At 60.4% G+C, this 110765-nt stretch carries 124 protein-coding genes and 1 pseudogene (1 of these 125 running past the window's edge); 39 read left to right on the top strand and 86 right to left on the bottom strand.

Annotated features, from left to right (window positions below; all coding sequences use genetic code 11):
• From ACKTSJ_RS03255 to ACKTSJ_RS03220, 8 genes are all read right to left on the bottom strand, one after another.
• A protein-coding gene (locus tag ACKTSJ_RS03255) for a UvrD-helicase domain-containing protein (RefSeq protein WP_407897351.1) crosses the window boundary here: on the bottom strand, positions 1-2004 show its 5' portion. Its footprint begins 1299 nt before the window's first position; only the first 2004 of its 3303 coding nucleotides appear in the window; its start codon is at positions 2002-2004; its stop codon lies beyond the left edge, outside the window.
• Complete coding sequence (locus ACKTSJ_RS03250) at positions 2001-4550, bottom strand: PD-(D/E)XK nuclease family protein (RefSeq protein ID WP_407897349.1); 2550 nt, start codon at positions 4548-4550, stop codon at positions 2001-2003. The genes ACKTSJ_RS03255 and ACKTSJ_RS03250 overlap by 4 nt, the downstream gene beginning before the upstream one ends.
• Complete coding sequence (gene fdxA / locus ACKTSJ_RS03245) at positions 4547-4870, bottom strand: ferredoxin FdxA (RefSeq protein ID WP_407897347.1); 324 nt, start codon at positions 4868-4870, stop codon at positions 4547-4549. The genes ACKTSJ_RS03250 and fdxA overlap by 4 nt, the downstream gene beginning before the upstream one ends.
• Before the next feature lie 8 nt (positions 4871-4878).
• Positions 4879-5595: a type 1 glutamine amidotransferase gene (locus tag ACKTSJ_RS03240; RefSeq protein ID WP_407897345.1), complete on the bottom strand. Its 717-nt coding sequence runs from the start codon at positions 5593-5595 to the stop codon at positions 4879-4881.
• 23 nt (positions 5596-5618) lie between these two features.
• Complete coding sequence (gene folE2 / locus ACKTSJ_RS03235) at positions 5619-6416, bottom strand: GTP cyclohydrolase FolE2 (protein ID WP_407897343.1); 798 nt, start codon at positions 6414-6416, stop codon at positions 5619-5621.
• Between the two features lie 63 nt (positions 6417-6479).
• On the bottom strand, positions 6480-8324 hold the full coding sequence (dxs, locus tag ACKTSJ_RS03230) for a 1-deoxy-D-xylulose-5-phosphate synthase (RefSeq protein WP_407897341.1): 1845 nt from the start codon (positions 8322-8324) through the stop codon (positions 6480-6482).
• Positions 8324-9217, bottom strand: coding sequence for a polyprenyl synthetase family protein (locus ACKTSJ_RS03225; RefSeq protein ID WP_407897339.1), 894 nt, complete (start codon positions 9215-9217; stop codon positions 8324-8326). Before ACKTSJ_RS03225 ends, dxs begins: the two co-directional genes overlap by 1 nt.
• The gene (locus ACKTSJ_RS03220; protein WP_407897337.1) at positions 9217-9456 is read right to left on the bottom strand and encodes an exodeoxyribonuclease VII small subunit; all 240 of its coding nucleotides are present in this window, start codon (positions 9454-9456) and stop codon (positions 9217-9219) included. Before ACKTSJ_RS03220 ends, ACKTSJ_RS03225 begins: the two co-directional genes overlap by 1 nt.
• A 138-nt stretch (positions 9457-9594) precedes the next feature.
• Between ACKTSJ_RS03220 and ACKTSJ_RS03215 the strand changes: the two genes are divergently transcribed.
• The 4 genes from ACKTSJ_RS03215 (at position 9595) to ACKTSJ_RS03200 (ending at position 12406) form a co-directional block, all read left to right on the top strand.
• Complete coding sequence (locus tag ACKTSJ_RS03215; RefSeq protein WP_407897335.1) at positions 9595-10701, top strand: aromatic ring-hydroxylating oxygenase subunit alpha; 1107 nt, start codon at positions 9595-9597, stop codon at positions 10699-10701.
• A 6-nt stretch (positions 10702-10707) separates the two neighbouring features.
• Positions 10708-11562 carry a DMT family transporter gene (locus ACKTSJ_RS03210; protein WP_407897333.1) on the top strand — a complete coding sequence of 285 codons (855 nt, stop codon included), beginning with the start codon at positions 10708-10710 and terminating at the stop codon, positions 11560-11562.
• Positions 11559-11906 (top strand): STAS/SEC14 domain-containing protein, encoded by a 348-nt coding sequence (locus ACKTSJ_RS03205; protein WP_407897331.1) that lies wholly within the window; start codon positions 11559-11561, stop codon positions 11904-11906. Before ACKTSJ_RS03210 ends, ACKTSJ_RS03205 begins: the two co-directional genes overlap by 4 nt.
• Before the next feature lie 92 nt (positions 11907-11998).
• A complete protein-coding gene (locus ACKTSJ_RS03200) occupies positions 11999-12406 on the top strand; it encodes a c-type cytochrome (protein WP_407897329.1) in 408 nt (135 codons plus the stop codon).
• 145 nt (positions 12407-12551) lie between these two features.
• Here ACKTSJ_RS03200 and ACKTSJ_RS03195 read toward each other — a convergent pair whose 3' ends face one another.
• The 11 genes from ACKTSJ_RS03195 to ACKTSJ_RS03145 form a co-directional block, all read right to left on the bottom strand.
• Positions 12552-13004, bottom strand: a complete 453-nt coding sequence (locus ACKTSJ_RS03195; protein WP_407897327.1) for an SCP2 domain-containing protein — start codon at positions 13002-13004, stop codon at positions 12552-12554.
• Positions 13001-13906: a U32 family peptidase gene (locus ACKTSJ_RS03190; RefSeq protein ID WP_407897325.1), complete on the bottom strand. Its 906-nt coding sequence runs from the start codon at positions 13904-13906 to the stop codon at positions 13001-13003. Before ACKTSJ_RS03190 ends, ACKTSJ_RS03195 begins: the two co-directional genes overlap by 4 nt.
• A gap of 4 nt (positions 13907-13910) precedes the next feature.
• Positions 13911-14924 carry a peptidase U32 family protein gene (locus ACKTSJ_RS03185; RefSeq protein WP_407897323.1) on the bottom strand — a complete coding sequence of 338 codons (1014 nt, stop codon included), beginning with the start codon at positions 14922-14924 and terminating at the stop codon, positions 13911-13913.
• Positions 14925-15118: 194 nt separating this feature from the next.
• Positions 15119-15286, bottom strand: coding sequence for a 50S ribosomal protein L33 (gene rpmG, locus ACKTSJ_RS03180; RefSeq protein ID WP_407897321.1), 168 nt, complete (start codon positions 15284-15286; stop codon positions 15119-15121).
• A gap of 12 nt (positions 15287-15298) precedes the next feature.
• On the bottom strand, positions 15299-15535 hold the full coding sequence (gene rpmB, locus ACKTSJ_RS03175; protein ID WP_407897319.1) for a 50S ribosomal protein L28: 237 nt from the start codon (positions 15533-15535) through the stop codon (positions 15299-15301).
• Positions 15536-15610: 75 nt separating this feature from the next.
• Positions 15611-16909: a histidinol dehydrogenase gene (gene hisD / locus ACKTSJ_RS03170; protein ID WP_407897317.1), complete on the bottom strand. Its 1299-nt coding sequence runs from the start codon at positions 16907-16909 to the stop codon at positions 15611-15613.
• A gap of 39 nt (positions 16910-16948) precedes the next feature.
• Positions 16949-17593: an ATP phosphoribosyltransferase gene (gene hisG / locus ACKTSJ_RS03165; protein WP_407897315.1), complete on the bottom strand. Its 645-nt coding sequence runs from the start codon at positions 17591-17593 to the stop codon at positions 16949-16951.
• 78 nt (positions 17594-17671) lie between these two features.
• Positions 17672-18403: a UDP-2,3-diacylglucosamine diphosphatase gene (locus tag ACKTSJ_RS03160; protein WP_407897314.1), complete on the bottom strand. Its 732-nt coding sequence runs from the start codon at positions 18401-18403 to the stop codon at positions 17672-17674.
• Between the two features lie 32 nt (positions 18404-18435).
• Positions 18436-18924, bottom strand: coding sequence for a peptidylprolyl isomerase (locus ACKTSJ_RS03155; protein ID WP_407897313.1), 489 nt, complete (start codon positions 18922-18924; stop codon positions 18436-18438).
• Between the two features lie 92 nt (positions 18925-19016).
• On the bottom strand, positions 19017-20180 hold the full coding sequence (locus tag ACKTSJ_RS03150) for a L,D-transpeptidase family protein (RefSeq protein ID WP_407897311.1): 1164 nt from the start codon (positions 20178-20180) through the stop codon (positions 19017-19019).
• A 2-nt stretch (positions 20181-20182) separates the two neighbouring features.
• The gene (locus ACKTSJ_RS03145; protein WP_407897309.1) at positions 20183-21301 is read right to left on the bottom strand and encodes a tetratricopeptide repeat protein; all 1119 of its coding nucleotides are present in this window, start codon (positions 21299-21301) and stop codon (positions 20183-20185) included.
• Between the two features lie 179 nt (positions 21302-21480).
• On the opposite strand from ACKTSJ_RS03145, the gene ACKTSJ_RS03140 reads away from it, so the two are divergent.
• From ACKTSJ_RS03140 to ACKTSJ_RS03100, 9 genes are all read left to right on the top strand, one after another.
• A complete protein-coding gene (locus tag ACKTSJ_RS03140; RefSeq protein WP_407897307.1) occupies positions 21481-23151 on the top strand; it encodes a glutamine--tRNA ligase/YqeY domain fusion protein in 1671 nt (556 codons plus the stop codon).
• A gap of 132 nt (positions 23152-23283) precedes the next feature.
• Positions 23284-23574, top strand: a complete 291-nt coding sequence (locus tag ACKTSJ_RS03135; RefSeq protein WP_407897305.1) for a GIY-YIG nuclease family protein — start codon at positions 23284-23286, stop codon at positions 23572-23574.
• A 149-nt stretch (positions 23575-23723) separates the two neighbouring features.
• Positions 23724-25160 (top strand): cysteine--tRNA ligase, encoded by a 1437-nt coding sequence (cysS, locus tag ACKTSJ_RS03130; RefSeq protein WP_407897303.1) that lies wholly within the window; start codon positions 23724-23726, stop codon positions 25158-25160.
• 83 nt (positions 25161-25243) lie between these two features.
• A complete protein-coding gene (locus ACKTSJ_RS03125) occupies positions 25244-25564 on the top strand; it encodes a transcriptional regulator (RefSeq protein ID WP_407897301.1) in 321 nt (106 codons plus the stop codon).
• On the top strand, positions 25539-25847 hold the full coding sequence (locus tag ACKTSJ_RS03120; protein ID WP_407897299.1) for a helix-turn-helix domain-containing protein: 309 nt from the start codon (positions 25539-25541) through the stop codon (positions 25845-25847). Before ACKTSJ_RS03125 ends, ACKTSJ_RS03120 begins: the two co-directional genes overlap by 26 nt.
• Positions 25848-26111: 264 nt before the next feature.
• Positions 26112-26360, top strand: a complete 249-nt coding sequence (locus ACKTSJ_RS03115; protein ID WP_407897297.1) for a type II toxin-antitoxin system Phd/YefM family antitoxin — start codon at positions 26112-26114, stop codon at positions 26358-26360.
• Positions 26357-26767, top strand: a complete 411-nt coding sequence (locus ACKTSJ_RS03110; RefSeq protein ID WP_407897295.1) for a type II toxin-antitoxin system VapC family toxin — start codon at positions 26357-26359, stop codon at positions 26765-26767. The genes ACKTSJ_RS03115 and ACKTSJ_RS03110 overlap by 4 nt, the downstream gene beginning before the upstream one ends.
• 145 nt (positions 26768-26912) lie before the next feature.
• Positions 26913-27959: a GSU2403 family nucleotidyltransferase fold protein gene (locus tag ACKTSJ_RS03105; protein ID WP_407897294.1), complete on the top strand. Its 1047-nt coding sequence runs from the start codon at positions 26913-26915 to the stop codon at positions 27957-27959.
• Positions 27952-28131 carry a hypothetical protein gene (locus tag ACKTSJ_RS03100; RefSeq protein WP_407897360.1) on the top strand — a complete coding sequence of 60 codons (180 nt, stop codon included), beginning with the start codon at positions 27952-27954 and terminating at the stop codon, positions 28129-28131. The genes ACKTSJ_RS03105 and ACKTSJ_RS03100 overlap by 8 nt, the downstream gene beginning before the upstream one ends.
• On the opposite strand, the gene ACKTSJ_RS03095 is transcribed toward ACKTSJ_RS03100, so the two are convergent.
• The 12 genes from ACKTSJ_RS03095 to ACKTSJ_RS03040 all read right to left on the bottom strand — a co-directional run bounded on the left by ACKTSJ_RS03095 (position 28128) and on the right by ACKTSJ_RS03040 (position 42190).
• On the bottom strand, positions 28128-28931 hold the full coding sequence (locus ACKTSJ_RS03095) for a type II secretion system protein (protein ID WP_407897292.1): 804 nt from the start codon (positions 28929-28931) through the stop codon (positions 28128-28130). The two genes, ACKTSJ_RS03100 and ACKTSJ_RS03095, sit on opposite strands and share 4 nt — an antisense overlap.
• Positions 28928-30523: a hypothetical protein gene (locus ACKTSJ_RS03090; RefSeq protein WP_407897290.1), complete on the bottom strand. Its 1596-nt coding sequence runs from the start codon at positions 30521-30523 to the stop codon at positions 28928-28930. The genes ACKTSJ_RS03095 and ACKTSJ_RS03090 overlap by 4 nt, the downstream gene beginning before the upstream one ends.
• A 63-nt stretch (positions 30524-30586) precedes the next feature.
• Positions 30587-30895, bottom strand: coding sequence for a hypothetical protein (locus tag ACKTSJ_RS03085; protein WP_407897288.1), 309 nt, complete (start codon positions 30893-30895; stop codon positions 30587-30589).
• Positions 30896-30981: 86 nt separating this feature from the next.
• Positions 30982-31581 carry a hypothetical protein gene (locus ACKTSJ_RS03080; protein ID WP_407897286.1) on the bottom strand — a complete coding sequence of 200 codons (600 nt, stop codon included), beginning with the start codon at positions 31579-31581 and terminating at the stop codon, positions 30982-30984.
• Positions 31578-32981, bottom strand: coding sequence for a hypothetical protein (locus ACKTSJ_RS03075; protein ID WP_407897284.1), 1404 nt, complete (start codon positions 32979-32981; stop codon positions 31578-31580). Before ACKTSJ_RS03075 ends, ACKTSJ_RS03080 begins: the two co-directional genes overlap by 4 nt.
• Positions 32982-33052: 71 nt before the next feature.
• Positions 33053-34255, bottom strand: coding sequence for a type II secretion system F family protein (locus tag ACKTSJ_RS03070; protein WP_407897282.1), 1203 nt, complete (start codon positions 34253-34255; stop codon positions 33053-33055).
• 10 nt (positions 34256-34265) lie between these two features.
• The gene (locus tag ACKTSJ_RS03065) at positions 34266-35972 is read right to left on the bottom strand and encodes a GspE/PulE family protein (protein ID WP_407897280.1); all 1707 of its coding nucleotides are present in this window, start codon (positions 35970-35972) and stop codon (positions 34266-34268) included.
• An 8-nt stretch (positions 35973-35980) separates the two neighbouring features.
• Positions 35981-36643 carry a tetratricopeptide repeat protein gene (locus ACKTSJ_RS03060; RefSeq protein ID WP_407897278.1) on the bottom strand — a complete coding sequence of 221 codons (663 nt, stop codon included), beginning with the start codon at positions 36641-36643 and terminating at the stop codon, positions 35981-35983.
• Positions 36549-37088: a hypothetical protein gene (locus tag ACKTSJ_RS03055; protein WP_407897276.1), complete on the bottom strand. Its 540-nt coding sequence runs from the start codon at positions 37086-37088 to the stop codon at positions 36549-36551. The genes ACKTSJ_RS03060 and ACKTSJ_RS03055 overlap by 95 nt, the downstream gene beginning before the upstream one ends.
• Complete coding sequence (locus ACKTSJ_RS03050; protein ID WP_407897274.1) at positions 37085-38812, bottom strand: type II secretion system protein GspD; 1728 nt, start codon at positions 38810-38812, stop codon at positions 37085-37087. The genes ACKTSJ_RS03055 and ACKTSJ_RS03050 overlap by 4 nt, the downstream gene beginning before the upstream one ends.
• A gap of 93 nt (positions 38813-38905) precedes the next feature.
• Entirely contained in the window at positions 38906-40360 is a 1455-nt protein-coding gene (locus ACKTSJ_RS03045; RefSeq protein ID WP_407897272.1) for an ExeA family protein, read from the bottom strand.
• 405 nt (positions 40361-40765) lie between these two features.
• Positions 40766-42190: a sigma-54-dependent transcriptional regulator gene (locus ACKTSJ_RS03040; RefSeq protein WP_407897270.1), complete on the bottom strand. Its 1425-nt coding sequence runs from the start codon at positions 42188-42190 to the stop codon at positions 40766-40768.
• 127 nt (positions 42191-42317) lie between these two features.
• Here ACKTSJ_RS03040 and ACKTSJ_RS03035 point away from each other — a divergent pair, with 127 nt between their 5' ends.
• The 6 genes from ACKTSJ_RS03035 (at position 42318) to murA (ending at position 46653) form a co-directional block, all read left to right on the top strand.
• A complete protein-coding gene (locus ACKTSJ_RS03035; RefSeq protein WP_407897268.1) occupies positions 42318-43124 on the top strand; it encodes an ABC transporter ATP-binding protein in 807 nt (268 codons plus the stop codon).
• Positions 43124-43912 carry a lipid asymmetry maintenance ABC transporter permease subunit MlaE gene (mlaE, locus tag ACKTSJ_RS03030; RefSeq protein ID WP_407897266.1) on the top strand — a complete coding sequence of 263 codons (789 nt, stop codon included), beginning with the start codon at positions 43124-43126 and terminating at the stop codon, positions 43910-43912. Before ACKTSJ_RS03035 ends, mlaE begins: the two co-directional genes overlap by 1 nt.
• Positions 43913-43914: 2 nt before the next feature.
• A complete protein-coding gene (mlaD, locus tag ACKTSJ_RS03025) occupies positions 43915-44376 on the top strand; it encodes an outer membrane lipid asymmetry maintenance protein MlaD (protein ID WP_407897264.1) in 462 nt (153 codons plus the stop codon).
• Between the two features lie 14 nt (positions 44377-44390).
• Entirely contained in the window at positions 44391-45026 is a 636-nt protein-coding gene (locus ACKTSJ_RS03020; RefSeq protein ID WP_407897263.1) for a phospholipid-binding protein MlaC, read from the top strand.
• Positions 45023-45322 (top strand): lipid asymmetry maintenance protein MlaB, encoded by a 300-nt coding sequence (locus ACKTSJ_RS03015; RefSeq protein ID WP_407897261.1) that lies wholly within the window; start codon positions 45023-45025, stop codon positions 45320-45322. The genes ACKTSJ_RS03020 and ACKTSJ_RS03015 overlap by 4 nt, the downstream gene beginning before the upstream one ends.
• A gap of 80 nt (positions 45323-45402) precedes the next feature.
• The gene (gene murA / locus ACKTSJ_RS03010) at positions 45403-46653 is read left to right on the top strand and encodes a UDP-N-acetylglucosamine 1-carboxyvinyltransferase (RefSeq protein WP_407897259.1); all 1251 of its coding nucleotides are present in this window, start codon (positions 45403-45405) and stop codon (positions 46651-46653) included.
• Between the two features lie 205 nt (positions 46654-46858).
• On the opposite strand, the gene ACKTSJ_RS03005 is transcribed toward murA, so the two are convergent.
• From ACKTSJ_RS03005 to ACKTSJ_RS02995, 3 genes are all read right to left on the bottom strand, one after another.
• Entirely contained in the window at positions 46859-48094 is a 1236-nt protein-coding gene (locus ACKTSJ_RS03005) for a hypothetical protein (RefSeq protein ID WP_407897257.1), read from the bottom strand.
• Between the two features lie 341 nt (positions 48095-48435).
• Entirely contained in the window at positions 48436-48882 is a 447-nt protein-coding gene (locus ACKTSJ_RS03000; protein ID WP_407897255.1) for an REP-associated tyrosine transposase, read from the bottom strand.
• Between the two features lie 179 nt (positions 48883-49061).
• Positions 49062-50738 (bottom strand): ATP-binding protein, encoded by a 1677-nt coding sequence (locus ACKTSJ_RS02995; protein ID WP_407897253.1) that lies wholly within the window; start codon positions 50736-50738, stop codon positions 49062-49064.
• Between the two features lie 255 nt (positions 50739-50993).
• On the opposite strand from ACKTSJ_RS02995, the gene ACKTSJ_RS02990 reads away from it, so the two are divergent.
• Entirely contained in the window at positions 50994-51683 is a 690-nt protein-coding gene (locus ACKTSJ_RS02990; RefSeq protein ID WP_407897251.1) for a prepilin-type N-terminal cleavage/methylation domain-containing protein, read from the top strand.
• Positions 51684-51809: 126 nt separating this feature from the next.
• Positions 51810-52097: a CopG family ribbon-helix-helix protein gene (locus ACKTSJ_RS02985; RefSeq protein ID WP_407897249.1), complete on the top strand. Its 288-nt coding sequence runs from the start codon at positions 51810-51812 to the stop codon at positions 52095-52097.
• A 97-nt stretch (positions 52098-52194) separates the two neighbouring features.
• On the opposite strand, the gene ACKTSJ_RS02980 is transcribed toward ACKTSJ_RS02985, so the two are convergent.
• Positions 52195-54165 (bottom strand): monovalent cation:proton antiporter-2 (CPA2) family protein, encoded by a 1971-nt coding sequence (locus tag ACKTSJ_RS02980; RefSeq protein WP_407897247.1) that lies wholly within the window; start codon positions 54163-54165, stop codon positions 52195-52197.
• A 101-nt stretch (positions 54166-54266) separates the two neighbouring features.
• Between ACKTSJ_RS02980 and ACKTSJ_RS02975 the strand changes: the two genes are divergently transcribed.
• From ACKTSJ_RS02975 to ACKTSJ_RS02915, 13 genes are all read left to right on the top strand, one after another.
• A complete protein-coding gene (locus tag ACKTSJ_RS02975) occupies positions 54267-55253 on the top strand; it encodes an SIS domain-containing protein (protein WP_407897245.1) in 987 nt (328 codons plus the stop codon).
• Positions 55253-55777 carry a KdsC family phosphatase gene (locus ACKTSJ_RS02970; RefSeq protein ID WP_407897244.1) on the top strand — a complete coding sequence of 175 codons (525 nt, stop codon included), beginning with the start codon at positions 55253-55255 and terminating at the stop codon, positions 55775-55777. Before ACKTSJ_RS02975 ends, ACKTSJ_RS02970 begins: the two co-directional genes overlap by 1 nt.
• Positions 55774-56361 (top strand): LPS export ABC transporter periplasmic protein LptC, encoded by a 588-nt coding sequence (gene lptC, locus ACKTSJ_RS02965; protein ID WP_407897242.1) that lies wholly within the window; start codon positions 55774-55776, stop codon positions 56359-56361. The genes ACKTSJ_RS02970 and lptC overlap by 4 nt, the downstream gene beginning before the upstream one ends.
• Positions 56342-57061, top strand: a complete 720-nt coding sequence (gene lptA, locus ACKTSJ_RS02960; RefSeq protein ID WP_407897240.1) for a lipopolysaccharide transport periplasmic protein LptA — start codon at positions 56342-56344, stop codon at positions 57059-57061. The genes lptC and lptA overlap by 20 nt, the downstream gene beginning before the upstream one ends.
• 1 nt (position 57062) lies before the next feature.
• The gene (lptB, locus tag ACKTSJ_RS02955) at positions 57063-57785 is read left to right on the top strand and encodes an LPS export ABC transporter ATP-binding protein (protein WP_407897238.1); all 723 of its coding nucleotides are present in this window, start codon (positions 57063-57065) and stop codon (positions 57783-57785) included.
• Between the two features lie 18 nt (positions 57786-57803).
• The gene (locus ACKTSJ_RS02950; protein ID WP_407897236.1) at positions 57804-59225 is read left to right on the top strand and encodes an RNA polymerase factor sigma-54; all 1422 of its coding nucleotides are present in this window, start codon (positions 57804-57806) and stop codon (positions 59223-59225) included.
• Positions 59226-59242: 17 nt separating this feature from the next.
• Positions 59243-59566, top strand: a complete 324-nt coding sequence (gene hpf / locus ACKTSJ_RS02945) for a ribosome hibernation-promoting factor, HPF/YfiA family (protein ID WP_407897234.1) — start codon at positions 59243-59245, stop codon at positions 59564-59566.
• A gap of 55 nt (positions 59567-59621) precedes the next feature.
• On the top strand, positions 59622-60077 hold the full coding sequence (locus ACKTSJ_RS02940) for a PTS sugar transporter subunit IIA (protein ID WP_407897232.1): 456 nt from the start codon (positions 59622-59624) through the stop codon (positions 60075-60077).
• 6 nt (positions 60078-60083) lie between these two features.
• Entirely contained in the window at positions 60084-61019 is a 936-nt protein-coding gene (hprK, locus tag ACKTSJ_RS02935) for an HPr(Ser) kinase/phosphatase (protein ID WP_407897230.1), read from the top strand.
• Positions 61020-61022: 3 nt separating this feature from the next.
• Positions 61023-61862: an RNase adapter RapZ gene (gene rapZ / locus ACKTSJ_RS02930; RefSeq protein ID WP_407897228.1), complete on the top strand. Its 840-nt coding sequence runs from the start codon at positions 61023-61025 to the stop codon at positions 61860-61862.
• A gap of 253 nt (positions 61863-62115) precedes the next feature.
• Positions 62116-62490 (top strand): NusG domain II-containing protein, encoded by a 375-nt coding sequence (locus ACKTSJ_RS02925; RefSeq protein ID WP_407897226.1) that lies wholly within the window; start codon positions 62116-62118, stop codon positions 62488-62490.
• 67 nt (positions 62491-62557) lie between these two features.
• Entirely contained in the window at positions 62558-63148 is a 591-nt protein-coding gene (locus ACKTSJ_RS02920; protein ID WP_407897358.1) for a Gx transporter family protein, read from the top strand.
• Between the two features lie 87 nt (positions 63149-63235).
• Positions 63236-63835, top strand: coding sequence for a flavin prenyltransferase UbiX (locus ACKTSJ_RS02915; protein WP_407897224.1), 600 nt, complete (start codon positions 63236-63238; stop codon positions 63833-63835).
• A 196-nt stretch (positions 63836-64031) separates the two neighbouring features.
• On the opposite strand, the gene ACKTSJ_RS02910 is transcribed toward ACKTSJ_RS02915, so the two are convergent.
• The 11 genes from ACKTSJ_RS02910 to bioB all read right to left on the bottom strand — a co-directional run bounded on the left by ACKTSJ_RS02910 (position 64032) and on the right by bioB (position 75281).
• Complete coding sequence (locus ACKTSJ_RS02910) at positions 64032-65411, bottom strand: replication-associated recombination protein A (RefSeq protein WP_407897222.1); 1380 nt, start codon at positions 65409-65411, stop codon at positions 64032-64034.
• A complete protein-coding gene (lolA, locus tag ACKTSJ_RS02905) occupies positions 65411-66061 on the bottom strand; it encodes an outer membrane lipoprotein chaperone LolA (protein WP_407897356.1) in 651 nt (216 codons plus the stop codon). Before lolA ends, ACKTSJ_RS02910 begins: the two co-directional genes overlap by 1 nt.
• A 77-nt stretch (positions 66062-66138) precedes the next feature.
• Entirely contained in the window at positions 66139-68415 is a 2277-nt protein-coding gene (locus ACKTSJ_RS02900; protein ID WP_407897220.1) for a DNA translocase FtsK, read from the bottom strand.
• Positions 68415-69107, bottom strand: a complete 693-nt coding sequence (locus ACKTSJ_RS02895) for a response regulator (RefSeq protein WP_407897218.1) — start codon at positions 69105-69107, stop codon at positions 68415-68417. The genes ACKTSJ_RS02900 and ACKTSJ_RS02895 overlap by 1 nt, the downstream gene beginning before the upstream one ends.
• A gap of 145 nt (positions 69108-69252) precedes the next feature.
• Positions 69253-69843, bottom strand: coding sequence for an SCO family protein (locus ACKTSJ_RS02890; RefSeq protein ID WP_407897216.1), 591 nt, complete (start codon positions 69841-69843; stop codon positions 69253-69255).
• The gene (locus ACKTSJ_RS02885) at positions 69830-70612 is read right to left on the bottom strand and encodes a sulfite exporter TauE/SafE family protein (RefSeq protein ID WP_407897214.1); all 783 of its coding nucleotides are present in this window, start codon (positions 70610-70612) and stop codon (positions 69830-69832) included. The genes ACKTSJ_RS02890 and ACKTSJ_RS02885 overlap by 14 nt, the downstream gene beginning before the upstream one ends.
• A complete protein-coding gene (gene bioD / locus ACKTSJ_RS02880; protein WP_407897212.1) occupies positions 70605-71285 on the bottom strand; it encodes a dethiobiotin synthase in 681 nt (226 codons plus the stop codon). The genes ACKTSJ_RS02885 and bioD overlap by 8 nt, the downstream gene beginning before the upstream one ends.
• The gene (bioC, locus tag ACKTSJ_RS02875; protein WP_407897210.1) at positions 71282-72151 is read right to left on the bottom strand and encodes a malonyl-ACP O-methyltransferase BioC; all 870 of its coding nucleotides are present in this window, start codon (positions 72149-72151) and stop codon (positions 71282-71284) included. The genes bioD and bioC overlap by 4 nt, the downstream gene beginning before the upstream one ends.
• Position 72152: 1 nt before the next feature.
• Positions 72153-72947, bottom strand: a complete 795-nt coding sequence (bioH, locus tag ACKTSJ_RS02870) for a pimeloyl-ACP methyl ester esterase BioH (RefSeq protein ID WP_407897208.1) — start codon at positions 72945-72947, stop codon at positions 72153-72155.
• A gap of 11 nt (positions 72948-72958) precedes the next feature.
• Positions 72959-74176, bottom strand: a complete 1218-nt coding sequence (gene bioF / locus ACKTSJ_RS02865) for an 8-amino-7-oxononanoate synthase (RefSeq protein ID WP_407897206.1) — start codon at positions 74174-74176, stop codon at positions 72959-72961.
• A gap of 106 nt (positions 74177-74282) precedes the next feature.
• The gene (gene bioB / locus ACKTSJ_RS02860) at positions 74283-75281 is read right to left on the bottom strand and encodes a biotin synthase BioB (RefSeq protein WP_407897204.1); all 999 of its coding nucleotides are present in this window, start codon (positions 75279-75281) and stop codon (positions 74283-74285) included.
• Between the two features lie 68 nt (positions 75282-75349).
• Here bioB and ACKTSJ_RS02855 point away from each other — a divergent pair, with 68 nt between their 5' ends.
• Positions 75350-76087 (top strand): ComF family protein, encoded by a 738-nt coding sequence (locus ACKTSJ_RS02855; protein WP_407897202.1) that lies wholly within the window; start codon positions 75350-75352, stop codon positions 76085-76087.
• Positions 76088-76117: 30 nt separating this feature from the next.
• Here ACKTSJ_RS02855 and ACKTSJ_RS02850 read toward each other — a convergent pair whose 3' ends face one another.
• The 29 genes from ACKTSJ_RS02850 to ACKTSJ_RS02710 all read right to left on the bottom strand — a co-directional run bounded on the left by ACKTSJ_RS02850 (position 76118) and on the right by ACKTSJ_RS02710 (position 97826).
• Positions 76118-77185, bottom strand: coding sequence for a tetratricopeptide repeat protein (locus ACKTSJ_RS02850; protein WP_407897200.1), 1068 nt, complete (start codon positions 77183-77185; stop codon positions 76118-76120).
• Positions 77182-78138: an ExeA family protein gene (locus ACKTSJ_RS02845; RefSeq protein WP_407897198.1), complete on the bottom strand. Its 957-nt coding sequence runs from the start codon at positions 78136-78138 to the stop codon at positions 77182-77184. The genes ACKTSJ_RS02850 and ACKTSJ_RS02845 overlap by 4 nt, the downstream gene beginning before the upstream one ends.
• A 2-nt stretch (positions 78139-78140) precedes the next feature.
• On the bottom strand, positions 78141-79811 hold the full coding sequence (locus ACKTSJ_RS02840) for a secretin N-terminal domain-containing protein (protein ID WP_407897196.1): 1671 nt from the start codon (positions 79809-79811) through the stop codon (positions 78141-78143).
• Positions 79808-80341, bottom strand: coding sequence for a hypothetical protein (locus tag ACKTSJ_RS02835; protein ID WP_407897194.1), 534 nt, complete (start codon positions 80339-80341; stop codon positions 79808-79810). The genes ACKTSJ_RS02840 and ACKTSJ_RS02835 overlap by 4 nt, the downstream gene beginning before the upstream one ends.
• Entirely contained in the window at positions 80326-80994 is a 669-nt protein-coding gene (locus ACKTSJ_RS02830; RefSeq protein WP_407897192.1) for an agglutinin biogenesis protein, read from the bottom strand. Before ACKTSJ_RS02830 ends, ACKTSJ_RS02835 begins: the two co-directional genes overlap by 16 nt.
• Entirely contained in the window at positions 80994-81617 is a 624-nt protein-coding gene (locus ACKTSJ_RS02825; protein WP_407897190.1) for a fimbrial assembly protein, read from the bottom strand. The genes ACKTSJ_RS02830 and ACKTSJ_RS02825 overlap by 1 nt, the downstream gene beginning before the upstream one ends.
• Entirely contained in the window at positions 81614-82570 is a 957-nt protein-coding gene (locus ACKTSJ_RS02820) for an agglutinin biogenesis protein MshI (protein WP_407897188.1), read from the bottom strand. Before ACKTSJ_RS02820 ends, ACKTSJ_RS02825 begins: the two co-directional genes overlap by 4 nt.
• A gap of 172 nt (positions 82571-82742) precedes the next feature.
• Positions 82743-84758 (bottom strand): DUF6701 domain-containing protein, encoded by a 2016-nt coding sequence (locus tag ACKTSJ_RS02815; protein WP_407897186.1) that lies wholly within the window; start codon positions 84756-84758, stop codon positions 82743-82745.
• Between the two features lie 267 nt (positions 84759-85025).
• Positions 85026-86036, bottom strand: coding sequence for a hypothetical protein (locus ACKTSJ_RS02810; RefSeq protein ID WP_407897184.1), 1011 nt, complete (start codon positions 86034-86036; stop codon positions 85026-85028).
• Between the two features lie 293 nt (positions 86037-86329).
• Positions 86330-86788 carry a type II toxin-antitoxin system VapC family toxin gene (locus ACKTSJ_RS02805; RefSeq protein WP_407897182.1) on the bottom strand — a complete coding sequence of 153 codons (459 nt, stop codon included), beginning with the start codon at positions 86786-86788 and terminating at the stop codon, positions 86330-86332.
• The gene (locus tag ACKTSJ_RS02800) at positions 86788-87054 is read right to left on the bottom strand and encodes a hypothetical protein (protein WP_407897180.1); all 267 of its coding nucleotides are present in this window, start codon (positions 87052-87054) and stop codon (positions 86788-86790) included. Before ACKTSJ_RS02800 ends, ACKTSJ_RS02805 begins: the two co-directional genes overlap by 1 nt.
• Before the next feature lie 195 nt (positions 87055-87249).
• Complete coding sequence (locus ACKTSJ_RS02795; RefSeq protein ID WP_407897178.1) at positions 87250-87636, bottom strand: type II toxin-antitoxin system VapC family toxin; 387 nt, start codon at positions 87634-87636, stop codon at positions 87250-87252.
• The gene (locus ACKTSJ_RS02790; protein WP_407897176.1) at positions 87633-87881 is read right to left on the bottom strand and encodes a type II toxin-antitoxin system Phd/YefM family antitoxin; all 249 of its coding nucleotides are present in this window, start codon (positions 87879-87881) and stop codon (positions 87633-87635) included. The genes ACKTSJ_RS02795 and ACKTSJ_RS02790 overlap by 4 nt, the downstream gene beginning before the upstream one ends.
• 199 nt (positions 87882-88080) lie before the next feature.
• Entirely contained in the window at positions 88081-88323 is a 243-nt protein-coding gene (locus tag ACKTSJ_RS02785; protein WP_407897174.1) for a type II toxin-antitoxin system VapB family antitoxin, read from the bottom strand.
• Positions 88324-88552: 229 nt separating this feature from the next.
• Positions 88553-88972, bottom strand: coding sequence for a hypothetical protein (locus ACKTSJ_RS02780; protein ID WP_407897172.1), 420 nt, complete (start codon positions 88970-88972; stop codon positions 88553-88555).
• Entirely contained in the window at positions 88969-89853 is an 885-nt protein-coding gene (locus ACKTSJ_RS02775; protein ID WP_407897170.1) for a type II secretion system protein J, read from the bottom strand. The genes ACKTSJ_RS02780 and ACKTSJ_RS02775 overlap by 4 nt, the downstream gene beginning before the upstream one ends.
• Positions 89853-90359, bottom strand: a complete 507-nt coding sequence (locus tag ACKTSJ_RS02770; protein ID WP_407897169.1) for a hypothetical protein — start codon at positions 90357-90359, stop codon at positions 89853-89855. The genes ACKTSJ_RS02775 and ACKTSJ_RS02770 overlap by 1 nt, the downstream gene beginning before the upstream one ends.
• Positions 90356-90727, bottom strand: a complete 372-nt coding sequence (locus ACKTSJ_RS02765; RefSeq protein ID WP_407897167.1) for an ORF6N domain-containing protein — start codon at positions 90725-90727, stop codon at positions 90356-90358. The genes ACKTSJ_RS02770 and ACKTSJ_RS02765 overlap by 4 nt, the downstream gene beginning before the upstream one ends.
• Positions 90613-90891, bottom strand: a complete 279-nt coding sequence (locus tag ACKTSJ_RS02760; protein ID WP_407897165.1) for an ORF6N domain-containing protein — start codon at positions 90889-90891, stop codon at positions 90613-90615. The genes ACKTSJ_RS02765 and ACKTSJ_RS02760 overlap by 115 nt, the downstream gene beginning before the upstream one ends.
• Positions 90888-91103, bottom strand: coding sequence for a hypothetical protein (locus ACKTSJ_RS02755; protein WP_407897163.1), 216 nt, complete (start codon positions 91101-91103; stop codon positions 90888-90890). Before ACKTSJ_RS02755 ends, ACKTSJ_RS02760 begins: the two co-directional genes overlap by 4 nt.
• Complete coding sequence (locus ACKTSJ_RS02750) at positions 91100-91588, bottom strand: hypothetical protein (RefSeq protein WP_407897161.1); 489 nt, start codon at positions 91586-91588, stop codon at positions 91100-91102. Before ACKTSJ_RS02750 ends, ACKTSJ_RS02755 begins: the two co-directional genes overlap by 4 nt.
• 15 nt (positions 91589-91603) lie before the next feature.
• On the bottom strand, positions 91604-92107 hold the full coding sequence (locus tag ACKTSJ_RS02745) for a Tfp pilus assembly protein FimT/FimU (RefSeq protein WP_407897159.1): 504 nt from the start codon (positions 92105-92107) through the stop codon (positions 91604-91606).
• On the bottom strand, positions 92091-92504 hold the full coding sequence (locus ACKTSJ_RS02740; RefSeq protein WP_407897157.1) for a hypothetical protein: 414 nt from the start codon (positions 92502-92504) through the stop codon (positions 92091-92093). Before ACKTSJ_RS02740 ends, ACKTSJ_RS02745 begins: the two co-directional genes overlap by 17 nt.
• A 53-nt stretch (positions 92505-92557) precedes the next feature.
• Positions 92558-92860 (bottom strand): hypothetical protein, encoded by a 303-nt coding sequence (locus ACKTSJ_RS02735; protein ID WP_407897155.1) that lies wholly within the window; start codon positions 92858-92860, stop codon positions 92558-92560.
• A 179-nt stretch (positions 92861-93039) separates the two neighbouring features.
• Complete coding sequence (locus ACKTSJ_RS02730) at positions 93040-93420, bottom strand: type II secretion system protein (RefSeq protein WP_407897153.1); 381 nt, start codon at positions 93418-93420, stop codon at positions 93040-93042.
• Between the two features lie 186 nt (positions 93421-93606).
• On the bottom strand, positions 93607-94230 hold the full coding sequence (locus ACKTSJ_RS02725) for a hypothetical protein (protein WP_407897152.1): 624 nt from the start codon (positions 94228-94230) through the stop codon (positions 93607-93609).
• A 4-nt stretch (positions 94231-94234) separates the two neighbouring features.
• The gene (locus tag ACKTSJ_RS02720; RefSeq protein WP_407897151.1) at positions 94235-94882 is read right to left on the bottom strand and encodes a prepilin-type N-terminal cleavage/methylation domain-containing protein; all 648 of its coding nucleotides are present in this window, start codon (positions 94880-94882) and stop codon (positions 94235-94237) included.
• Positions 94879-96120, bottom strand: coding sequence for a type II secretion system F family protein (locus ACKTSJ_RS02715; RefSeq protein ID WP_407897149.1), 1242 nt, complete (start codon positions 96118-96120; stop codon positions 94879-94881). The genes ACKTSJ_RS02720 and ACKTSJ_RS02715 overlap by 4 nt, the downstream gene beginning before the upstream one ends.
• 2 nt (positions 96121-96122) lie before the next feature.
• Positions 96123-97826, bottom strand: a complete 1704-nt coding sequence (locus ACKTSJ_RS02710) for a GspE/PulE family protein (RefSeq protein ID WP_407897147.1) — start codon at positions 97824-97826, stop codon at positions 96123-96125.
• A 105-nt stretch (positions 97827-97931) separates the two neighbouring features.
• Between ACKTSJ_RS02710 and trmL the strand changes: the two genes are divergently transcribed.
• Positions 97932-98396 carry a tRNA (uridine(34)/cytosine(34)/5-carboxymethylaminomethyluridine(34)-2'-O)-methyltransferase TrmL gene (trmL, locus tag ACKTSJ_RS02705; RefSeq protein ID WP_407897145.1) on the top strand — a complete coding sequence of 155 codons (465 nt, stop codon included), beginning with the start codon at positions 97932-97934 and terminating at the stop codon, positions 98394-98396.
• Positions 98397-98451: 55 nt separating this feature from the next.
• On the opposite strand, the gene ACKTSJ_RS02700 is transcribed toward trmL, so the two are convergent.
• From ACKTSJ_RS02700 to ACKTSJ_RS02660, 9 genes are read right to left on the bottom strand one after another with little or no spacing between them, the layout of a single operon-like run.
• A complete protein-coding gene (locus tag ACKTSJ_RS02700; protein WP_407897143.1) occupies positions 98452-99555 on the bottom strand; it encodes an NAD(P)H-dependent glycerol-3-phosphate dehydrogenase in 1104 nt (367 codons plus the stop codon).
• Between the two features lie 3 nt (positions 99556-99558).
• Positions 99559-99978 (bottom strand): SH3 domain-containing protein, encoded by a 420-nt coding sequence (locus tag ACKTSJ_RS02695; RefSeq protein ID WP_407897141.1) that lies wholly within the window; start codon positions 99976-99978, stop codon positions 99559-99561.
• An 11-nt stretch (positions 99979-99989) separates the two neighbouring features.
• Positions 99990-100475 carry a protein-export chaperone SecB gene (gene secB, locus ACKTSJ_RS02690; protein WP_407897139.1) on the bottom strand — a complete coding sequence of 162 codons (486 nt, stop codon included), beginning with the start codon at positions 100473-100475 and terminating at the stop codon, positions 99990-99992.
• A 15-nt stretch (positions 100476-100490) separates the two neighbouring features.
• Positions 100491-100748, bottom strand: a complete 258-nt coding sequence (grxC, locus tag ACKTSJ_RS02685) for a glutaredoxin 3 (protein ID WP_407897137.1) — start codon at positions 100746-100748, stop codon at positions 100491-100493.
• A 9-nt stretch (positions 100749-100757) separates the two neighbouring features.
• A complete protein-coding gene (locus tag ACKTSJ_RS02680; RefSeq protein WP_407897135.1) occupies positions 100758-101186 on the bottom strand; it encodes a rhodanese-like domain-containing protein in 429 nt (142 codons plus the stop codon).
• Complete coding sequence (locus ACKTSJ_RS02675; protein ID WP_407897133.1) at positions 101149-102939, bottom strand: Wzy polymerase domain-containing protein; 1791 nt, start codon at positions 102937-102939, stop codon at positions 101149-101151. Before ACKTSJ_RS02675 ends, ACKTSJ_RS02680 begins: the two co-directional genes overlap by 38 nt.
• On the bottom strand, positions 102933-103142 hold the full coding sequence (locus tag ACKTSJ_RS02670; RefSeq protein ID WP_407897131.1) for a DUF2892 domain-containing protein: 210 nt from the start codon (positions 103140-103142) through the stop codon (positions 102933-102935). The genes ACKTSJ_RS02675 and ACKTSJ_RS02670 overlap by 7 nt, the downstream gene beginning before the upstream one ends.
• A gap of 29 nt (positions 103143-103171) precedes the next feature.
• Positions 103172-106372: an efflux RND transporter permease subunit gene (locus ACKTSJ_RS02665; protein WP_407897129.1), complete on the bottom strand. Its 3201-nt coding sequence runs from the start codon at positions 106370-106372 to the stop codon at positions 103172-103174.
• Positions 106372-107397: an efflux RND transporter periplasmic adaptor subunit gene (locus tag ACKTSJ_RS02660; RefSeq protein ID WP_407897127.1), complete on the bottom strand. Its 1026-nt coding sequence runs from the start codon at positions 107395-107397 to the stop codon at positions 106372-106374. Before ACKTSJ_RS02660 ends, ACKTSJ_RS02665 begins: the two co-directional genes overlap by 1 nt.
• Before the next feature lie 162 nt (positions 107398-107559).
• Here ACKTSJ_RS02660 and ACKTSJ_RS02655 point away from each other — a divergent pair.
• Both ACKTSJ_RS02655 and ACKTSJ_RS02650 read left to right on the top strand, forming a co-directional pair.
• Positions 107560-108033: pseudogene (locus ACKTSJ_RS02655) on the top strand (transposase); the annotation flags it as partial.
• 230 nt (positions 108034-108263) lie between these two features.
• The gene (locus ACKTSJ_RS02650; RefSeq protein WP_407897125.1) at positions 108264-109037 is read left to right on the top strand and encodes a DNA methyltransferase; all 774 of its coding nucleotides are present in this window, start codon (positions 108264-108266) and stop codon (positions 109035-109037) included.
• Here the strand turns inward: ACKTSJ_RS02650 and ACKTSJ_RS02645 are convergent.
• Together ACKTSJ_RS02645 and ACKTSJ_RS02640 are read right to left on the bottom strand one after the other, a co-directional pair.
• On the bottom strand, positions 109034-109711 hold the full coding sequence (locus tag ACKTSJ_RS02645; protein WP_407897123.1) for a hypothetical protein: 678 nt from the start codon (positions 109709-109711) through the stop codon (positions 109034-109036). The genes ACKTSJ_RS02650 and ACKTSJ_RS02645 overlap by 4 nt on opposite strands.
• Positions 109686-109943, bottom strand: a complete 258-nt coding sequence (locus ACKTSJ_RS02640) for a helix-turn-helix domain-containing protein (RefSeq protein WP_407897121.1) — start codon at positions 109941-109943, stop codon at positions 109686-109688. The genes ACKTSJ_RS02645 and ACKTSJ_RS02640 overlap by 26 nt, the downstream gene beginning before the upstream one ends.
• 147 nt (positions 109944-110090) lie before the next feature.
• On the opposite strand from ACKTSJ_RS02640, the gene ACKTSJ_RS02635 reads away from it, so the two are divergent.
• A partial coding sequence (locus ACKTSJ_RS02635; protein WP_407897119.1) for a transposase occupies positions 110091-110765 on the top strand: 675 nt, incomplete at its 3' end.

The raw sequence follows: 110765 nt of genomic DNA, 5'->3' as shown, positions 1-110765 counted from the left end.
GGCTCTCGATAGCCGCTCCTCAGCACTGCTTGATGCCAAGCGCATCAGGTCCGCATCGCTGCACGCAAAAATTGGCGTGCGCAACACCTGCGCCAGGGCTAGATCGGCGAACGGCGTGATGAGGAACAGCAGCAGCGCCTGGATGTCATCTGCCTCCAGCGTGTCGAGCAGGCCGCCACGGCGCGAAGTGATGAAGGGGATGTGCCGCGCGCGCAGGGCTTCTTCGTAGCTCGCGAGGTGGGTGCGGCTGCGCACCAGCACCATGATGTCACCCCAGGTCGCACGACGCGCACCCTCTTCATCGTTCACTGACCACGCGTTGACGATGGTTTGCAATTGCGTGGCGAATTCTTTGGCTTCTTTCTGGCGTGCGCCTTCTTCGGTTTCGGTGCGACAGGTGGTGAGCGGGTTGCGCAGCTTCATCGAGGGTTCCCCCACCCCAACCCCTCCCCCGGCGGGAGAGGGGCTGTCGGCGGCTGCAATTTCAGCGACCGCCAGCGGCATCACCAGCACATGCCCCGGCAATTCCGTCTGATGCGTCTGGTGCTCGACGAAATCGAAACCGTCCGGTTGCTCGCGGAACACCGCATTCACCGCATCGACCACAGCTTGCGAATTGCGGCGCGTGAGGCTGTTACCCAGGGTCTTCGCATTGAAATGTTTTTTCAGGTATTCGCGCGCCACGCCGAACAGGCGCGCATCGGCGCGGCGGAAACGGTAGATGGATTGCTTGGGGTCGCCTACCACGAACACGGTCGGCTGCGACTCCACCGCCACGGCGGCATCGAACCAGGCGCGCAGGATCTGCCATTGCAGCGGGTTGGTGTCCTGGAACTCGTCCAGCAATACATGGCGATAGCGGCTGTCGAGTTTGTACTGCATGGTCTCGGCGTGTTCGCTTTGTTGCAACAGGCGGCACAACTGCCATTCCAGATCGGAGAAATCCATCTGCTGCTTCTGTGCCTTGAGCGCCTGATAGCGTTCGAGGAAAGCCGCGCCGCACTGCAGCACGGCTTCGTTCAGGCGATAGGCTTGCTGCTCGGCCAGAGTGTCGCGCACTTCCTGCACGCTGGCGAACATCGCATCGCGCGCAACCAGAAAGGCTTCCGCATCCTGTTTTTTCGTCGGCTTGAAACTGCGCGGCTCATCGGCCTGTGTGAACAGCAAGCGCGACACCGCATCGAAACGCGCCTCGGGCGCGCTGTTCGTCCACACCCGCTCCAGCTCGCCGGCTTTCTTCGCCTGCGTGTCGGTGCCGTTGCTCGCCAACTGGCGCACGAACGCGAAATACACTGCTTCGCTGTTGCCGCATGCGACCCAGTCAACCATCGGATCGAAATCCATGTCCACCGCCAGATCATTGCGCAGGTGCTCCAGCGCGAACGCCAAGCCATCCTGTCGGCCCTGCGTATAGGCCCACCACTCGGCGCGCTTGGCGAGGAAGTTGAACAACAGCTTGCGCGTGTTGAACAGGCCATGGTTCTCGAACAGCCATTGCATGTGCTGCGCCGGTTCGCCATCCGGCTGTTTGCGCATCTGCTCCAGCAGTTCTTCCCACGCTTCTTCCTGCTCCGCACCGGCGTGTTCCAGCAGACTCATCCCCTGCATCACATCCGCATTCAATGGCGCGCGCTGCATGACCTGCATGAACCAGCCGTGGAAGGTGCTGAGGGTGATGGCGGGCTGGGCCAGCAACACGTCCTTATAGAGTGCGCGCGCACGTTGCAGTTGTTCGTCGCTGAGTTCCGCGATGCCGCGCTCGGCGAAGAACTTCCGCACGAAAGCGTCATCGCCCAGCGCCAGATCGCGCAGCCACAATTGCAAGCGCGCCTGCATCTCCTGCGCGGCCTTGCGCGTAAAGGTGATGGCGAGGATGGTCGAAGGCGGCGCACCGTCCAGCAACAGACGCACGATGCGCGACACCAGCAGCCAGGTCTTGCCGCTGCCGGCACAGGCCTCGACCACGACGCTGCGGTTGGGATCGAGGGCGATGTGGTTGCTCATACCCATTCCCCCTTGCGGCACACCCCGCGCACTTCGCAGTACGCGCACACCGCATCGATGCCGTTCGCCGGCAGCCCCGCTCCGCCGCGCATCTCGCCCATCACCTGCTCCAGCCGTTCCGCATTCAGTTGCGCCAGCAGCGGCACGTCCTCCTTGGGCGCGACCTCGCTCACCTTGCCGCCCTCGATGCTGACAAAAGCCGCATCCGCCGCTTCGTGCGCGTAGGCGTAGCAGGCGAGTTGCACATCCTCGCCCGGCTCCTTTAATTTGTTGCGCAACACCTGTTCGCTCTGCGTCTTGTAATCCAGCACCCGTTTCTCGTCGTCGCGCACATCCAGCCGGTCGATGCGGCCGCGCAGGCGGATGCCTTCCAGCGGCCAGTCGAAAGCCTGTTCGGATTCCGCATAGCGCCAACCGTCTGCCTCGCGCGTCGTCTGCCATTCGAGGTAGGCTGGCAAGGACTGCATCCAGCGCGCCAGCCAGGCGCGTGCCGTGAAGTCCTGTGCCAGCAGGTCTGCAAAGACTTCCTCGCTGATGCGCTGCAAGACAGCCATCATTTCTTCCGCGTCGCCTTGCATCACCAGCGGATACTGCGCGTGGAAACGTTGCAGGATGGTATGCACGCGCTCGCCGTAAGCGCGTTTTTCGATGGCTTCCGGCACTTCATCCAATTCGTTCAACTTCAAGATGTGGCGCGCATAGTATTGATAGGGGCAGGCGACCAGCGAGTTGTAGCCGCTGATGGAGATGCTGCCCGGCACGCTGTCAGGCAAGACACTCGGCGCAGGCTGCGCAGACTGTGCCAGCGCTACATGCTGCGCATCTTCCGCTGCAAGGTACGCGTGCAACTCGGGCTCGCTCAGATCATCCCCTTGCGTCTGTTGATGTGCATCGCGCAACATCTGCAGAAACGGGCTGAGCAAACGCGCTTCGCCTTCCCGCTCTTTCTGCCAGGTGACCAGCACCTCGTCGTTCATGGCGAGCAAGGCGCGCAGATCGTCGTGCTGACGCGCGGCATGGAAACTGCGCGTGGGCAGCCCCAGCGTGGCACGCACCGCATCGTTGAACCAGCGTCCGCCATCGCCTGCGCTCGGCAGATGAGCTGCATCGCACCCCAGCAACAGCACCGCATCGAAATTGCGCCAGCGCGTCGCCGCCAGATGGGTGAAACGCACCGGGCTATCTATGCTGCTGTCGCGGAAGGTGGCGATATCCAGTTGCTGCGCCAGCCAGCGCCGCCATTCGGCGAAGTGATAGCGGCCGGCATCGTCCTGCAGTTCCTGCTGCCAGTTCTGCAAAGCGCGCAGCAACTGCTGGCCGGCATCGTCCTGCTGCAAACCAGCGTCTATGCCTAGCACGTTCAGGCTTTGCTGCAAGGCCGCCAGCCATTCCGCCAGCGTCTGCTTCTTGTTCTGCACCAGCAGCGCTGCTGCCTGTCGCAAGCGTGCCAAAGGTTGGTGCAATGAAACTTCGTGTTCGGTGAGCGCAACGAATTTATCCAGTCCGGCGACCACGCCCTGTTTGCGCAGCAGTTGTTCCAGTTGATACACCGCAGCCTTGCGTGCGCCCGCCGTCATGTCGGCGAAGATGAACGGCGACTTGAGCAGGTCGAGCAGGTCGTGATGATAGAAATCGCTTTGCAGCGCGGTGAGCCAACGATCCAACACCGTGCTGACCGACAGCGTGGCGAAGGTCCAGCCGCTTTCGTCTGCCACCAGTATCTCGGCGCGCTCCAGCAGCGCACGCGCACGGCGCGCCACCACCCGGTCCTGCGCCACGATGGCGATGGTGCGCTTGCCGTCGCCCAGCCAGCGCCGCACTTGCATGGCGGCGGCATGGGCTTCCTGTTCGAGCGAGGTGGCGGCGAAGAATAGCGGTGCCCGAGCAGGCACATCCATCTCTCTCAAATCAAACACCTTCACCGGCGCGCGCTGCTCATATTCTTCAAGGAAGCGTTGTTCCAGCGCATCCCATTCCGAGGTGCGCAGCACATACAAGGGACGCTCAGCCTGTTGCGCCAGCTTGCCGAGACGCATCTGATAGGCACGCGCAGCATCCAGTTCATCGCCGGCCTGCATGACATGCCACAACTCGAACACCAGCCGCGCTTCCAGTTGCAGCGTGGCGTTCTGCCGCGCCTGCCAGGCTTGCTGCACGGCAGTCGCGAACGTCTCCGCGTCGTCCGGCAAGGCATGCAATGCGTAGGTGAGTTCGTCGAACAGCTTGAGCAGCTCCTGCGTCATGCTCCACAAGTCGGCGTGCTCGAACCATTGCAATTTGCGCAGTTGCTGGTAGAGCAAGGCACTGCGCTGGCTGTCGCTGGCGACGGGTGCGGCGAGCGGCACGCCTTGCGCCCATTCGTTCAGCGTTACCATCTGCGGCAGCAGGAGGGCGGGCACTTGCGCACGGCGCATCAAGGCTTGCGCCAGCGGCTGCGCGGCATGCATGTTGGGCAGGATGATGGTAATGCCGCGCAGGTCGGGCGCGGGATGCGCCGCGAGGATGCGTTGGGCGACGCGTTCGAAAAGCTCGGTTGCTTTGCTCACCGCTTTAACAGATGGAGTTTGTCTTTGACCTTGATCCAGTCATCGGCGTCTGCGGGCGCGTCTTTCTTCGCCGTGATGGGCTTCCATTGTTTCGCCAGCTCGGCATTCAAGGCGATGAACGGCTGCTGGTCTTGCGGCAAGTCGTCCGCCGCATAGATCGCCCCGGCCGGACATTCCGGGACGCACAGCGAACAGTCGATGCACTCCTCGGGATCGATGACGAGGAAGTTCTCGCCCTCGCGGAAACAGTCAACCGGGCACACTTCGACGCAGTCGGTGTATTTGCAGCGGATGCAGTTGTCGGCGACGACGTAGGCCATGCCGCATTCTAACTGTTTTTGCGCGAAAGCCCCCGGAGCCAGTGCTGGTAGAGGCGTTCGGCAACGCGCTGCAGGGGCGGCAGTTTTGCGTGCATCTGCGCCTGCATGGTTTTCGCCGTCTGGACGGCAACACGGTTGCGCGCAGACTCGATTTCCTGCGCGCCTGATTCGCACCAGTCGCGCACCATCTGCCCGGTCATTTCGACGTGGCATTGCAGCGCCAGATGTTTGCCCATGGCCCAAGCCTGATGGGTGCAGTGCGCGCTGGCGAGCAGATGCGCCGCGCCGCGCGGCAAGGAGAAGGTCTCACCGTGCCAGTGAAAAGCCTCGAAGCGGAAGATGTCGCCGAACCACGCGCGTGCGCCGGCATTGTCGGACACGGTCACCTCGCCCCAGCCGATTTCTTTCACCGGATTCCGCGTGACGGCAGCGCCCAGCGCTTTCGACATCAGTTGTCCGCCCAGACAATGCCCCAACACGGGAATGTCATGCTCTACCGCCGCGCGGATCAGCGCCAGCGTTGGTTCGATCCACGGCAGGTCATCGTTCGCGCTCATCGGCCCGCCCATCAATACGAGCCCGGAAAAATCACGCACATCCGGCGGAACAGGGTCTCCGGCATCCATGGCAACAAGTCGCCAGGGAACGGCATGGCGATCGAGAAACTGCGCGAGGTAACCGGGGCCTTCGAAGGGGACGTGGCGAAAGATGGCAACGGGTTTCATGCGGGATGATTTGTCCTGCCGCCTCAATTCTGCGTCTTGTCACGCTCGATCAGAGCATAGGCAGAATGATTATGGATCGACTCGAAGTTCTCCGACTCGACGATGTAGGATTCGATGCGTTCGTCCGCGTTGAGGGCGGCCGCAATGTCCCGCACCATGTCCTCAACGAACTTGGGATGGTCGTACGCATATTCCGTCACATACTTTTCGTCCGGACGTTTGAGCAGACCGTACAATTCGCTCGATGCCTGGTCTTCCGCGACCCGCACCAGCTCCTCGATCCACACCACGCTGCAGGTGCGCACGGTGAGCGTGACATGCGAACGCTGGTTGTGCGCGCCGCGCTCGGAGATTTCCTTTGAACACGGGCACAGGCTGGTCACCGGGACCAGCACCTTCATGCTGAAGCGATACTTGCCCTCCACGATTTCGCCGATAAAGCTCACATCGTAGTCGAGCAGACTCTGCACCCCGGAAACCGGCGCGGTCTTGTTGACGAAATAAGGGAAAGCCATCTCGATGTAGCCGGATTTCGCTTCCAGCTTTTGCACCATTTCGCGCAGGATGCTTTCGAACGATTCGACCGAAATCTCGCGTCCGTGCTGGTTCAATATCTGCACGAAGCGCGACATGTGCGTGCCCTTGAAATTGTGCGGCAGATGCACGTACATGTTGAACGTGGCGACGGTGTGCTGCACCCCGACGCTCTTGTCCTTGACCTTGACCGGATGGCGGATGCTTTTGATGCCGACCTTGTCGATGGCGAGGTGGCGTGTATCGGCGCTGCTTTGCACGTCAGGGATGGGCGCGATCGAGTTCATGATTCGTCTCTTGAAAAATGAGTGGACGGGAATAATAACCTATTCCCGACGGATTTACTCGGGTTAATCCGTGCGCGTTGCGCCGACGCTGCGCGCAATGCCCGCAGCATCGAGTCCGCATTCCGCCAGCAACTGGGCCGGATCGCCCTGTTCGATGAAGCGGTCGGGCAAGCCCAGTTGCAGCAGCGGAACGGTCATGCCGTGCCGCGCCAGGCATTCCGCCACCGCGCTGCCCGCACCGCCCTGCACGGCGCTCTCTTCCACCGTCACCAGCAGCGTGTGCTCGCGCGCCAATTGCATCACCAGCGCTTCATCCAGCGGCTTGACGAAGCGCATGTTCGCCACGCTCGCATCCAGTTGTTCCGCCGCCGCCAGCGCCGGGGTCAGCATCGAGCCGAAAGCAAGGATGGCAACCGCTTTCCCGCTGCGGCGCAGCTCGCCCCGGCCCAGCGGCAGGGCCTGCATGTCCTGTTGCACCGCCACGCCGGGACCGACCCCGCGCGGGTAGCGCACCGCCGTCGGCGTATCCATGCGGAAAGCGGTGAACAGCATCTGGCGGCATTCGTTCTCGTCGGCGGGAGCCATCACCGTCAGGTTTGGAATGCAGCGCAAAAAACTCAAATCGAAACTGCCAGCATGGGTGGCGCCGTCGGCCCCCACCAGACCGCCGCGGTCGATCGCCAACAGCACCGGCAGGTTCTGGATGGCGATGTCGTGGATGAGCTGGTCGTAGGCACGCTGCAAAAAAGTCGAATAGATCGCCACCACCGGCTTGTAACCCTCGCACGCCAGCCCGGCGGCAAAGGTCAGCGCGTGCTGCTCGGCGATGCCCACATCGAAATAGCGCTGCGGGAACCGCTCGGCAAACTGCGGCATGCCGGAACCTTCGCACATCGCCGGCGTGATCCCCACCAGCCGGTCGTCCGCCGCCGCCATGTCGCACAGCCAGTCGCCGAACACCTGGGTGTAACTCTGGTGCGGCGCCGGCTTGGGCACGATGCCGCTGGTGCGGTCGAACTTGCCCACGCCGTGATAGAGCAGGCAATCGGCTTCCGCCTTGTCGTACCCCTTGCCTTTCCGGGTGACGATGTGCAGGAACTGCGGGCCCTCCAGCTTGCGGATATTGCCCAGCGTATCGAGCAGTACATCGATGTCGTGGCCGTCGATGGGGCCGATATAGTTGAAGCCGAATTCCTCGAACAGCGTCCCCGGCGTCATCATGCCCTTGAGGTGTTCCTCGGTCCGCTTGGCAAATTCCAGCATGGGCGGCAGGCCCTTCAGGACCTTCTCGCTGCCGCGCCGCATCGCGGCATAGAAACGCCCCGACATCAGCCTGGCAAAATAATTATTGAGCGCGCCGACCGGGCGCGAGATGGACATGTCGTTGTCGTTGAGAATGACCAGCAGGTTCGCATCCATCGCGCCCGCGTTGTTCAGCGCCTCGAACGCCATGCCGCCGCTCATCGCGCCGTCGCCGATGATGGCCACCGCACGCTCGTCGGAGCCGCGCAATTTTGCGGCGGCAGCCATCCCCAGCGCCGCGGAAATGGACGTGCTGGAATGCCCGGTGCCAAAGGTGTCGTAAGGGCTCTCCTCGCGCTTGGGAAAACCCGCGATGCCGCCCTTCATGCGCAAGGCGCCCATCGCCGCGCGCCTGCCGGTCAGGATTTTGTGCGTGTAGGTTTGATGGCCGACATCCCAAACCAGCTTGTCGGTCGGGGTGTCGTAAACGTAATGCAGCGCGATGCTCAACTCCACCGTGCCCAGATTGGAAGACAAGTGGCCGCCGGTCTTGCTCACCGACTCGATCAGGAATTCGCGCAATTCCGCCGCGAGTTGCGGCAACTGCGCACGATCCAGCTTGCGCAGGTCGTCCGGCATGTTGAGTGTGTCGAGCAAGGGGGTCATCAGAACTTCCTCAATACGATGAAATCGGCCAATTCGCGCAAGCGGCGCGCCGCATCGCCGAACTCGTCCAGACACTGCAACGCCTCGCCATGCAGGCGTTGTGCCATTTCCTTTGCGCCCGCCAGCCCCAGCAGGCTGACGTAAGTAGGCTTGGCATGGTCGGCATCCTTGCCCGCCGTCTTGCCCAAGGTCGCGGTATCCGCCTCGCAGTCCAGCACATCGTCCACCACCTGGAAGGCAAGGCCGATCAGCTTGCCAAAATGGTCCAGCCGTTCGAGTTGCGCGTCGCTCAACCGGTCACCGCAATAGGCGCCGAGCAGGATCGCGGCGCGGATCAGGGCGCCCGTCTTGTGGATGTGCATCTGCTCCAGTTCGGGCAAGGTCAGCTGTTGGCCGACACCGGCGAGATCGAGGGCCTGACCGCCCGCCATGCCGCGCGAGCCGGACGCCAGCGCGAGCAGTTTCACCATCTGCAACTGCCGTTTCGCGTCGTCGTGCAACGCGCGCTCCGCCAACAATTGAAAAGCCAGACTCTGCAGCGCGTCGCCCACCAGCAGAGCGGTGGCTTCGTCGTATTCGACATGGCAGGTCGCCTTGCCCCGGCGCAACACATCGTCATCCATGCACGGCATGTCGTCGTGCACCAGCGAATAGGCATGGATCAGCTCCGCCGCGGCGGCGGCGACCTCGACGCGCGCCACTGCGGCGCCCGCCAGTTCGCCGGCCGCATACGCCAGCAACGGGCGCACCCGCTTGCCGCCTTCCAGTACGCTGTAGCGCATGGCCTGATGCAGACGCTGTGGCGCAATCCCGGGCGGCGGCAGCAGCCGCTGCAGCACGCTTTCAAAGGAAGTCTGGCGGGTCGCAACCCAGGTTGCGAAATCGGTCATCATCAACCGTTCGCGTCGTCCGTGGCGGAAAAAACCTGGAGCGCCCCGGCTTCGAGCACGCGCACCTGCTGTTGCACGTCATCCAGACGGGTGCGGCAGAACGCCGACAGTTCGGCGCCGCGCTTGTAGGCGGCGAGCGACTCGTCCAGATTGAGCTTGCCCGACTCCAGCTCGGCCACCAGCTGCTCCAGCTCGGCCATCGCCTTCTCGAAACTCATCGTCTTGTTTGCTTTGCCGGACATCGGTAACCGCCTTGTTGGGAGAGGCGTGCATTTTACCCAAGCGCAACCGGCAGGGCCAATTTTTGTTGCCCGCCCCGGCGATTTCAGGGACAATCGCCGGCCTGCTTTACAGCCCGTATTGACCGAGGAAACGTGGGCATGTCCGAAATCGCAAAATCCAAACAATTCAATCCCGTCTCGGCCCAGCCTCCGTTGCGCTGGTATTTCGACCCCGAGGTGCTGGCGGTCGAACAGCGCGTGCTGTTCGACGCCGGTCCGCACTATGTGGGGCACGAGCTGATGACCCCGGCTGTCGGCGACTATCATGTGCTGGAATGGATGGACAGCGCCAGAATGCTGGTGCGCAACGAGGACGGGGTGGCGCTGCTGTCAAACATCTGCCGCCATCGCCAAGCCACCCTGTTGCAGGGACGGGGCAATGCCAAACACATCGTGTGTCCGATCCATCGCTGGACCTACAAGACCGACGGCGAACTGATCGGCGCCCCGCACTTCCCCGCCAACCCCTGCCTGCACCTGAACAAGTCGCCCCTGCAAAACTGGCACGGCCTGCTGTTTGCCGGACAGCGCGACATCGCGCGCGACCTGGCGAACGTGCCCGCCTTCAGCGAAATCGATTTTTCCGGCTACATGCTGGACCGGGTGGAGATCGAGGAATACAACTTCAACTGGAAGACCTTCATCGAGGTGTATCAGGAGGACTATCACGTCGCGCCCTTTCACCCCGGCCTTGGCCAGTTCGTGGATTGCGACGATCTGCAGTGGGACTTTGGCGACCACTACAGCGTGCAAACGGTTGGCATAAACCACGCCCTGAAAAAATCGGGCAGCCCGGTCTATGCGCAATGGGCGGAACAGGTGCTGCGCTACAACCAGGGAAAACTGCCGCGCCATGGCGCGATCTGGCTCACCTACTATCCCAACATCATGGTCGAATGGTATCCGCACACGCTGGTGGTCAGCACTATCCTGCCGCGCGGGACAGACGCCTGCACCAATATCGTCGAATTCTATTATCCGGAAGACATCGTGCTGTTCGAGCGCGACTACGTCGAAGCCGAGAAGAAGGCCTACCAGGAAACCGCCCGGGAGGACGACATCATCTGCCTGCGCATGCAGCAGGGGCGGCGCGCGCTGTACAAACAGGGGATCGAGGAAGTCGGCCCCTATCAGTCTCCGACCGAGGATGGCATGCTGCATTTCCACGAATATCTGCGGAGCAATCTCGAACCGCACCTGAAATAACACCGCATGGGTTCTCTCTGGATGCTGGTGGCCGGCCTGCTCTTCGCCTGCATGAGCGCACTGGTGAAATACAGCGCCCCCGATTTTTCCAGCGATGAGCTGGTGTTCTATCGCTCCTTCTTCGGCTTGCTCATCGTATCTCTCATGCTGCGCCAGCAGCGCGTTCAACTGCGCACGGCACACTGGCGCGAACACCTGTGGCGCGGGCTGTCGGGCACCCTCGCCATGATGCTGTTCTTCTATTGCATCGCCGTGCTGCCGCTGGCGACGGCGATCACCCTCAACTACACCTCGTCGCTGTTCCTTTCCGCCCTGACCGTGTGGGTGCTGAAAGAGAAATTTCATGCGCCGTTGAGCACATCCCTCGTCATCGGCTTCGCCGGCATCGTCCTGCTGCTGCACCCCACGCTGGAGCAGGAACAGTTTGTGCCCGGTCTGCTCGGTCTCGTCTCCGGCATGCTGGCCGGCGTCGCCCTGCTCAACGTGCGCCAGCTGGGTTTGCTGGGCGAATCCGGCATGCGCGTGGTGTTCTATTTCAACCTCATCGCCACCCTCGCCAGCGGCGCCTGGATGCTGCAATACCCGCTGCACCCGGTGGGTTTCGATTCCCTGCCCGTGCTGGCCGCCATCGGCGCCTGCGCCACGTTCGCCCAGCTTGCCATGACGCGCGCCTATCGCACCGGACAGACCCTGGTCGTCGGCAGTCTCGCCTATAGCACCATCGTGTTTTCCGCCCTGTTCGGCCTGCTGTTCTGGCACGAACTGTTGAGCCCGGGCGCCTGGTTCGGCATCGCCCTCATCATCGCCAGCGGCATGTTAAGCTTGCGCCTGTCTCCCCACCTCACCGAGCTGAAAAAATGATCACCATCGAAGACAAGAACAACCTCGTCAATATCGCCGTCATGGGCGAATTCACCCTTGCCGACTTCCAACAGTTCGAAGAACACGCGCTGTACAAACTCAAGGGCGGCGACAAAACCAACCTCATCTTCGACCTGCGCGGCATGCTCGACTACACCCCCGATGTAGCCTGGGAAGAAATCAAATTCTTCAGCCGCGAGCACAGGCACAATTTCGACCGGATCGCGGTCGTCACCGATGACCAGTGGCTAACCTGGCAGGCATGGCTGTCGCGCCTGTTCGTGGACGCTGATATCAGGGTGTTCAGCGAGTACGACAAAGCTCTGGAATGGGTGCGCACCTGAAAAACCGGCATGCGAGCAGGATCAATCTGGAAATTTAATCTTGCTGCCCCTCATCAAAATTAACGACGATACCCAACAAATGGAGGAAGTACATGGCAAATATCAGGATGGCAGCCTTGCTTGTGTCGATGACGGTCAGCCTTAACTCGAACGCCGCGGATGCGCCCAGAATCGAAATCCCCGCCACGGTACAAACCGAAATGAAAGCGCTGGCATGCGATGCCTGCCACGGCTTGAACCGGACCAAATTCGGGCCTTCCTGGCAGGACATTTCCGACCGTTATCGCAACGATGCCACCTACACCTACAAGGGATTCGACATCAACAGCACGGGCGAAACGCTGCCCCTGGTGCAGGGGTTGGTGAAAAAGGTCTCGAAAGGCGGCAAGGGCGAGTGGAATGAATACATTCCCATGGCGCCCGGCGATCCCCACGGCACGCATGCGCGCGAGATCACCCACATCGTCAACTTCATCCTTTCCATCCCCCCCAAGAGATAGCGCCGGGCACATGCAGCTCCCAAAAGAAAACCCGCTGTTGCGGGTTTTCTTTTTTTCGGCACAGGGCCGGCGCATCTCTTCATCTTTGTTCCTTGCGCCCCACAGCCCATCGCCCCGCACCAACCCGCGCGGCCGCAGCGCGCCGTCAACGGGATAATTTGAATGCCTTGGGCAGTTGCGGCCACTCGACGGCATCAAGCATGTTTTTCACGAACAAGCCCAGCTCGGTATCGCCTTCCACACAAAGTTCGCGCTTGAAGAACAGCGTGTCCGGGTCTTCCTGCCGCGCAAGAAGCTGCATGAAAGCCGACAGGCTGGCACGGAAGGACAGGTCGGGCGTTGGCACCGCAGAAAACAGCGGGCGGAACAGCCCGGCACGATAGGTGAACTGCGCCTTGCCCCCGGTGTCGCGCACTTCGACCAAGAAACTCCGTCCTTCCAGCACGGACAGGCTTTCTACGGGCAACAGTTTCATCTTCACCGCCGCGTTCAATCCGGCAACCAGTGCCAGCGTATGCGGCCATTGCGGCAATTTGCCGCCGACGCGCGCGACGAGGGCGGGCAGCCGGAACGTCGGAATGCTGATCGTGTTGTTCATTCAAGCTCCCTGCCATTTGCAAATTTGAGGTGATGCTGCGCGATTCCGGCATCGCCGAACCAGTACCCGTCAACCATCCCCGCGTCGCTCCATTCGGTCGAATCGACCTCGGGCATCTCGCCGCGCCGGGCCGCATCGAAGGCTGCGACGATCTGTGCGGTATGCTCCGGCTGCGGACTGATGCGGATGATATCGATGCCCATCTTGAGCATGTCCGGCACTTCCTGCAGCAGATTATAATGCTGCGCCGACAGGGTCTGAATTCCGTTGATGGCGAGGAAGGGTTGGCCCTCGCGCGTATTCAGCGTCATGCCGGCGGGGTGCTCCAGACATTTGAACTGGCAATCATCCTTGTTCAGTCCGTAGTGGCGGGCCGTGAAGCAGCGCGCCGAGAATGCCAGCGGCAATTTGCCAAAGACAAAAACCTCCGTTTCGATTCCGGCCGGGCGGTTACCGTGCAACATCTCCACCAATTTGCGGTCGGCCTCCAGCGGCGGCACCCAGCGCTGCATGCCATAGCGCGCATAGGTCGCCAGCGTGGTCTGGTTATAGATATTCAGGTGCGGGCCCGCCACAAAGGGACGTCCGGCGGCGATGTTCACCGCCCCGAGATCATTGGCTTCCACCCTGCACCCGGCTTCATCCATCAGACGGCGCAGCATTTTCAGATCGCTTTCCGATTCGAGCAAAGCCTGCGCGGAAATCACCACTTCCTTGCCTGCATCACCCAACTCGCGCGCCAGCGCGATCCAGTCGGCCACGCGCATCAGTTGGCGGCGCGAGCAGACCACTTCGCCAAGGTAGATGATGTCGATGGCCGGGTCCTGCGCCATTTCGGCGTAGTACTCCAGCACGCTCTGCTTCGGCCAAAAAAACAGCAGCGGACCCAAAGCCAGTTTCATGCGTTCATCTCCATGGCCGGTTGTAAGCGCCTAGTGTCGCCTGACTGCCTTCCGCCACTTTGGACAAGGCGGATTGCCAGGCCGGGCTGATCCGGTACTGTTCCCCGTCGCGGGCCAATGCATCCAGCGCGGAACGCATATTTTTGGTGACCTGCGCGACATAGGCCGGACTGCGCTGACGGCCTTCGACCTTGATCGCGGCGACGCCGATGCGGGCAATCTCCGGCAATATCTCCAGCACGTTAAGGCTGGTGGGTTCCTCCAGCGCGTAATACGTCTCGCGGTTGACCTCAAAGCGGCCTTTGCACAACGTCGGATAACCGGCCGCCTCATTGTCATCGAAGCGGTCGATCAGAATCCCGTTCAGGCGGGTCGTCATCTGTCCCGGCGACTTTTCCCACTTGACGTATTTGGCCGGCGAACAGGCGCCGACCGTATTCGGCGATTCGCCAGTGGCATAAGATGACAGCCAGCAGCGCCCCTCGTTCATCACGCACAGGCTGCCGAAGCCGAACACCTCGATCTCGACCGTCGTATTCCTGATCACATTTTCAACCTGCGCCAGCGTCAGCACCCGCGGCAGCACCGCGCGCCGCACGCCGAATTCGCGCTGGGCAAAATTCACCGCCTCGTAACTGGTGGCCGACCCCTGCACGGAAAGATGCAGGCGCAAATCCGGATGCCGCCGGGCGGCATAGTCGAGCAGCCCGACATCGGCGAGGATCGCGGCATCCACCCCGAGATCGGCCGCACCGTCCACCGCGCGCTGCCAATCGGCCTCTCGCCCTGGTTGGGCAAAGGTGTTGATCGCCAGCAATACATGGCGCCCGCGCGACTGCGCATAGCGCATCCCCTCGCGCATCGCCTTGTCATCAAAATTAAGGCCCGCAAAGTTGCGCGCATTCGTATCGTTCTTGTAACCGAGATAGACGGCATCCGCACCATTGTCCACCGCCGCCTTCAAGGCAGGCAGGCTACCGGCGGGGCAGATCAGTTGCGGAATCTTTTCTGGAGACATCAACCCCCCTCTGCGGGAATGCGGCATCGCAGGATACCTGCCGGGTGGCACGTATTATGTTCCTGCGCGCGCGGCCGTCGCGGTTCGAGAGCATAAGCCCAAAATACCGGAGGAAAAATTGACATGGGTCAAATCACAAACAAAAAAACCCGCATCGCTGCGGGTTTTATTTTGCACTGCAGGACTTCACCGAATCACTTCAGCTTGGTTTCCTTGTATGCGACGTGTTTGCGTACCACCGGGTCGAACTTCATGAATTCAAGCTTTTCCGGAGTGGTGCGCTTGTTCTTGTTGGTGGTATAGAAATGCCCCGTACCGGCGGAGGATTCCAGCTTGATCTTTTCGCGTGCGCCTTTTGCCACAGTCGTTCTCCTTTATACCTTCTCGCCGCGGGCGCGCATTTCGAACAGCACGGCTTCGATGCCGTTCTTGTCGATGGTGCGCAGCGCGGCATTGGTCAGGCGCAAAGACACCCAACGATTTTCCGATTCAACCCACAGACGGCGGCGTTGCAGATTCGGCAAGAAACGACGCTTGGTTTTGTTGTTCGCGTGGGAAACGTTGTTGCCCACCATCGGGGCTTTTCCCGTTACTTGACAGACGCGTGCCATGACTAACTCCAGACCAGTTGCAAAAATGAGGCGCGGATTCTACCCAAAGCGGGAAGAACACACAACCGAAAGTTTTCAGCCGTTTTTCCGGTACAGCGCGGACTGGGCATGTGCCTGCAATCCCTCGCCGAATGCGAGCGTTGAAGCAATGTCGCCCAGGGTCTGTGCTCCGGCAGCCGAAACCTGGATCAGACTGCTGCGTTTCTGGAAGTCATAGACGCCCAGCGGCGAGGAAAAACGCGCCGTGCCCGAGGTCGGCAGCACGTGGTTAGGCCCGGCACAGTAATCACCCAGAGCTTCAGAGGTGTAACGCCCCATGAAGATCGCACCGGCGTGCTTGAGCCGGGGCAGCCAGTCCTGGGGGTCGGCCACGGAAAGTTCCAGATGCTCCGGCGCGATGCGGTTGGCGATGCGGCAGGCTTCGTCCAGATCGGCGACCTGAATCAGCGCACCGCGATTCTCCAGCGCGGTCTTGATGATGTCCTTGCGCGGCATCTGTTCCAGCAGCTTGTCGGCGCAGGCCGCCACTGCTTCGATGAAGGCCGCATCCGGCGACAACAGGATGGCCTGCGCCAGCTCGTCGTGTTCGGCTTGCGAAAACAAGTCCATCGCCACCCAGTCCGGATCGGTGTAACCGTCGCAAATCACCAGGATCTCGGAAGGGCCGGCGATCATGTCGATGCCGCAGACGCCGAACACGCGGCGCTTGGCCGCAGCCACATAGGCATTGCCGGGGCCGACAATCTTGTCCACCTTGGGCACGGTCGCCGTGCCGTAGGCCAGCGCCGCCACCGCCTGTGCGCCGCCGATGGTGAACACGCGATCCACCCCGGACAGGTGTGCTGCCGCCAGCACCAGCTGATTCTTGATGCCGTCCGGTGTCGGCACGACCATGATGAGCTCGGACACACCGGCCACTTTGGCGGGCAAGGCGTTCATCAGCACGGAAGAAGGATAGGCCGCCTTGCCGCCCGGCACGTACAGGCCGACGCGATCCAGCGGCGTGACTTGCTGACCCAGCAACGTACCGTCCTCGTCTGCATAGCTCCAGGAAGCTTGTATCTGCTTCTGGTGATAGGAGGTGACGCGTCGTGCAGCCCGCTCCAGCGCACTTTTCTGATCTGCGGGCAAGCCATCGAATGCCGCTTGCAGTTCAGACTTGGGCAATTCCATCGCAGCCGCATCCGCCAACGTCAGTCGATCGAATTTGCGCGTGTATTCCAGCACGGCCGCATCGCCGCGTTTCTTCACATCGGCCAGGATGGCGGCAACCGTGACTTCCAGTTTTTCGTCGGCCGTCTCTTCAAAAGCCAACAGCCTGGTGAGCGCAGCATCGAAATCAGCTTGTTGGGTAGAAAGTCTTGTGATGTTCATGTTTCGTTATCCCGTGCATCATTCCCGTGGAAAGGAACCCTAATTTTTGATTGCGCCGGCAAAAGCGTCCAGCATCGGCTGGAGGGTTGCGCGCTTCAGTTTCAATGCCGCCTGGTTCACCACCAGCCGCGAAGAAATCTGCGCGATCTCTTCCACCGCCACCAGATTGTTGGCTTTCAGGGTGGCGCCGCTGCTGACCAGATCGACAATGGCGTCGGACAGGCCGACCAGCGGCGCCAGTTCCATCGAGCCGTACAGCTTGATCAGATCGACATGCACGCCTTTGGCAGCGAAGTGTTCGCGCGCGGTCTTCACATATTTGGTTGCGACCCGCAGACGCGCGCCCTGGCGTACCGCCGTTGCGTAATCAAACCCGTTCGGCACCGCGACCATCATGCGGCACCGGGCGATATTCAGGTCGAGCGGCTGGTACAAGTCATCGCCACCGTGTTCGTTGAGCACATCCTTGCCCGCCACGCCCAGATCGGCCGCACCGTATTGCACATAGGTCGGCACGTCGGAGGCGCGCACGATGATCAGCCGCACATCGGCACGGTTGGTCGGCAGGATGAGTTTGCGCGAAGTCTCCGGGTCTTCCAGCGGCGTGATACCCGCCGACTTGAGCAGTGGCAGGGTTTCTTCGAAGATGCGGCCCTTGGAGAGGGCGATAGTGATGCCGGTCATGATTGAGTTGAACGTCTAAAAGGACGCGCATTCTAGCGCCAAACACAGTTCAGGTCGAAATCGGGGCGCAACTTACTTCTACTCCCCCAGCGTCATCCAGTGCAGCCCGGCTTGATTGGCGCGCAAGACGCGTGCCGTACCGCTATCCCAGTCGCCCAGCACCCAGCGTTCGCAGGTGCGGCCATCCAGAGGGTGCAGATGTTTGGCCGGGCGGTGGGTGTGGCCATGAATCAGGCGCGGGTAGTGATACGCGCGCAACAATGCCTGCACCGCCTGTTCGTTCACGTCCATGATCTCCATCGCCTTGCGGCGTTTCGAATGCTCGCTCTGCTCGCGCATGCGCTCGATCTGCGCTTTGCGCTCGGCCAATGGCAGCCGCAAAAATTCGTCGCGCCATGCGCCGCCTCGCACCATGGTGCGGAATTGCTGGTAGGCGACATCGTCGGTGCACAGCGCGTCCCCGTGCATCAGCAAGGTGCGCGTGCCATACAGGTCGAGCAAAACCGGATCGGGCAGCAGTTCCGCCCGGCAGGCCGCCGCAAGCTGCTCGCCCATCAGCAAGTCGCGGTTGCCGTGCATGATGCAGAGGCGCGTGCCGCGCGCGGTCAACTGCTGCAGGTCTTCGCTGACAGCGGCATGGAACGGATCGGCCAGATCATCGTCACCGGCCCAGTACTCGAACAGGTCACCCAGAATGTAGAGCGCCTCCGCGCGCGGGGCGATGTCGCGCACGAAGTGGCGGAACAGTGCCGCGCTGGACGACTGTTCCGAGCTCAGGTGCAGATCGGAAATGAAGAGGGAATGGGACATCCATGTAAAACGGCGCCGCAGCGCCGTCTTGGTTATTGCACGACTTCGGCTTTGGTGATGATGACATCCTCTTTGGGGACATCCTGATGGAAGCCGCTGTTGCCGGTCTTCACCTTGCCGATGGCATCGACCACTTCCTTGCCCTCGACCACTTTGCCGAACACGCAATAGCCCCAGCCGTCCTGTCCCGGATAGTCGAGGAAGCTGTTGTTCTTCACGTTGATAAAGAACTGTGCGGTGGCGGAATGCGGATCACCGGTACGCGCCATGGCGATGGTATAGGTGTCATTCTTGAGGCCGTTGGCGGCCTCGTTCTTGATTGGCGCGTTGGTCTTTTTCTGCTTCATGCCCGGCTCGAAGCCGCCGCCCTGGATCATGAAATTCGGGATCACGCGGTGGAACACGGTGTTGCTGTAAAACCCGGCGTTCACATAGTCCAGAAAGTTCTGGACGGTGAGCGGCGCTTTCTCGGCGTCGAGTTGCAGGACGATGGTGCCGTGGTTGGTTTCGAGTTTGACCATTTTCATTTTTCCTTGGGTTGAAGAAGCGGCGTGCGCGGGCAGGATGCACAGTCCGGCCAGCAAGATCGATAGAACGATAGGTAAAAATTTTCTCATGATGCGGAGCCCTCATAGATGATCTGCCAGCGGCCATCACGTTTTTGCCAGTACTGGCGCTTGTGCATGCGATTGGCCAAATTGTTGCTCGTATAGTCCTGGTCGAAGTTGACCACGACCAGCCCCGGCTGGGTCGGATACGGGAAGAGGCTCAAGTTATCGACCCGCACCTTGATCCAGGTCTTGCCGGCATTGACCTGCTGTTTCTGTTGCGCGAACGCACTGCGCCCCAGTTTGCCGGTGGAAAAATCCGGCGCGTAGTGCGCCAGATACGCCGCGGTGTCGCGACTTTCCCAGGCCGTGCGCCATTGCTCGATGGCGTCCCGCAGTGCCTCGCGCTCGCCGCGGTCGGCATCGTCCAGCCAGTCCATCCGGTTGGTGATGATGACCGGAGTCGCCCCGACCTTGATGTCGCGGCCGAGACGGAGCAAATCCTCGTTCGCCAGCACCACACAGCCATTGCTGGCTCTGGGGGCGCGGCTATAGGTGTTGCTGGGCGTGCCATGCAGCCAGATGCCGTGGCCGCTGCGCCCATGCCGCTGATCCCACTCGTTGGGATAACTGATCGGGTAGGCGCCGGCGCCGTACAAATCGGCCAGCTTTTGCTGCGGAATAAACCCGTTGACGAAATACACGCCGAGCGGCGTTTTCTGGTCACCCTCGACGAACTTGTCCGCACCCTTCTTGCCCATGCTGATGTAGAAATCGGCCACGTAACGCGGTTCGCCGTTGACGTTCTCGTACAGATAGAGCGTGGACTTGCTGGTGTCCACCACCACTGCATAGCGCTGTTGCGCATTCAGTTGCCACAGGTAACGCGGCACGGCAACGGGTTGCTGCTGCTGCGCGCGCTGCAAGCGCACCTGCGCTTCTTCGCGCAGGTCCTGCAGCAATTCATGCGGCGCATCGGGTGCGTTGCCGAAATCGCGCAGCGGTTGTGCCCGTGCCAGCAACAAGTCGCCCCTGACTAGTTGCGCCAGCTTGAAGTCGGGATTGCGTTTAAGCAGGGAATCGACTTCGTTCAAGGCGACATCAAGACGATTCTCCCCGACCGCCTGCAAACTCCGCGCCAGCGTCTGCTCCAGATTGTGCGAATCCGGCTCGGCCACCGCAGGGGTGGCGAAAGCTGCAAGCCCGATCAGGACAAGTGGCCAGCGCATGATCAATTTCCGGCGCGCTCTTCGGCGATCAGCCAGCGGCCGTCACGCTTGACCCAGACCAGCGTTTTGCGGTCCAGACTCTTGAAATGGCTGGCGCGGTAGCTCTGGCTGAAGGTCGCACGCGCCTGCTGCGCATCGACCAGCGTCACCTTGAGATTGCTTACGCCGACCTGGATCGATTTCGGTTTGGTCAGACGCTCCCTGCGCACCGCCTCCCACGCACCGCGCGTCTGACCGCCGGGTGTCTTGAAGTCGCCCGCGTAGAAGGACAGGTATTGCTTGACGTTCCTGCTCGACCAGGCCTTGGCCCAGTCGTGCGTTGCCTGCGCGATCTCGGCATTCACATCCGCGGCGGCCACGACCGGCACTGGCGCAGCTTCGACTTTGGCCGGAGCGGGCTCGACCTTGACCGGGGCAGGCGTGATGGGTGGAGCCGGCTCCACCTTGACCGGGGCAACCGGTGCCGTCCGCGCCACCGGAGCCTCGGCCACCATGATGGGCTTGCTCGCCACGGCGGCGGGCGCTGTCGGCTGCACCGCAGGAGCAACCGGCTGCACTGCACTGCCCGGAGCAGCATCCGCCAGCACGACACCGGGAGACTTGGCGGCACGCGCGCCCTTGTCGAACAGCTCGCGAATCAGCGCCAGCTTGGTCTGGGTGCCGGCATTGCTCTTGTCCAGTTGCAGCGCGCGGTCGTAGGCCTGGCTCGCCATCTTGGCGTAGATATCGCCGAGGTTTTCATGCGCGGTGGCATAACTGGGATGGGTGCGGATCGCCATTTCCAGCGCGACCTTGGCTTTTTCGTATTGTCCCTGCCCTGCATACAACACGGCCAGATTGTTGTACGGTTCCGGCAGTTCCGGATAATCGTTGGTCAGCGCGGCAAAGATGTCGATCGCCTCCGTCGGCTTGCCTTGCTCGTTGACGATCAGCCCTTTCAGGAAACGCGCCTGCGCATCCTTCGGCTTCGTCACCAGAAAGGCATCGACCTTGCTCAAGGCCTGGTCGAGCTGGCCCTGCTTGAACAATTTATTTGCGTCCTGAATCTCGTCCGCGCCCCCGTTCAGACTGAACGACAGCAGCAGACACGCAACGACGGCAGTTCCGATTTTTTTCAGCATTTCCATTCTGTCTTTATTTTTGATTGATTTTTGGGCGGCAGCATACCGCCGGATGCTGTCGATTCTACCAAAGAAGCGTGACCCATACATAGGCCGTTTCAGCCGGAAGTGCCCGCGAGCGCAGGCCCCGTTTCGGGTAGAATCGCGCATCCCGTTCACTCTTGACCCTTCAATTCAACATGAGCAGCAATACCCCGGCACCCGTTTCAAATTTCATCCGCACGATCATCGACGGCGACCTCGCCTCCGGCAAACACACGAGCATCGCCACCCGCTTCCCGCCCGAGCCGAACGGCTACCTGCACGTCGGGCACGCCAAATCCATCTGCCTCAACTTTGGACTGGCGCAGGACTACCATGGCACCTGCAACCTGCGCTTCGACGACACCAACCCTGAGAAAGAGAGCGAGGAATACGCGCAATCCATCCAGGACGACGTGCGCTGGCTGGGTTTCCAGTGGCACGGCGACGTGCACTGGGCGTCGGATTACTTTGACGCGCTGTACAACTTCGCGGTGGAACTCATCAACAAGGGACTGGCCTATGTGGACGACCTGACACCGGAGCAGATGCGCGAATATCGCGGCACACTGAAAGAGCCGGGCAAGAACAGCCCCAACCGTGACCGTTCCGTGGCCGAGAACCTCGACCTGTTCACGCGCATGAGGAACGGCGAATTCGCCGACGGCGCGAGGGTGCTGCGCGCCAAGATCGACATGAGTTCGCCCAACATCAACCTGCGCGACCCGGTGATCTACCGCATCAAACGTGCCCACCACATCCGCACCGGCGACAAGTGGTGCATCTACCCGATGTACGACTACACCCATTGCATCTCCGACGCGCTGGAAGGCATCACTCATTCCATCTGCACGCTGGAGTTTGAAGACCACCGCCCCTTGTACGACTGGGTGCTGGACCACGTCAGCGTGCCGTGTCATCCGCGCCAGTACGAGTTCTCTCGTCTGGAGTTGCACTACACCATCACCAGCAAGAGGAAGCTGTTGCAACTGGTGAACGAGAAGAAGGTGAGCGGCTGGGACGACCCGCGCATGCCCACCATCAGCGGCATGCGCCGCCGCGGTTACACGCCCGAAGGCATCCGCGAATTCGCCCGGCGCATCGGTGTGTCCAAGGGCGAGAACAGCGTGGACATGGCAATCATGGAAGGCGCGATCCGCGAGGATCTGGAGCTGCGCGCCCCGCGCGTGATGGCGATCATCAATCCGCTCAAGGTCACCATCACCAACGCCGACGGCGCGCTGACGCGCGAAGCGGATTTCCACCCCAACGTGCCGGAGCTTGGCAAGCGCATAGTGGCGTTCGGCAAGGAGTTGTTCATTGAAGCGGACGACTTCGCCGAAGTGCCGCCGCCGGGCTGGAAGCGCCTCACGCTGGGCGGCGAGATCCGCCTGCGCCACAGCTACGTGATGCGCTGCGACGAGGTCGTAAAGGATGCGACCGGGCACGTGGTCGAACTGAAGTGCAGCATCGACCACAACACCCTGGGCAAGAACCCGGAAGGCCGCAAGGTGAAGGGCGTGATCCATTTCCTGTCGCGCGAGCACGCGCTGCCCGCCGAGATTCGCCTGTACGACCGACTGTTCAACGTGGCAGAGCCAGATAGCAAAAAGGACGTGGATTTCCTCACGCATCTGAATCCGGATTCGCTCAAAGTCGTACAAGGCTGGGTGGAAGCGAGTGCGAAAGATGCCGCGCCGGAGACGCGCTACCAGTTTGAGCGCCTCGGCTACTTCGTCACTGATCGCCGCGAGCATCAACCGGGTGGTAAGCTGGTGTTCAACCGCACGGTGACGCTGCGGGATTCGTGGGCAAAAGAGCAGGGTTGACCGTCATACCGGCGCAGGCCGGTATCCAGTCAGTCGAACAGCCCGCGCGAAGCGCGGACAAAGCCAACGGCATTTTGATAAACGCACTGGATACCGGTCTGCACCGGTATGACGAAAATCAAGGGAGCTACGGTGAGCAAACTGCCCTGCGTTTATCTACTCGCCAGCAAACGCAACGGCACGCTGTACATTGGAGTCACTTCCGATCTGGTTAAGCGGATATGGGAACACAAGAATCACGTGGTCGATGGTTTCACCAAACAGTATGGGGTGGATCGACTCGTCTGGTATGAAGTGCATGAAACCATGGAGTCAGCCATTCAGCGCGAGAAGGCCCTTAAGGAATGGCAGCGTGCATGGAAGCTGAAGTTGGTCGAAGAGAACAATCCCGACTGGAAGGATTTGTACGACTCGATATGTTAGGCCGTCATACCGGCAGCGAGTCGTCATACCGGCGAAGGCCGGTATCCAGTTAGAAAATGACTCTCCGCAACGCGGAGACAATACCAACTGCATATTGAATAACCCCGCTGGATTCCGGCCTGCGCCGGAATGACGGCTCAGGAAAAGAAATGCTGAAAATCTACAACACCCTCGCCCGCGACAAGCAGGAATTCAAACCCATCGAGGCCAACAAGGTACGCATGTATGTGTGCGGCATGACCGTGTACGACTATTGCCACCTCGGCCACGCGCGTGTGATGGTGGTGTTCGACATGGTCTATCGCTGGCTCAAGGCCAGTGGTTACGATGTTACCTACGTGCGCAACATCACCGACATCGACGACAAGATCATCAAGCGCGCGGCGGAGAACAAGGAATCCATCCACACGCTCACACAGCGCTTCATCGATGCCATGCACGAGGATGCCGATGCACTGGGCGTGCAACGTCCGGATCACGAACCGCGCGCCACGCAGTACATCCCGCAGATGCTGCAGATGGTCGAGAAACTGGAACAGAACGGCCTGGCTTACCAAGCGGCAGACGGCGACGTGAACTACGCCGTTCGTAAATTCGATGGCTACGGCAAACTCTCCGGCAAGTCGCTGGAAGACCTGCGCGCCGGCGAGCGCGTGGAAGTAGCTTCGGACAAGAACGACCCGCTCGACTTCGTGCTGTGGAAGCATGCCAAAGAAGGCGAGGCAGACGAAGTGAAATGGGATTCCAAGTGGGGCAAAGGCCGGCCCGGCTGGCATCTTGAATGTTCCGCGATGGGTTCTGACTTGCTCGGCAATCATTTCGATATTCACGGTGGCGGTGCCGACCTGCAGTTCCCGCACCACGAGAACGAGATCGCGCAGAGCGAAGGCGCGCATGGCTGCCAGTACGTGAACTACTGGATGCACAACGGTTTCGTGCGCGTGGACAACGAGAAGATGTCCAAGAGCCTGGGCAACTTCTTCACCATCCGCGAAGTGCTGAAGAAGTACGACGCCGAAGTCGTGCGCTTCTTCATCCTGCGCGCGCACTACCGCAGTCCGCTGAACTATTCCGACGCGCATCTGGACGATGCCAAAGGCGCACTGACGCGGCTTTATACGGCGCTGAATGGGGCTGCTGCACTGGTGGGTCGGACTTCAATCCGACAGGAAGTCGTCGGACTGAAGTCCGACCTACAGGGCAATGTGTCGCCAGACTGGAACGAACCTCACGCGCAGCGTTTCAAAGCCGCGCTGGATGACGATTTCAACACGCCGGAAGCCGTCGCCGTATTGTTCGACCTCGCCAACGAAGTGAACCGCAGCCATTCTGCCGAAGCCGCTGCACAGCTCAAGGCGCTGGCTGGCGTAATGGGCCTGCTGCAAAGGGACGCGCAAGAATTCCTGCAAGGAAGCGCGACGATTGGCGGATTGGATGATGCCGCGATCAATGCCCAGATCGAAGCGCGCATCGCCGCCAAGAAGGCCAAGGATTTTGCTACGGCAGACCGCATTCGCAAGGAGCTGCTGGAAGCAGGTATCGTGCTGGAAGATACCGCGCAGGGGACGAGCTGGCGCAGGGCTTAGGGTAACTTTCATGCTGGGCAATCTACCCATCTATCTAGCCAGCGCTACTTGACGATATACGGCATTGACGGATAATGGCAACCATGCTCACGATCATCGAAACCGAGGCATTCGAAAAACTCTGGCCGCTCTATTGGACGGAGAATGAGCACGATGTTTTCATAATGTTCGTCGCAGAAAACCCAAGCGCTGGAGATGTCGTTAGAGGATCAGGCGGCGTGCGCAAGGTTAGGTGGTCGCGATCAGGCTCGGGTAAATCGGGTGGTGTGCGCGTGATCTATTTCAACCGATTGGCCAATGGCGAGATATGGCTACTCATGATCTACGCAAAGAGCAAACTGGATTCAGTTGATGGGAATATATTGAAGGAGTTAAAAGATGAAATCGAAAAAACCATTGAGTGACAAGAAGCTGGAAGCATTCGAGGCGACACGAAACATCGGCACAGAATTGTTGGCATCTGTGCGCCAAATGAAAGACGGAAAAGGGCGTGTGGTTCTTTCTCCAGTAATTTCGGCGAGAAAGAAATCAGGGATGTCGCAAGCCGAATTTGCGGGACTGTTGGGAGTGTCTGTTCGCACGCTTCAAGAATGGGAACAAGGTCGCAGACAACCCAGCGGTGCAGCGAAAACACTGATCGGTATTGCAGAGCGTAGGCCAGAAGTGTTGAAAGAAGCGGCGGTTTAAGCGGTAAAGGACTGAAGAGAGCCCCTTCGGGGGCTTTTTTATTGCGCACAGATAGAAGCGCGAATCAGAGCCAAGAAAGCAAAGAACTTCGCCGAAGCGGACCGTATCCGCAAAACATTATTGGAAGCGGGTGTCGTGCTGGAAGACACTGTTCAGGGGACGAGCTGGCGCAGGGCATAGTTCAGCAGTCGCAATAAACAAAACGCCACCAATAATGCCTCTGCTGGTAGAATCTGGTCGGTCTGACTAGAATTTTGAGGCATTATGAAAACATGGCAATTGCAGGAAGCAAAGGGAAAGTTCAGCGAAGTTGTGAAAAGCGCCCAAAGCAAAGGGCCGCAGAACATTACCGTGCATGGCGAGCCTGTCGCCGTATTGATCTCCCGTCGTGACTATCTGAAGCTCATCAATCCAAAGCCAAGCTTTGTGGAGTTGATGCGATCATCGCCGCTCGTGGGATGTGATCTTGGAATCACACGCGAGCAAACCGCGACCCGCAACATAAAGCTATGAGCTATCTGCTCGATACCAACGTCATTTCTGAACTGGTTCGCCCCAAGCCGGCCAAGTCAGTCCTGGACTGGTTTGAGAACATCCCTTCGGATGCATTGCATATCAGCGTGTTGACCCTGGGTGAAATACGCAAAGGGGTCGAGCAGATGCCGGATGGGGCGCGCCGCGAGAAACTCAGATTGTGGCTCGAACATGATCTGGCAGACTGGTTCGGGGCCAGAGTATTGCCGGTGAATATGCCTGTTGCGGATCGTTGGGGCAGACTGCTTGCATTGATGGGGCGTCCCGTACCCAGCATAGACAGCTTGCTGGCGGCCACAGCGCTTCATTACGAATTGCGCCTCGTTACGCGGAACGAAAAGGATTTTGAATATCCGGGATTGGAAATCGTCAACCCGTGGGGCTGAGTTTGCCGAGGCAGACCGCATTCGCAAAGAATTATTGGAAGCGGGAATCGTGCTGGAAGACACTGCTCAGGGGACAAGTTGGCGCAGGGTTTAGGTTTTATTGCCGTATACTACAAAAAATTAATTTGTATGATAAAGTCTCGCCATGAGACTTTATGCTGAACTCTCCTCAAGCGCACAAAACGCATACGCCGATCTGTTTGATGCAGTGCTGGCATCCAGCGTATCCAATTCCGTTGCCAACTTGAATGGCAGCTTTGGAACCAAGAGCGTACACCAGAAGAAGTATTGGTATTTTCAGTATCGGGACATCAACGGTTCTGTCAGGCAGATATATATCGGGCCGGACAGCGACAAGGTCCGCGCTTTGATCGCGCAACATCAATCGCATGAAATGCTTCCCATACGAAAGCTGGCCGCGGCTGCTGTTGCGCTTGGGTGCAACCCTGTATTGCCCAAGCATTACAGAGTTATCAAGCGGCTTGACGAGTACGGCTTCTTCAAGCGGGGCGGCATATTGGTTGGAACGCATGCCTTTCTGACGATGTGCAACATGCTCGGGATATCACCGGCAGAGCGCATGCAGACTCAGGATGTCGATTTCGCCCATGCGGGGAAAAACATCTCCATCGCACTGCCGGCCAATATCAAGGTTGAAACAAGATCGGCGCTTGAGTCACTGGAAATGGGGCTTATTCCGGTTTCGACCTTTAAGGGGACAGAAGGGGCGCGCTATGTGAATCCTTCCGATCCTGCATTCATGGTGGACTTTCTGACAGCCAAGACATCCGTGAGTGACGAACCGGTCCATATCGAAGGGCTCTCCATTGCGCTGCAACCCTTGAAGTTCATGGAGTTTTCGATGAAAGACACGACGCAAGCCGGGGCGCTGGGGAATGACGGAGCCGTCCTTGTGACGGTCCCCAAGCCGGATCGTTTTGCGATCCACAAGCTCATCGTGTCGGCGGAAAGAAAGATTTCGGAAACCGCGAAAATCAACAAGGATGTCAGACAGGCAAACGTGCTGATCCAGTACTACATGGACTCCAGGCCGGATGAACTTGCCGAGACCTGCAAAGAAGCAAAAGAGAACGGTCCGGGATGGGAGAAAAGATTGCGCAAAGGAATATCAAAACTAAAAAAGATAAACCCGGCGGCATCGGGTTTTCTGCTTGAGACGATGGGTGATTGACTGGCGTAAGTCGCTACTGGACGACACCGCGATCCATGCGCAGATTGAAGCGCGAATCAGAGCCAAGAAAGCAAAGAACTTCGCCGAAGCGGACCGTATCCGCAAGGCCTTGTTGGAAGCGGGGATCGTGCTGGAAGATACCGCGCAGGGGACGAGCTGGCGCAGGGTTTAGGGAAGTTTGCCTGCGCTCACCATCTTGCTGAACAGGATGCTGGATGGTATCCAACCAAGCAAATCGTCATATCCTGGAGTGAATTCGTGACTGACAAAGTTCTTGTCGTTGTCGCTGTTCTCGACTTCGTCACTGTTGCTTGATACAGTCAGTTGAATTCCGTTTGAAATAAAAGCACCGGCACCATTCATGCCATGCGAGACAAATACTGCTGGAACAGCAGCTGCAACTGGTGTGCTGCCAGCTGACAGAATATCGGGTACACCTTTTGAGCAGAGTGCAAAGCTAGATGCAGCAGGTGCGGTTACGGCGGGGGTGCAGTCAGTTGTTCCGGCAGCAATTTCATCTGCGAAGCGTTTTGTAACACGATAGGTAAAGCGTCGATTCCAAGCATCGGTTTCAGATATCCCTAGGGTCGCCCAAGGAAGGACGCCTGTAACTGATGTGGCGGTGCAAGCCACTCTGCTCGCATCGGCACTTGCGACGCCGCCTCCGGCAGTCACACAGGCGCAGGTATTGGCTATTGTGGCTTCAATGCCTGCATCGGCGGTGCCGGTTGCGAGCGAGGATTGGGATGGACAAGGAAGTCTGCCGTTGATCAAGGCAAAGCCGATCAGTGCTTGTTGGATATCTATTAATTTTGATTTGGTTTCACTTATCTTTCGCTGCTCAAGCTGGCTGCTGATCGTTGGTACCAAGCCAGTCAGCAGCAATGCGACGATGGTCAGCACCATGGCCATTTCGACCAAGGTGAATCCGAAAACCCGATTTTCTGGGATAAGGGTGTTAGCAAGTTTCATCGGCAATTCCCTGAACCGCCGTCCAGACAGAGCACCAGATCATTTGTGTTTTGGTGCGCTACATCTGTAGTGCGATAGGTCTTGTATGGTTTGGAAACATCATTTTGGGGAAGTAGATTGTCCACGTCGAGGTAATCGCCGATTACCGATGAATCACGACTTGCGTTCAACATTTTCCCCGATCCGATGATGACAGCACGATAACTTCCCGATCCTGGAGCAGAGTGGCCGCTAACTTCAATGCCCAAACAACTGCTGCCACAACTTAGGGGGCTGCTACTACCGGGCTTATATCCGTCTGCAAGTTGGTAGAAGATCAAATCTTTCCAATGGGTTGTCCAGCGTTCTGATGTGAACAGGGTACAACTGGTCGGCCAACTGCTTGGCATGCCGGTGTCGACGGGAAGATTGCTCGAAAAGGTCGCCGATGCGTTATAAATCTGATTAAGGACATTGTTGATGCTAGAGGTGCTAGGCCATGACCCTGGATTCCAATCCTTGGCTGTGGCTGCAGCGTCCTTCAACTGATCTGCTGCAGATTCAAGCGTATTGTTTATTCCATCGTAATAGTCTTTAACATTGTCTGCGGCACTCTTGGCATTCGCTGCTGGCGTGTCAATCGCAGAAAAATTTTGTAACGTACGATTATTCCTGAAGGTTAATAGAACCGGGATCAAGCTTTCAAAGCTGCGCACCATTGCAAGGTCTGCTGCTCTGGGTTTGGATCTGTTGATGGTGGCGGATAGGCGGCCGAACAGGCTTGGAGCGGAGGTCATGGAAACAGATGTTGCCAGAGGATATTTCCCGCCGGCACTGGCTGCGTAATCATCCAGACATTGTTTGGCTTCTCTGGCGATACGTTTTTCGGCAGCTGTCCATATGTCTTGGCGGGTGATGTAAACAAACTGATCATTTGTGGATAGGGTGATATTGCCATTCGCGTCACGGTGATCATGCGGCATGATGAATTTTGCTTGAGAGATGTCTGCGTTGTTGATGCCGTGCTCGGTGTCATTGTCCAGGTACGCACTGGCCGTGTAATTTCCCCTGCAAATCGGGGTGGTGGTTCCGGCGCGCTCGGCATTTCCAGGGAGCGGCGTGCCGGGCGAAATTATCACCGCAACCACCTCGCCGGCCTCCAGCTCGCCACCATTACTATCAAAAACATGGAGCTGTGCGGGCGTATCCCAATTCATCGTTCCGCCATACTTGGGATTGTTTTTGTAGTTTCCAGAAACCGCATACCACAAACAGTCTTGCTGGCCGTCCAATATGCCGGTCAGGCCCAGTGTCCGCCACGGGAGCCTGCCCATACTGTTCGCCCCTGCTGTGCCGCATGTATTGCTGCTGCCTTCTCCATTGCTGGCATTGATGTCAGGGCATGGCAGATAGCCTGCCGTGTCTCTTGGCTGCAATGGGTCTTCCGGGTGCGTATCACCGTAACTAATGGCAAACCCTATCAATGCTTCTTTGGCGCGAGCCAATGCGTCGGCGCTGGACAGGACGCGCTTGTTGCGGATCGCTGACTCGCTCAATGATGTGATGAACACGGTCGTGATGCCGATCACCAGAATGACCAGCATGACCAGCATGGCACCGCCGTTCTGGCGATGTTGCAAAAGCGGGGAGCGATCACACGCCGGCATGGTCATCCCCTACTGTTCCGCGTCGCGCGGCGGCGCATTCAATTCGATCCGTTGCCCGACCTTGACTTCAACCGGCTGGCGGTTGCCGGGCACGGTGACTTTCACGCTGGCCGGGGCTTTGCCTGTGGCGGCCACGGCCTCCTGCTTTTCGCCGTTGATCCAGAAGATGCGTTTGCCGCCATTTTTCTGGATCATGCCGTTGACGGTGAGGGAGTCCCTTTGCGCGGGGGCATCAGACTTTACAGCGCCCTGTATTTCGAGTTGGGCGCGTTCCTGCGGGGTGAAGAAGAGGCGGCCGAGTTCGGCGGCATTGGTCACTCCAGCGCCGCTGGCGCACAGAATAAAAGCAATAAAGCCTATTTTACTGACTCGATTCCGGCCTGCGCCGGAATGACAAAAGATCATCATGGGGTACTCCCGTTCTTCAGGGTGAACCAGCCGCCGCCGCAGTCGGCCCGCAGCGGGGGAGCACCGGGCGCAGCCGTTTCGTTGCGCGACAGTGTGCAATGATCGAGCAGGAACCATCCCGGCAACTGGTTTCCCAAGGCCGTGAAGAAGCGCAACAGTTGCTCTTCGTGCAGCAGTTCCAGTTCCAGGGTCATCGGACTGAGATTGAGGGCGAAGTTGCCGGCGTTTTGCGGCGGATTGGGCACATAGGGTTTTTGCGCGGCGATGGTGTATTTGAAATCGGGCACCAGCCTCTGTGCGCGCAGCTTGTCCAGCCCCTCGATCCAGTCCAGCCGCTGTTCGCTGCCGATGACTTTCTGCGCGACCAGCGCGTCGTATTCCATCTGATAGGAAGCCATGTTTTCCAGATCGCTTTGGGCGCTGGCGAGCTGATTGCGCGCATCGTTCAGCAGGCGTTGCACTTGCGTCAGCTGCTGCTGCATCTTTTGCTCATATGCAGTACTAAAGTTGAACAATGCAGCGGCTCCGATCATGGCGCACAAGCAGGCCAGCAGACTCCATTTGATTTCATCCAGGTCTTCGCGCGAGAAATTCATGACGGATGCCTCCAGATGATCCTGAGGGTGAACTGCCCCTGCGCGGCTTCACCGCTGGTTTGCCCGCTGATGCTCCCTTTCGAACTGACATCCAGCGGCATTGCGGTGGCGCTCACCGCGTAACCGTGCTGCACCAGCGCGCGCTGGAAGCGATCCAGATAGTCGAGCGCGCTGCGGTGGCCGCTGCCGAACCCGCTGATTACGCCGTCGAACGTGATGACTTGCGCCGGATAAGCGGAAGGCGGGGCATCGGCGGCGCTGGTTTGCCAGGCCAGTTTTCTCACGCTGATGCGCGGAAAATCATCCAGCACGGCGCTCAATTCGAACAGGATATGCGACGGCGGGGGCGAGTACTGGTTGAGGGCACGCGCCAGCAGTACAGCGACTTTCATATCATTCGCCGGCACACGGGTAGTCGAAAATTTTCTCTGGATTGCTTGCGCCTGCGCGCGGACGGTCTCGGTTTGTTGCAGGATAGGCGCGGATACCTGCGCATACTGCTCACCTTTCCAGTAAGCCAGCGCACTCCACACGCCGCCCGTCAGCGCGACGGCCACAGCAAGGATGTTGATGATCCGGCGTAATTGCCACAGCCTATGATAATGCGTGTGTTCGCTGTTGCCGTAGTGCGCGCTCGGCTGATTGCGCGCCAACTGGTCCATCAGCAACGCCGTGCAATCTGAATCGGAAAACTCATGTCTGGATTTGCAACGGTGGGCGAATTCATTCAGATCGAGATAGTGGTAGTTCAGACCCGGTGCATTCTCCAGCCCCAACTGCATCGCTTTTGTATCACCGGAATGGCAGAGGATGTACACATCCAGCGCCTCTCCTTGCGGCGGCAGGGACAGGCTTTTCAGATATTGTTGGGTGCGCGGCGTTTCAGCAATGGCGGTGCTGACGAAATCACCTTCGCCATTGAGGGGGATCAGACGCGAAAAGTGTAGGCGTTTGTTGTGGAAATAGGTCTGACGCAGGCCCGCCCGTTTTTCAAACGTCAGCAACAACACGTGCTCGGCGTCAATTCCCGCCAGCAGCATTGCGCTGATGTTCGGCACGGAATAGATGCCGGCAAGCGGAGCCCGAAGCATATGCAAAATATCCAGCCACGGCGAGATGCGTTGCGGGTTGGTCAGCGCAGAGAACAGGTAATCGTCATCGCGCCGCCCCTCGCTCTGGCGCTGGAGCAAGGTCGCCTGACGGAACGGGGTGCTGCGGTAATACTGCTCGAATTTGCGCTCGATCAGCGCACGGCGGCTGGGCCCGAGCAAATGCGGGATGGACTCCAGATGAAAGTCCTCCTCGATGATATCGACCAGCAACCACAAAGGATTACGATGCCGCCCCAGTGCGGCGGCAAACTGTTCCCTGCCCTCCGCATCGTTGCTGAACTCGCGCATGACCGTCGCGCCACCCCGATGCCAGATATGGATTTGAACAGTCTCTGCAGTTAGGAAAATAAGGGTACGCATCAGAGTTGCACCTTGCCGATGAGATCATAAATGGGCGACAACACCGACAACATCACCCAGCCCAACAGTGCGCCAAGGATCAGGGTCATGGCCGGCTCGATCATCACTTGAACTTTTTTGATCGCTTCCTTCACATCTCTATCATAAAAATAACTGACATTGAGCAGAGCCTGGTCGAGCTGGCCGGTGGCCTCGCCCACCTTCAGCATGCGCACCACCAGCGGCGGGAAGATGCCCGTCTTCTGGAAACTTTGCGTCAGGTTCTTGCCGGCCTCGATTTCGCTCATGACATTTTGCAGACTTTGCGCGATGACCTGATTGTCCACCAGATCGCGCGAGTTGGCGATGCAATCCATGATGGTGATGCCGGAACTGTACATCATGGCAAAGGTATTGGCGAAGCGGGCGAGGATGATCTTGCGCAGGATGGGGCCGGTCGGCCACGCGTGCAGTTTGAAATTGTCCACGTGGTATTGCAGTTTCGGATCGACCTTGAGCGCCAGTTTGTAGCTGCCGAACAGCACGAACGGCGCAAGCAGCAGGACATACCAGTAGGCAACGAAGAAATCCGAAGTCGCCAGCAGAATCCGCGTCTGGATCGGAATCTCCTGCCCCATGCCCTTGATGAATCCGACCAGTTGCGGCACCAGATAGATCATCAGGAAGAACGTGATGGCCAGCACGATGGTGCCGACAAAGGCCGGGTAGATCATCATGCTCTTGGTCTGCGAGGCCATCTCGTCCTGCCATTTGAGCGATTCGGTGAGGTGCCGGAACACATCGACCAGGCGGCCGCTGTCCTCGCCCGCCCGGGTGAGATTCGTGGTGATCTTGTCGAACGCGTTGGGGTGTTCGCTCATGGCCTGCGACAGTTTCCTGCCGCTCTCGATCGACTCCACCATGTTGGCGATGATCTCGCGAAAGGTGGCCTCCTCCATGGTGTCGCGCAGGTCGGCCAGACATTCGAGCAGCGGCACCCCGGCACGGGTCAGTTGCTCCAGATTGAAAAAGAAGGTGATGAGATCGGCGCGCTTGATCCGGGTCGCGCCGAACGAGGAAGCATGGTCCTGCTCCTTGGCGCTGATGAGATCCAGCCCGCCGCGCTTGAGGCGCATCTCCAGGTCGATCAGGTTGGCCGCGTCCTGCAAGCCCCGGGCGCTCTTGCCATCCCCGTCGATTGCCTTGTAGGCGTAGAGGGCCATGGGTTCCCTTCTAGTTGCGGTCGGTCAGGTCAACCACGCGCATCACCTCGGCGACCGACGTGACGCCCTGCAGGATGCGGCGGATGCCGTCCTGTGCCAGCGGACGGAAACCGCCTTCCAGCGCCGCCTGCTTGATGTCGCGCATGCTGGCGCGGCGTGAAATGAGATCGTCCAGCACGGAATCCAGCTTGAGAATTTCCATGATGGCCTGGCGTCCGGCATAGCCCTGGTGGTGGCACACATCGCAGCCGGCCGCACGGTACAGGGTGACTTCCTCGTTGTGGTGCAGGCCGAGCAACTTGCGTTCGGCCGCGTCGGGCTGGTACGCATACTTGCAATGGCGACACAAAACCCGGATCAGTCGTTGCGCCATGACACCGATGATGTTGCCGGCCAGGATGTCGGGCAGGATGCCGATGTCGAGCAGGCGCGGGATGGCGCCGACCGCCGAGTTGGTGTGCAGCGTCGAATAAACCTGGTGGCCGGTCATCGCGGCGCGGAACGCCATCTCCGCCGTCGGGTGATCGCGGATTTCGCCGACCAGGATGATGTCCGGGTCCTGCCGCATCAGGGAGCGGATGCCGCTGGCAAAATCCAGTTTGGCCGCCTCGTTCACCGAACTCTGACGGATCAGCGGGATCGGGTATTCCACCGGGTCTTCCAAGGTCATGATGTTGACCGACTCGGTATTGACGTGATTGAGAATGGAATACAGCGTGGTCGTCTTGCCGCTGCCGGTCGGGCCGGTCACCAGCACGATGCCTTCCGGCTTGGCGATGATGGACAGCAGCATGGCCAGGGCGCTGTCGTCGAGGCCGAGCTGGTTGATCGGCACGATGCCCTTCTGCCGGTCCAGAATGCGCAGCACCAGATTTTCGCCGTACTGGGTGGGGTGCGAAGCGACGCGAAAATCGATGGGCCGGCCGGACAGGCGCAGCGAAATGCGTCCGTCCTGCGGCGCGCGCGTTTCGGCGATGTTCATCCCGCTCATCACCTTCAGGCGAACCACCATCGCCGGCCAGAAACTCTTGTGCAGACTGCGCACCTGGCGCAGCACGCCGTCCACGCGGTAGCGGATGCGCAGGAAACTGTTCTCCGGTTCGAAGTGGATGTCCGAGGCACTCTGCTGCACGGCCTCGGTGAGCAACGCATCGATCAGGCGCACCACCGGCTGGCTGAATTCGTTCACGCCCTGCTGCAGCGCCTGGTGCTCCAGTTCGCCCGGCTCGATCTCGTGCAGGATGCCGTCGATGGACAACTCGAAACCGTAATACTGGTCGATGGCGCGCAGGATGTCGGATTCACTCGCCAGCAGCGTGATCAGCCGGTACTCGTCCTTCAGCAGCGCGCGCACCTGGTCGAGCGCGATGATGTTGTCCGGGTCGGCGATGGCGATGGTGAGATTTTTGTTGAGACCGTCCACCGACAGCGGCACCAGTTGATACCGCCGCGCCACTTCCTTCGGGATCAGGGTAACGGCCGCCGAATCGACGATCACCGTGGCCAGGTCAACCGTTTCCTGGCCGAGATTTTCCGACAGCACATCGCGTATCGTCGCCTCGGACAGAAAACCGAGACGCACCAGCAATCGCCCCAGAGGTTGCGGTGATTTGCTCTGCTCCTGGGTCGCAATGCGCAACTGGTCTTCGCTGATGACGCCCTTGGCGATGAGCAATTGACCGATGGGCTGCTGGAGCTGTTGCTGCGGAACCGCCATCGTCTGCCCTATCGCGCCGCGTTCAGCTCGTTCAGCCGGCGCTGTGCCTGCGCGGCATCGAAACCCGACCGCCCGGAAGGATCGAGCTGCAAGGTCTGGCGATAATAATCCGCCGCCAACTTGCCTTGCCCCAGATGATCGAGGCTGACCGCAAGGTTATAGCTGTATTGCGGGCTGCCCGGTTCCAGCGCCAGCGCGGTGAAATAGGCCTGCTGCGCCTCCGCCCAGCGCGATTGATCCAGGTACACATTGCCCAGCGCATAGTGCAAGGCGGCGGAACGCGGCTGGTTGGCCAGCATCTGCCGCAGGCGGATTTCCGCATCTTCCGAATTCGGCGTGGCATAGGACGTCATGGCCGCCAGCGCCACCGGATCGCGCGGGTCGAGCAGCAATACCTGGTGGAAAAACTGCTGCGCTTCCTGCTCGTTGCCGGTCTGCTGGGCAATGGCCCCCATCCCGAGCAAGGCGTCGCGATTGCGAATGTCCTGCGCCAGCACGTTGCGATAGCCCTCGCTGGCCGAAGCATAGTTGCCGCGCTGGTAGTCCTGCCAGGCCTGCTGCAGGGCTGGCGTAACGCTATCGGTTCTGGTTGCGCTGCGAATCGCCAGACGCGGCGCGCGCGGCTGGCTGGCCGATCTGGTGCGCGGCGCGGGCGGAGCAACGGTCGCCACGACGGGCGCCACCCGGGCCGGGACAACCGCCTCCGCTTGCGGGGCAGCCAGTACAGGTGCGGGCATCGGCTCCGGCCGGATGGCAGCAACCCTGGGCGGGGGTGGCGCAACAATCGGCGTGGCAGGCGGCGGCGGAGGCGGCGTGCGCAACGCCACCCGCTGCACGGGGGGGATTGAGTTCGGTCCAGACGTAATAGCCATAGCCCGCGCCGATCGTGCCGCAGATCAGCAGCGTGGTCGGCACCAGGCCCAGATTCCAGCGCCGGCGCGGCGGCGTTTTTTTCTTCGCCGCAAACAGATTCTGCCCCGCGGCACGGGAGGTCTCGGCGTGACCCGACCCTGCGGCAGGCGTCTGGGGCGCAGACGCGGGAGGGGGCTCCTCCAGCGACAGGCCGGTCCCTTTGTCGTGTCCGGATTTCTTCATCGCATCAAGGAGCAGGCTCATTTCACCCCCTTGTCGCTTTCAGGCTGGAGAAAATCTGCCGCGGGCAGACTGCTGCGGAAAGCGGCAAAGTCGCCGTCGATGCTGGCATCCTTGATCACGATAGGGCGCAGAAAGATGACCAACTCGGTCTTGGTCTTGGTGTCGTTGCGGTTCTGGAAGGCATTGCCCGCGACCGGAATCCGGTCCAGCAACGGAATGCCGTCCGTCAGATTATTGATTTCATCCTGCATCAACCCGCCCATCACCGCGATCTGGTTGTTGCCGATCTTCAGCACGGATTCCATTTCACGTGTTTGCAACTGCGGAATGCGGCTGACCACGCCGACGGTTGCCAGCGAAGGATTGGGGTCGTTGACGAAACCGAGCAGGCGCGTGATGGACGGACGCAAATTCAGCAGCACCGTATCGCTGTCGTCGATCTGCGGCGTCACGCTCATGGTGAACCCGGTCGGCACGGTCACTGGCGTGGTGGTGAAGGTAGTGGTGCTCGTTGTCTGGTTGGAAACGGTGTCCGCCTTGATCGTGAAATACACCAGGTTATCCACCACGCGCAGCATTGCGGTCTGGTTGTTCAGCACACTCAATTTCGGACTGGACAACACCTTGACGTCGCCAAACGAATCCAGCAGCGAAATCGATGCACTCAAGTCGCCCAGCTTCGACGTGGGATTGAGGTAATCCAGAATGAACAAACTCCCCGTATTGTTCGCCGGCAAGCCGGCGGAGCCCTGCTGCGAAATGGCGAAGCCTTTGCGTCCCGGCAGACGCAGGCGCGACCAGTCGATACCCTGCTGGTAATTGCTGTTCAGTCGCACCTCGGCAATGGTCGCCTCGATCAGCACCTGGCGCCGCGCGCTGCGCATCACCTGCACGATGAACTCCTGGATCTTCGCGTGCTGCTTGCCCGTGGCGCGCACGGTGATGATGCCCGCCTCCGGATTGGAGATCACCGCGGAGGCCTGCAAGGTGCGATATTCCTTGAATTCCTGTTCGCTGCTCTTTTGCTGCTCGGCGACCGCCGCCTTGCCCTCGTTTTCCGTTTTGTTGCCGGTTACTTTTTCATCGGACGTCTGCACGGCCGCGCTGGAGGCGCGGCGCCCCACCACGACCTCCTTGTCGGTCTCGTTCAGGATGTCGGTGATGTTCTTGACCAGCGTGTCCCAGAAGTGGTTTTTCGACGCATTCTTGATCGACAGCTGCGAGTTGTTTCCCCCGCCGCTGCCGCCGGCGCTGCCGCCCACCTGTGTCGTGTTCGAAATACCGCCGTCGGAATCGCGCGCCATGTTGACGTAATCGATCTTGTAGTTCTTCAGATAGGGTCCGTCCGGCATCACGGCCAGATGGCCTTCCTTCAGCTCATAGCGTATCGCCACTTGCTGGCTGATGCGGTCGAGGATCTGCGGCAGGGTCTGGTCGATGGCATTGATGGTCACGTTGCCTTCGATGCCGGGGTGGATGTCGATGTTGATCTTCGCATCGCGCGCCAGCGCGAACAGGATTTCGCGGGCCGGCAGATTGGTCACGACGACGCTGTAGGTTTCGACTTTGGCTGCCGGCTTTGGCGGCGGCAATACGACGGCATGGCGGATCGGCGAGGGAATGACGCCGGCGGCTTGTGTAGCAGAAGATTGCTGAATGTGCTGATCGGAAGGTTTGATCGGTCGCGTGCCACAAGCCACAAGGCCTGCACAGGCCGCACAAAGTAGTACATAGCGATAGCGCATTCCGGATTCCCCCCGTGTGTTTTTCGCAAGGTAGCCCAATTCAGCCTCTCTGGCAACCTTTCAGAAGGTCTATATATTTTTCATATCATTTGGTTACAAAGCGTTCTGCGAGTCATCTAGCAAATACAAGGTTGGCGCAAATGCCTCCAAATAACGCGGCGGCAATTGCGCAATGGCACTGCGCGCCTCACTGCTGTTGGAATACGTTCCGTACAACACGCGGAAGGCATCTTTGCCATGCAACTGGATGGGCAAAAGATAAATCGCATCCAGCACACCGAGGCCCTTTGCACGCTGCAGGAATCCTTCCATCCGCTCCGGTTGCACACTCTCCGTATAGAACAACTGGATGCTGCTCGCGCCTGGCGGCGCGTCCGCAAACATTTGCCGGGTCACCTCCAGCCGCTGTTGCAGCAGGCTGCCGGCGGGGATACCGGACAATTGCCGCAATGGGGGCCGTTTAACCGGCACCGGATCGACGACCATCGGCTGTGCCGCCGCCACTGCCGAAACCGGCGCGCTCATCACAACCGCACTCGCTCCTCCCGTCTCCGGATGGCTGGCGAGATCCCCGGAAATCTGGAGTATGGGCACTGCCTGAGACGGCTGCACCGGACTTGGCGCAACTGTTGCAACGCCCCGCTCCTGACCGATGAACCATCCCGCACCGACGAGAATCGCCGCCAGCAACGCCATTCCGCCGAGGATGCCGACCGGCTTGCGCGTGCCCCACGCCTGCATCGGCGCCATCTCGCTATCGCGCAATGCTGCCTGCACATGACGCGCCTCGATGGCGTGCGTATTCTCGACAAAAGCGGCGAGCAGCGATTTGTCAGCGAGGATATTGACCCGACGCAACAACCCCTGCGACGCCTTGCCGATCATCTTTTCCGCCTCGGGCGTGAAAATGTCCGGCCCTTTGTAGCCGGCGGCGCGCATGCGGAACATCAGGTAATCGTGGATGACTTTTTGCGACAGCGGCAGGATGGTGAAGTGGTGGACGATGCGGTCCTTCAGTTGCCGCATATTGGTCTGCGCCAGTTTTTCGTCCAGCTCCGGCTGGCCGAACAGCACGATCTGCAGCAGCTTGTGTTTGCCGACCTGCAGGTTGTACAGCAACCGCAGTTCCTCCAGCGTGTCCAGCGGCATCGCATGCGCCTCGTCCACCAGCACCACGGCGCGTTCGCCGCGTTCGTACATGGACTCGAGGTGGTTTTGCAGCGTCTGCAGGATAACGCTGATGCGCTTGCCTTCGAGGTCGAGCTGCAGACGGTCGCAGATGGCGTACAGCAGCTCGTCGCGCGACATGCTGGGGTTGGCGAGGTAGATCGCCTTGATGCTGGTCGGCAGCTTGTCGAGCAGCATGCGGCACAGCATGGTCTTGCCGCTGCCGACTTCGCCGCTGACCTTGACGATGCCCTCGCCGTCGGTAATGGCGTACACCAGCGCATCCAGGATCTCGCCGCGATTCGCGCCGGAAAAGAAAAAGTCGGTGACCGGCGTGATCTTGAACGGCGGCTCGTCGAGGCCGAAGTGCTCCAGATACATTGCATCCCCTTTACTGGTTGTGTCGCCGCATGCTTGTTGCAAATTTCAGTGGTTCGGTTTTTTGTGGGTCGGGTTTCAACCCGACAACACAGCATCATTTTACCCGACCCTGTCGGACTGAAGTCCGACCCACAAACCCCCGCTGCTCCCTGTGGGTCGGGTTTCAACCCGACATGGGGTTGAATTCATCCTGCCGCGTCGGACTGAAGTCCGACCCACAAACCCCCGCCGCTCCCTGTGGGTCGGGTTTCAACCCGACAGGGGTTCGAATTCGTCCTGCCTTGTCGGACTGAAGTCCGACCCACAAACCCACGCTGCTCCCTGTGGGTCGGGTTTCAACCCGACAGGGGTTCGAATTCATCCTGCCGCGTCGGACTGAAGTCCGACCCACAGCCCGACCCACAGCTACTGGTTGCTTTGCTGCGACTTGTATTTTTGCAGCGCATCCATGCGGCTGTACAGGGTGGTGCGGGCGATACCGAGCAGTTTTGCCGCTTCGCTCACATTCCCTTGTGCCAGCGCCATTGCCGTGTCGATATAGGTTCGAGTATAGCCCATCAGCAAATCATCAAGGTTGAAGTCGCCCAGCAACAAGCGGGTTTGCGCGTCCGCCGACGCCGCCCCGTCCACCGGCACCGGCTGCGGATCGAATTCGGCTTCCACCTGGGTCGCGTTGAGGCGTGCGCCGGGATAGCGGGTCATCAGGCGGATCACGATATTGCGCAGCTCGCGCGTGTTGCCCGGAAACGGATAGCGCAACCAGACGTCCTGCGCCGCCTCGTCCAGGGTGAAGCACGGCGCCTGCAATTGTGCCGTATATTCGGCGCAGAAATGGTCGAGCAGGCGCAACTTGTCTGCGCCCAGCGCGCGCAGGGGCGGCACATTGATGGTGAACACGCTCAAGCGATGGAACAGATCGGCGCGAAACGTCCCTTCGCGCATCGCTTGCGCCAGCACCCGGTTGGTGGCGGCGACGATGCGCGCGGTGCTCCTGCGCGTTGCGGTTTCGCCGACGCGCTGATATTCGCCGTTCTCCAGCACGCGCAGCAATTTGGCCTGCAACTCCAGCGGCAGCTCGCCGATCTCGTCGAGGAACAGCGTGCCCTGTTCCGCTTTCTCGAAGAAGCCGACCTGCGCTGCGGTGGCCCCGGTAAAGGCGCCCTTGGCATGACCGAACAGGGTGGATTCGAGCAGATTGGCCGCGATGGCGGCACAGTTGACCGCGACCAGCGGCGCCGCCGGATTCGCCCCCGACTGGTGCAACGCGGCGGCCACCAATTCCTTGCCGCTTCCCGACTCGCCCTGAATCAGCACCGGATACGGCGTATTCGCGTACAGCTTGATCTGGCTGCGCATCGCCTCGATCGCCGGACTCTCCCCGACCAGGCCGAGGCGCGCTTCGTTTTGTGCCGCCGCTTTCCGTTCGCCGCGCCGCGCGATCCAGGCCGCGCGCAACTGGTCGCGCAAGGCCTCCGGACGGCACGGCTTGGCCACGAACTCGAACGCACCCAATGCGCGGGCATGGCGCGCGTTGCCCTCGTCGTTCTGCCCCGACAGCGTGATGATCTTGATGTGCGGCGAATGCGCGAGCAATTCGGCGATGAGACGAAACCCTTCCTGCGGCCGGTGCGGGGTCGGCGGCAGCCCCAGATCGACCAGCGCCAGCGCGGGCGGCTCGGCCAGGCCGCGCACGAGGCGGATCGCCTGCGCACGGTCTTCCGCCAGCACGATGTCAAACTCGTCGGCGAGCGCGAGGTTCAGGGAATCGCGGATGAGCGGATCGTCGTCCACGATGAGCAGGCTGGGCAAGTTCAAGTGCAAGTTTTTCAAGGTTCAGACGACCAAGCCATCACAGGAATGCGCGCAGGATAGCCAGTAATGACTTGCGGCTCAAGCAGTGAGGCACCGCTTGGATTCGGAGTGATACAATGCGCGACCGATTTTGGAGAGATTGTGCATGCCCAATACCGCCTTGGTTGAAATCCGCGATGTCAATTTCGCCTATGACCACCGTCCGATCCTGAAGGGGATCAACATGTCGTTCGGCAAAGGCAAAGTGATCGCCATCATGGGCGGCAGCGGCTGCGGCAAGACCACGCTTTTTCGCCTGATCGGCGGCGCGCTGAAACCCTCCCGTGGCGAGGTCAAGATTGCCGGCAAAGTCATCCACGAGATGGACGAGCGCGAATTGTATGAAATGCGCTGCCAGATCGGCGTGCTGTTCCAGTTCGGCGCGCTGTTCACCGACATATCGGTGTTCGACAACGTGGCGTTCCAGTTGCGCGAGCACTCCGACCTGCCGGAAGAGCTGATCCGCGATCTGGTCATGATGAAATTGCACGCGGTCGGTTTGCGCGGCACGCACAACCTGATGCCGGGGGAACTCTCCGGCGGCATGGCGCGCCGGGTCGCGCTGGCGCGCACCGTCGCGCTCGACCCGATGCTGATTTTGTACGACGAACCGTTCACCGGCCTCGACCCCATCTCCTTGTCGGTGGTGGGGCAGCTGATTCGAAAATTGACCGATGCACTCGGCTCGACCTCGGTCATTGTCACCCATGACGTACAGGAGTCATTGAAAATCGTGGACTACGTTTATTTCATTGCGGACGGCGTCATTCGGGCGGAAGGTACGCCGGCGCAAATCACGGCCTCTGCGGATCCGTTCGTGCACCAATTCGTGCACGGCGAGATCGATGGGCCAATCCCCTTCCACCACATCGGTCAGCGCAGTTACGCACAAGACCTGGGAGTTGCACGCTGATGGCCGCATTGAAGAGCATACGCGCGACCGGACACCGCACCATCGAAGCGGTGTGGCGGCTCGGGCTCGCCACCCGTTTTCTGGGCGCGACCCTGCTGCAATCGGGTTTGAGCTGGCGCCGTTTTCAGCTGATCGTCAAAGAGATTTTTTCCAACGGCGTCCTGTCCCTCCTCATCATCAGCGTCGCCGGCACCTTTGTCGGCATGGTGCTCGGTTTGCAGGGCTATGAAACGCTGAAGCGCTACGGCTCGGAGGCGGCGCTGGGCTCGCTGGTCGCCTTGAGCCTGGTGCGCGAACTGGGGCCGGTGCTGGCGGCACTGCTGTTTGCCGGTCGCGCCGGCTCGGCGATGACCACCGAGATCGGCCTGATGAAGGCGACTGAACAGATTGCCGCGATGGAAATGATGGCGGTGCGCCCGGTGGCGCGGGTGATTGCCCCGCGTTTCTGGGCCGGGGTGATTTCGATGCCGCTGCTGGCCGCGATCTTTTCCGCGATGGGCGTGTTCGGCGGCTACCTGGTCGGCGTGGTATTGATCGGCGTGGATGCGGGCTCGTTCTGGTCGCAAATGCAATCCGCGGTTGATGTGCGCGACGATATTCTGAACGGTCTCATCAAGAGTTTTGTGTTCGGCGTGGTGGTCACGCTGATCGCCCTGTTCGAGGGTTTCGATGCCCCGCCGACCGCGGCGGGCGTATCCGGCGCGACCACGCGCACCGTGGTCGAATCTTCGCTGGCGATTCTCATGCTGGACTTTATTTTGACTGCATTTATGTTCCGGGGAGCTTGATCATGCAACGCACGATTCTGGATTTATGGGTAGGCGCTTTTGTGGTGGCGGGGATAGCAGCCCTGGTCATCCTGGCGTTCAAGGTGGGCAACATGAGCACCTATAACGCCTCTCATACCTATCGTCTGAACGCCTATTTCACCAACGTCGGCGGCCTCAAGCCCAATGCCTCGGTGCGCAGCGCCGGCGTGCTGGTGGGACGGGTCGGCTCGATCACCCTCGATACCGAACGTTACGAGGCCAAGGTCGCCATCGATATCGACCAACGCTACCGCTTTCCCGCCGACACGTTTGCCAATATCCTGACTTCCGGCCTGATCGGCGAACAGTACATTGGCCTGTTGCCCGGGGGCGACGACGAAATGCTGGCTGAAGGAGGACAGTTCAAAAAGACCCAATCCGCGATGGTGCTGGAAGACCTCATCGGGAAATTCATGGTCAACCAGGCCGACAGTAAAAAATAACCGGAGACGCCCTGATGAAATCCATTCTCGTTTTCCTGCTGGCCGGCCTGTTGAGCTTGCCCGTTTTTGCGCAGCGCGATGAATCCACCCCGGACGGACTGATCATGAGCACCGTCGACCAAGTGTTGGAGATCGTGCGCAAAGACAAGACCATCGTCACCGACCAGCAGCGCATGTACGCACTGGTCGAAGACCTGATCCTGCCGCATTTCGACTTTGCCCGCATGACCCAGCTTGCGGTCGGTCGCCCGTGGCGCGGCGCCAGCCCCGAACAGAAAGCCGCCCTGGTGCGCGAATTCCGTAACATGCTGGTGCGCACCTACACCATCACCTTCAGCAACTACGTGGAACCCAAAATCGAGTTCAAATCATTGCGTACCTTGAGCAATGACGAAGCCACCGTGCTGACCGAAATTCAAATCTCGGACGGGCGCATCGTCACGGTCAATTACGAACTGCGCAAGACTGCGGTCGCCGGCTGGCAAGTGTTCGATATCGTGGTGGAAGGCATCAGTCTGGTCACCAGTTACCGCAACACCTTTGCCGACCAGATCCAGCGCGAAGGCATCGACGGCCTGATCCGTTCGCTGGCCGATAAAAACCAGATATCCTCGGTCGCGGCAACGCCAGCCCCGGTGAAAAGCAATTGATCCGGATCGACCACGACTGCCTGCGGATTAGCGGGCCGCTCACCGTCAAAACCGTCGGCGCACTCGCCGCCGTCCCGCTCTGCGCCGAACCGCCGGTGCGCGCGATCGATCTGGGCGAGGTCAGCCAGGTCGATTCCGCCGCCGTCGCGCTGTTGCTGCACTGGGTGCGCGAAGCCGGGAAAAAACAGTGCGCGCCGTCCGTGATCAACGTGCCGCCGGAACTGCACAGCCTCGCCGCACTGTATGACGTGACGGATATTCTGGGACTTTCTGCCGCAGGCAACCCGCCGGTTTAATCCCCGCCCTGCGGAGCGCTGCGCAGATTCTGCACGTCGGGAGTAACCCGGCGATTCTGACGGCACACAAAGGATTCATCATGCAAAAACTGGCCATTCGCGGCGGCGCGCCGCTCCACGGCGAAGTCCGCATCTCCGGCGCGAAGAACGCCGCGTTGCCCATCATGTGCGCCAGCCTGCTCAGCGCAGACAGCCTGCACCTCACCAACCTGCCCGACCTGCACGACGTCGGCACCATGCGCAAGCTGTTGCAGCAGATGGGCGTTGCCGCCGCGACCGCGCCGGGCGAAATCACCTTCAGCGGCGACCGGATCGAGCGCTGGGAAGCGCCCTATGACATGGTCAAGACCATGCGCGCCGCGATCCTCGTGCTGGGCCCACTGCTGGCGCGGTTCGGCGATGCGCGCGTGTCGCTGCCGGGCGGCTGCGCCATCGGCTCGCGCCCGGTCGATCTGCACATCAAGGGCTTGCAGGCGATGGGGGCGGAGATCACCATCGAACACGGCTACATCCACGCCAGGGCCAAACGCCTGCAAGGCGCGCGCATCTTCTTCGACCTGGTCAGCGTCACCGGCACCGAAAACCTGATGATGGCGGCGGCGCTGGCCGACGGCGTGACCGTGCTGGAGAACGCCGCGCGCGAACCCGAAGTGGTGGACCTGGCTAATTGCCTGCGCGCGATGGGCGCACACATCGTCGGCGACGGCAGCGACACCATCACCATCACCGGGGTGGAAAAACTGCACGGCGCGAGCCACCGCATCATGCCCGACCGCATCGAGAGCGGCACCTTCCTCGTCGCGGCTGCGGCGACCGGCGGCAGCATCACCCTCACCGACACGCGCGCCGACCTCCTCGACACCGTGCTGGAGAAGCTCGCCGAAGCGGGCGCGCAGATCACGGTCGCGGGCGACACCATCCATCTGGCCATGAACCGCCGGCCGCAGGCGGTCAACGTGCGCACCGCGCCGCATCCGGCCTTCCCCACCGACATGCAGGCGCAATTCATGGCGCTCAACGCCATCGCCGAAGGCAGCGCGATGGTGGTCGAAACCATCTTCGAGAACCGCTTCATGCACGTGCAGGAACTGCGCCGCCTGGGCGCATCGATCGAAGTGGAAGGCAACACCGCCGTGGTGCGCGGGGTCGAACGGCTGGAAGGCGCCACCGTGATGGCCACCGACCTGCGCGCCTCCGCCAGTCTCGTCATCGCCGGACTGGTGGCACAAGGCGAAACCATCATCGACCGCATCTACCACCTCGACCGCGGTTACGAACACCTCGAAACCAAGCTCTCCCGCCTCGGCGCGGACATCCGCCGTCTGAAATAACCCAGCCGCCCCCTGTGGGTCGGGTTTCCCCCAAGGGGGCAAGAACCCCTGCGGGGTAACCCGACAATAGGCTGGATTCATCCTGCGGCTTCGGACTGAAGTCCGACCCACAAAAAAACAGGGGAGACCGAAGTCTCCCCTGTTTCATTGGGGCTTGTGCCTGGTTCGGATTCCGGCGAACCGGAACCCTTGCGTCAGCTCAAACTTACCAAGCGGCTTCCAGCATGCCGGTGAACAGCGTGTCGCCGTTCGCACCCTGGTTGTCCTTGTAGCTGGTCCAGTCGGCGTGCAGTGCCACGTTTTGTGCCACGTCATACACGGCAGCCAGCGTGATTGCATCGTCGTTGGAACCGGCCTTGCCGTTGCTCGCGCCACGATAGGCCGCGCCCAGAGACAGGGTGTGCGGAATAACCGTGATGTCGGCACCCAGAGTGAACGCCTTGATCGCGCCAGGATTTGTTGCGTACAGACTGTCACCCGCTTGCGCCTTGGCCCAGGTTGCGTAGAAGCTGCTTTCCAGACCGGCCAACTCGCCTTGTGCCTGGAAGCTGGCGCCCACGGCATTGGTGTCCTTGCGGGTGACGTTATCAGCAATGATGCCGGAACCGGTCAGGTAATCGACACCGGCGATGATGTCGAAGTCCAACACGGTCGGAGTCGCCGCAATGCTGATGGCGGTGGATTCAGGATTGGTTTGAGCTGTGCTTGAGGGGCCGAGAAACAGGTTCGGCGACCAGCGGCTGATGTTGACATAGCCCATGTCGGTCTTTGCGACCAGCGCGACGCCGGAAGCAGCGCCTGCGCCCATGCCCACGTATTGGTGCGCGGAGATTTCCTTACGGTGTTCCGCCCAACGGATGCCGCGTGTCACGCCGGTGCTGGACTCGGAGTAACCGTAGAAGGCACCCAGCGCGTCAGTGGCGTAAGGAATCACGGACAGCTTGACAGCGTCCAGATCGAACACGACGGGGATGCGCAGGCCGGCCGTGCCGGCGCCACCTACCAAATTAAATTCGGTCATGGTACCGATCTTGACCATGCCGTTGTCCGCCACGCGGCCGCCGAAGAACAGCGAGTATTCGTCCGGGAACTGGATCTGGCCGTCGTTGGTGTCGGCACCTTCAATTGTACCGCCACGATTGTCGAGCGGTTTGGCGGTGTTGCCGTTGGTCTTCTGGAAACGAACCTTGGCCAAAACGCCGAAATTCAGGGTGGAAGGCAGGGAGATCTTGTCGCCTTCGATTTTTTCCTGCGAGCCCACCATGGTGAAGCCGGCGGCCTTGAAGGCGCGACCGAAACTACCCAGAACCGGGAAGTGTTGAGCGTGACAGGCCGAGCAAGCCATGCCGGTTTGACGGGCAAAGGCGGGAACGGCAGAAGCTTCCGGCGCGAACGTGGCTGCTGCCAGCACACCTGCCAGAGAGAGCGCTACTTTTTTCATTGATTTCTCCTCGAGATTTAAATACGGATACCACTTTGGTAAGGCCCAAAAACCTGCGCTTTCAGACCACCGGGGCCCACCTTAACCAAGCGCGGGATGGGGTGTCAAAGCTTTATGTCAGCGTTGTTGCAGATTTGCAACACCCCGCTCCCTGTGGGTCGGGTTTCAACCCGACAGGGGTTTGAAGTCCATCGCGGCTTTGTCGGACTGAAGTCCGACCCACAACCCCCCGCTGTCTTTTGTGGGTCGGGTTTCAACCCGACAAGGGGTTGAAGTCCATCGCGGCTTTGTCGGACTGAAGTCCGACCCACAACCCCCTGCTGTTTTTTGTGGGTCGGGTTTCAACCCGACAAGGTCTGATCCAGCCATGCCGCATCCCACAGCGGATAGTCGCCAATCCGCTCGACCAGTCCGGCACGCAGGGGATTGGCAACGATATAGCGCGCCGCTTTGCGCAGGTCTTCGTCTTGCCGAATGGCATGGTCGTGGTAGTTCGTCTGCCAGATCGGCCGGCCAAAGGTGTGCGCAGTGCGCCCCTTCAGCAATTTGATTGCCCTGGGCAACGTGCCTTCATGTAACTCCATCAACCAGTGAAGATGGTCGGGCATGATGACAAAACAAAGCGTTTCCGCAACGCTTTCGTCTTGCAGTTTCATCATCTGGCGGACCAGTTCTCGTCCATTGGCAAGTTCGGCAAAGATTGGCGCGCGATTCCGGGGGACCAGCGTGACGTGATAAACCCTGCCGACTTGCGAGACTCGGCCTTTGCGCAATTCGTTATAGCTCAACACGCCTCCCGTTTGTTGGGTCGAGATTCCATCGCTGCCTTGTCGGACTGAAGTCCGACCCACAAAACCCTGCTGCTTCCTGTGGGTCGGGTTTCAACCCGACAAGGGGTTGAGTTTATGCTGCCTTGTCGGACTGAAGTCCGACCCACAACCCCCTGCTGTTCCCTGTGGGTCGGACTTCAGTCCGACATGCGCTTCAATTCGAAGCGCACCTTCCCGGGCCGGTTTTCGGCGAGGTACAGTTGCCAGCCCAGTTGCAGCGCCAAGCGCGCAGCCTGATAGAGACCGACGCCGAGGCCGTCTTCGGAGGGAACGACAGTGTGCAGGAGGGCGTGCGCCTGCTGCGCCGGGATGGCGCTGCCGCTGTCGCTCACGCTGAAGGTTTGCGCCTCCGTATCAAGTCTGACCGTGATGCGGATGCCGGCTTCGCGCAGGCGTTTGTTGCTGGCGTTTTCGATCAGGTTGTCGGCGACACAATCGAACAGCTCGGCGGGGATGCTTGACGCACGCTCGCCCTGCACGCTCCACTCGATCTCGCGGTGGCTGTAGCGTTCGCGCAGCCGGTTCCACCAGTCCAGCCAGGGCATCGGCATTTCTTCCGCCGTGTCTGTCGGCGACTTGAGTTTGCCGAGCAGGGTTTCGATGCGCTGGGTAAGTTGCGGCAGTTGCCGTTGCAGGACGGGTTGCGCTTTGGCGGGTTCGTGCTGGGCGAGAGAGGTCAGCGCGAACAGCGATTGCAGCATGTTCTTGAGATCGTGGGTGAGGCGCGCGCCGGTTTCGTAGAGGGCTTGCTGGCGCGTGATCTCGCGCAGGCGCTGCTCGCGCCGCTTGGCCTGATAGAAGTGGTCCAGCACGCGCACCAGCAGCCGCAGGTGCAACAGCACGCCGGGCGCAACGGAGGCGCGCATGAACAAGGTGACGGACAGGTCGCGGTCGGCGAGTTCGACCCGGTGCGGGGTGGAAACCCCGAGGTTGCCATGCCCCGCTTCCGCCACCCACGCCACTCCGGCGACCCACGGCAAATCGGCGAGGTGCGCGCTGGCGCTGTGCAGAAAGTCTTGCGGCGTTTGAAGTTGCTGCGCATCGTCGGCGAGCTGTTGCAGCCAGGTCTCCAGCGGGGTACCGATCGACAGCACATAGCGCGAAAAGACCACATCGAATCCGCCAAACACCGATTGCGGCCGCCACAGCACCCCGAGAATGAACAGGGCCGTGGCCATGAAACTCAAGGTGCCCAGGAGGGCGGTTAGATAATTGACGTGACTCAATGTCATGAAGGCGAGCGCGCCCAGCACCAGCACCACCACCAGCATGAACAGCATGATCACGTAAATGAAATCGACCGCCTGCGCCGCCTGCGCCCGCTCGCGCTCCACCGGCAACAGCGCCATCAGCAACAGCAGCAATGGCAGGCCGTAATCCATCAGGTTGTGCGTGACTTCGGGCAACCCGGACAGGGCGAACAGCTGCGGCGCAAGATAAAGCAACAACACCGCCAGCAGATAAGACAACATCAGGAGGTGATAGATACGCTGCCAGCGCGTGTAGAACGTCACGATGCGCGCCCCGACCAGCGCGAACAACCCGGCCACCCAGAAGGCAAGCAGCCAGCCGTTCAGCCAGATCAGCACCAGCAGGCTGCCCGCCAGAATCGCCAGCGCCCGCGTTCTGCTCAGGCTGGCTTCGCTGCGCCACAGCGGTTGCCACACCAGAAAAAAACCGAGGTGCATGAACAACAGCGGGCGCGCCAGCGGATGTTCCAGCCCCAACCACAAGGCGCCGTGCAGCGTGAACAGTAGCGCCAGCGATAACCAGCGGCTGCTTTGCGGTCCGCGCAGCGAATCAAGTGTCAACATTCCGTCATCATCCGTCGAATGCCCGTCATATTAGGTTGGGCAAGCTTCAATTTTCCCGCCTTGTCCCATCCATACCTCTACTAATCGCTTGACAAATATAGTCATTCATCGTTCCATGCCACACCATCGAAACTGGCATGCCGTTTGCTTTATTCAAGGTGAAAAATAATTCAGGGTGAAAAGTAGCAGCCCGCAGAACAGAAACAGAAGCGCGATCGCCACGAACCACATAATTATTATTGACTGGAGAGAACCATGAAACGCAACCAATCCGGCTTTACTTTAATCGAAATCGCCATCGTGCTGGTGATTATCGGCCTGCTGCTCGGCGGCGTGCTGAAGGGCCAGGAACTCATTAACAGCGCCAAGATAAAAAACATCGCCACAGACTTTAGAAATATTCCGGTGTATATCTACGGCTACCAAGACAAGTTCCGTGCACTGCCTGGCGACGATTTGCAAGCCGCAAGCCATGTGGGGGCAGAGGCGATTGCAGCAACAACCCCAGCGGCTCCGGCCGGGCGCAGTAATGGCGTCATCGAAGGCGCCTGGAACACAGCGATCACCACCGATGAGTCATACTTGTTCTGGCAACACATCCGGCTGGCCGGGCTGGCCCCCGGCTCCACCACCCCGGGCAGTGCGGATTACATGCCGACCAACGCGTCCGGCGGCATCATTGGCATCCAGAGTGGGACCAGCGTCGTTGCCAATTCACCCGTTTCTTCCGGGGGAGTTGCGATTCGCGGCTCCTACGTCATCTGCTCCAGCGGCATCTTGGGCAAGTTCGTAAAACAACTGGACTTGCAAGTGGATGATGGCAATACGGCAGGCGGCTCCATGATGGCGACTCCGACCGTAGGCTACACCTTGGGCACTTCTACGGCGACCGCCAATGTAGATATCAATGATGCAGATAGTTATATCGTCTGCATGGGCGTCTAACCAACCCCGTTCGGGTTTTACTCCGAACCCACAAAAAGCCCGCTGTTCGCAGCGGGCTTTTTTATCGGCAGTAATCAATGATAGATGCACTATGATTCGTGCGTATACATGCGCAGCGAGGCAATCATGGAAACGACTATTCTTACTCTTCGTGTTCCTCAGGATGTCAAAGACCAACCGGGGAAATTAGCCGAGGCCTCCCACCGTTCCCAATCATTCTTAAGCGGCGAGACTATTAGCCGATATGCGGAACTGGAGGCGTGGCAAATCGCAGGAATCCAGCAAGCCATTATTGAAGCCGATGCGGGTGATTTCGCAACTGAAGATGAAGTTGATTCAATGGTCAAGAAGTATGCGCAACAAGACCGTCGAAATTCTGCGAGTCTTTTACACTGCCAGAAAGTGGCCGGTTAACCTCACACCCAGCCCGTTGGGCGCAATAGCTTGCGTATTGCGCCGAATGGTCACTCCAAAAACGGCGGATTACGCTGCGCTAATCCGCCCTGCATTTTCAGCCTTCGCGCAGCCGCTTCTCCGCCGCCTCCAGCATGATGGGCTGACCCAGCAGCATCAGCACATCGCCCGCTTTCAACAGCATTTCTTCGGACGGTTGGGCTCCCAGCATGTTGTGGCGGCGCACGCCGTTCACTTCGACATTCAACTCGTCCAGCTTCAACTCGCCCAGGCGCTTGCCCACGGCCTCGTCGCGCTCGTTCAGCATGACGTGGTGAAAGCGCGGTTGCAGGCTCTCGGCGTCCTCGCCGATCTCGGGCGGGGCGGTGCGCAAATAGCCGCTGAACATGCTGTAGCGCTTGGCGCGCGCTTCCTGCACCCGGCGCACCACGCGGCTCAGGGGAATGCCCGCCATTAGCAGCGCCTGCGAGGCCAGCATGACGCTGCCTTCCAGCACTTCGGCCACGACTTCAGTGGCGCCCGCTTTTTTCAGCGTTTCGACATTGCTGTCGTCGGCGGTGCGCACGATCACCGGCAGGTCGGGACGGTCCTGTTGCACATGATGCAGGATCTTGAGCGCGGAGTGCTTGTCGTCGTAGGTGATGACCAGCGCTTTGGCGCGCATCAATCCCGCGGCCTGGAGCACTTCGTGCTTGGCCGCGTCGCCGTACACCACGCGCTCGCCGTTGGCGCTGGCTTCGTGCACGCGACGCGAGTCGAGGTCGAGCGCGATGGAATCGACGTTCTCTTGTTTGAGAAAGTTCACCAGCGCCTGCCCGCTGCGGCCGTAACCGCACACGATGATGTGCTGGTTGCGCCCCATGCTCTTGACCGCGATCTGGTGCATCAGCATGGCGCTGTTCATCCATTCCTCGGGCGAGATGCGGCGCACGATGGCTTCCGCATGCTGGATCAGGAAGGGCGCGATGAGCATGGAGATCAGCATCGCCGCCAGCACGTTCTGCATGACATCCTGCGGCAACAACTGCGCGCCGCCCGCCAGGGTCAGCAGCACGAAACCGAATTCGCCTGCCTGCCCGAGGCCGAGGCCGGTGCGCAGGGCCGCCCCCCAATCCCCGGCGAAGGCGCGCACCAGCAGAGCGACCACCAGCGCCTTGAACGGGATCAGGATCAGCAACAGGCCGATGATCCAGTACCATCCGGCGAGCAGCGTGTTCAGGTCGAGCAGCATGCCGATGGTGACAAAGAACAGGCCCAGCAGCACGTCGCGGAAGGGCTTGATGTCTTCTTCCACCTGGTAGCGGTATTCGGTTTCGGAAATGATCATGCCCGCGACGAACGCCCCCAGCGCCATCGACAATCCGCTCAGCTCGGTGAGCCAGGCCATGCCGAGGGTGAACAGCAACACGTTAAGCATGAAGAGTTCGGACGATTTCTGCCGCGCCACCAGATGAAACCACGGGCGCAACAGGCGCTGGCCGAAGAAGAGCAGCGCCGCCAGGACCAGGATGGCATTGAGCATGGCCAGCGCGAGCGTGCGGGTGAGATTTTCATCGTGCGCCGCCAGCGCGGGGATCAGGATGATGAGCGGCACCACGGCCAGATCCTGAAACAGCAGCACGCCCATGATCTTCTGGCCGTGCGGCGCGTTCAGCTCCGCACGCTCGACCAGCATCTTGCTCACAATGGCGGTGGAAGACATGGCGAGGATGCCGCCCAGCGCCAGCCCGGCGCCCCAGCCCAAACCGAAGAACCTGGAGGTGAACATCACCAGCAGCATGGTCGCGACCACCTGCGCCGTGCCCAGTCCGAACACCAGTCGCTGCATGGCACGCAGGCGGGCGAGGCTGAATTCGAGACCGATGCTGAACATCAGGAACACCACGCCGAATTCGGCCAGATGGCGCGTGCCGGGCGCGTCCGGCAACCAGCCCAGCGTATGCGGCCCGATCAGGATGCCGACCAGAATGTAGCCCAGCATGGCGGGCAGATGCAGCAGCCGGAACAGCACGACCACGCCGACCGCGGCGGCCAGCAGCACCAGAATCAATTGCAGGGAATCTGTCATGGTGCCGATGATGCCTCATCTCGATCGAGTTGCACAATCATCCTCACCGCGGCCCCGGCTTTGGCCCGACAGGCTTCCTCTTTTCCCCTATAATTCGCCCCATGCAAAAACCGCTTTCAGCCGCCCCGCACGCGCTTGACCTGGCGCGCCAGGTCATCAACATCGAAGCCGATGCCGTGCGCGCCCTCGCCGCCCGCATCGGGGACGATTTCCTGCAAGCCGTCGAACTCATCCTCGCCTGCCACGGCCGGGTGATCGTCAGCGGCATGGGCAAATCCGGGCATATCGCGCGCAAGATCGCCGCGACCTTTTCCAGCACCGGCACGCCGGCCTACTTCGTGCATCCGGGCGAGGCCAGCCACGGCGACCTGGGCATGGTGACCGCGGAGGACGTGTTCATCGGCATTTCGTATTCCGGCGAGAGCGAGGAATTGCTGGCCATCGTGCCAGTGCTGAAACGCCAGGGCGCGAAACTCATCAGCCTCACCGGCAACCCGCAATCCAGTCTGGCGCGCGAGGCCGACGTTCATCTGGACGGCGCGGTGGCGCAGGAGGCTTGTCCGATGGGGCTCGCCCCCACCGCCAGCACCACGGCGGCGCTGGCACTGGGCGATGCGCTGGCCGTCGCGCTGCTCGATGCCAAGGGATTCGGCGAGGCCGACTTCGCCCGCTCGCATCCGGGCGGCAGCCTGGGGCGCCGCCTGCTCACCCATGTGCGCGACATCATGCACACCCACGCCAACATCCCTGCGGTGGGCGAGGACGCGACGCTGGCGGAAGCGATCCTGGAGATGTCGCGCAAGGGACTGGGCATGACCGGCATCGAGGACGGGACGCATCGCCTGCTCGGCATCTACACCGACGGCGATCTGCGCCGCACCCTGCAAAAGAAACTGGACTTCAACAGCACACCGATCCGCAGCGTGATGTCCAAATCGCCGCGCAGCATCGGGCCGGATGCGCTGGCAGTGGAAGCGGTGCAGCTGATGGAGCGATACAACATCAGCCAGCTGCTGGTGGTGGATGGGCAGAACAAACTGGTCGGCGCGCTGAACATGCATGATCTGCTGAAAGCGAAGGTGATCTGATGTCGCTTGCCGCGCGCCTCCGCCCCATCCGTCTGGTCGCCTTCGACGTGGACGGCGTGCTCACCGACGGCAGCCTGTACCTGTCCGATTCGGGCGAGGAGTTCAAGCGCTTCAATTCACTCGACGGGCACGGCCTGAAAATGCTGCAGGCCAGCGGGGTCGAGCTCGCCATCATCACCGGGCGCCAGTCGCAGTGCGTCACCCTGCGCGCGGCGAACCTCGGCGTCCGCCACGTGCGACAGGGAGTGGAAAACAAACTGGCGGCGATGCAAGCGCTGTTGGCCGATCTGCACCTGACGCCTCAGGCGGCCGCCTTCATGGGCGACGACGTGATCGACCTGCCGACGATGCGCCATGTCGGCGTGGCGTTCAGCGTGCCCGGTGCGCCGCAGCTGGTGCGCGACCGCGCGCATTACGTGAGCCAGCACGCCGCCGGATGTGGCGCGGTGCGCGAGGTGTGCGAACTGATCATGGCGGCACAGGGCACACTGGACGCGCAACTGGCGCCTTATCTGAACGGATGAGCCGGCACACCCTAACCGACCGGTTGCGCGCGTGGCTGCCCCTGGCGCCGCTGCTCTTGCTGTTGCTCGGCAGTTACTGGCTCAGCCTGCAGGTGCAGCCTTTGCCACCGGCCAGCGCCGAGTTGCGCCACGAGGTCGATTTCGTCGTCGAGCGCGTGCGTTCGACCGTGCTCGACCCGCAGGGCAAGCCGCATTTCGTCATTTCCACCGAGAAGATGTGGCATTTCCCGGACGATGACAGCACGCACCTGCAACAGCCGCACCTGACCCGGTATTTCAGCGACCGCCCGCCAACGGAAATCTCGGCGCTGCGCGGCATGTTGAGCAGCCGCGGCGAGGATGTGTTTTTGCAGGACGGGGTGGAAGTGCTGCAACGCGGCGAAAACGCCGGGCGCGAGCGCCGCTTGCAGACCGAATATCTGCATGTACAACCGGACCGCGGCTGGGCAGAAACCGATCAGCCGGTGCGCGTGCTGGATCGTCATAACTTGATTGATGCGGTCGGCATGGAACTGGATGAACAGGCGCGCACCGTCAAACTGTTGCAGCACGTCAGGGGCAGGCATGAGCCGGTACGCCCGTAACGATCATGGCAATTCGCCGCCCCGCATCATGAAACGGCGCTTCGCCATGATCGATTCCCTCACCCCAGCCCTCTCCCGAGGGGCGAGGGGGACGAAGAAACGCTTCGCGTTGTTTCACGTTAACCGATTCGCCGGCGTGATGCTGATGATGGCCCTCTCGTGCGGTGCCCAGGCCGAGCAGGCCGACCGCGAGCAGCCGGTGCACCTGGAAGCCAATCACGTATTGATCGACGAGATAAACCAGTTCAGCCGTTTCGAGGGGCAGGTGCAGGTCAGGCAAGGCACTTTGCTGATCCGCGCCAACGCGGTCGAGGTGCGCGAAGACGCCCAGGGTTACCAGCATCTGACCGCCTTCGGCCAGCCGGCCAGCTTCCGCCAGCGTTACGAAGGTACCGACGAATATGCCGAGGGGTATGGTGAACGCATCGAATATGACACCCGCGCGGAAACCGTGGATTTCTTCGAGCAGGCACGGGTGAAACGCGGCGCCGATGAAGTGCGCGGCGCGCGCATCCGCTACAGCACCAGGAGCGAGGTGTTCGAGGCAAGCGGCGACACAACGGCCCCCGACCAGGCGGACGGGCGCGTGCGCGCGGTACTCCAGCCCAAGCGCAAGCCGGACACCCCGGCCACCGAGTCCTCCCGACTGCCGATTCAGGCCAGCGAGTCCATGCCTTACGCTTCCCCCGCGAAACCCTGATATGAGCGAACTGCGCACCACCTCTCTGATGAAACGCTACCGCGCCCGCACCGTGGTGCAGGACGTCTCGCTCACCGTGCACAGCGGCGAGGTGGTCGGCCTGCTGGGCCCCAACGGCGCCGGCAAGACCACCTGTTTCTACATGATCGTGGGGCTGGTGGCGACGGACGGCGGCGAGATCAGCATCGACGGCGTAGCGGTCACGCATCTGCCCATCCACCGCCGCGCCCACCTCGGCCTGGCTTATCTGCCGCAGGAGGCTTCCATCTTCCGGCGCATGACGGTCAGCCAGAACATCGACGCGGTGCTCGAATTGCAGGGCTACCCAGAAGAAGAGCGATGCGAAAAGCTGGAGGCGCTGCTCAACGATCTGCATATCACCCATATCCGCAACAATGCGGCGATCAGCCTTTCCGGCGGCGAGCGGCGGCGGGTCGAGATCGCGCGCGCGCTGGCGACCAGCCCGCGCTTCATCCTGCTGGACGAGCCGTTCGCCGGAGTCGATCCGATCGCGGTGCTGGACATCCAGCGCATCATCGGATTCCTGAAGGCGCGCGGCATCGGCGTGCTGATCACCGATCACAATGTGCGCGAGACCCTCGGCATCTGCGACCGCGCCTATATCATCAATGCCGGTGCGGTGATGGCGGAGGGACGGCCCGACGAAATCATCTATAATGAAGGCGTCAGGAAAGTTTATCTGGGCGAGCACTTCAAGCTCTGACCGCCCTCCACCACCCAAATGAAACCTGCTCTCCAACTGCGCCAATCGCAACAACTCCTGCTTACCCCGCAGTTGCAGCAGGCCATACGCCTGTTGCAACTTTCCACGCTGGAAGTCAATCAGGAAAGCGAGCGCATGCTGGAGGAGAACCCCTTGCTGGAACGGCTCGATGACGAGACTGGCGCAATCCCGCAGCGGGCCGGCAACGCGGAGGCTTCCACCGCGGACAATGGCGAGCCAACTCCCGCCGCATCGGAATCCCGCAACGACGAGAATGAATGGCCGGAACCGGCATTTTCCAGCGCCGCCTACGCGCCGGATGACGAGGACGAGGGCTATGGCGAAGTCGCGGCAGAGCGCCCCGGCCTGCGCGAGCACCTGTTGTGGCAATTGAACATGAGCCAACTCGAAGCGCGCGACAAGCACCTGGTCGCCCTGCTGGTCGATGCGCTGGACGAGAACGCTTATCTATCCCAGCCGCTGGCGGAAATCTTCGACATGCTGCCGCCCGAACTCGGGGTCACCCCGGAAGACCTGGAAACCGCCCTGGTGCAGTTGCAACATCTGGACGCGCCCGGCATCGGTGCCCGCGATTTGCGCGAGTGCCTGGCGCTGCAACTGCACGCGCTGCCGGAGGATGTGCCGGGGCGCGAGTTGGCGCTAGCCATCGCGACGCATCATCTGGACCTGATGGCGGCGCATGATTTCAGCAAACTGAAACGCCTGCTGCATTGCGATGACGACGCATTGCGCTGCGCGCAGATTCTCATCACGCGGATGCAGCCCCGCCCGGGACAGGCCTTCGAACAGCGGGCGGCCGACTATGTGGTGCCCGATGTGCTGGTGGCTCGCACAGGCGGAATCTGGCGCGCCCGCCTGAATCCGGAGGCGATGCCCCGGCTGCGCGTCAACCAGGTTTACGCGAACATCCTGCAACAGCGCGGCGAGAGCAGCGCGCAGGCCCTGTCCACCCAGTTGCAGGAAGCGCGTTGGTTCATCAAGAATCTGCAACAGCGATTCGACACCATCCTGCGGGTGGCGCAGGCCATCGTCGAACGCCAGCGGCAATTCTTCGAGCATGGCGACATCGGCATGCGCCCGCTGGTGCTGCGCGAAATCGCCGAACAGCTGGAATTGCACGAGTCCACCATTTCGCGCGTGACCACGCAGAAATTCATGCACACCCCGCGCGGCATCTATGAATTCAAATATTTCTTCGGCAGCGGCTTGGCGACCGAAGCGGGCGGCGCGTGTTCTTCCACCGCCATCCGCGCGCTGATCCGGCAATTGGTTGACGAGGAGGATGCCCGGCATCCTCACTCCGACAGCCGGATGGCGGAAATCCTGGCACAGCAGGGCATTATCGTTGCCCGCCGTACCGTGGCAAAATACCGGGAGTCCATGCAAATTCCCCCGGTCAACCTTCGTAAATCACTCTAACCATAAAGGAGCAGGCAATGAACCTCAACCTCACCGGACATCATCTGGAAATCACACCCGCGATTCGCGCGCACGTGTTGAGCAAACTGGACAAGGTCAAACGCCATTTCGACAATGTGATCGACGTCAATGTTGTCCTGTCCGTGGACAAGCTGGTGCAAAAAGCCGAGGCCACGATCCATGTTTCCGGCAAGAATCTGTTTGCCGAAGCCAGCGACGACAATCTGTACGTGGCAATCGATGCCCTCACCGATTCGCTGGATCGCCAGGTGCTGAAGCACAAGGAAAAATTCGAGGCGCGCCGACATGACCAGTCCGGCAAGCAGCAGGCCGCAGAATAAAGCAGCGCGTGGGGCAGCCATGCCGGCTGCCTTCTCAAACATTGGGTAAATCGAAATGAGCCTGATCAGCAAATATTTGACCCCGGACTGTGTGCTGCTGGACCGCGAGTCCACCAGCAAGAAGCGGGTGTTTGAACGGGTCGGCATTCTGTTCGAGAACACGCACGCAATTGGCCGTGCGCAAGTTTTCGACAGTTTGTTCGCGCGCGAGAAACTGGGCTCCACCGGACTGGGACAGGGCGTGGCGATTCCGCACGGCCGGGTGAAAGGGCTGAAGGAAGCGGCCGCCGCATTCGTCAAGATGGAACATCCCATTCCGTTCGACGCCCCGGACGGCCTGCCGGTGAGTTTCATCTTCATCCTGCTGGTGCCGGAGCGCGCCAACGATCTGCATTTGCAGATACTGGGCGAACTGGCGCAGATGTTCAGCGAGCCCTCGTTCCGCGAGAAATTGCAGGCGACCGACGACCCGGCCGGATTGCATCGCCTGTTCACCGAATGGCAGGTCTGAACCGACGTGGCCCAGGTCAACATCCGCCAGCTGTTTCAGGATAAGCAGGAACGCCTGGGCTTGACCTGGGTGGCCGGCGCCATCGGTGCCGACCGCGTGCTCGACAGCGATACGGTGAACACCAGCAACTGGGGACTGATCGGCCACATGAACCTGGTGCACCCCAACTGGATCCAGGTGTTCAGCGACACCGAGCTCGATTACCTGCATTCGCTCTCCCCGGCCGATCTGGCCGGTGCGCTCGTTACGCTGGGCAGTCATAAGCCCAGTTGCCTGATCGTCGCCGGCGACACCGCGATCCCCAAGGGGCTGATCGATTTTGCCGACCGCAGCGGCACGCCGCTGTTCCGCTCCCCGCTGGGCAGCGTGCATCTGATGTGGATGGTGCGCCACTACGTGGTCAAGGCCCTGGCCGAGTCCGCTTCCCGCCACGGCGTGTTCATCGATGTGCTGGGGGTCGGCGTGATGATCACCGGCGACAGCGGGGTGGGCAAAAGCGAGCTGGCGCTGGAACTGATCACGCGCGGCAACGGCCTGGTCGCCGACGATGTGGTCGATCTGTATCGCATCTCACCCGAGGCGCTCGAAGGGCGTTGCCCCGAACTGTTGCGCGACATTCTGGAAGTGCGCGGATTGGGCGTGCTCAACATCCGCACCATGTTCGGCGAGACCGCCGTGCGCCGCAAGAAAAGCCTGAAGCTGATCGTGCATCTGTACCGGCCGCAGTCCGACGATCTGGCCAAGCTGGATCGCCTGCCCCAGTCGGGCAAGGAGGAGATCCTCGGGGTCGCCATCCGCAAGGTCGAGATTCCCGTGCTCGCCGGGCGCAACCTCGCCGTGCTGGTGGAAGCCGCCGCGCGCAACTTCGTCCTGCAACAGCGCGGCATCGACAGCATGCAGGAATTCATCACCCGGCAGGCCCGGCAACTGACGGAAGACTGAGGCATGCAACTCTTTCTCGTCAGCGGTCTGTCCGGCTCCGGCAAGAGCGTCGCCCTGAAAACACTGGAAGATGCCGGCTTCTACTGCGTCGACAATCTGCCGGCCGAACTGCTGCCGATCCTGATCGAGAATCTGCAGCAGGCCGGGTACGCGCGCATCGCGGTGAGCATCGACGTGCGCAGCGGCGGCAGCGTGCAGCAATTGCCCCGGCATATCGAAGCGATCAAGAAACAGGGACTGGAGGTGCATGTGCTGTTTCTCGAAGCACAGGCCGAGGCGCTGGTAAAGCGCTTCTCCGAAACGCGCCGCCTGCATCCCTTGAGCGACGGGGTGCGCACGCTGCCCGAGTGCGTCGCCTTCGAGCGCGAATTGCTGGCCGGGATCAGCGATATCGGCCACCATATCGACACCAGCGGACTCGGCGCCAACGCACTGCGCGCATGGGTCAAGGAATTCATCCGGCTCGACCGCGCCCGCCTGACCCTGCTGTTTCAATCCTTCGGTTTCAAACACGGCATCCCGCTCGATGCCGATTTCGTGTTCGACGTGCGCTGCCTGCCCAATCCGCATTACGACCCGGTGCTGCGCCCTTTGACCGGCCGCGACCGCGCGGTGATCGACTTTCTCGATGCCACCCCCGCCGCGCAGCAGATGTACGCTGACATCCGCGACTTCATCGCACGCTGGCTGCCCGGATTCGTGGCCGACAACCGCAGCTATTTGACCGTCGCCATCGGTTGCACCGGCGGACAACATCGCTCGGTCTATTTCGCCGAACACCTGGCGCACCATTTCAGCGCGCAACAACAAGTGCTGGTGCGACACCGCGAATTGGCCGGTTGAACACCCATCAGCCCCTGCGGATCACACCGGAAAAATCAACACCCTGGAATTCACCCGATTCCTCCGTGTTCTCCGTGTGCGCTAGTGTGGTGTTACATTCTTGATGGTGCTTATTGCGAACTCATGTGGGTCGGACTTCAGTCCGACATGTCGGGTTGAAACTCGACCTACAAGACCTTGCCGCACATTGGTATAAGTGCCCGATAGCGTACAACGCCACATTAAGGGCAACTGATTTTTACAGGCGAATCCCATGCCCCTGCAATCACATCTAAAACCGGGCGACTACCTCACCCTGCTGGGCGGGACACTGTGTGTCGTGCTGCTCGCGCTCAAGCTGTGGCATGGTGGGGTGGCCGATACGGCGGTCATCCGCAGCGGCGGCAAGATATTCCGCACCGTGCCGCTGTCGCGCGACCAGCGGATCGAAGTACCGGGGCCGCTCGGGGTCAGCATCATCACCATCGAAAAACTCCGCGCGCGCATCAGCAGCGACCCCAGCCCGCGCCAGTATTGCGTGCGCCAGGGCTGGCTGGCGCACGCGGGCGAGATCGCCCTCTGCCTGCCGAACCAGGTGAGCGTCGAATTGACGGGCGGTCAAAAGAAATATGACAGCCTTAATTACTAGGATTCAGGAACGCAGAATGAAAATTGAGGCAAGCTGCGACACCCCGGCTTCCCCGCACCTCGATGAAATGCGCGGGCAGTCGCCGCGCGCCTCAATCCGGAATCCTCAATCCACAATCCTGCTGGAGACTAACGCCGAGGACCATCACATCGCAAAGATGACGGCGGTCGCGCTCGGCCTGACCGTGCTGGAGAACGCCATTCCCTCGCCGTTGCCGGGGGTCAAACCGGGGCTGGCGAACATCATCACGCTGATCGTGCTGGCGCGCTTCGGCTGGCGAACGGCGGCCTGGGTATCCCTGTTGCGCGTGGTGGCCGGCAGCCTGTTGTTCGGCAACTTCCTCGCCCCGGGATTCTTTCTGAGTCTGGCCGGCGCCCTGCTCAGCCTGTTCGTGCTGGCCTTTGCCCGCCACCTTCCCGTCCGCTGGTTCGGGGCCGTCACTCACAGCGTCCTCGCCGCCTTCGCCCACATCGCCGGACAGATGATCGTGGTCTATCTGTGGCTCATCCCGCACAGCGGCATCGCCTATCTGATTCCCATCTTCGCCACGGCGGCGCTGGTATTTGGTACAGTGAACGGCATCATCGCGATGCAATTCATGGCAGACAGCTCCATTCACCACCGAGACACAGAGACACCGCGCAATGCCAACCCTTGAATCTCACCCTCTCATCACCTGGCCCGAACTGCGCTCACATGCCCGGGTTTTTCCCTGTGTCCCGATGTCGCTGCGGGGCAATATCTCATGAAAACGATAACCCTCGCCTTCACCGGCGCCTCCGGGCTGCCCTACGGCATGCGCCTGCTTGAATGCCTGCTCGCCGGCGGACAGCGCGTGCATCTGGTCTATACCCAGGCCGCGCAAATCGTCGCCAAGCAGGAACTCGGCTTCGTGTTGCCGAGCCGCGCGCAGGATGCGGAGCAGATGCTTGCCCAACGCTTCGGCAGTTTCAGCGGGGAACTCAACGTGTTCGGCATTCAGGACTGGTATGCCCCGATGGCATCCGGCTCCAATCCGGGCGATGCGATGGTGATCTGCCCTTGCACCATGGGCACCCTGGGCAAGATCGCGGGCGGCATCAGCGACGACCTCGTCGCTCGCGCCGCCGATGTCATGCTGAAGGAAAAGCGCACGCTGATCCTCGCCCCGCGCGAGATGCCCTTTTCCGCCATTCATCTGGAGAACATGCTCAGGCTCGCGCACGCCGGTGCCGTCATCATGCCGCCCAATCCCGGCTTCTACCATCATCCGCAGAACGTGCAGGACCTGGTGGACTTCGTGGTGGCGAGGATTCTGGATCACCTCGGGGTGGCGCAGGCGCTGGTACGCCCATGGGGCAAATAAATCCCCTGTCATCAGACGGTAGCGAGGGCGCCATCTCCCGGGTTAACGCTCATGGAGCGCAGCGCCACCTCGGCCAGATCGTTGCGTAAGGTTTGTATATCCAGCACCAGAACCTCAGATTCAGCTAATGATCCAGCCACGGGTGGACACGGATGACACGCAAAACCGATTGGGTTTTATCCGTGAAAATCTGTGGCTAATTTTTCTTCGCTTTTGCATCCAGCTCGCGCAGATGCGCCAGCTTCTCCGCGATCTTGCCTTCCAAGCCGCGCTCGGTCGGTTCATAAAAACTCACTACGGGCATGCCGTCGGGAAAATAATTTTCGCCCGCCGCATAGCCGCCCTCTTCGTTGTGCGCGTAACGGTAATCCTTGCCGTAGTCGAGCTGCTTCATCAGTTTGGTTGGCGCGTTGCGCAGGTGCAGCGGCACTTCGCGCGAACTGTCCTGTTTGACGAAAGCGCGGGCGGCATTATACGCGACGTATCCGGCGTTCGACTTGGCCGCGACGGCCAGATACAGCACCGCCTGCGCCAGTGCCAGTTCGCCTTCCGGAGAGCCGAGACGTTCATAGGTCGCGGCGGCATCGTTGCACAACTGGATGGCGCGCGGATCGGCGAGGCCGATGTCTTCCCAGGCCATGCGCACGATGCGCCGCGCCAGGTAGCGCGGGTCGGCGCCGCCGTCCAGCATGCGCGTGAACCAGTACAACGCCGCATCGGGATTCGAGCCGCGCACCGATTTGTGCAGCGCGGAGATCTGGTCGTAGAAGGCTTCGCCGCCCTTGTCGAAGCGGCGCATCTTTTGCGCCAGCGTGGCATCCAGGAACTTCGTATCTATCTTGTCCAGCTTGGCCGCGCTCGCTGCGGTCTGTAATTGCTCCAGCACATTGAGCAAACGACGCGCATCACCATCGGCATAGCCGATGACGCGCTCCTTTGCCTCATCACTAAATTGCAAAACCTCTGCCTGTGGGTCGGGCTTCAGCCCGACGCTTTCCGCAAATACCATACCCTGCTGTCGGGATGAAACCCGACCTACAAAAGACAGGGCTCGCTCGAACAGTTGCGCCATCTCGGCTTCGGATAACGATTGCAGCACGTACACCTGCGCGCGCGACAGCAGCGCGTTGTTCAGCTCGAAGGAGGGGTTCTCGGTGGTCGCGCCGATGAAAGTGACCAGCCCCTGCTCGACGTAAGGCAGGAACGCGTCCTGCTGCGACTTGTTGAAACGGTGAACTTCATCGACAAACAGGATGGTGTGGCGACCGCTCTGTTGCAGGGTCTGCTCGGCCTGCGCGATCGCATCACGAATGTCCTTCACGCCGGACAGCACCGCAGACAGCGGCAGGAATTCGGCATCGAAGGCGGAGGCCATCAGGCGCGCCAGCGTGGTCTTGCCCACGCCCGGCGGTCCCCACAAAATCATCGAATGCAACTTGCCGGACTGGAACGCGAGGCGCAGCGGCTTGCCTTCACCCAGCAGATGCGACTGACCGATAACTTCGTCTATGTGTTTGGGACGCAGACGCTCGGCGAGCGGCGCGGCCGGAGCGTTGGGCGCGAACAGGTCGGACATTATTCGCCCAGAACGTCAGCGCCTTGTGGCGGCACGAAACGGAAGCGTTGCGGCGGAATGGCCGGATTGCGTTGTAGCGCGGAAAAACGCAGCACGGTGTGGTGACCGAAGGCGTCGTGCAGTTCCATCGCCACCAGCTCCGAGCGGGCATTGAACGCCATGAGTATCTTCTCGAAGGTGGACTCGGCAGATTTCGGCGTCGCCTGCAGCCATTCCAGCCCGTCACGCACCCCAATGTCTTGCAGAATGAAATCGCGCTCGATCTCGTTGCTGCCGGAGAGCAGCGCGGCCGGGCTGCTGCCCAGCGCGGCATCCAGTTTCTTTACCGTAACCTGGTTGAGGTCCGCGTCGTACATCCAGAATTTCTGTCCGTCGCCGACGATGAGTTGTGCGTAGGGCTGGCGATATTCCCAGCGGAACTTGCCGGGGCGCACGAACTGCATGATGCCGGATGCGGTCTGCATCTTGTGGCCTTTGCTGTCGAGCACGGTCTGGGTGAATTCGGCCTGCGCGGAACGCGTGCCGGCGATGAAGGTTTTGAGTCTGTCGGTGGCGGCGGCGTACACAGCAAGTGGGAAACCAAGAATGACCAGAAGCAATGCGGAAAATAAATGTCCACGAAAAGCACAAAAAACACGGAAGGAAAGCATGCGCTGCGAATTTTTCGTTATTTGCATTTGTTCGTGACTTTCGTGTTTTTCGTGGACTGCTTCAGATTGTCTGTACTTCACTCCTGCCTTGCAGGCGCAATGACTTCCCGGTTGCCGTTGCTCTGCATCGGCGACACCAGCCCCGCCTTCTCCATCGCTTCGATCAGGCGGGCGGCGCGGTTGTAGCCGATGCGCAGATGGCGCTGCACCAGCGAGATGGAGGGGCGGCGCGTCTTGAGCACGATCTCCACCGCCTGGTCATAGAGCGGATCGGCTTCGGCATTCGTTCCGCCGTCCAGCTCGCCCCCTTCCGCCTCGGTTTCTTCCAGCGAAGTGAGTACGCCGTCGATGTAGTTCGGTTCGCCCTGCGATTTGAGGTATTCGGTCACACGGTGCACTTCCTGGTCGGACACGAAAGCGCCGTGCACGCGCTGCGGGTAGCCGCTGCCCGGCGGCAGATAGAGCATGTCGCCCTGTCCCAGCAAGGCTTCCGCCCCCATCTGGTCAAGGATGGTGCGCGAGTCGATCTTGCTCGACACCTGGAACGCGACGCGCGTCGGCACGTTGGCCTTGATCAGGCCGGTGATGACATCCACCGAGGGACGCTGCGTCGCCAGCACCAGATGGATGCCGGAGGCGCGCGCCTTCTGCGCCAGGCGCGCGATCAGTTCTTCCACCTTCTTGCCCACCACCATCATCAGGTCGGCCAGTTCGTCGATGAAGATCACGATGAAGGGCAGCTCTTCCAGCGGTTCCGGCGCTTCGGGCGTGATGCTGAACGGATTGGTCAGCGGCTCGCCTGCCTTGATCGCGTCCCGCACCTGCTGGTTGTAGCCGGCGATGTTGCGCACCCCGAGGGCGGCCATCAGTTTGTAGCGTTTGTCCATTTCCTGCACGCCCCAGTTGAGCGCGGAAGCGGCCTGGCGCATGTCGGTGACCACCGGGGTCAGCAGATGCGGGATGCCTTCGTACACCGACAGCTCCAGCATCTTGGGATCGATCAGGATCAGGCGCACTTCCTGCGGTGTGGATTTGTACAACAGCGACAGGATCATGGCATTGATCGCCACGGATTTGCCGGAACCGGTGGTGCCCGCCACCAGCACGTGCGGCATCTTGCCAAGGTCGGCCACCACCGGCTTGCCGGAAATGTCCTTGCCCATCGCCATGGTGAGCGGCGCATGCATGTCGGCATACACCTGCGACCCGAGAATTTCGGACAGATGCACCATCTGCCGTTTCGGGTTGGGCAGCTCCAGCGCCATGTAACTCTTGCCCGGGATGGTCTCGACCACGCGGATGCTGACCACCGACAGCGCGCGCGCCAAGTCGCGCACCAGATTGGTGATCTGACTGCCCTTGACGCCCACGTCCGGCTCGATCTCGTAGCGCGTGATGACCGGCCCCGGATAGGCGCCCACCACCTTGACCGCCACCCCGAATTCCCGGAGTTTGCGTTCGATCAGGCGCGAGGTGAACTCCAGCGTTTCGGCCGACACCGGTTCGGTCTGCCGGGTCGCCGGGTCGAGGATGTGCAGCGGCGGCAGCGGCGAATCGGGCAGCTCCGCGAACAGCGATACCTGTTTCTCTTTTTCCACCCGGGTGGATTTCGCCACTTCCACCACCGGCATTTCGATATGGATCGGCTGATGGTCTTCGACGCGTTTCTTTTCTTCTTCCACGATCACGTCGCGTTGCTGCATCGCCTGCGCGCCGATGCGTTTGTCCTGCCAAGTCTGCCAGGTGCGGCGCGTCCACAGCCAGCCGTCTTCCAGCCAGCCGCCCAGACGGTCGGTGAAACGCAGCCAGGACAGCCCGCTGTAGAGACTGAAGCTTGCCGCCATCAGCACCAGCAGAAACAGGGTGGCCCCGACATAGCCCAGCGCCTGCGCCAGCGCATTCCCCGCGATCTCGCCCAGCATGCCGCCGGGGGGTCCCGGCAACTCGACCTGCCAGGTGTACAGCCGCAGGTGTTCCAGCGCGCTGCTCGACAGCAGCAGTACGCCGAACCCGGTCAGCGAAACCCACAGAGTGCGGCGATCAAACAGACTGTCCGCGCGCAGGCGGCGGTAGCCTTGCCATACCCGCTGCAACAGCAGGGTGACCCACCACCAGGCGGAAAAGCCGAACACGAACAGCAGCACATCGGCCACCCATGCCCCGACGGTGCCGCCCGGATTGTGCACGACGGCTGCGGTCGCATCGTGCGACCAGGCCGGATCGGCCCGCTCATAGCCAAACAGAATCAGCGTGAGATAGAGCGCCAGCGCCACCAGCAACAGCCAGCGCGACTCGCGCAGCAAATGCAGCAGACGCTCCGGTAGCGGCGCAGTCTGGGTTTCGGGCAGCGCCATCAGGATTCACCGCCCGGCGCCCGGCCGTTCTCGTCGGCGATGAAACCGAAGCGGTGTGCCGTTGCCACCGCCTCGATGCGCGAATTGACATGCAGGGTCTGGTAGATGGCGGCGACGTGGATCTTGACCGTGCCTTCCGCCAGATTAAGCAGGCGGGAAATTTCCTTGTTGCTTTTGCCCGCGCCAAGCAGTTGCAGAACTTGCAACTGGCGCGGGGTGAGACCGTACTTGCTGGCGCGCTGGCTGCGTTTGTCGTTGAGCGCCTGCCCGGTTTCCAGTTTCGCCACGGCCTGCTGCAACAGCTGCGGCGGCACGTACACTCCCCCTTCCAGCACCATGCGCAGGGCAGACAGCATGGTCCTGGAAGGCGACATTTTGGAGATGAACCCCATCGCGCCCAGATTCATCACGTGTTCAATGTCGTCGCGCTGATCCGAGCCGGACACCACCACCAGCGGGATGTCCGGGAAACGCTGGTGAAAGAACTGCAGCGACGAAACGCCTTCGCTGTCCGGCATGTTGAGATCGAGCAAGGCCAGATCGAGATCCGGGTTCGCCAGTACCCGTTGCAACCCCTCGCTGAAACTTCCGGTATCGAGAATTTCCACTTCGTCCGCGAGTTGCTGCAATACATAGCGCATGCCATCGCGAAACAGGGCGTGGTCATCCACCAGCAGAACTTTGATCTTCATTCAAATCCCCTTTTTCCCATCGCGCGCATCATAGCACCGCAGCAGATGCAGGCGGGATGTACGACACGGCGTGCGGGTGCCTGTTTCTGCCGGATGGACCGCTTCCCCGCGCCTCTGGCAGGATCGAAAAGTGTGTCCAGCACACTCATTGCATCGCCAATAACAGTTTAATATCCTGCGCCAGCCATTCCGGCTGTTGCGCGAACGGGGACAACAGCACTTTGCGGCCGGAAGGCGAGATCAGGAAGGTGCCCGCCGAGTGATCGACGGTATAGCTGCCACTCTTGGTCGGCTGTTTCTGGTACAGGATATTGAATGCGCGCGCGGCCTCGGCCGTCGCCTGCGCGTCCCCGGACAGGCCGACGAAAGCGGGATGGAACGCCGGCGGATACTGCGCCAGCAACTCGCGCGTGTCGCGCTCCGGATCGACCGTGACGAACAGCACCTGCACCCGGTCCGCATCCGCCCCGAGCAGGCGCATCACCTGCGCCATATCCGCCAGGGTGGTGGGGCACACATCCGGGCAATGCACATAACCGAAGAACAGCGCCACCACCTTGCCGCGGTAATCCGCCAGACTGCGCGCCTGGCCCTGCGCATCGAACAGATGGAAATCGGCCCCGGCATACTGCGCGGTCACGTCGCTCGCCTTGAAGGGCGAGGGCAGCCTGGGTTCGCCGCAGGCGACGAGCATCATCGCCATCAACATCGCCCACCCGAAATTACGCAGCAACATGACAGGCCTCCGTCCATCCGTACACATAAAAGGTATAGCCGACCTTGACCAACCCATAGACGCCGAATCCGATCACCAGCAACCCCGCTGTCAGCCGCACGCGCGGCGACTGTGCCCAGCCGCGGAGGCTTTCCCAGAACAGACCGATGGCCAAGAGATTGGGCAGGGTGCCCAGCCCGAACGCCGCCATGATCAGCGCACCCTGCCCGGCACTTCCGGAAGCCAGCGCGGTGATGAGCACGCTATACACCAGGCCGCACGGCAGCCAGCCCCACAGCAGGCCCAGCCCCAGCGCGCGCGGCACGGTGTTCACCGGCAACAGCCGGGTCGTGTAAGGCTGCAGGTGTTTCCACAAGCCACTGCCCAACCGCTCCAGCCGCCGCACCGCGCCCCACACGCCGGCCAGATACAGGCCGAGCAGGATCAACATGGCACTCGACAAGGCAAACAGCAGATGCTGCACCGGCACCTCGTCGCGCAGCAACATGCCGGCCTGGCCCAGCGCGCCGACCAGCGCGCCCGCCAGCGCATAACTGGCGATGCGCCCACCGCTGTACGCCAGATGAAAGGGCCAGCGCGCGTACCCCACCAACCCCATCCTCTCCCAAAGGGAGAGCCGGTCGCCCTTTCTCCCCCCGGGGGAAAGTTGGATAGGGGGTTTCGGCACCTGCGACGTGAACACGCCGACGATGCTGCCGCACATGCCGAGGCAATGCACGCCGCTCAACAGGCCGACCATGAATACTGCAATGACACTGAACTCATTCATGCGATGACTCACGTTCCAGTAATTTCACATCCAGGTACCGCGCGGCCGCTGAAGCCTCCGGCGCACGCATCCGGGGGATGATCCCCAGCAGCGGCGCATCGATCCGCTCGCGCAGGGCATCGATATTTTCCTGCAGGGCCGGCATCGTCTCATCCAGCCCGTTTGCCACCCAGCCCGCGCATTCTAGCGGGTACTCGCGGATCGCGCGCAGGGTCAGCAGCGCATGGTTCAGACAGCCGAGGCGCATCCCCACCACCAGAATGACCGGCAAGCCGAATTGCACCGCAAGATCGGCGCCGGTCTGCCGGTCGTTCAACGGCACGCAGAAACCGCCCACCCCTTCCACGATCACCGTGTCCGCTTGTGCCGCCAGCTCGCGGTAAGACGTCATGATGCGACCGAACTCGATCCGCACGCCGGCATGGCGCGCGGCCAGATGCGGCGCGATGGCATGCGCAAAACAGTAGGGATTGATCTGCCCGTAAGCCGCCTGCACATTGCCCGCCGCACGCAGCAGGAGCGCATCCTCGTTGTGGTCGTGTGCGTCGCAGCCCGCCGCCACCGGCTTGAATCCCACGGCGCGTTTGCCCTGTGCGGCAAAGGCACGCAACAAGGCGCAACTGACCAGCGTCTTGCCCGCGCCGGTGTCGGTACCGGTGATGAAATAGCTCATAGTTTGAAATCGGTGCGGATGATGGCGCGGCCGTCCGCAGCGAGTTTCGGCGCCGGTTTCCAGGCATGGCCGTAGATGATCTCGAAGGTCGCGGGCAGCTTGCCGTCGCGGCGCAAAGTTTCGTAGTTGCGCTCGATCTGCGCCCACTTCGCCCGGCCCGTCATGCCGGTCGCGCGGCCCGCCATCGCATTGTGCGCGCCGATGCGTTTCAGATCCTGCATCACGGCGCGCACCTCGTCGTAAGTCAGCGTGAGTTTTTCCATTTCCATCACCGGATCGGCGAACCCGGCCGCCACCAGCATGTCGCCGATGTCGTGCATGTCGGCGAATCGATTGACATGGTTGTAGCCGTCCACGCCGCGAAATGCGGTGCGCAATTCTTGCAGCGTGTCGGGCCCGAACGTGGAGAACATCAGCAAACCTTCGTTCCCGATGATGCGATGCAGCTCGACGAAAGTGGCCGGCAGATCGTTGCACCATTGCAGGGCCAGGTTCGACCACACCATCTCGACGCTGCCCGCCGCGAGCGGCAATGCCTCGACATCGGCGCACAGAAAGCGCTCCCGCTTGCCCGCGAACAGTTTCCGCCACCAGCCCGCGGTGCCGCGCGCCGCCTGCAACATGCCCAGGGCGATATCGAGCGCGACGATTTCGGCCTGCGGATAACGCGTCCCCAGTTGGCGCGTCCCCCAGCCGGTGCCGCTGCCCGCATCCAGCAAGCGCGCCGGGCGCAACTTGATGTAATCCAGTTTTTCCAGCATGCGCTCGCACACTTCGCGCTGCAGCACGGCGGCTGCATCATAGTCGGCTGCGGCGCGACTGAAGGCGCGCCTGACCTGCTTTTTGTCTATTTCGAACTCATTCATTTCATTCACGCAAAAATTGCGCCACAGGCCCGATGAATTTTTCGGCATGCGACAAAAACGGCAGATGTGCCGCATCCCTGATTTCGACCCTGCGCGCCGTCGGTATATTTTCCGCCAGGTAGCGTGATGCCTGCGGCGGCGTGAGCTTGTCCCGCTCTCCCGCGACGACCAGCGTCGGCGAGCTGATCTGCGCCAGTTCACCGCGCAAATCAACCTCACGCAGGATGTCCAGACCGGCACGCAATGCATCCAGTTCAGGCTCGCCGCGTCTGAACAATTTTTCACGCAACTGGCTCAACAACTCCCGCTCGTTCTCGCTGCCGCGCAATTGCAATGCCAGAAAACGGCGCAAGGTCGCCGCGTGATTATTTTCCAGCTCGGCGGCGAATTGCTGCAAGGTTGCAGCGGGCATTCCGCACAACCAGTCTTCGCGTGCGGTGAAACAGGGCGTGCTGGCCACCAGGATCAAACGCTCGATCTTGTGCGGCTCACGCGCCGCCCAGCGCTGGGCGATGAGGCCGCCGAGCGACCAGCCGAGCACGCTGACGGGCTCTGGAAAACGGTCAGACAGTGCGTCCACCATGCAGTCCAATTGCAAGTCCGGCTTTAGCCCGACATCCTGCATCAGTCGGGCCGAGGCCCGACCCACACTGAAGCCATGACCCGGCAAATCGACGTTATGCACTTCGACCTGTTGCGACAGGCGAGCGACCACATCGCCCCAGACACCGCCATGCATGCCCCAGCCATGCAGCATGACCAGCGCCGCACCACAGCCCGACACATCGACATGCATCCCGCTGCCCCTCACCCCCGTTCCCCCTCTCCCGCCGGGCGAGGGGTACGGTCGGTCGCTGCGCGGATTTCTGATTTCCCGGCCAGCGCATGCAATGCCTCAATCAATCGTTGTACATCTCCCTCCGTGTGCGCGGCCGACAGCGTGATGCGCAGGCGCGCGGTCCCTTGCGGCACGGTGGGCGGTCGGATCGCGGCGACCCAGATGCCGCGCTCACGCAGCCCTGCACTCAAAGTGAGCGCCTGCTTGTTATCACCGACCAGCAGCGGCTGGATGGCCGTGTCGGAGGGCATCAGTTGCCAGGGCAGATCGTTCAGCCCTGTGCGCAGCTTCACGATCAATCGTTGCAGGTGCGCACGCAAGGCATCGCCCTGCTCAATGAGCGTCATGCTTTCCAGCAGCGCAACGGCTAGCGCGGGAGGAGATGCCGTGGTGTACACATAGCTGTGCGCGTGATTGACGAGGCTGTCGATCACCACTTGTTCAGCCGCGACGAAGGCCCCGGACACGCCCGCAGCTTTGCCCAAGGTTCCCATCAGGATGAGGCGCGGGGAACCCAAGCCGAAATGGGAGAGCGTGCCGCGCCCGTACTGGCCCAGCACGCCGAATCCGTGCGCATCGTCCACCAGCAGCCAGGCATCGTGCCGCTCGCACAACGCCAGCAACCCGGGCAGCGGTGCGAGATCGCCATCCATGCTGAACACCGCGTCGGTGATCACCAGCTTGCTGCCGCTTTGCTGCTTTGCCAGCAGCGCATCCAGTTGCGCCAAGTCGCCGTGGCGGTAGCGCTGCACCGTTGCGCGTGACAGCAGCATCGCATCGTTGAGCGAAGCGTGGTTCAGTTTGTCGGCGTACACCGTGTCGCCTTTGCCCGCCAGCGCCTGCACCACGCCCAGATTGGCCATGTAGCCGGTGGAGAACAACAGCGCGGCCGGTTTGCCGACGAAAGCGGCGAGACGTTGTTCAAGCTGGTGGTGCGGGGTGAAATGGCCGTTCACCAGATGCGCCGCCCCGGCCCCCACGCCCCATTGCTGCGCCCCCTGTTGCAGGGCAGCAATCAGTTGAGGGTGATTGGCGAGTCCGAGGTAATCGTTGCTGCTGAAGGCGAGATAGGGTTTGCCATCAACGATGATATGCGGCGTCTGCGGCGTCTCCAGGGTGCGGCGCTGGCGCAGCAGGCCCTGTGCGGCGCGTTCGTCCAGTTCAGTTTGTAATTGGGCAGAAGGCAAATTCTCACCACAGAGACACAGAGACACAGAGCAACCCCGTCGCGGATGCGCGCCGCTTCAACAAGGTTTTTCTCCGTGCACCCTCTGTGTCTCTGTGCCTCGGTGGTTAATGGTTCTTTTCGGCGAAAGGATACATACCCAGCTTGTCCAGCAGCGCGCGGTCGCGCTCGACCTCGGGGTTGCCGGTGGTCAGCAACTGGTCGCCGTAGAAGATGGAGTTCGCGCCGGCGAGAAAGCACAGCGCCTGCACCGCATCGCTCATCTGCTGCCGCCCGGCGGAGAGGCGCACGCGCGCGTCGGGCATGGTGATGCGGGCCACCGCGATGGTGCGCACGAAATCGAGCGGATCGAGGTCGGCGGTATCCGCCAGCGGCGTGCCTTCCACCTTGACCAGATTGTTGATCGGCACGCTTTCGGGATAGGGCTCCATGTTGGCCAGTTGGGCGATCAGCCCGGCGCGCTGGGTGAGGTTCTCGCCCATGCCGACGATGCCGCCGCTGCACACATGCATCCCGGCTTTGCGCACCCGCTCCAGCGTGTCCAGCCGGTCCTGATAAACGCGCGTGCTGATGATGTCGCCGTAGAACTCGGGCGCGGTGTCCAGGTTGTGGTTGTAATAGTCCAATCCCGCCACGCGCAGCTGTTCGGTCTGTTCATCGTCAAGCATGCCCAGCGTGGCGCAAGTCTCCATGCCCAGCGCGCGCACTGCCTTCACCATCTCCACCACGCTTTGCATATCTTCGGCGGAAGGTTCGCGCCACGCGGCGCCCATGCAGAAGCGATCCGCGCCCGCCGCCTGCGCGGCTTTTGCCGCCTTCACCACCTCATTCACTTCCAGCATCTTCCTGTTTTCCACACCGGCATTGTGAAACGCCGATTGCGGGCAATAGCCGCAGTCCTCGGAACAGCCGCCGGTCTTGATCGACAGCAGGGTGGAGAGCTGCACCGCATTCGGATCGAAGTGCTGGCGGTGGATCTGCTGCGCCTGGAACAGCAGATCGGCGAACGGCAGTTTGAACAAGGCTTCGACCGCAGCCACGCTCCAGCGTTGTGCAGCGGTATCGACGGGGGCGGGACGAATGAATTCGAGGGCCTGGCTTGACATGATGGGATTTTGCTTTCGAGGGTTAAGGCGTTAAATTGCGGCAGGCATGTTCGTCGAAGGGGGCCGTCTTGTCAATTTCGCAAGGTTTCTTGTTGAACAGCCGCGCTTTTATTGCGCGCCATTTGCCGGCGCAACCGTGTCTGCTGTGCGCCGCGATGAGCCATGACGGCCTGTGCTGCGCCGCCTGTCGTGCGGCGTTGCCGCATCTCGGCGCCGCCACCTGTCCGCTGTGCGCCCGTCCGGCACCGGGGGGCGCAGTCTGCGGGCAATGCCTGCAACACCCGCCCGCATTCGACCGCACGATCGCCGCTTTTGCGTACCGCTTCCCCCTCGACCAATTGGTCAAGGCGCTCAAGTTTCACGAGCAGCTGATCGTGGCCGATTTCCTCGCCGATGCTCTGGCGGCGCGGATTGACACCCGCCCCGACGGACTCATCGCCATGCCCCTGCACCCTTTGCGCCTGCGCAACCGGGGTTTCAATCAGTCGCAACTGCTCGCCGCGCGGGTGGCGCAACGGCTCGAATTGCCGCTGCTGTCTGGCTGGGTCGAACGGGTGCGCGACACGCCGCCGCAGTCTTCCCTCCCCTGGGCGGCGCGGCACCGGAACCTGCGCGGCGCATTCGCGGTCACCCGCCTCGCGGAGGTGCGCGGCAAACATCTCGCCATCGTCGATGATGTGATGACCAGCGGCGCATCGCTGAACGCACTGGCAACCGCCCTGAAACAGGCCGGGGCGCGCGAGGTCAGCGCGTGGGTGGTGGCACGGACGCTGTCGCCAACGGAACAAAACCCGGGACCGTTGTAAAAAAAGCGGGGCGAACTGGGGTCCGGCACCTTATTGCGAAGGGGTATCCGGCTTCAATTCTTTCAGTTTCTGCTGCACGAACGCGCCCAATTCGGGCGACAGCGTCTGCGTGGCCAGCGCCTGCCGATAAGCGAGCTGCGCATCCTCTATTCGAGCCGCCGCCTGCAGCGAAATGCCGTAACCCATCAGCCAGATGCCGTTGCGCGGTTGCATGCGCAGCGCCAGCTGATAATGGTTCACCGCCTCCTTGTGCCGTTGCTGGCGTTGCAACAGGGCGGCATAGAAAGCCTGATAGTCCGCATTGTCGTCCGCCTGCGCCAGATAGGCTTGCAACGTCTCCACCGCCCGCGGCAACGCGTCTTGTTCGATCTGCATGCGCGCCAGCGCCATGGCAAAGTCCAGCCGCAGCGGTTTCAACTGCAAGCCCGCTTGCAGCACCCGTTCCGCCGCCGCCGCCTGGCCGTTGTCGAGCAACAGTGCGGCCAGCGCGAAGCGCGCCTGTTCGTGCCCCTCGTTCGTTTTCAGGGCGGCCTCGAACGCCGCCAGCGCTTCCGGCGTTTGTCCCGCCTGCCGCGCCTGCAAGCCTTTGCGATATTCCGCGTCCGCGCGCTGTGTCGGGCTGATTTTTTTCAGCGGCAGCGCGCGCTCGCTGCGCATCACAGGCGGCCGGGATGCGATGGTGGCAGCCGGTTCCCCCGTCCCCTCGTCCGCCGCAATGCCCGCCACCAGCGGCTTTCTTGCCGGGGACGGTTCGTCTGCCGTGCGCAGGGAATCCGGTAAAGGCAACAGGCTCAATTCATAACTGAGTTTCGACGCAGGCTGGGCGAGTGCAGCGCTCACTTCGCTGGGTGACGCCACGGTATCCACCTGACTCGGTGCGACGCTGCCGCTCACTTCAACCTCGGCCTGCCGCTCCTGTCTGTCCGGCAGCCGCGAGAGCGTCAGCGCCACGATCCCGGCGAGCAAGACCGCGAACAGCGCCCATTTGATCCAGCGCTGTTCTTTCCGCCGCGGCACCGCGCGAATCAGGGTCTGATCCGGCGCGGTATGCGCACCGCGCTGCTCCAGCTCGTTCAACACCTGATTGATCAGGCTCATAGCAAGTATCCCAGCGCCAGTACGCTGGCCGCGATCGCGAGCAACGCGCCGGACAGCGCCCAGGGCAACCAGTCGCGGCGGACCTCCGGCGTATCGGCGGCGGCTTCGGAGACATGCTTGCTGCCAACCACCTGACGGCCCTCGGCAAACGCCAGCATCAGCGCCTTGTGTGCCACGATATTGACCAGGCGCGGCGTGCCGCCGGTAACGCGGTGCATCTTGCCTACCGCCGCATGCGCAAACAGGGTGTCGCCGACATAACCGGCCACCGCCGCGCGGTGGCGCAGATAGCGCTCCAGCTCGTCGCGGCGCAGGCCCTTCAGTTCGTACTGGAAACTGATGCGCTGGCGCAACTGGCGGATCGAGTTGTGGCGCAGGCGCTCGTCCAGTTCCGGCTGTCCGAATAGCACCACCTGCAACAGCTTGCGCTTCTCGGTTTCCAGATTGGTCAGCAGGCGCAGCACCTCGAGACTTTCCAGCGGCATCGCCTGCGCCTCGTCCAGACACACCAATACCCGTTTGCCCTCGCGCGCGAAATTGAGCAAGGTGCGCGTCAACTCCTTCAGCAGCAGGTGCTGATCGATATTCGGGTCGAGTTGGATGCGGAATTCGTCGGCCAGCGCCAGCAACAGGCTGCGTGGTTCAAGGTAGGGATTGGGCAAATACGCGGTGACGAAGCGTGTTGCATTTTTGGCATCAGTCGCGCCCTCATCCTGGGTGCCGATAGGGGTGGTGGCCTGCCGGCCCTGATTCAGCGTGGCGAGAAACTTCCGGCACAGCAGCGTCTTGCCGTTGCCGACCTCGCCGGTGATCTTGATGAAGCCCTCGCCGTTGCGCGCCGCCACCAGCAGGGTGTTCAGACCTTCCTGGTAAGTGCTGCAGGCAAAGAAGAAACTGGTGTCCGGCGTCAGTGAAAACGGGGGTTCGCGCAGTCCGAAATGCCGCAGATACATTGTTAGCGTGTCATCGCTTTGATGCGGTCGCGGCTGCGCGTGATATCGTCCGCCCAGTCCTGGTCGCTGTTGATGATGGTCGGCTTGATCAGGATCACCAGCTCGCGCTTCTGCGTGCTTTTGCTGGTCTGGCCGAAGATCGTCTTGGGCAGGCCTGGCAAGCCGGACTGGTCGTCGAAAGTCGCCTGGCGCATCAGCCCGCCAATCGCCACGATCTGTCCGTCTTTTGCCCGCACAATGCTGTCGGTTTCGGATACCGAGCTGGAAGCGAGCGGCAGGTTCAGGGTGCCGCCGACCCCGCCCACATCCACGCTCTTGTTAACCGTGCTGACCAGACTGACCGAGGGATGCACATGCAGAATGATCTCGCCGTTCTGGTCGATGCGCGGCGTCACGTCCAGCGCGATGCCGGAGAAGAACGGTTGCAGCGTCACCGAGGGCGTACTGGTGGTCGAGGTGCCGGTGGTGGTGGTATTGGTCACGTTGGTCACGAAAAATTCGTCCGTACCTACCTTCAGTACCGCCTTCTGGTTGTTCAGCGTGGCGATGCGCGGGCTGGACAGCACATGCACATCGCCCTGCGTTTCGAGGAAATTCAGCAGCGCGGCAAAGTTGCTGGTCTGGAACGCCATGCCGAACAGACCGGCGGCGACATTGCTCACCAGATTGCTGCCGGGATTCGAGCCGAACTTGGGCGAGGTGGTGGCGGCGGCGGCAAAGTCCACCATGGTGGCACCCGCCGCCAGCGGCCCGGCATTCTGCAGCACCGTGCCCGCACCGAGATTGCCGACGGAGAAGCCGCTGTTCGGGCCGCGGCCAAACACGGCCCAATTCACTCCGGACTGGAACGATTCGTTCAACTGCACCTCGACGATCTTGGCTTCCAGGATCACCTGCCGCTCGATCGAAAGTTGCGAGGCCTTGAGATAGGCCGCGACATCCTTCATCTCGTCCGCCGTGGCACGCACCACGATCACCCCGGACATCGGGCTGATGATCACGCTGCGCCCTTTTTCCGTGCCGACAATGGCGGTCAGCGACTTGCTCAATTCCTCCCAGAAATCGGCATTGCTGGTCGTGCTCACCTTGCTGCTGTCCAGCCCGGTCGTGTTGCTGGACGAGCTGGTTGAAACACCGTTCGCGCCGGTCGAAGTGTGCGGGGAGTCCGACACCGAACCCGAGCTGACGCGCAGGCTGGATTTGCCCTCGCGCTGGCCGGTCAGATAGTTCACCTGGAAGATGCGGGTCTGCAAACCCAACGGCTGGATGTAGATGCGCGTGCCATCGACCTTGTATTCGTAGCCGTACATCTCGCGGATGGCTTCCAGCGCATCGAACACCGTCACGTCCTTCAGGTTAAGCGAGATGTTGCCGTCGATGTCCGGATGCAGCAGCATGCTGTAGCGCGTGCCGGACACGATGGCCATGAACACTTGCTGCGCCGGCGTGTTGTTCACCGCCAGATCGAATTTTGCCTCCGCCGAGGCGGCATCCACCGGTGCTGCTTGTGGCAGCGGCGGCAGCAAGGCCTCGTTGATCTGCTCCTGGGTCTGGGCCGAAGCCACGGCCGCATCAAGTTCGCTATCGATCTGGCTCTTCACCGAAGAATGCGACCCGCCCGTGGCACAGCCGCCAATCGTGAACAGACACAGCACGATGAACATCCGTTTCATTTCATACTCCCATTTTTGCTTTCGTCACAGCCACAGCTGGTGGCTTTCCGTGTGGCCGGCTTGATTTTTTTGCGGTTGGTTTTTTGGGCCTTGGCCCCGCTGGCTACATGCGCGGCCCCGTCATTCGCCGCGCTGCGCGCCGCCTTGCGGATCACCGGCAAACCATTGCGCCCGGTACAAGCCAGTTGCGTCTTCGACAGGTGCACGGTCGGGTACAAGTGCATCACCTGACGTCCCTGCGCTCCCATCAGCACCACGCAAGTCTCGTTCACCACGGTCAGCGTGGCCTCGCCGTATTTCTGTCCGACTTCGACTTCCGTGCCGTTGATGATCGCCGCCTCGCGTTTGCCGGAAAGGATCACCGATTGCAATCCTGCCGGCGCCGGCGGCGGCGTTACGGCGGCGCCATTTTCCAGGCTTGGCATCAGCTCGACGGCCGGCCGGGTCGGATCGGGCAAGTCTTCCGCGACCGCGCCGGCACTGCATAGCGCCCCCAGCAGGAATACCAGCCTTCTCAAATCTGCAGCCATTGTTTATCCAGACTCAAGGTATAAAGCGTCAGCGTCAATTCCGCGTTGGGGTACTTCGCCACCTGCATATTCGCCATGCCCCAGAACATCTGGGTCGGCAGGTTTTCGAGGGCGCGCAAATACTGCAACAGATCGGCATAACTGCCGCGCACCGTGATCTGCACGCCGTGTTTGAAGATCTGTTTTTCCGCCGCGGCCGCATGCTGTGCCGCATCCCCCTCCGGCTCGATGAACAGGGAAGCCGGCAGCGTTTCCAGCGCCAGCAATTGCAGGCGCGCATTCCGGCTTAAGACCTGTTCCAGCAGAACGGCCATTTTCTCCGGCGGCACCAGCTTGTCCTGGGTCTCTTTCAGATAGGCATCGCCCTGGGAAAGCTGTTCGCGCAACTGCGCGATGCGCGCGCGCTGCGGCGCGTCCTTGTCGCTCTGCTTGGCTTGCAACAGCGCGACCAACTGCGCCTGCAGTTCCTTCATTTTTTCCTGCTGCTGCACCACTTGGGACGACAGGCGCTTTTGCTGCACCAGCAAGGGATCAAGGAACAAGGCATTGATCAGCGAAATCAAAACGAACGCGGCGGCGGCAAAAATCAGCGCACGCTCGCGCAGCGACATCGCTTCGACCTTGCCCACCAGCTGTTCCCAGCGTTCGCGCATCATTTCGCCGTCCCCGCGCCCACCACCGAATGCAGGCTGAATTCAACGTAGGAAGTCACGGCCTTGCCGTCCACCAGCGGCTGTTTCATTTGCAGGCTCTCGAAAGTCTTGCCGCGCATCACCGCCTCGCGCCCCATGCGCTGGATGTAGGTCGGCAGCAATTGCGGGTTGGTCACCGCGCCCTGCAAACTGATTTGCGCGCCATCCCCGTTGATATTGAAACCGGTCAGCCACAAGCCCCGCAACGATTGGCGCGCGAAGGCGATCAGATATTCCGAATAGCCTTGCGTATTGCCGATTGCGCCGCTCTTCAGGGTTTGCAGAATCGCTTCCTGCACTTGCGCCTGGGCTTCGAGGCTGCTCAATTCGGCGTTGAGTTCCTGTTGCGCGCGTTGTGGCGAAAATTCGTTGGCGTAATTGACCAGGCGTTTTTGCTCCGACTCGTAGCGCTTGGTCATCTCCGTTGTTTGCCTGGCCAACTCCCGCACCTGATACCAGGCGTAGCCGTAGAACAGCAGCGAGCCGAGCACGATCAGGCCCAAAGCCTGCAACATCGTCACGGCAGAGAAATATTTCTTCTGCTTGAGGAAGATCGGGTTGAACAGATTGATCTGCTGGCTCATAGCGTCTTCTTCTCCTGCCGCAGCACCGCCCCTATCGCATGCAAGGCGTCGCTCGCGTACTCGCTGTCGTCCAGTTCCGGCACTCCGATGATATCCATGCCCTGTGCCAGATCGAGCGCCTCGGCGGGCAATCCCGGATTGTCGCCGAGCAGCTCGACCAGCCCCAGTTCGCGGGGAGCGGAAACCAGCAGGCGATTGATCGAAATCTGGTGGAACTGGCGATCGAAATAATCCAGCGACCGCTGCACTTCGAGTTCGACGCGGTCACGATACTGCTGGCGCAGTGTTTCGTCGGCATCCGACAATTGCCCGATCGAAATATCGATGCGCCGCGCGAGGAGCAATTCGCCGCCGCTGGTGATGGTCAGCAAGCCGCCTTCATCGTTAAAGGCCAACAAGGCCAGGCCCCGCCCTTCGGTTTCATACAGCGCGGCGACATTGCGTTGCGCGGTCTCCGGAATATCGATCACGCTCAAATCGATCCTGGCCTTCTCGAGCAGGGAGATGCGCTTGCGGATGGTTTCATTCGAGGCCGCCACGGCATACAGGGACTGCGGGCGCTCGCTGCCGTACTTGCCGGCCGGAATCTGCAATACATCGATGGTCGCATCATCCACGTGGTAATTGAGCGAATCCTTGATCTTCCAGCGGATCGCCGTCTTCAACTCATCCACCGGCACATTCGGCGCCTCCACCATCAGCAGTTGGTATTCGTTCGCGCCCAGCAACGTGGTAAAGCGCGCATTTTCGAGCTGCGCTTCCTTGCGTATTCTCTCCAATGCAGCGGAATTCACCTCGGTCGCAGGATAGAACGCACAGCGCGTCACTTGCGGGCGCACGCCGACATATTTCGCCTGGGCGACATATACCCCTTTGCCGGAAAGGACAAGCGACGTCCAGCCGGCTTCGCGGCTGCCTCGTCGAAATAAAGATAAAAACTGTGGCAGTTCCATAATTCGCGTGAAGGTAAAGGACTAACCCATTGCTGTCAATGACTCTTTTGGCCTTGCGTGTCCTGTTTTGGGCGTTTTCAGGGGCGGATTCAATTCTGAAGTGCAACTTTTGTAAGTGAATTTAGGTGGCGAGCTGCGATAACAGTCCGACCCACAAAACTGACCGGTGCGTTCAATACACTTCGCGCAGGTAGATGAATTCGTTGTTGCCCTTGTATACGCCGAAGGTGGCGCGCGCGGCCTTGCTGGGATTGACAGCCGCGCCGTTACTGCCCGCCAGCAGATAATTCGGGGCAGTGATGCTCACATCCACGCTGCCCGTTCCGCCGCCGGTCGGCTTCGACAGCTTGAACGACAGAATACCCGCGATAGTCTGGCCACTTGCCGGTGTCGGCGTGGTCGTCCATGCACAGCCGGTTTTGCACTGGTAATTGGACAGGCCGAGTGTCAGGCTGGTTACGCTGTCGGTAAGGCTGGTCAGCCAGTTTGTGCCGTCGTGGTACTGCACCGTCGCGCTCATCGGCAGGTCAAGCAACTCGGAGCCATGTGCATTGCCGATCTTCACGCGCCCGCTCACAACCTTGACGCCGCCCTCGACCGAACTTGAGGGTATCGCTCGCAACGAAGTCACAACTGTATTCACTGAGTCAACCGCACGCACAAAGATATTGGTCGGTGCAGTAGGCGATGCAGAGAATGTATAAGTAGGCGTAGCCATCGTGCCGACACCCGCGCTGAATGCGGCGGCAACAACCGTATTGTTCGCCAGCGCACCGGGGCCCGGATTTTGCGTCGTCGTGCTACCCAATGCATCCCATACGGACAGTGTCACATTGTTTGATAAGCCAAATGCACCGTGATAATTGGTCGTTGTGCCACCTGCCAAATTTCTTGCAATAACCTGCACGCTGAACGGCTGGCCGGAATAGATGAACCCGTTGTACAAAGTCGGACACGTCAACCCGGTGGGGCAAGGCATAGGTACGGTCGCCGTCGCAACCACTGCCGTATCGAAATGATCCGGAATGAAACTTCCTACATTACCGCTCGTTCCCGTAGCAGTCAGCGCGGAGCCCAAGTAGCTGCCACTGGTCAAGTTTGCCGTCAGGGTAATTATGCCAACCTCTCCCCAGCTCAGGTTGTTCGCCGTTGCCGCGCCATTCACAAACGTACCGCCAGAAATGGTGTTGTTGGCTATCGCCGGATTAGTTCCTCCTCCCGGTGACACCAGATTTGAAGACAGCGTGACACCTTCCGCCGCTGACTCCTTGCCAAAGTTGGGCGTAGCATTGCCCGCATTGTTCTTCGCCGTGACGGTGGCATTAAAGTTTGTTCCGGCCTTGATCGGTGCCGCCGTAATCGCGCTGAAGGCGAATGAGGCAGGTGCCGCGATGAAGGAACCACTACCCGTCATCACCAGCCCCGCATCCCCCGTGCCGGCACTGCCGGTATAGGTCGCATTCAGCGTCATCTGGCCGACATCGGCGTATTGCAGCGAGGGCTTGGCGATGCCGCTGGGATCGAAGGTCAGGCTGACGTTGGCACCACCCGCGCCACACGCCGCAGTTGCATTGTTTGCCGCATTCAAGGCCGTGCCAGCCACGCGCACTGCCTGTGTGCCGCTGGCCGGATTGGTGTAAGCACATTTCAGGTTCACCGTCTTGGTGCCCGTCATGCCGGGCGCACACACCAGCGGATTGCCGGGAGCGGCTTTCACGGCCTGGATGGTCAGGGTGGAAACGCTTTCTGCCAGATGGTTGGGGGCGGACACCAGCAAGGCCGAATTTGCCGACGTGAAGGTACACGTGCCCCACGAGCAACTCGTGGCGGCAACAGGTGCGGGCGTGCTGGTCGCATCCAGCGTCACGCTGCCCACCGTCGTTACCTGAATGTTCTTGGCCACGGTGCTGCTGCCCGCTGGAATCGTGAAGGCATTGCCGCCGCCAAAGTTCACCGTCGAGGTACCGGCTGCGCTCAAGGTGCCGGAAATGCCCGCCGTATAAGGCGCGCAGGGAATCGCATTATCCGCACAGGCTTTAATCGTTAGCGTGGAAGGGGTGCAGGTCACGCCCTGACCATCGGCATGCTGGATCTCGAAATGGTGAGGCCCCGCGCACGAACTCATCGCAGTCAATGCGGAAGCCACTGCCGCCGTGTAATTGAACGTGACATTGCTCTTGATGTTCAACAATCCTGCCGTAAACACTCCGCCCGTAATTGTCGTTCCTTGATGGACATCGATCGCCTTATTGCCTGCAGCACCAGCGTAAACAGGCTGCACGACAAAACCGGTCAGCAGCGTGTTATTCCCGATCTCGAAATAAGTTACGCCAGAATACAAAAGGATCTGCAGGTTCGCTGGATTGCCACCATTATTGACACTGCTGCCATCCCATATGCCCGATGATCCGCCATATAAAGCGGTGTCGTTCTTCGCATTGGTCGTGACAAATATTCACACCAAACCATTTCCCGACAATGTGATAGTGCCGCCAGGAGGAGAAGTATTACTGTTACCGACAGTCAGTTTATTCACGTAGTAATCGCCGGGGGCGAGTTGTGCCGTGGCACCTGGCGCGACATACAGCTCATTGATAAAGTAATTGCCCCCCGTGAATGCACGCGTACCGGTTGTAACGCGCACATCACCATATGACCCTGCCGCCAATCCACCAGCACCAACCGTCGTAATAACCGTTGACGTTGGAATAGGCGATGGCGGCGCAGTTAATGCGGCACCTGCCGAACTCCAAGCGGTCGTTGTGCCTGGATTCAAAATCGAATTACCCGTCCCGGTCACTGCCACACCATTCACATTGGTACCCGCACCGACAGCAGTTGTTCCACCTGATGCGACCACATTGCCCCCAGCAGGCATGGGAGGTAAAAGTGAATTACAAGCTGCCCCGCCACCGCCGCCCCCCGTTGCACAACTATTTTGTACAACGCCTGTAGTCTGATTGGTAATCGTGTAATTGGTCGGGCAAGTTGATACGATTTGCCCTGCGGTTAAATTAGTCGTGCCCGTAATGGTGATGTTACCTGCCAGCGTTAATTGCGTACCCGCCGCCAGTGTTAAGTTTGCAAATGTCGTGTTACCAGTGATGGTTTGGTTAGTGCCCGTCAGTGCAACGGTACTCCCCGCAGGTGCGGTAAATGTGCCGTTGTTGGTGAGGTTGCCACTAAAGCTGATGGTGTTGCCCGATTTAATCGCCAGGATACCGCCGGTGTTCACCGTGATATTGGCGACATTCAGCGTATTGGCATCGGCGAGGATATTGGTGCCATTGGCAATAATCACCGTCGCACCCGCAGGCGGCTGTGTGCCACCGCAATTCGTCCAAGCCGCCGACTTATTCCAGTCTGTTTGTTTTGTCGCAACGCTGGTACAAGTGATTGCCGCAGCACTTCCTGCCATCATCAAACTCACTAACGCCAACCCAACTACGCTTATTTTCTTTAACATCACGCGCTCCATCAAATTGCACAACATCCGAGTAACCAAAAGCCTCGCCACCCACATTTCCACCCGGCATCTAATAAAAACGGGGCGGATTCTAACTGCTCAACTGCATTTACCCAACTCTCTTGCGCATTACCTGGTCAATTTTGTTGTCACATTACTTGCCCAGCTTCACGCTGATCACCCGCTGCACGTAAAGTATCAATGGGGTCACCCATTGATTCTTCATTTTCCGTCCCCTTCGATATCAGCGGTAAAGCCAATGGGGCGTTTCTTCGGTGCCGGCGGGACGGCGCTCATGCAGCCATCAGGCGGGTCGACCCAGGCCATTGCGCACCTATCCATTTGTCATGGCACCGTCTGAGAAAGCACATTGATCGCCATTTTTCCCGCCACCTTATTGAGGCGATCATCGTTGGCCCAAAATTCATCGCAGCCATGCTGTTGAGCTGTAGCAAGTGCAATGCGTCCGGAGTTTTAAGTCCGTGCCGTGTGCGTAGCTGTAAAGCCCGCTCAAAGGTGCTGTCGTCGATGCGAAGCCAATTTTGAGCAGCAAGAAACTCCTCGTAATCTGCCGCCAATATATCGGACGATTCCCGCAATGGCTTGATCAGGACTTCCATACGCACCAAGGGCGAAACGCACAGAACTGCATCTCCGTTCTGAGACAAAAAGCGCCGCACTTTTTCACTAAAGGGTGCGACGTTTTCCATCAGATAAATAACGACGCAAGCATCAAGATAAACACGCCGCATTAGCGATTACCCCAATCGTTGCGTAGCTCGCTAATGCGCTGTTGCACTTCATCAGAAAGCGCAGCAGGGCGCTGTGCAAAGCGCGGGGAAGCAAGCAGCTCCAGCGCTTTTGCCGCGCTACCGTCCCCAGCGATTGAAGTGCGTAAACCCTTATTCGGGGCTGGCAACAGCGTTAAGTAGGCACGCCCGGCAGGAATAAAAGTGAGTGGCTCGAGCGGATGTATGTGTCCACTAGGATCAATTTCGACTTCGATGGTTTGCAGCATATTCAATCTCCTTCGTTAGTGTAGTGCTGCACTCTTAACGATACTTATTGCGAACCTTTGTGGGTCGGACTTCAGTCCGACATGTCGGGTTAAAACCCGACCCACAAGGGCTTCCCGCACCTTGGCATAAGTTCCAGATAGCGTGCAACACTACATTAGCTTGTTAAGAAAAAACGGGGGCACGGTTTCTGGTATTCATACCTTCCGCACTCCTTCACCGTACTTCGCCACCGCCTTATCTACTGTCAGCAGCAACAAACTTTCCACGCGCGCTTGCGCGACAAGGATGCGGTCGAAAGGGTCTTTATGCAGTTGCGGCAGATCGTTCACGGCGACGGTGTGCTCGCTGGTGACAGGCAGTTCGCGGTATCCGCTGACCAGCAGCATGCGCCACAAACGACGCGGATCAACTTTGAAGTCTGGACGATCAAGACTGTTTTTGATGGCCACTTCCCACAGGCTTGCCGCACTGAACATGAGTTGATTGGCGGGATCGAGCAGCAAGGCGCGGGCTTTTGCCGAGAGCCGCTCCGGCTCACTGGCTGCCCACAGCAACAGGTGCGTGTCGAGCAGCAGGTTCAAGCGGCTTTGCCTTCAAACATGCCCGCGATCCCGTCGTCACTCATCTGATCGAAATCATCCGGGACGGAGAACTCCCCTGCCATGAAGCCCAATCGGCTGACGGTTCCCGTTTCTGTTTTACCCAACGGGATCACTTTGACCATGGGCTTGCCCGCCTTGGCAATGATGAACGCCTCCCCCTGCGCAGCCTGCTCGACCAAGCGGGATAGTTGGGTTTTGGCATCATGGATATTGACTGTAAGCATGGCGACCTCTCGATAAACTAACGGCGGTTAGTCTACAACAAAGATTGCGGCGGCAATACTGCCATTCTGGCGTAGCGTGTGTTGTTGAAAAAAATCGAAAAATCGGGGATAAACTGTTTTCCACAAGCCAGAACACCATTCATTTTCCGCTCCCTTCGATATCACCTGTCCTGTGTTCAGAAGTCTCGTCAATTCCGCATCACCGTGCCGCAGATGGTCTATCCAGACCGACGTATCCACCAGAATCATGCCGGTTCAGACTGGCGCCGTGGAACATATCAAGCAAAGGCTCCGAGCCGCCAAGCAATGCCAGCCGTTTGGCGCTCTCGCGCTGGATCAATGCCTTAAGCGCTTCACGAACCAAGGCGGTCTTTTCCATTGGGCCGGTAAACGCTTGAGCTTTCTCAATCAAATCGTCATCAAGTGCAAGTGTGGTACGCATGAGCATTATCTCCAGTAATGACGCGCACTTTGTAACATCGAATGATGCCGCAATCAACGCATGACAGGGCTCATTGCCGCATCGAACAACACTCAATCAAGTTAGCAGGTGCGCGGTGCAGCCCGGGCCAATTGAACGCGGCCAAACAACACAAAACCAGGAATCATCAAACGCGCGGGTTTCATCGCCAACCCAACCCTTTACTTTGCCCGCAATAGGCCGGGACAGTTTACTTGCCCATCTTCACGCTGATCACCCGCTGCACGAAACCGGGATCGCCCGGTGCGCCCGCCGTTTGCGCCGTGGCGGTCACGTTGTATATCCAGATGGTGGATGCACCTTCGGGATATGAAGAAGGCACGCAATTCACCGTGACAGTGAATGGAGACAGCGTGCCGCCCAAAGGGTCCAAAGTTTTATTCAATACACATCCTTGCCACTGGATGCCCGGACTCATCTGGGTCACGTAATAGGCCGCCCATTCGATACCGGCCCGCGCCGCCTGGTAGGCGCGCGAACCCATCACGTCCATCGCCGAGCTTTGGTGTTGCGAAGTGGAGAACGACACCATCGCGATGCCGAGGAAAGACAACACCACCAGCAGAAAGATGGCGGTGATGATGCTGAAACCGTGTTGAAGTTTTTTCATGGCGCGTTGTTTACATGAATTTCGTTGTACAGGCTGACGCTTTCGTTGCTGCTGGTCAGCGTAAGGCGCACTGCCACCAAGCCGAAGCGCTGGTTGGCAACGGCATAATCGATGGTGCAATCGCTCACCTTGTCGGCGAGGGTAGCCTTGGTAACGCCCAAAGTATGGGTAAAACCATAGTTCCAATAACGCACAAGCAGCCCGGTTCCATTACCGCCGACCGTCCCCAGGTTTTCGCACGCATATGTCACCGCCTGTTGCGCTCCATCCACCACATCGAAGCGTTGCGACGGCAACTCCGCCCATACCGGCAATACAGGTGCGGCAAAAGTAATCGTCGCATTGCCATTGGTCATTTGTGTAACTTTGCGCAGAATGCCCGCTACCGTTTCGTCATACGGCGGCACGCCGTCGGACTGTGTACTACCGACAACGATGTAATCGGTGTTGGCAACAATTGGAATCCCAGTGCCAACGATGTCGAATTTGGTAGTTCCTCCAGCACCGAAAATCAAGACATTATTGTTGCCCCCGCTATCTGCGCGGTAGCGACCGCCATCCTTGGTCGGCAGAAACTCGATATAAGTCAAATTTTGACCTTGAGGTCGCACGCTGTTCGGTACCGCCGTGCGCACGTCGCGCGCCATGCGGCGCAAGGCCGTATCCGCGATGTCGGTGAGCTCGGCGCGGCGCGCGCTATCCACATAGCCTTGCACCGGCGCCTTGATGAAGATCGCCACGATGCCGGCGATGATGCCGGTGATGACGATGACGACGATCATTTCGACCAGGGTGAAGCCTCTGGATTTTTGTGGGTCGGGCTTCAGCCCGACATGTCGGGCTGAAGCCCGACCCACATTTCCATTTTTGTTCTTTCTCATCAGTATTTCGTCCTGTACCCGTCGATCGCAATGGCCGTTCCCTGCGGATCGGTCACGGTCACGGTGATGCGCACGGCGCTGCCCGCCGCGATACCGCCCAACGCTTCCGGCACGATGGCCACGCTGGCACTATAGTTGGCCAAGCCCGAAATAGCCGCGCCACTTAAATCGTAAATCCCTGTCGCAGGCCCGCCGTTGGGAAATCCATTGTAATCACTGACGACGTGATATTCGGAAGCACGGTTCGCCTGTGTCACCGCATTGGTCACGCCTGACGCCGCAATAAAATCCTGCAACTCGATTTCTTCCAGCAGCGATTCCGCCACCGCCATCGCCTGCTTGTGCAGCAACGGATCGGCGCTGTGCGCCGTCACCTGGTTCATCACCAGCAGGATGCCGGTCAGGGCGATGCTGATGATGACGATGAAGATGATCAGCTCGATCAGGCTGATGCCGTGCTGAACGAGACGCTTCACCTCTGCCGCTGATGGCAATTTGCCACTCATGCCTTGCTCCCTTTTATTTTTGCGGTAAAGCCAATCGGGCGGCTCTTGCCCACAGGCTGCTTCATCAATTCGCGAATTCCGTTCATCAACCCAATGATTGCTTGATCGTGGCCGGATACTTTACGCCCCAATTCCAATAGCTTCGCTGCCAACTCTTTGTTCGTGGAGAGCCTCTCGCGCAGTTGCACGAAGGTGCGCACCACCAACAAGCTAACTTCCACAGCACGGTCTGATTTCAGCACATTGCCCAACATCAACGCGCCATGTTCCGTGAAGGCATAAGGCAAAGTCCGTGAAAATTTGAGCTTGGCGAGGTGGTCACAATTTGTGACCACCTCGATTTTTTCTTCTTGTGTAAGCTGAAACATAAAACCGCAGGGAATCGTTCCAGATTCCGATGCACTGCCTGATTCAATGCTTTGGTCGGCACGCCATACAGCTCCGCCAAGTCGGCATCGACCATCACCTTTTTCCCGCGCAATACCAAAATACGCTGCGCGACTGACTCAATGGCGATGATCTCATTCGTCATGGCTTCACTTTCACGATTGGCTCGATCAGGCTGATGCCGCGCTGCTTGCCATTTTGTGCCACGCGCTCGCCTCGATCTTGCTTGAACATCTCTCGAACACGCGGCTCGGCGCGCTTGAGCAATTCCGGGTTCTGCGCGCAGGCCATCAAAAGAAATTCGCGCCCCGCCTCGATCTCTTGTAGCAGTTGGAAATTTTGTTCGGCTGTTCTCATTGTTGCGCCTGAATCTTCCTCAACTCTTCAATATCAATCAAATCCTTGCTGCGCCCCGTGCCCGACTTCATCTCGATCAGGTGCGCAATGGAGGCCACCGGAACATCGAGCGAACCCACCTTCACCATCGTAGCATCCCGCCGCAATTGGGCAAAAGGCACCGCCGGCTTGACCAGCACATCCAGCGTCAAAGCCCTGGCCTCGCTGGTACGCAGACTGAACGCCAGCATTCCCTTCTCCCGATGCCACTGCTCGATCAACTCGGGCTGTGCCAGTGACTCCAGCGGGACAGGGATTCCAGGGCGCATCCCGGCGCTCTTGGCAGCCGCGATAAATCGTTGCAGATTCGCCTCATCCATCGCCAGCACCACGTCCACATCCAGCGTGACCCGCTGATACCCCTGCAAGGCCACCGCCAGCCCCCCCACCAGCACGAAATCCACTTCCGCTTTCGCCAGCAGCTTGAGCAGGTCGAACATGGTCATGCAAGATGCCCCGACTTAATGCACATAGCCCGTCTCGGCTTCAATAGTGATCGTAGTTGTGCCATTGATGGTAACGGTTGCCGGTGTCGCTGGAGTCGTCAGTTGCCCCAACGCATTGAAGGTGTAATTTCCCGCGCCGGTCAGCGCCGATTTCACGGTGCAAGTGAGATTTGTTCCCGTCAGCGTCGTAGTGCAATTCGGATTGGCACCCTGCGCCAACGTCACGGTGACGGGGGTATGTTGCGCGATTGCTGTCTTCTGCGCGAAACGCAACAGGGATTTCACCTGGTCGGCGCTACCCCTGTCCTCGAACTCGCTGACGGTGAAAAAGCGCGGCAAAACCGCCACCGCCAGAATGCCGACGATGACCATCACGGTGATCAGCTCCACCAGGGTGAAGCCGCGGGTTTTATTAAGCCGCTCGATATCGCAGGAGCCCGCTTGCTGGCGATGAGATTGCGCCAGCAAGCTGGCTCCTGCGACAAACTCTTCGCCCGATGGATTATTTTGTGGGGTCATAACGCGCCGCGAATTGTTTAACGTGCCTCAATATCTCAACCAGCCTGTCTGCTGCTGAAAGCGCCCGGTTCAGAATCGCCGCTTGCAGTTCGCTATCCTCCGGGTAATCGTGCGCAAAAGCATTGCGCATTTCACGCAACTCCAGCCATTCGTCCACCGAAGGCAAAGCGCCAATCTTTTCCAACCGATTCAGCTTGTCCAGATAAGCCTCCAGATCGCCTTGCTCCTTGGTCAACTCCAGCACCATCGGCAACAGCTTCGAACCCATTGCATCCTGCAGCTTGGCGAAACGGCCGACAAACTGATCGAGGATCGCCACTTGGTCGTCGTCCAACCCGCGCAACCGCTCAGCGTTCAGCGGCAAAACGGCTTGAAGCGAGCGCTTCGCCCACAACATGCGTCGCTCATGCGTCTCGCATTGCGCCAGTACCAAAGAAAATAGACTGGGGATCACAATCTCACCCCGTGCTGTTTGGCTATTTCATAGATCGGCAACACTTCTCCACCCTCACGCTGCAACACCAGATCGATCTTGCCATCCCCGATACGGCGCTTGAGCTGCGCCAGAAAAGCAAAGCGCGCCCGCACCAACTGATCGGCATCGCGCATACCGGACCTCACATACAAATCCACATCACCGCCTTTTGCGGCATCGTCCACCCGCGAACCGAACAGCCACACTTCGGCCTGGGCACCGAAAAAATGTTCGGTCTCCTGCTTGATGGCGGCAATTTGTTCGGTGCTTAAACGCATGTCTGTTAAACCCCGGAAGGTATGCACTTTGGCAACGGCTCGGCAGTATAGCAAAACGCCTCCCTGCCCAACAAAGAACAAGGGAGGCCGAAGCCTCCCTTGTTGCATTGCCTGTGCCACCCCTCGATGGGCTGAGGGCAAGGAGTGGCCAGATTTAATTCGAGTCTGACCCCATTTACCTACAGAGCTGTTACACCATGAACCACTACATTTTGAGTAGCGCCACCATTTGTTTGAGTAAGGAGACAGGTATTAGGGCCAGCAGCCAACGCTACAGCAGTAGTTGTAAATCCAGATGGGAACTGACCGCCTTCCATGATAGCTGCAATGCCAGTCGTACAAGTCAGGCCAGTTGTAGTAACTCCCTTACCTGCTATTTGAGACAAAGCGCTATTCATTGCATCCGCTGCTGTAATGCCGCCCACCACGCCATTCAGTGCGGCAGTCCTGGCATCAGTGGACAAGTCAACAAACCTCGGCAAAGCAGTCGCTGCCAAAATCCCCAGAATCACGATCACCACGATCAGTTCGATCAATGTAAAACCTTGTTGTTTCTTCATTTCACTCTCCTAGAGTCGATGGGGCCGCGGCCCCGTTAGTTTTCCAAAACGCCGGTTTCTGTCCCGGCCGCAGCCAAGCGTTCCACCAGCGGGCGCTAATGTAGTGCAGAAAACTCAACGGTGGCAAGCTTTTATTGCGCGAAACGGATCCGGCGGTCGCCCGTTTGCGACGAACGGTCTGGCCGCTCAGGCGCCGCGCGCGAGCGAGTAGGCCAGGAGCACCAGGGTGTACAGCCCGCCCAGCAACAGGAAAAGTCCGGCCTGGCGCGCATGGCGTTCGACATAGCGATCCAGGGTGTCGCGCGGGATTTCCAGCGGTTTGAGCGCGCGCCGCAGGGACAGCCACTGATTGGCGCTCGCTTCAAACCCGCGCAGCAGACTGGGGCGGAACAGCAAGCACAGCGCGACGAATGCGGCGCACAGCGCGCCCAGCAAGGCGCTCAACACCAGCGCATCCAGCAAACCGGCGAGCATGGAGGGATAGTAATGGTAGTGCCGCGCCAACCCCGCGAGGGTCTCCGTCCGGTCCAGTTTTACGCTGAAGAAATACAGCACGAACAGAGCGCCGAGCAGGATCGCCGCACCCGTCCAGTGCCGGTGGCGATACAACCAGGGGTCGAGTGAAAAATTGCTTTCCAGGGTTTTGTCCAGGGTGCGGGTCGAGACCCAGCGGTTGAGCGGCGCGCTCAATGCGTTGAAAGCGCCGGGCCGGAACACCAGCAATGCCCCGACCAGGATGCCGGCCACGCCGCCCAGCGCCAGAAAGATAAGCGCGGATTGCAGCAGCCAGTCCTGGATGAGCGGGTGCACGGGATCAATCCAGCCAGCGGTAAGGTTCGGTGGGTTCGAACAGGGTGCTGACCAGCTCCTTGCCCGATTCGGGCCGGCCGAGCGCGGCATCGTAGCCGAGCCGCACGTGGAACCGGATCCATTTATTGCCATCCCGTCCGGGGATGAAATGGTCGGCCTGATTCAGCACATAGATCAGGTCGCGCGACTTGAGGTCGAACATCCAGTTGCCGGGCGCGACCGTGCGCGGGCTGGGATCGTAGTATTCGCCCTTGTAGTTGGGCGGCAGTTTTTGCAGCCAGGTCATGGGATTGTCGGTCGCCAGCACGGAAAGATTCTGCTCGGTGGCGGCGGCGCGCGTCTGCAAGGCACCGTAACGCAACACCAGCGCGCTTTGCAGCGCCCCTTCCACCTGCTGCATGGCGGCCTTTTCCGCCTGCTCCTGCACCAGCGGGACGCGCATCAGGAACAAGCCCGCCAGCACCACGATGATGATGATGACCACGATGAACTCGATCAGGGTGAAGCCCTGTGGGTCGGGTTTGAGCGTGTGCTGTTGGGGCTTTAGCCCCTTACAGCCACGGCCTACCCCTTGCGGGTGCAACCCGACGGGATTGGCAGATGATCTGCCGCTTCGTCGGACTGAAGTCCGACCCACGTTTAGATTTGTCATCTGTGCAACGCCGCTTTGCCCAAGTCCCACATCGGCAGGAAGATGCCGAGCGCCAGCACCAGCACCAGCGCGCCGAGGGCGACGATCATGATGGGTTCGATCTGCGCGGAGAGGGTCTTGATCTCGTATTCGACTTCGCGCTCGTACATGCCCGCGACTTCGAACATCAGGCCGTCCAGGTCACCGGTCTCTTCGCCCACCGCAATCATCTGCATCACGGTCGGGTTGAACACGCCGGTGGCATGGGCGGTGCGCAGGATGGATTCGCCGCGCTCGACGCCGTCGCGCATCTGCTCGATCTTGCTGCGCATGTATTCGTTGTCCACCACCATGCCCACGGTATTGAGCGCCTGCACGATGGGGATGCCGCTCTTGAACGACAGCGCCAGGCTGCGCGCGAAGCGGGCCAGCGTGCCTTTCATGATGATCTTGCCGGCGATGGGCAGTTGCAGCTTGTAGCGATCCCACTTGTAGCGCCCGTCCACCGTGTTGATCCAGGCGCGGAAGGCGACCACCGCGCCAATCAGTCCGGCCAGCAGCAACGGCCAGGACGCGACCATGAAGTTGGAGAATCCCATCAGGATTTTGGTCATCAGCGGCAGTTCGGTATGAAAACCCTCGAACACCTTGGCAAAGGCCGGGATGACGAAGATGTTGACGATGACCAGCGCGATGGCCATGGCGACGACGACGAACATCGGGTAGCGCACGGCGGACTTGATGCGCTCGCGCATGTCCTTCTCGAATTCCAGATGTTCGTACAGGCGCAGAAAGGTCTGGTCCAGCATGCCGGTCATTTCGCCGACCTGCACCATGCTCAAATAGAACGGCGAAAAAATCTTGGGATGGCGGCGCATCGCGGTGGAAAGCTCGCGCCCGCTGTCCAGGCTTTCGCGCAGGTCTTGCAGCATGGCGCTGAAGGTCGGGTTCTGCGAAGATTCCTGCAGTCCGGCCAGCGCGCGCATGATGGGCACGCCCGCCTTGAGCAGGGTGTACATCTGGCGCGAGAACAGCATCAGTTCCAGCGGATCGACGGTCTGTTTCTGCGACAGGCGCTGCCACAGGGTCTGCCCCTGCGCCTTGGTCGTGCTGCTGTTGCGCGAAATCCGGATCTCGGTCGGGGTGATGCCGGTGTTCAGCAAATGGTCGGCGATGACGCCGCTGTCGGCCCCTTCCAGGGTGCCCTGCACCAGCTCGCCGCCGCGGTTGCTTCTGCCCTTGTAGTTGAAAACCGGCACGCTTAATCCTCAACCTGGTTGCTGATGCGCATCACTTCGGCAATGCTGGTGTGGCCTTGTTTCATTTCGGCCAGCGCTGCGTCGAGCAGCGTGCGCCCCTTCAAGTAAGCGCGGGCGGTCTGGATGAATTGGGTGTTGCCCTCGTGCACGGCGGCATCCACCAGGTCCTGGGTCATCTCCAGCATCTCATAGACACCCATGCGGCCGTGGTAACCGGTGCCGTTGCAGTGCGAGCAGCCGCGGCCGTGCACCAGCTCGCCCCACTCGCCGCGCGTCACGCCCTCCGCTTCCAGCCATTCGGTTTCCTGCGGCGTCGGCTGATGGGGTTCGCGGCAGCTTTCGCACACGCGGCGCAACAGGCGCTGCGCCAGCACGACCTGCACCGAAGAGGCCACCATGTATTTGGGCGCCCCCATATCGACCAGGCGGAACAGGGTGCCGGCGGAATCGCGGGTGTGCAGGGTGGAGAACACCAGGTGGCCGGTCATCGCCGCGCGCATGCCGATCTGCGCCGTTTCGGCATCGCGCATTTCGCCCACCAGGATCACGTCCGGGTCTTGGCGCAAGGCGGCGCGCAACACCGTGGAGAAACTCAATTCGATCTTTTCGTTGACCTGCACCTGGTTGATGCCGGGCAGGCGGTATTCCACCGGGTCTTCCACGGTGATGATTTTCTGGTCGATGGTGTTGATCTCGGACAGGCCGGCGTACAGGGTCGTGGTCTTGCCCGAACCGGTGGGGCCGGTGACCAGCACCATGCCGTTGCTGCGCTGAATGATCTCGCGGAAACGCTTGAGCATGTCCGGCGGCATGCCGAGCTTGTCCAGGGTAAGAAAGCTGCCGCTCTGGTTGAGCAAGCGCATCACCACCGACTCGCCGTACTGCGTGGGCATGGTGGAGATACGCACGTCGATCGCCTGTTCGCGCACGCGGATATTGAAACGACCGTCCTGCGGCAGGCGTTTTTCCGAGATGTCGAGGCCTGACATCAGCTTGAGGCGCAGGGCGATGGCGCTGGCGATCTTGCTGTCCGCTTCGGTTTGCAGGTGCAGGGCACCGTCGATGCGAAAGCGGATATGCAACCGGGTTTCCTGCGGCTCGATATGCACGTCGGAGGCGCCGATTTGCACCGCATCCTCGAACATGGTCTGCAACAGCTTGACCACCGGCGCCTCTTCGGTGCCCACCGTGTCGGTCAGCGCGCCGAAGTCGATGTAGCCTTCGCCCAGGTCTTCCGAAACCTCGCGCGCCAGCCCGCTGATCTCGTCGGTGCGGCGATAGACGCGGTCGATGGTTTCCAGCAACTGCCCTTCGGTGACCACCGCCACGTCGATGTCGCGCTTGAGGATGCGCGAAATTTCATCGAAGGCGAACAGGTCGGTCGGGTCGGTCATGCCGATCAGGATGGCGCCGTTGCGGTCTTCCAGCGCCAGTGCGCGGAAACGGCGCGCCTGGTTTTCCGGCAGGCGGCGCACGATCTCGAGGTTGGGGTTGTAATACTTGAGATTGATGTAGGGGATGTTGAGCTGCTTGGCCAGCGTTTCGGAGATCTGGTCTTCGCTGATGAGCCCGTTATCGACCAGCACGCGCCCCAGTTTGCGCCCGCTGCGTTTTTGTTGTTCCAGCACGAACTGCAACTGTTCGAGCGAGATGAGTTTTTGCTGCACCAGCAAGTCGCCGAGGCGAATTTTTTCCGGACGCGCCATAATCCCCCCTGAAGATTTTTTACCGACGCCCACGAGCGCCTTAGCGATGGGAGCGGAAGTTAGCCGTTTTCCCTATATCTGACAAGACCTTTCCTGACTTTTCACATGTTCGATGTCATTCTTTTCCAGCCCGAGATTCCGCCCAACACGGGCAATGTCATCCGTCTGTGCGCGAACACCGGCGCGCATCTGCACCTGATCCGCCCGCTCGGTTTCGACCTGGACGACAGACAGTTGCGCCGCGCCGGACTGGACTACCACGAATATGCCGCAGTGCAAGTGCACGATGACCTGCAACAATGTCTCAATGTCCTCGGCCACCCACGCATATTTGCGCTGACCACCAAAGGCGCACAACCGTTCTTTGAGATGACTTTCAAGGCGGGAGACGCATTTCTGTTCGGCCCGGAGAGTCGCGGCCTGCCGGCAGACGTTCTCGATTCGTTGCCCCCAGCCCACCGCGTGCGCCTGCCGATGCGCCCCGACAATCGCAGCCTGAACCTGTCCAATGCGGTCGCGGTGACCGTGTTCGAAGCCTGGCGGCAGTGCGGGTTTGCCGGGAGCGTGTAGGTCGGGCTTCAGCCCCGTTGTGGGTCGAACTGTAGGTCCGACCCACAAAAGCCGGTCAATCGCTGGAAAATTCATCGCCCGGTGCGCGGCTCAATAACAGATCGACCGCTTTATCGGCATCCAGCGCCTCATACAACACGCGATAGACCGCCGCACAGATGGGCATATCGACCTGATGCCGTTGGGCGACGGCTTGCACTTCGCGCGCGGTATAGACGCCTTCGGCCACATGCCCCAGTTCCTTGAGGATGTTGGGCAGCGATTGATGGCGCGCCAGCAGCATGCCGACCTGGCGATTGCGTGACAGGTCGCCGGTGCAGGTCAGGATGAGGTCGCCCACGCCGGACAATCCGCTCAGCGTCTCCACACGCCCGCCGAGTTTCAGACCCAGCCGCGACATTTCGACCAGGCCGCGCGTGAGCAGCGCCGCGCGCGCGTTCATCCCCATCTGCATGCCGTCGCTGATGCCGGCGGCAATCGCCAGCACGTTCTTGATCGCGCCGCCGATCTCGACCCCGACCACATCGGTGCTGGAGTAGATACGCAGGCGGGAATGGTGCAGGGACTGCGCCATTTTCCGGGCAAAATCGGGATCGGCCGCAGCGAGGGTCAGCGCAGTGGGCAGCCCGCGCGCAACTTCCTGCGCAAAGCTGGGGCCGCTCAACGCCCCGCAGGGAAATGCGTCCGGCAGCATCTCGCGCACGATCTGATGCGGCAACAGCGCGGTGCCGGTTTCGAATCCCTTGCACAGCCAGATCACGCCGGGGAATTCAACATTGCCTTTCCCGTTTGCCCCGTCTCCCGCTTGCGGCGGAACGCGGGATAGGGCGGATTCAGGCGGGAGAGGATTGAGGCGCGGTGCGGCGGGTGAACCAGCCTTGTAAAAATCACCGATCTGCCGCAAGGTGGAACGCAAACCGGACACCGGCACCGCCACGATCAACAATTCGGCGGCGGCAAGCGCCCCCTCCAGATCGGCGGTGACCGACAAACTCGCGGGAAAAGTCACATCGGGAAGATAGCGCCGGTTGCGCCCGGCCTCCCGCATGGCCGCCACCTGCGCCGCATCGCGCGCCCACAGGGTCACGGCGTGCCGGCCCGCAAGGCTGATCGCCAGCGCCGTGCCCCATGCCCCTGCTCCAAGCACCCCAATGTTCATCGTTTATTCGCCCCAGACATCGCTGTTTTTGATGAAGCCGACCGAGCCATCACGATGCCGCACCTTGACCCAACTCCCGACATTGCCCAACCATTCCAGCCCCACCTGGCGCTCTGCCCTGAATGCCAGTGAAGCGCTGCTGCTCCAGCTCTCGCGCACGATGGCCTCGCGCGCGGTGACCACGACATAGCGCTTGCTGCTCAGGTTGCGTTTCTCGATCCAGAAAACCTTGCCGGTTGCGTCACGCGCCTTGACCCAGCCTTCCAGCTCGACCAGTTTTTCCAGCGGCAAATAGCGCGTGGCGACATACAGCTTTTTGGCCTTGAGCGAATTGGCGTCGTACAGGATCGCCGGCGTGGCGACCGAAACATATTCCGCTGCAGACAACGCCTGGCTGGCCAGCAGCAAACTCAATGCTGTCACCCATCTCCGCATCAGTGTTTGACTTCGGCAGCTCCGGCCTGCGCCTGCGCCTGTTCTTTTTGCTGCTGGTAAATCGCATCGAAGTTGATCGGATTGAGCAGCACCGGGGCAAAGCCGCCGCGCACCGCCAGGTCCGACACCACTTCGCGCAGATACGGATAAAGGATATTGGGACAGAGCACGGCCAGCACGGTTTCCAGCTCCTGCGGCGGCATGTTGCGCACCTGGAAAATGCCGGCCTGCTTGGCTTCGATCAGGAACATCACCTGGTCTTTTTCGGGCAGCTTGGCCGTCACCGTGACGGTGACTTCGACCTCGAACACGCCCTCTTCCACCGCGGCGGCTTTGGTCTGCAACTGCAGATCGATGTGCGGATTTTCGCGCTGCAGAAAGATCGCCGGCGCGCCGGGGATCTCCAGCGACAGGTCTTTCACGTACAGTTTCTCGATATTGAACAGCGGTGCGGCCTGTTCCTGGGGTGCGGCAGTTTCGGTCATTTTCGTTTCCTTGGGTTAGGGGTTCAAGAGCGGCAGCAGTCCGCCCGCCTGATCGAGTTCGACCATGTCATCGAAACCGCCGATATGGCGATCGCCGATAAAAATTTGCGGCACGGTGCGGCGCCGGCTGCGTTGTTCCATGATGACCCGCTGCTCCGGGTCGAGATCGACGCGGATCTTCTCGATTTCGGTCACCCCACGGCGCAGCAGCAGCCGTTCGGCATTGATGCAGCACGGGCAGACGGCGGTGCAATACATCACGATTCTGGGCACGGCGCGCTCCTATCTTTCCAGCGGCAGATTGGCTTTCTGCCATGCCAGCACGCCGCCGCTCAACAAATACGTCTCCGTGAAACCCTGCTTGACCAGCCACGACGTGATCGGTGCGGCACGTGCGCCGTTGCGGCAGACCACGACGATGGGGCGGGTGCGGAATTTTTCCAGCTCGCCGACGCGCTCCTTCAACTGCGGCGCCGGAATCAGGCGGCTGTTGATGATGTGACCGTTGTCGTATTCGCCTTGTTCGCGCACGTCGAGCACCAGCGCGTTGTTGCGGTTGATGAGTTGCATGGCGCGCACGGTGTCGGTTTCCTTGATGCCGAGGATGCGGTTGCCGAAATAGCTCCAGAACAGCATATAGCCGCTGATGAGCGTGATCGACAGGGTGAACAGGTTATCGAGCAGGAACTGCTGCACTTCGGTACTCCTCATATTTCCGGGAGGCGAATTCTAACAGAGGCTGGAAGCGCCCGGGCTGCTGCGTAGCCAGTTGCGCCAGTTCCGCGCGCGCGCGCGGGTATTCGGCGGGATAGGCCCAGATGGATCGTTCCACTTGCGCGCGCGCCGCCGGCGCGCGGTCGGACCAGGCCAGCAACCAGGCCTGATGGTAGCTCAGCGTGGCAGTGGGGATGAAGCGCAGGGCGTGTTCGTTCAAGGCGAGCTTTTGCGCCAGCTTGTCCTCGCTCGGTTCCATCATGCCGGCGATGAACAGTTGCGCATAGGAACCGAACAGCGGGTAATCCAAGCTCGCCAGCAGTTCGTCATGCGCCCGCGTCGCCGCCGCGACCCCCGAGGCGCCGGCATTGCGGACACTCAACGCGGCTTCCAGATGGCGGTAACTTTGCCGCCCCTGCCACAAGGACACGGCGCCCAGCACAAGAATCGCGGCCACCGCGAGTCGGCCCACGCCGCGCAATTCCAACTTGTGACTGATGCCGTCATATGCGCCGAGAAGGAAGGCGGCGATGCCGATGAAGTAGGCATACCACAGGGGATATTCGAGCAGGCTGTGGATGGCGAGCACGGCCAGCAGGGCATAGCCCCACCAGTGTTCAAGGGTGAACTGCGCGCGCCGCACGAATGCTTGCCACGCCCACAGCCCCAGCGTAACAAAGAGCACGCCGAGCCCGGCCAGCCCGGTTTCAGCCGCCAGTTGCAGCACGATGTTGTGCGCGTTGTTGTAGAGGCCGGTAACGGCGGGATTGCGCAGCTCCGCCGCGAGTTGCAGATGCTGGTAAGCGAATTGGCCAAACCCCGCGCCAAACAGGGGGAACTGGGCAAAGATCAGCCCGGCCTCGCGCCACAGATGGAGGCGGATGCTGCCGCTGGCGGCTTCGCCGATCAATCGCTCGGCGGCGGTGACGCTGCCGCTGCCGCCCTGCAGCCAGGGCAGTTGCACCAGCCCGTGCATCAGCAGATAACCTAGCCACAGCGCGGTGGCAAAGCCGAGCAATGGCTGCAGCGCACGGTCGCGGCGCTGCCACAGCCAGGCCAGCAGCAGGATGACGCTGAGATAGAGCCAGGCACTGCGCGAGCCCGACAGCACCAGGACGAACAGCATCGGTGTCGCCAGCAGCGCGGTCAGCCCAGCGTGCCAGCGGTAGCGTTGCTGCAACAAGCCGAGCGAAATGAGGCCGAGCGCGATGTAGTTGGCGTAGTGGTTGGGCTGCGCGAGGTTGCCGAACACCGCCGCCGCGACCTTGCCGGTGATGAAACCGTCGAGAAGCGTGTGCCAGCGATAGTACTGCAGGATGCCGGCCAGGGTATTCAGTTCGGCGCCGGCCAGCAAAAAGACGGCCAGCGCCGCGCTGACGGCCGGCAAGCCCAGTTCCGCCCGCAGGTGCTGTCCCAGCATCATCAGCAGCGCGGCAAACAGGAAATACAGGGAGAGCAGCAGGACCTGGTCGAAATGTTCGACCAGCCCCCCGATGAATTGCAGCAACAGCAACAGCATCAGTCCGATCGGCAGCAACACGATGCCCGGCACTTGCGGCGCCTGCCAGAACCGGGTTGTCAGCAGCAGGGGCAGCGCCAGCACGCCCAGCAGCGCGGTCGCCCACTCCTGATAGAAAGTGGTAACGGGATACGCGTGGTAGGGATACAGAAAAGGCAATACCCACATCAGGCCGACCAGCGCCAGACTGATGCGGGCGATACCCGTCCGCGCAGGTGCCGGGTTTAGCAACTGCCCTTGACGCCGAAGCGGGCCAGGATGTTATTTAGCGGGCAGATCCGGGTGAAGCCGCTCTGGAACAGGTTCAGGCCGACAAAGGCGGTGAGCAACAGAAAATATTCGCTCACGAACAGGGGACTGGCCGTTGCTCCCAGCGCCAACGACAACACAATGAAAAAACCGGCGACGATACGGACGATGCGTTCTGCGTTCATGCTTGGCGGCTCCTGGAAATTCAGTGGGGTTACTGGAATTTCTTGTAAATCGACGCGTAATACAACACCGGAATCACCACCAGCGTCAACAGGGTGGAGACCAGGATACCAAAGATCAGCGACAGCGCGAGGCCGTTGAAGATCGGATCGTCGAGGATGAACAATGCGCCCAGCATCGCCGCCAGCGCGGTCAGGATGATCGGTTTGGCGCGTGCGGCGGCCGCGTTGATCACCGCAGGTTGTACCTCAACGCCCTCCCGCAATTGCAGATTGACGAAGTCCACCAGCAGGATGGAGTTGCGCACGATGATGCCGGCCAGCGCAATCATGCCGATCATCGAGGTCGCGGTGAACGGTGCGCCGAACAAGGCATGCCCCGGCATCACGCCGATGAGGGTGAGCGGAATCGGCGCCATGATGACCAGCGGCACGACATAGCTTTTGAACTGCGCCACCACCAGCAGATAGATCAGCATCAGCCCGACTGCGTAGGCGATACCCATGTCGCGGAAGGTTTCGAAGGTGACCTGCCATTCGCCATCCCACTTCAGGGCGTAGCTGGCATAGGGGTCGGCGGGCTGCCTGAAGAACCAGGATTGCAGCACGCCGCCCTGCTCCAGCGCCATGTTTTCAGTCTTTCTGTTGATGTCGAACATGCCGTACAGCGGGCTGTCCAGCTCGCCCGCCATGTCGCCCAGCACGTACACCACCGGCAGCAGGTCCTTGTGATGGATCGGCTGGTCGCGCTGCGCCCGCACCACTTGCACCAGTTCGGACAGCGGCACCAGTGCCCCGTCGCGGGCGCGCACCTTGAGTTTCAGCACTTCGTCGATGCGGCTGCGTTTCTGCTCCGGCAACACCATGCGCAACGGCGGCGCATATTTGGCTCCTTCCGCGTGCAGCGAGGTTACATCCTCGCCCGCCAGTGCTACGCTGATGGTTTGCGCGATGTCCTGCGTCGCCACACCGAGAATGGCGGCCTTGCTTTGCAGTACGCGCAGCGTCAGTTTGGGGGCGCTTTCGGTCACCGTGTCGTCGATGCCGACGATGTCGGATGTCTGCGCAAACTGCTCGCGCACCTTACCCGCAACCTGGCGCGCGCCGGCGTAGTCCGGCCCGTAAATTTCAGCCACCAGCGGTGACAGCACGGGCGGCCCCGGCGGCACTTCCACCACTTTGACCTTGGCATTCCAGCGGGCGGCAATCGCCTCGATCGGCTCGCGCAGCGCACGGGCGATCTCGTGGCTGCTGCGGTCACGACGATGCTTGTCCTGCAGATTGACCTGGATGTCACCCTGCTCCGACGCCTCGCGCAAATAATACTGGCGCACCAGACCGTTGAAATTGATCGGCGACGCTGTTCCCGCATAGGCCTGATAATCGGTGACTTCCGCAACGGTCGCCAGATAAGCGCCGATCTCGCGCATCGCGCCGGCCGTCTGTTCCAGCGCAGTGCCGCTGGGCATGTCCACCACCACCTGGAATTCAGACTTGTTGTCGAAGGGCAGCATCTTCAGCACAACCCGCTGCACGCCCACCAGCGATACGGACAGCAGCAGGGCAACCAGAATACCCAGCCACAACTTGCGCCGTGCCAGCTTGCCGTCCCGCCCATTCAGGAACGGGCCCAGGCGGTTGCGGAAAAATCGGGTGCTACGGGTCTCACCCTCCTCTTTCGCCACAGTGTGATGCGCAGCTGAAAACCGGTATGCCAGCCAGGGCGTGATGACGAAAGCGACCGCCAGCGAAATCAGCATGCCCATGCTGGCGTTGATCGGGATTGGGCTCATGTACGGCCCCATCAGGCCACTCACGAACGCCATCGGCAGCAGTGCGGCGATGACAGTCAACGTGGCGAGTATGGTCGGGCTGCCGACCTCATCCACCGCTGAAGGGATCGTCTCGGACAGCGGCTGATGCGGCGCCAGTTCACGTCGGCGATGGATGTTCTCGACCACCACGATCGCATCATCGACCAGGATGCCGATGGAGAAGATCAGGGCGAACAACGACACGCGATTGAGGGTAAAACCGTAGGCCCAGGAGGCGAACAGCGTCATCGCCAGGGTCAGCAACACCGCCACGCCGACGATGAATGACTCGCGCCGGCCGAGCGCAAACCAGACCAGTGCAACCACCGCAAAAGTGGCGAAAAAAAGCTTCTGGATCAGCTTCATCGCCTTGTCGTTGGCGGTCTCGCCGTAATTGCGCGTCACGGTGACGTGCACATCATCCGGAATCACGCGACCTTGCAACTCCTCTGCCCGTTGTTGCACCGCGCGCGCCACCCGGACCGCGTTTTCACCGGGTTTTTTGGTGATGGCGACGGTCACTGCGGCAAATTCGCCCTGTACCCCAATCCCCTTGTCCTGTCCCGCCGCGCCGACACCGAGCCAGACATAGTTCTCGGGCAGATCGGCTTCGTCCCGCACCTCGGCCACATCGTGCAGGAACACCGGCTTGCCGGCGGATACGCCCACCACCAGTTGCCGCACTTCCGCCGCATCGGTCAGAAAATTGTTGGTTTGCACCAGCACTTCGCGGTTGTGCTGCACCAGATAGCCGGCACTCTGCGACACGTTGGCCGCCTGCAACGCGCCCCGCACCTCCTGTAGCGAAAGTTGGTAGGCATTCAAAGCCTCCGGGTCGAGCAGGATGCGCACCGCACGCCGACTCGCCCCCAGCGTGCTCACTTCGCGCGTGCCGGGCACCCGCTTCAATTCGGTCTCGATCGCATGCGCCACCTGGGTCAGCGCCAATCCACCGCCCACCGCTTGTTCGCGCCACAGGGTCAGTGCCAGGATCGGGACATCGTCGATGCCGTGCGCCTTGATCAGCGGCGGCTGCACCCCCAGGGTCGGCGGCAGCCAGTCCGCATGCGAGTTGATGACGTCGTACAGTTTGACCAGCGACGGAATGTGCTGCTCGCCCACCTTGAACTGAATGGTCAGAATCGACTTGCCGGGTTGCGACACCGAATACACGTGGTCGATGCCGGCGATCTGCGACAACACCTGTTCCGCCGGGGTGGACACCGTGCGCGCCACGTCTTCGGCCGAAGCGCCGGGATAGGCGATCAGCACGTTGGCCATGGTCACGTTGATCTGCGGTTCCTCCTCGCGCGGCGTCACCAGCACCGCAAATGTGCCCAGCAGCACGGCAATCAGCGCCAGCAGCGGCGTCATCTGAGAATGCAGGAAGATGCGCGCGATGCGCCCGGAGAGACCCATTATTTCTTGATCACCATGCCCGCCTGCACCGCATCCAGCGCGATACGCTCGCCGTCTTGCAGTCCCGCCAACACTTCAATTTCTCCATCCTCGGTGCCCGCCCCGAGACGCACCTGGCGCAGACGTGGCATGCCCTGTTCATCCACCACATACACCGCCACCACTTCATGGCGGCGCACCACGGCACTGGCCGGGATCAACAGCTTGTTTTCCTTGCCCACGACGAAATGGGTGCGCACGAACATGCCGGGGTAGAGATTGGGCTGATTCGCCGGCAGGCCGATGCGCACCGGCGTGCTGTGCGTGCGCAGGTCGGCGGAAGGCTGCACGGTGACCGAAGCGGCCTTGATCCAGCGATTCAGGGAAGGCACTTCCACCGTCACTTCCGGGTGCGCGCCGATGTCTTGCAGGCGGTCCTGCGGCACATTGGCGATGACGCGCAACTGCGACGGATCGAAACCGGTCATCAGTGGCTTGCCCACCGTCACCATCTCGCCCAGCTCGACATGGCGCGCCGCCACCACGCCACCATAGGGCGCGACGACGGCGGTATAGCTTTGCGCCAGCGCCGACTGCTGCGCGCCCGCCGCGCTTGCCTGGGCCTGCGCCTGCGCCATTTCAAAATCAGAGCGGGCCTTATCCAGCGCGGCCTGGCTGATGAATTTCTGCGCAAAGAGTTGTTGCGCGCGCGCGTAGTTCAAACGGGCGTTGTCCAATGCCGCCTGCGCCTGCGCCAATTGCGCGTTGCTGCCCGCCGCCATTTGGTTCGCTTCGCGCTCGTCGATGCGCACAATGATCTGCCCCGCACTAACCCGGTCTCCGACATCAAAATAAATCGACTTGACGCGGCCGGATATCTGCGCCGACACCGTCGATTGGCGCGCCGCCTCGACCACGCCATCGATACTGTAGCGCTGGTCAATTTCACGCGCTTGCACCTGGGCCGTGCGCAAAGGCTGCGCGCTGACGCCATTCGCCAGCGTCAGCATCAGCAACGAAAAAAACGCGATTCCAGATGTGTGCATGACTGCATCCTGCTGCAAAATAGTCTATTAGGATATTCTAATACACTTTGAATGGCAAGGATTGAGTCCTTAAACTGCTGTAAATAGATTGGTTGGCAGCCACCGCTTCGATTCGGTAAATTAACGTTAACGAGACGATCAACAACCGAAGGAGAAGAAGCGATGGCTGGATATGAGATTAGCGTAGGTTCGGAATTGTTGCCAGGTCTTTTGAACGGGCAGGACGGGCTGGCGAAGCTGGTGGAGACGGTGCTCAACCAAGTGCTGGAAGCGCAGGTGGCGGAAACGCTGGGAGCGGGTCGGCACGAGCGCACGGACGATCGGCAAGGCTACCGCAACGGCTACCGGGCGCGCACGCTCTACACGCGGGTCGGGCCGGTGACCCTGCGGGTGCCGCAGACGCGGGACGGCAGTTTCTCGACCGACATCTTCAAGCGCTACCAGCGCAGCGAACAGGCGTTCGTGCTGGCCTTGATGGAAATGGTGGTGAACGGGGTATCCACACGCAAAGTGTCCGCGATCACGGAAGCGTTGTGTGGTGCCAACTTCTCCAAATCAACGGTCAGCGCGTTATGTGCAGGACTTGAGCCTCGGGTGCGCACCTTCAACGAGCGGCAGCTGGAAGGCGGGTACCCAAGAGGAAGCCAGCCAAGACCACTGCACCAGTACAGGACTTGTCTCATATCTTCATGCTCAGAGCTTTTGCACAGTCTTTGGAAGATCGGGCTACAGCTATGTTGAGCTTGGCAGAGAACTTGAAAACCTATGCCAATAGAAAAGAGATGATGGAAAGCTTTGCAGAGAAGTTCCCTCCGAAGTCCAAACCTGGGGTTCACAAAAATCCCAAAATAGGATAAAGTCCTTACATGAACACAATCACAGAGCAAATCTCTTTCTTGAAAGAGGAAGCAGAAACCAATAGCCCCAAGAGCCCCAAGAGCCAAAAAAGGACTCAAGGAGGCATTGCCACGTCCAATGTGATGATGTCTGCATTTGTCTCTGGGAATGCAGAGGTGTTTCCGCAGATTCTTGATTTGCATGTTCCAGATGGAGCCAAGATTGCAGACGTCACTTATGGCACTGGCGTCTTCTGGAAAAATGTTGATCTCAGCCGTTATGAGCTTCTGCCGTCAGATATAGCAACTGGCATTGATTGCCGAGCACTGCCATACGAAAACGAAAGCCTTGATGCCATTGTGATTGATCCTCCCTATATGGAGGGACTTCTGAGAAACAAGAAGGATCACAAGGCTGGTGCTGGCTCTCATTCAGCTTTCAGGGAATACTATTCCAATGGGGACGAAGTAAATCATGACGGCCCCAAGTGGCATGGTGCGGTCACTGATCTGTATTACAAGGCAGGTGCAGAAGCAATCCGAGTCCTGAAAGACAAGGGAATTGCCATTGTTAAGTGTCAAGACGAAGTATCAGCCAATCGTCAATGGCTAACTCATGTTGAAATTATCAACCACTACGAAGGACTTGGCTTTTACACCAAAGACCTGTTTGTAGTGGTTCGTCAGAACAAAGCTGTCATTGCACGATTGAAGAAGCAGGTTCATGCACGGAAGAACCACAGCTATTTTCTTGTTTTCGTGAAGGTTCCCAAAGGAAAAAAGCGATCTCAAATGAGGGGTTAAGATTTTGGAGCTTTGACAACATCCACGGTCTTGACTTCAATCGCTTCTTCACCAACCACCTTGGGTCGAGGCTGCTCCTTCTCCTGAATTAACTCATCCAGAATCTTGAATGGGTCATCGCTAAAAGGAGGTTGCGGTGGCCACGTGACAGGAACCAAAGAAGCTATTAGCTGCCGTCTTTGTTCCTCAGTGTATTTTTTGAACGATGACGTGGGTAGGTCTTTATTCTTTGCAAAAGAAAATCGCCACTGCTCACCAAAGGCAAAGCAGTTCACCGCCAACAGATCAAATTCGCCACGGAGCAGCAGAGTAGTATTCAACTCTGTTCCGTCAGCAAATTTGACTATTCGGCGATCACTGCCATCAACTTGAGACTTGCCAGCCCAAGAATCATCGCCCAAGTCCTTGCACATATTTGTTTGCAAGCTCTTGACTTCAACAATGAATTCATGACCCTTGTATCTAATGCGACGATCACCCTTCTTGGTTCTGTCGTGGTCATCGTCCTTTGACGACTCAGTGATTTCAGGGTGATTCAAGAACTGGTCATGAAACTTCTTCTCAGCAATGTAGCCAAGATTCATGCCCCGCAAGCTTGGATTCTGGTCTATTAGCTCAGTAAATTCCTGCTCAGAGATTTCCCATCTCTCAAGGATAGATTTCTTCTTGGTCATCGGTATCAAGCCTTTTTAGGATAGAAATAGGCTTGACACAGAGAGCTTTACAGACATCCAGGAACTCAACAACGTCAAGCCGCCGCTCACCGCTTTCATATTTCGAAACATACGATTGCGGTTTGCCAATGCGAGACGCGACCTCCTGCTGGGTCAGGTTGTTCTTCTGGCGGGCTTCTATCAGTGCCCCTTGGAAGTGCTCATACCTTGTGTCTCTCGCCATGCTGACCATTGTCTATCCTCTTTTGGAATATCCCAAAACAGGATGATGCAACTGATTGAGCCCTTAAACTGCTGTAAATAGATTGGTGGGCAGCCACCGCTTCGATTCGGTAAATTAACGTTAACGAGACGATTAACAACCGAAGGAGAAGAAGCGATGGCTGGATATGAGATTAGCGTAGGTTCGGAATTGTTGCCAGGTCTTTTGAACGGGCAGGACGGGCTGGCGAAGCTGGTGGAGACGGTGCTCAACCAAGTGCTGGAAGCGCAGGTGGCGGAAACGCTGGGAGCGGGTCGGCACGAGCGCACGGACGATCGGCAAGGCTACCGCAACGGCTACCGGGCGCGCACGCTCTACACGCGGGTCGGGCCGGTGACGCTGCGGGTGCCGCAGACGCGGGACGGCAGTTTCTCGACCGACATCTTCAAGCGCTACCAGCGCAGCGAACAGGCGTTCGTGCTGGCCTTGATGGAAATGGTGGTGAACGGGGTATCCACACGCAAAGTGTCCGCGATCACGGAAGCGTTGTGTGGTGCCAACTTCTCCAAATCAACGGTCAGCGCGTTATGTGCAGGACTTGAGCCTCGGGTGCGCGCCTTCAACGAGCGGCGGCTGGAAGGCGGGTATCCGTTCGTGTTGGTGGACGCGCTGTTCATCAAGAGCCGCGAAGAAGGCGAAGAAGATCGCGTGGTTTCCCGTGCAGTGCTGATCGTATCCGGCATCCGGTCGGACGGTTACCGCGAAATACTCGGGGTGAAGATGGGCGATACCGAGAGCTTCGCCATTTGGGAAGAGACCTTCCGCTGGCTCAAGGGGCGAGGGCTCAAAGGC

This window comes from Ferrigenium sp. UT5 (genome assembly GCF_045866295.1).
Taxonomy (GTDB): domain Bacteria; phylum Pseudomonadota; class Gammaproteobacteria; order Burkholderiales; family Gallionellaceae; genus Sideroxyarcus.
Note: the sequence above shows the minus strand (reverse complement) of the source record. Positions and strands in the feature narration are given on the sequence as shown.

Coding starts and splice junctions, on each gene's coding strand:
- ACKTSJ_RS02670 (WP_407897131.1), bottom strand. CDS start 103,142: ATGAACGCAGAACGCATCGTCCGTATCGTCGCCGGTTTTTTCATTGTG.
- ACKTSJ_RS02645 (WP_407897123.1), bottom strand. CDS start 109,711: ATGACCAAGAAGAAATCTATCCTTGAGAGATGGGAAATCTCTGAGCAG.
- ACKTSJ_RS02910 (WP_407897222.1), bottom strand. CDS start 65,411: ATGTCCGACCTGTTCGCGCCCAACGCTCCGGCCGCGCCGCTCGCCGAG.
- bioC (WP_407897210.1), bottom strand. CDS start 72,151: ATGAATGAGTTCGAAATAGACAAAAAGCAGGTCAGGCGCGCCTTCAGT.
- ACKTSJ_RS02850 (WP_407897200.1), bottom strand. CDS start 77,185: ATGAGCCTGATCAATCAGGTGTTGAACGAGCTGGAGCAGCGCGGTGCG.
- ACKTSJ_RS03115 (WP_407897297.1), top strand. CDS start 26,112: ATGAAAACATGGCAATTGCAGGAAGCAAAGGGAAAGTTCAGCGAAGTT.
- ACKTSJ_RS02700 (WP_407897143.1), bottom strand. CDS start 99,555: ATGAACATTGGGGTGCTTGGAGCAGGGGCATGGGGCACGGCGCTGGCG.
- rpmB (WP_407897319.1), bottom strand. CDS start 15,535: ATGGCACGCGTCTGTCAAGTAACGGGAAAAGCCCCGATGGTGGGCAAC.
- ACKTSJ_RS03210 (WP_407897333.1), top strand. CDS start 10,708: ATGGGTTCTCTCTGGATGCTGGTGGCCGGCCTGCTCTTCGCCTGCATG.
- ACKTSJ_RS03200 (WP_407897329.1), top strand. CDS start 11,999: ATGGCAAATATCAGGATGGCAGCCTTGCTTGTGTCGATGACGGTCAGC.
- ACKTSJ_RS03120 (WP_407897299.1), top strand. CDS start 25,539: ATGAAATCGAAAAAACCATTGAGTGACAAGAAGCTGGAAGCATTCGAG.
- ACKTSJ_RS03195 (WP_407897327.1), bottom strand. CDS start 13,004: ATGAACAACACGATCAGCATTCCGACGTTCCGGCTGCCCGCCCTCGTC.
- ACKTSJ_RS03220 (WP_407897337.1), bottom strand. CDS start 9,456: ATGTCCGGCAAAGCAAACAAGACGATGAGTTTCGAGAAGGCGATGGCC.
- ACKTSJ_RS03070 (WP_407897282.1), bottom strand. CDS start 34,255: ATGGCCCTCTACGCCTACAAGGCAATCGACGGGGATGGCAAGAGCGCC.
- ACKTSJ_RS02840 (WP_407897196.1), bottom strand. CDS start 79,811: ATGAAACGGATGTTCATCGTGCTGTGTCTGTTCACGATTGGCGGCTGT.
- ACKTSJ_RS02790 (WP_407897176.1), bottom strand. CDS start 87,881: ATGCTTACAGTCAATATCCATGATGCCAAAACCCAACTATCCCGCTTG.
- ACKTSJ_RS03075 (WP_407897284.1), bottom strand. CDS start 32,981: ATGCGCGAGTTCAGCAACGATGCGGAGGGCAGGGAACAGTTTGCCGCC.
- ACKTSJ_RS02745 (WP_407897159.1), bottom strand. CDS start 92,107: ATGACCCCACAAAATAATCCATCGGGCGAAGAGTTTGTCGCAGGAGCC.
- ACKTSJ_RS03055 (WP_407897276.1), bottom strand. CDS start 37,088: ATGAGCCTGCTCCTTGATGCGATGAAGAAATCCGGACACGACAAAGGG.
- ACKTSJ_RS03020 (WP_407897263.1), top strand. CDS start 44,391: ATGAAATCCATTCTCGTTTTCCTGCTGGCCGGCCTGTTGAGCTTGCCC.
- ACKTSJ_RS02775 (WP_407897170.1), bottom strand. CDS start 89,853: ATGAGAAAGAACAAAAATGGAAATGTGGGTCGGGCTTCAGCCCGACAT.
- ACKTSJ_RS02895 (WP_407897218.1), bottom strand. CDS start 69,107: ATGAAGATCAAAGTTCTGCTGGTGGATGACCACGCCCTGTTTCGCGAT.
- ACKTSJ_RS02995 (WP_407897253.1), bottom strand. CDS start 50,738: ATGTTGACACTTGATTCGCTGCGCGGACCGCAAAGCAGCCGCTGGTTA.
- fdxA (WP_407897347.1), bottom strand. CDS start 4,870: ATGGCCTACGTCGTCGCCGACAACTGCATCCGCTGCAAATACACCGAC.
- mlaE (WP_407897266.1), top strand. CDS start 43,124: ATGGCCGCATTGAAGAGCATACGCGCGACCGGACACCGCACCATCGAA.
- ACKTSJ_RS02835 (WP_407897194.1), bottom strand. CDS start 80,341: ATGGCTGCAGATTTGAGAAGGCTGGTATTCCTGCTGGGGGCGCTATGC.
- ACKTSJ_RS02940 (WP_407897232.1), top strand. CDS start 59,622: ATGAGCCTGATCAGCAAATATTTGACCCCGGACTGTGTGCTGCTGGAC.
- ACKTSJ_RS03150 (WP_407897311.1), bottom strand. CDS start 20,180: ATGCGCTGGCCACTTGTCCTGATCGGGCTTGCAGCTTTCGCCACCCCT.
- ACKTSJ_RS02760 (WP_407897165.1), bottom strand. CDS start 90,891: ATGACGAATGAGATCATCGCCATTGAGTCAGTCGCGCAGCGTATTTTG.
- ACKTSJ_RS02990 (WP_407897251.1), top strand. CDS start 50,994: ATGAAACGCAACCAATCCGGCTTTACTTTAATCGAAATCGCCATCGTG.
- bioH (WP_407897208.1), bottom strand. CDS start 72,947: ATGCATGTCGATGTGTCGGGCTGTGGTGCGGCGCTGGTCATGCTGCAT.
- ACKTSJ_RS02970 (WP_407897244.1), top strand. CDS start 55,253: ATGTCGCTTGCCGCGCGCCTCCGCCCCATCCGTCTGGTCGCCTTCGAC.
- ACKTSJ_RS03065 (WP_407897280.1), bottom strand. CDS start 35,972: ATGGCGGTTCCGCAGCAACAGCTCCAGCAGCCCATCGGTCAATTGCTC.
- bioB (WP_407897204.1), bottom strand. CDS start 75,281: ATGTCAAGCCAGGCCCTCGAATTCATTCGTCCCGCCCCCGTCGATACC.
- ACKTSJ_RS02640 (WP_407897121.1), bottom strand. CDS start 109,943: ATGGTCAGCATGGCGAGAGACACAAGGTATGAGCACTTCCAAGGGGCA.
- lolA (WP_407897356.1), bottom strand. CDS start 66,061: ATGCTTTCCTTCCGTGTTTTTTGTGCTTTTCGTGGACATTTATTTTCC.
- ACKTSJ_RS02890 (WP_407897216.1), bottom strand. CDS start 69,843: ATGTTGCTGCGTAATTTCGGGTGGGCGATGTTGATGGCGATGATGCTC.
- lptC (WP_407897242.1), top strand. CDS start 55,774: ATGAGCCGGCACACCCTAACCGACCGGTTGCGCGCGTGGCTGCCCCTG.
- ACKTSJ_RS03005 (WP_407897257.1), bottom strand. CDS start 48,094: ATGAAAAAAGTAGCGCTCTCTCTGGCAGGTGTGCTGGCAGCAGCCACG.
- ACKTSJ_RS03190 (WP_407897325.1), bottom strand. CDS start 13,906: ATGAAACTGGCTTTGGGTCCGCTGCTGTTTTTTTGGCCGAAGCAGAGC.
- hisG (WP_407897315.1), bottom strand. CDS start 17,593: ATGACCGGCATCACTATCGCCCTCTCCAAGGGCCGCATCTTCGAAGAA.
- ACKTSJ_RS03160 (WP_407897314.1), bottom strand. CDS start 18,403: ATGTCCCATTCCCTCTTCATTTCCGATCTGCACCTGAGCTCGGAACAG.
- ACKTSJ_RS03240 (WP_407897345.1), bottom strand. CDS start 5,595: ATGAAACCCGTTGCCATCTTTCGCCACGTCCCCTTCGAAGGCCCCGGT.
- ACKTSJ_RS02900 (WP_407897220.1), bottom strand. CDS start 68,415: ATGGCGCTGCCCGAAACCCAGACTGCGCCGCTACCGGAGCGTCTGCTG.
- ACKTSJ_RS02780 (WP_407897172.1), bottom strand. CDS start 88,972: ATGAAAAAACTTCAACACGGTTTCAGCATCATCACCGCCATCTTTCTG.
- ACKTSJ_RS03145 (WP_407897309.1), bottom strand. CDS start 21,301: ATGCTGAAAAAAATCGGAACTGCCGTCGTTGCGTGTCTGCTGCTGTCG.
- bioD (WP_407897212.1), bottom strand. CDS start 71,285: ATGAGCTATTTCATCACCGGTACCGACACCGGCGCGGGCAAGACGCTG.
- ACKTSJ_RS02805 (WP_407897182.1), bottom strand. CDS start 86,788: ATGCGGCGTGTTTATCTTGATGCTTGCGTCGTTATTTATCTGATGGAA.
- dxs (WP_407897341.1), bottom strand. CDS start 8,324: ATGACCCCCTTGCTCGACACACTCAACATGCCGGACGACCTGCGCAAG.
- mlaD (WP_407897264.1), top strand. CDS start 43,915: ATGCAACGCACGATTCTGGATTTATGGGTAGGCGCTTTTGTGGTGGCG.
- folE2 (WP_407897343.1), bottom strand. CDS start 6,416: ATGAACTCGATCGCGCCCATCCCTGACGTGCAAAGCAGCGCCGATACA.
- ACKTSJ_RS02765 (WP_407897167.1), bottom strand. CDS start 90,727: ATGTTTCAGCTTACACAAGAAGAAAAAATCGAGGTGGTCACAAATTGT.
- hpf (WP_407897234.1), top strand. CDS start 59,243: ATGAACCTCAACCTCACCGGACATCATCTGGAAATCACACCCGCGATT.
- ACKTSJ_RS02740 (WP_407897157.1), bottom strand. CDS start 92,504: ATGTTGTGGGCGAAGCGCTCGCTTCAAGCCGTTTTGCCGCTGAACGCT.
- ACKTSJ_RS03225 (WP_407897339.1), bottom strand. CDS start 9,217: ATGATGACCGATTTCGCAACCTGGGTTGCGACCCGCCAGACTTCCTTT.
- trmL (WP_407897145.1), top strand. CDS start 97,932: ATGTTCGATGTCATTCTTTTCCAGCCCGAGATTCCGCCCAACACGGGC.
- ACKTSJ_RS02885 (WP_407897214.1), bottom strand. CDS start 70,612: ATGAATGAGTTCAGTGTCATTGCAGTATTCATGGTCGGCCTGTTGAGC.
- ACKTSJ_RS02770 (WP_407897169.1), bottom strand. CDS start 90,359: ATGAGTGGCAAATTGCCATCAGCGGCAGAGGTGAAGCGTCTCGTTCAG.
- secB (WP_407897139.1), bottom strand. CDS start 100,475: ATGACCGAAACTGCCGCACCCCAGGAACAGGCCGCACCGCTGTTCAAT.
- ACKTSJ_RS03095 (WP_407897292.1), bottom strand. CDS start 28,931: ATGAAACTTGCTAACACCCTTATCCCAGAAAATCGGGTTTTCGGATTC.
- ACKTSJ_RS03080 (WP_407897286.1), bottom strand. CDS start 31,581: ATGAATTTCTCGCGCGAAGACCTGGATGAAATCAAATGGAGTCTGCTG.
- ACKTSJ_RS03045 (WP_407897272.1), bottom strand. CDS start 40,360: ATGTATCTGGAGCACTTCGGCCTCGACGAGCCGCCGTTCAAGATCACG.
- ACKTSJ_RS03090 (WP_407897290.1), bottom strand. CDS start 30,523: ATGCTGGTCATGCTGGTCATTCTGGTGATCGGCATCACGACCGTGTTC.
- ACKTSJ_RS02985 (WP_407897249.1), top strand. CDS start 51,810: ATGGAAACGACTATTCTTACTCTTCGTGTTCCTCAGGATGTCAAAGAC.
- ACKTSJ_RS02975 (WP_407897245.1), top strand. CDS start 54,267: ATGCAAAAACCGCTTTCAGCCGCCCCGCACGCGCTTGACCTGGCGCGC.
- ACKTSJ_RS02845 (WP_407897198.1), bottom strand. CDS start 78,138: ATGTATCTGCGGCATTTCGGACTGCGCGAACCCCCGTTTTCACTGACG.
- rapZ (WP_407897228.1), top strand. CDS start 61,023: ATGCAACTCTTTCTCGTCAGCGGTCTGTCCGGCTCCGGCAAGAGCGTC.
- ACKTSJ_RS02750 (WP_407897161.1), bottom strand. CDS start 91,588: ATGACCATGTTCGACCTGCTCAAGCTGCTGGCGAAAGCGGAAGTGGAT.
- ACKTSJ_RS02830 (WP_407897192.1), bottom strand. CDS start 80,994: ATGCGCGAACGCTGGGAACAGCTGGTGGGCAAGGTCGAAGCGATGTCG.
- ACKTSJ_RS02680 (WP_407897135.1), bottom strand. CDS start 101,186: ATGAGGAGTACCGAAGTGCAGCAGTTCCTGCTCGATAACCTGTTCACC.
- ACKTSJ_RS02810 (WP_407897184.1), bottom strand. CDS start 86,036: ATGTTAAAGAAAATAAGCGTAGTTGGGTTGGCGTTAGTGAGTTTGATG.
- ACKTSJ_RS02800 (WP_407897180.1), bottom strand. CDS start 87,054: ATGCTGCAAACCATCGAAGTCGAAATTGATCCTAGTGGACACATACAT.
- cysS (WP_407897303.1), top strand. CDS start 23,724: ATGCTGAAAATCTACAACACCCTCGCCCGCGACAAGCAGGAATTCAAA.
- ACKTSJ_RS03110 (WP_407897295.1), top strand. CDS start 26,357: ATGAGCTATCTGCTCGATACCAACGTCATTTCTGAACTGGTTCGCCCC.
- ACKTSJ_RS02825 (WP_407897190.1), bottom strand. CDS start 81,617: ATGAGCCAGCAGATCAATCTGTTCAACCCGATCTTCCTCAAGCAGAAG.
- ACKTSJ_RS02710 (WP_407897147.1), bottom strand. CDS start 97,826: ATGGCGCGTCCGGAAAAAATTCGCCTCGGCGACTTGCTGGTGCAGCAA.
- ACKTSJ_RS03050 (WP_407897274.1), bottom strand. CDS start 38,812: ATGCGCTATCGCTATGTACTACTTTGTGCGGCCTGTGCAGGCCTTGTG.
- ACKTSJ_RS02650 (WP_407897125.1), top strand. CDS start 108,264: ATGAACACAATCACAGAGCAAATCTCTTTCTTGAAAGAGGAAGCAGAA.
- murA (WP_407897259.1), top strand. CDS start 45,403: ATGCAAAAACTGGCCATTCGCGGCGGCGCGCCGCTCCACGGCGAAGTC.
- ACKTSJ_RS03125 (WP_407897301.1), top strand. CDS start 25,244: ATGCTCACGATCATCGAAACCGAGGCATTCGAAAAACTCTGGCCGCTC.
- ACKTSJ_RS02980 (WP_407897247.1), bottom strand. CDS start 54,165: ATGACAGATTCCCTGCAATTGATTCTGGTGCTGCTGGCCGCCGCGGTC.
- ACKTSJ_RS03215 (WP_407897335.1), top strand. CDS start 9,595: ATGTCCGAAATCGCAAAATCCAAACAATTCAATCCCGTCTCGGCCCAG.
- ACKTSJ_RS02755 (WP_407897163.1), bottom strand. CDS start 91,103: ATGAGAACAGCCGAACAAAATTTCCAACTGCTACAAGAGATCGAGGCG.
- ACKTSJ_RS03185 (WP_407897323.1), bottom strand. CDS start 14,924: ATGTCTCCAGAAAAGATTCCGCAACTGATCTGCCCCGCCGGTAGCCTG.
- lptA (WP_407897240.1), top strand. CDS start 56,342: ATGAGCCGGTACGCCCGTAACGATCATGGCAATTCGCCGCCCCGCATC.
- ACKTSJ_RS02720 (WP_407897151.1), bottom strand. CDS start 94,882: ATGACAAATCTAAACGTGGGTCGGACTTCAGTCCGACGAAGCGGCAGA.
- hisD (WP_407897317.1), bottom strand. CDS start 16,909: ATGAACATCACAAGACTTTCTACCCAACAAGCTGATTTCGATGCTGCG.
- ACKTSJ_RS02925 (WP_407897226.1), top strand. CDS start 62,116: ATGCCCCTGCAATCACATCTAAAACCGGGCGACTACCTCACCCTGCTG.
- ACKTSJ_RS02920 (WP_407897358.1), top strand. CDS start 62,558: ATGCGCGGGCAGTCGCCGCGCGCCTCAATCCGGAATCCTCAATCCACA.
- ACKTSJ_RS03140 (WP_407897307.1), top strand. CDS start 21,481: ATGAGCAGCAATACCCCGGCACCCGTTTCAAATTTCATCCGCACGATC.
- ACKTSJ_RS02665 (WP_407897129.1), bottom strand. CDS start 106,372: ATGGGTCTCTCCGGGCGCATCGCGCGCATCTTCCTGCATTCTCAGATG.
- ACKTSJ_RS02730 (WP_407897153.1), bottom strand. CDS start 93,420: ATGAAGAAACAACAAGGTTTTACATTGATCGAACTGATCGTGGTGATC.
- ACKTSJ_RS02950 (WP_407897236.1), top strand. CDS start 57,804: ATGAAACCTGCTCTCCAACTGCGCCAATCGCAACAACTCCTGCTTACC.
- ACKTSJ_RS03105 (WP_407897294.1), top strand. CDS start 26,913: ATGAGACTTTATGCTGAACTCTCCTCAAGCGCACAAAACGCATACGCC.
- ACKTSJ_RS02660 (WP_407897127.1), bottom strand. CDS start 107,397: ATGCACACATCTGGAATCGCGTTTTTTTCGTTGCTGATGCTGACGCTG.
- lptB (WP_407897238.1), top strand. CDS start 57,063: ATGAGCGAACTGCGCACCACCTCTCTGATGAAACGCTACCGCGCCCGC.
- ACKTSJ_RS03035 (WP_407897268.1), top strand. CDS start 42,318: ATGCCCAATACCGCCTTGGTTGAAATCCGCGATGTCAATTTCGCCTAT.
- ACKTSJ_RS02785 (WP_407897174.1), bottom strand. CDS start 88,323: ATGCGTACCACACTTGCACTTGATGACGATTTGATTGAGAAAGCTCAA.
- ACKTSJ_RS02915 (WP_407897224.1), top strand. CDS start 63,236: ATGAAAACGATAACCCTCGCCTTCACCGGCGCCTCCGGGCTGCCCTAC.
- ACKTSJ_RS03155 (WP_407897313.1), bottom strand. CDS start 18,924: ATGGTCAAACTCGAAACCAACCACGGCACCATCGTCCTGCAACTCGAC.
- ACKTSJ_RS02735 (WP_407897155.1), bottom strand. CDS start 92,860: ATGCGTTTAAGCACCGAACAAATTGCCGCCATCAAGCAGGAGACCGAA.
- ACKTSJ_RS02820 (WP_407897188.1), bottom strand. CDS start 82,570: ATGGAACTGCCACAGTTTTTATCTTTATTTCGACGAGGCAGCCGCGAA.
- ACKTSJ_RS03205 (WP_407897331.1), top strand. CDS start 11,559: ATGATCACCATCGAAGACAAGAACAACCTCGTCAATATCGCCGTCATG.